Source organism: Castellaniella hirudinis (assembly GCF_042651965.1).
GTDB lineage: Bacteria > Pseudomonadota > Gammaproteobacteria > Burkholderiales > Burkholderiaceae_B > Castellaniella > Castellaniella hirudinis.
Genome location: NZ_JBHSDY010000010.1, coordinates 391,388 through 502,932, shown reverse-complemented (window position 1 = coordinate 502,932; position 111,545 = coordinate 391,388). Strand labels below are relative to the sequence as shown.

Sequence of the window (111,545 nt, the reverse complement as noted above, 5' to 3'; positions counted from 1 at the left end):
TATTGGCATTGAGCGGCACCGTCTCGGGCAGGTAGACCGCATAGGGCCGCAGCGCCTCCACCCCAGGCAAACCCAGTCCCTCGATCCCCTGCAAGTCGTCGAGACTGCGCAGGCCCATCGCGACGGGCGCCCTCCCCGGCCCGGGCTGGCTGTCGGCAATCCGCTGTGCGAGCGCACCGGCCAGGGCCGGATCCCGTCCCAGCCATTGCAGCAGTCTTTCCAGGGAAGCCACGGCGGCGGGGCTGGCCCGGCCGTCCGCCGCCAGGTCGCGCAGATTGAACTTACCCTGCGCATCTTCGATCCGACCGGAAAACAGTGCGGCCCGGGGGTTGTCGGCCGGCCCCACGGGCAGGTCCGCCAAGGTCTGCGTCCACAGACCGTCGAGCCGAGTCGTGGCGTTCTCACGCGCATCCAGATGCAGGATGACCCGGGACCAGTCCAGCCCGCCGCGCAGCAGCCAGTGCGCCTGGGCCAGATGCCGTTCGGTGGACAGGATCCGCACCAGCCGGCCCTGCCCTTCGATCAGCGCCATGGCCAGCACGGAAGCGGCGATCACGACCAGCATGGCGGCGATGACCGCCATGCCGCGTTGACGGAACTCGGCGGTCCTCATGGCAGCAGCACCACTTTGCGGTAGGCCCGCCGGGCGCCGGCCTCCTGGCGGTGCAGCACGAGCTCCAGGCCCACAATCCCGTCCGCCGGCACGGTTTCCATCCCCGCACGTCTTCCGCCACGGGCGGGCGGTCGCGGCGCGGCGGCCCCATCGGCCGACGCGGCCTGCGGGTCCGCCCACCCCTGACCGGAGCGCCACTCACGCAGCGACCAGGCACGCATGTCGTCGAGGACCGCGACCGCCATTCCCGGTTCGGGCAGCGGCAGACGATACGACGGCGCCCCGGCCGCCCGGTAGAGGACGCCCTGGTCCACGTACCAGTGCAGCCGCTGCCACCGCCCATCGCCCGTCGAACGCACCAGGAACAGCCCCGACTCGCGAGTCCAGGCGATGCCTGGCGCCGGGAACGCCAGGCCGGGCGGCACCGCCTCGCCCGCAGCCGCCTGCCAGGCAGGCAGGACGTCCGACCCGGCATGCCGCCGCAAGTCGCGCTCCATCTGGCTCAGGGCACGCACCAGGGACAGCGTCTCTTGCGCGCGCGCATCGAGCCGCTCGGAAACACGGTGCACGGCATCCAGGCCGCGCCAGGAAATCAGGCTCAGAAGCGCCAGCAGAAACAGGGCGACCAGCACCTCGATCAGGGTGAATCCACGCTGGGAAGGAGGCGGGCTCTTCATGGCAGACGCGAGGCCAGGCCGTCGAGTTCGGAAAGCACCTGGCCATCCGCCCCCAACTGAACACGCACCGTCACACGGCGGAAGCGCGCATTGGGCGTGGCCTGCACCCACTGCTCGCATTGCAGGGCCAGATCCGCCTGCGGACAGGGCCGGCGATGCCGGCCGAGGACCGGAAAGTCTCCCTGCAGGCGCATTTCCGCCAGGACGTTTTCCGCCGACTGCAGGGCCAGGCTGCGCAGCCTGAACGCCTGCGTGCCGCCGATGCCCACGCCCAGCGCGCGGATGCCGGCCGCCAGCGCGACGCCGACGATGGCCAGCGCCACCAGCACTTCGACCAGTGCGAAGCCGCGCTGGCGATCCCCGTGCCCGCAACGGCCCGGCGCGCTCATGGCCGGACCTCGTAATGGCCGTTGCCCGACCGCGAGAGACGCACGACCCGACCGCCGGCGCTCAACGTGACGTCGAGCGGCCCATGGATCCAGTCGCCATCGAAGACCAAAGCGCCGCCGGGCCGGATGTCGACCGACACCGGTCCGTCCGAAAGCCACGCGCGCGGGCGCAGGGGGGCATCCGCCGCAAAGCGCTGGTCCTGCATCCGGGACGAGCGGGCCGCCACCCGCGCCGGCAGCACCAGCGGGCGCGGCAGCCGCTCGAACGCGAACCCCCGCTCGCCGGGTCGCCAGGCGATGCGCACGCCGACGGCCCGGGCCTCGGTCTGGGCCGTCATGAACAGCCCCGCCAGCCTCTGGGCATCCTGGCGCAGCGTGCGCATCTGCGCATCGCCGAACGCGGACACGCCGGCCGCCCCCATCGCGACACCCACGATGAGGAGCACGACCATCGTCTCCAGCAGTGTGAACCCGCGCTGCGGGTCACCGCGCATCGATTCCGATCTCGGCATCCACGCCCTCGCCCCCGGGCTTGCCGTCGGCGCCCAGGGAAAACACATCGACCTCGCCCCGCACGCCGGGATTCAAATACTGATAGGGAGTGCCCCACGGATCGCGGGGCACGCGGTCCATGTAGCGGGATTTGCCGTCCGGCCCGCCGGCCAGGATGTCCAGTCCCTGCTCGACGGTCGGGTAGCGGCCGTGGTCCAGGCGATAGAGCTTGAGCGCCTGCTGGATGGAAGCGACGTCCTGCCGGGCCGCGATGACTCGGGCCTGGTCGGGACGGTCCATGACGTTGGGCACGACGAGCGCGGCCAGGATGCCCATGATGACCACCACCACCATGATCTCGATCAGCGAAAAGCCGCGTTCCCGCGGCGCGCGGGGAAGGAAAGAACCTGATTTCATGATGCTCCACGATGAGCGGACCTCCGGTCCGCCTAGGAGCCGGCCCACGCGACGCGCGACCAGCACTATACTGAACAGCTTCGACGTTCCGGACCACGCGCCCCGCGATCCATGCCCGTCCTCTCTCTTCCCGCCGCCGACTTCCTGCACCGTCACGCCCCCGGCCTGCTGCACGGCGCAGCCCTGTTGGCGATCGCCGGCGGCATCGGCCTGTGGGGCGCCTTGCTGCTGGCGCCGCAACCCGATCCGGCGCCTCCCATGCTGACGGTGGAACCCGCTCCGGCGCCTTCCCTGGACACGCTGGCCGGCTGGTTCGGCAGCGGCCGGGGCCGCCTGCAGGTGCGCATGACCGGCCTGATGGCCGCCGGCCCCAGGGGCACGGCGATCCTGTCGATCGACGGCGCGCCGGCGCGTGCCTTCCGCGTCGGCGACACGCTGGCTCCCGGCGTCACGCTGGCCGAGGTCCACGCCCACGGTATCGTCGTCAGCCAGGACGGCATGGACGAGGCCATCACCGCGCCCGCAGCAGCGGCGCCCGCCCCGGGTTTCATCCCTGCGGGGCCGCCGCACACCGGCCGCTAAACGCATCCACCGCCCCGCCACGCGCTACGCCCCCAACAAGGCGGCGATGCCCGCCGCCGCCAGAAAAGGCCCGAAACCGAAGGCTTCGCCCGGCGCCAGCCGACCCACCATCCGACGCACGAGCGCCACCGCCAAACCCAGGACGGCGGCCGCGAACACGACGCGAGGCAAGGCCGCCCACCCCAGCCAGGCCCCGAGTGCGGCCAGCAGCTTGAAATCGCCCCGGCCCAGGGCTTCCCGCCCCGTCATCACCCGGAACACCTCGTTGACGCACCAGAAAGCCAGGTAACCGCCCGCTGCGCCCATGACCGCATAGGCCAACGGCGCGAAGGTCTCGTCCATATTGACCAGCAGGCCCAGCCACAGCAGCGGCAGCGTCAGGCGATCCGGCAAAAAACCGGTCTCGGCGTCGATCCAGGCCAGGACCAGCAGGACCGACACGAAAACGATGGCGGCCAGGGCCGCGCCCGTCGGCCCGAAGCGCCAGGCGCATGCCAGGGCCAGCAGCGCCGCCGCCGACAGGAAAATCCGCCGGCCCATCCAATGGGCGGGCATCGGCTCGGCCGGCAGGGCGTCATCCAGGGTCCGGGGCAGCCACCAGGCGGCCCGGGCCAGCGGCACGGCCAACAGCAACGCAAAAACAAGGGCGGCGCACCCGGTCGCCGCCGGTGCCAGATTCCATGTGATCCACAGCATGCTCATGCCCCTCCTACCCGCTTCGGACCTCGCCTCAATGCGGCCACAGACGGGCCAGCAGAGACGGCGACGCCGGCGGCGGCGCATCGGAGACCAGCCGGAAACCCACGTGCGACATGGGGCTGGCGGGGTCCGCCGCCTGACGCGCGCTGGGCCGGTAGGACAGGCAATAGTTTTCATTGCACAGGAACGATCCCCCCCGGATCACCCGCTTGGGCGCGCGGACCGGCACCCCTGGATCGGACGGATCGTAGGACCGGGACGGTCCGTGCGGATCGTCGATGGGGCTGCCCTGCGCGGCCTTCGCCTGGCGGGCGAAATAGCGCGCATCGTACCAATCGGCCGCCCATTGCCAGGCATTGCCCGTCATGTCGTACAGTCCGTAGCCGTTGGCCGGAAACGACGTCACCGGCAGCGTGCCGGCCGCGCCGCCCGCCTCGGGTTTGACCACCGGAAAAGTGCCCTGGCCGCGATCCCAATAATTGGCCATGGGCCGCCCATCGGGCATCAATTCGTCGCCCCAGGCGTAGGTAGCCTGTTCCAGTCCGCCGCGCGCGGCGTATTCCCATTCGGCCTCGGTCGGCATGCGCTTGCCCACCCACTGGGCATAGGCCTGGACGTCGGCATAGCTGACCTGGACCACGGGGTGGTCGCCCTTGCCTTCGATCGAACTGCCCGGTCCTTGCGGATGCCGCCAGTCGGCGCCCGGCACGTAGCGCCACCACTGGCTGTAATCCGACAGGTCCACCGGCGTCGTCGTGCCGACGAACACCATGGCCCCCGGCACCAGCACCGCATCGGACGGCCTGGGCGTGCCGGGCGGCAACTGGACCCGGATCGTGTCCCAATCGGGCTTGCGTTCGGCCGTGGTCACGTAGCCGGTCCGCCGCACGAATTCGGCGAACTGGTCGTTGGTGACGTGAGTGACATCCATCCAGAACCCCCGCACCCGCACGGGATGAGCCGGCTTTTCGTTGCGCTGCGCCAGGCGGCTGTCGCTGCCCATCAAAAAGACGCCGGGCGGGACCCAGGCCATGCCTGCGGGCGTGTCCTGCCCGTCGCCCAGAATGACGGTCGGCTCGACCGCCCCCGCCTGCGCGGACGCCTGAAACCAGGCGTAGCCCCCCGCCGCCGCGACCATCAGGATCGCGGCGGACAGGGCGACGAATCGCGGGCGGATACGCGGGCGATCAATAGACACTGGGCGGATAGACGCAGGTCTTGCCGAGTTGCAGGCTGATGATGTCCCGGTCGAAACCATCCGTCAGGCTGTCGGGCGGGCTGCCGGCCGTATGGCCGGCGAAATCATAGACGCTGGATTTCTCCCAGCCGCTGTAAATACGGCCCCAATTGTCAAGGTCAGCCTGGTTCACAATGCCGTCGGTATTGCCGTCACCCTCGCAGACGACCCCCGAAGCCAGCAGGCGATCCATTCTGACCTTCAGATCCTTATAGGCCTGGTCTTCTTCGATGGTCCAGCCCGGCTTGGGCGTGCCGTCGAGATTGATCTTGCTCGCGCCGTCCCGATCGAGCATAACCGCGTTGCCCTTGGCCTGATCGACCTCGTAGAACTCGACCTCCACCTCCTTGATGATGCCCTCGACCGTGTCGAAGCGTGTGAAGGTGTTGCGCACCAGCTTGTAGCGCTCGTTACGGACGGCTGCGGACTGATCCGGCAAGATCTCGTACATCAAGGCAGCATTGTTCGTGGCGTAACGAACCTGATTGACCTTGGCGCAGGTTTCGTAGGTTTCCGTATCGTCACCGTCATACGGAGCCAGGGGGTCATGCCCCACGCCCCACCAGAAACCGCCGTTATCCTCGCACACCGACTTCGAGGTGGGGATTTGCGTGCAGGTGCCCGGGCTCGTCCCCACGACGCAAGGCCCGTTGCGTCCGCCGTTGGCCTGCTGGTTCAGGCCGCCGATGGTGAAGTTGGCCTGGCGCAAGGAGGGCTGCGCCGGATTCTTCAGATACGCCTGGATCCCCACGGAGTCGACCGGACGGGACACCGGCAATTCCTGGCGCACGTCGATGCCCGCCAGTTCACCGAACAGTTCGAACAGGTCCACCCCGTTGACCATATGCTCGACGTCACGGTCGGGCTCCGCGACCCCGCGCCCCGCCACGATCAGCGGCACCCAGACGCCGGTCTGGTAGGCCGTGCCCTTGGCACGGGCACCGTCAAAGGGCAATTTGACAGCCGTGCCCAGCGACCCGTTGTCGCCCACGATGACGATCACAGTGTTGCTGGCCTCGGGATCGTAGTTCAGGCTGCCGTCGGGATTCCAGGTCGCAATCCCGGTTTCCACCAGCAGGCGGCCGAATTCAGTGTCCAGGGCCTGGGTCATGCGATTCTGCAGGGTCCGCAGGGTCGTGGCCGCCCCAGTGCTGGTGCAGTCGAGATTGTCGAATGCGGTGACACCGGCCAGATCGGGCATCAGGGCTGCGGGCGGCTGCTGCCAGGGCGTATGGGCCGAGGTATAGCTGACCGTGGCCATCCAGGGCTTGCCGGCGGCGCGCGCATTGATCCAGTCGATGGCCGCATCTGTTTCGATGGTCGTGCGATAACCACGGGCGCGCGGATCCTGGGGCGGCACTTTTTCCTCCCGGCCATTGTCCAGGATCATCAGGGGCGAGACGTAATAGGCGTTGTAACGGGAGAAGTCGATGCCGGCCGGCTTCACGCCGCAGGCAGTGACCCCCGGATCGAGAATGCCTCCGGCCGCCAGGCATTGCAGGCCCGCCACATCCGGCCCAGTCGTCGCGTCGACCAGCTTGCAGCTATTGTCCGGAAAATAACAGGCGCCGCGCGCGGCGCCGACTGGTGCGACCGCCGCCCCAGGCACGAAGCCGCACGTGGCGCCGCCCGAAGTGGCGCCACCGCCGGCCTGCACGTCGATCGAGTCGGGCAGGCCGCCGATCCAGCCATAAAAATAATCCCAGCCAAACTGGGCCGGGCCGGTATTGACCGCCTGATTGTTTTCCGGCCCGCCCAGGTGATACTTGCCGAACATGCCGTTTTCGTATCCCGCCTTTCTCAGCAGCTGGGGAATCGTGACCTCGTAGGGCGAAAGCTGTGAATTGGCCAGGTCGCTGGGTCCAATGGCCTGGTAGATACGGGTGCGCGTGGGGTAGCGTCCGACGAAGAAACTCGCCCGCGCGGGCGAACATTCCGGCTGCGACCAGGTATTGCGAAAGCGGATGCCCGCCTGGGCCACCGCATCCATATTAGGCATTTTCGGGGGATTGGCGCCGCCATAGCCGAACGACGTCATCTGATCGATGCCGACGTCGTCCATCATGACGAAGATAATGTTGGGCTTGCCGGATTCGGCCGGCGCCGCATCCGCCACCCGGCGGCTGGAGCCGCCGTCATCGCAAGCAGCCAGCAACACGACTGAACCGACCGCCGCGCATCCAGCAAGAAACGAGCCTCTTTTGTCTCTTTTCATCCCCACCCCTTTTTACCTTTGTAAACGCATTGAAAGGAAAAAGTTAATCTATGTCAAGAGATGAAAAAGATTTAACCTTCAGCAACCGCCTATGAAATGCCGTCCGTCGTCGGAGACGATTGACCGACCGTACCGGCAATGATCTGCGCCAGCCAAGCATCGCGGGAACCCGTTTCGGGAATTTGCAGCAGGCCATCCAGCAGGAGCAGCGCCAGACCATGCACCAGCGCCCAGCAGCCGTGCGCGCGAGCCCTCTGCTGCTCCGGTCCGGCGTCGGCGTTCAAGTGCCGCATCAAAGCATCGAACGATGCCGCGCGGGCCTGATTCAGCTCGGGAGCGTCGTCTTTGAACCGCCGGGCGCTGAACATCAGGCGGAACAAGGCCGGTTCGGCCAGCGCAAATCGTACATATGCAAGGCCGCTTTGCAGCAGGAGGCCGCCTGTGCCGGCCCGGGCATCCGTGACCGACGCCAACTGTCTGGCCAGGCGCCGAAAACCTTCGGCTGCGATGGCCGCCAGCAGGCTGTCCTTGTCCGGGTAATGCCGGTACGGCGCCATGGCCGACACCCCGGCACGGCGCGCCAGCTCTCGCAGCGAGAGAGTGTCCGGCCCCTGCTCACGGACCAGCTTGATCCCCTCGGCCAGCAGCACCTGGCGCAGGTCGCCATGGTGATATTTTTTTGTCGATTTTTCTGCGGATGCTAATGTTGACATCGTACACATTGATCAATAGAATCAGCATGGATTTGATGTTTACATTGTAAACAAATCCTCAACCATTGCCGTGGCCCCTACCCGGCTCCAGGCGGCACAGATAAGGCAGTTCATCATGACACTCTTGATCGCAGGTCTGATCCTGTTCCTTGGCGCCCACTCGATCCGCATCTGCGCGGACGGATGGCGCAGCCGGCAAATCGCCCGCTTCGGCGCAACCGCCTGGAAGATCGGCTATTCGGCGGTTTCACTGATCGGCCTGGGCCTGATCATCCTGGGTTTCGGCCAGGCCAGGCAAGCCCCAGTCCTTCTATGGACACCCCCTGCCGGCATGCCGCATCTGACCGCTCTGCTGGTGCTGCTCGCCTTCATCCTGATTGCCGCCGCCTATGTGCCGCGCAACCACATCAAAGCGCGCCTGCATCATCCGATGCTGCTGGGCGTGCAGGCCTGGGCGCTAGGCCATCTGCTGGCCAACGGCGAACTCGCCGACATCATCCTGTTTGCCAGCTTCCTGGTCTGGGCCCTGCTGGATCTCAAGGCGGCTCGCCGGCGGGACCGGGATCAGGAGACACGCTATGCGGCGGGCGCGCTGCCGGGCACGATGTTCAGTCTCGTGGCCGGCGTGCTGATCTGGCTGGGTTTTCTTGTAAAGCTGCATGGGGTGCTGATCGGGGTGCCGGTGCTGGGGTAGGCTGACAGGCCGCGGGAACAATAGAAGGGAAATACCATTCATGGCGCTGAGACTTCGATTTATTGCCGGGCGTTACACGATTGCCCGCCTCCCCCCCGACAGTTCGATTCCCGGCTGGGCTTGCGGACCAGGTTTTTCCGCCATCGTCCGCGCCGATGACGAACTGACCATCGTTTGCATGGAAGACCGGGTGCCGGACACGGTCGAAAGCGAACCGGGCTGGGCCTGTCTCCGGACAATCGGCCCGTTTGATTTCCAGGCGGCCGGGATCGTCCATTCGCTGATCACCCCTCTATCCACCCATGGCATCGGCGTGTTTGTCGTATGCACATTCGACGGCGAGCATGTGCTTGTTGCCGAGAGCGACCGCATCAAAGCGCGTGATCTGCTTCTTGCTGCGGGCCATGAGTTCTTGCACGAGCCCTGAGTCCCGGATGTGGCGAGCCCTTGCATGGGGTGCAAGGGCTCGCCAAAAAACAAGGGTCCACAGACCGAAATCTGTGGACCCTTGGCAATGCTGGTCGGGACGGCGGGATTCGAACTCGCGACCCCTTGCACCCCATGCAAGTGCGCTACCAGGCTGCGCTACGCCCCGAAAGAACGTGATTCTAGCATAGAAATTTTCACACTGCTTGCGATCCAGCATGTGCTGCAAACGACGGGTTCGGCCGGCGCTGCTCGACGTACAGACAAGGCCCGTGCTGCTTCTTTGCCTGGGCCTTGGCCTCGCTGGCGGCCTGGGCGATCTGGTGGCGCGACTGGTAGGCGCCAGGCTCCACGGATACAGCGCCCAGCGACAAAGTCGGCAGGTCGTAGCGCCTGCGCCGGCCCTGGCGGTCTTCGGCCTCGTAGCCGCCCGCCGCCGCCCTCCCCGTCTCATCCAGCAGACGGGTCATGCCCAGGGAAAAATCGTCCAGCATGGCTTCGCAACGCGCCCGCCAATCCGGGCTGCGGAACAGCAGGATGAAATCGTCGCCGCCGATGTGCCCCAGGAAGTCCTGGCCGGCGTCGGTATGCACCGACAGGACCCGCCCCAGCAACTGGATCACGTCGTCGCCGCAGCGGTAGCCGAACACGTCATTGAAGGGCTTGAAATGGTCCAGATCGGCATAGCACACCACAAACGTCTGGCCGTCGGCCAGAAAGCGCTGGATCCGCCGGTCGATGGGCACGTTGCCCGGCAGTTGCGTCAGCGGATTGGCATGCTGGGCCGCACGCAGCTGCAGGCGGTTGAGCGCCTGCAGCAGATCCTGGCTGGCGCCGATCCCCAGGTAGCGGCCCCGGCCGGTGATGATGAAATCGTTGACCAGGCCATGGCCCTCGGCCTCGGCCAGCCAACGGCTGAGCGTCATCAGCGGCGTGTGCATGTCCACGATCAGCGGTGCGGCGTCCATGAACAGGCGGCAGGGCTTGGGGCCGTACAGTTCGCGCTGATACGGCAATGAGAACCGCTCGATCAGACTGGCCCGGGTCAGCATGCCGACCGGCTCGTCCTCGTCCACTACCGGCAAGGTGTGCCATTCGGGATGGCGCCGGAACAGGTCGAATACCGCCTCGTTGGGCAGCGTCGGCGATACGCACGGCATGCGGCGCAGCAACTGCAGCGCACGGCCTTCCGCCCCCTCGTGGGACGGGTCCGTATCCAGACTGCCGCGCGAATCGGCGATCCGGCGCTGCGCCAGGCTGGCCGTCAATTCGGACCAGCGCGTCCGGGCGGGTTCGGCCGCAGGGCGTTCGATGTAATAGCCTTGAGCGCAGGCCACGCCCAGGCCGGCGACACAGGCCAGCTCATCCAGGGTTTCGACACCTTCGGCGACGACCACGGCTCCGGCCACGGTGGCGATGTCGCAGACTGAACGCAGCACCTGCTGGCGCAGCAAATCGTTCTGGATGCCGGCCGTAAAGATTTTGTCGGTCTTGATGAATTCGGGCCGCAGTTCCAGCCAGCGCCCCAGGTTGGAAGAACCGGCCCCCAGGTCGTCGATGGCGAACTGGACGCCCCGGGCGCGCAGCCGGGTCGCCGCCGGGCCCAGACTCGGGCAGCATCCGCCCGGGTTCTGTTCGGTGATTTCGATCACCAGGCGCGTCGGGTCCAATCCCGACTCGGCCAGCAAGGCGGCCAGGCTCAGCGCTCCATCGGCCATATGCAGCAGCGCCATGGGACTGATGTTCAGGAACAAACGGCCGGGCAGGTTCAGCGCCACAAAGCGCTGGATCACGACGCGGCAGGCGCGGTATTCGACCTGAACGCCCAGATCGCGGGCGCGCGCCGCTTCGAACAGATGATCCGGGGCGTGCAACGGGCTGCCTTGCGGTCCCCGGATGAGCCCTTCGTACCCCAGGAGCGTGCCTTCTTGCATCCACAGAATGGGCTGGAAGGCGGCGCTCAGTTCTCCCTGGAGCAGCAGCACGGTCACGCCGTCCTGCTCGTCATGACGAGCGCTGTCGGGCAGTAGCGGTTCACACAGCTCGGGGTACGAGAGACAGGTCATGAAATACGCTGTAAGGCAAAGTAACGCTTACATTAAATGAATTTCATGACACTCTGATGAATCCGCCCGCGGCCCGGCTGCGAAAGATCAAATACCCTGGCTATAGCAAGCCCAACTGCAAGCGCGCCGGTTCGCTGATCATTTCGCGGCTCCAGGGCGGATCCCAGACCAGGTCGACCGTGGCCTCGTCCACGCCTTCGATGTTGAGCAGCTTGTTGCGGGCCTCGTCGGCGATCATGGTGCCCATGCCGCAGCCGGCCGCCGTCAGGGTCATCTTCATTTCGATGCGGAAACGATCGGGGGCGCCGGCGGGCAGGACATTGCATTCATACACCAGCCCCAGATTGACGATGTCCACGGGGATCTCGGGGTCGTAGCAGGTGGACAGCATGGCCCAGGCGGCGTCCTCGACGGATTCCGCCGTGGCGGGGCCTTCATGGACGTGGCGGACGTCCTCGATCGGCTCGAAGCCCAGGGCGTCGCCGTCCTTGCCCTCGATGCGGTAGAGATTGCCCTCGACCATGACGGTGTAGGTGCCGCCCAGTTGCTGGGTGATGACGGCCTCGCAGCCCGCCTCGATGGTGACGGGCGAGCCGTAGGGCACGGTGACGGCCGGGCAGTCCCGGTTGACGATCACTTCCTGACGATTGAAGCTCATGAGCTTACCTTTGACCTTCTCTTTGGTTCATCGCATTACTCAGTGACGGCCGTATCGCCCGCCTGGACGATGGCGTTGTGCAGGGTATGCCAGGCCAGCGTGGCGCACTTCACCCGCGACGGAAATTCGCGCACGCCCGACAGGACTTCGAGCTTGCCCAGATCGCAATCCGGGTGGGCTTCGGTCAGCATGGCGTGGATGTCGCGAAACAGCGCCTCGACCTGCTCGACCGGCTGGCCGCGCACGGCCTCGGTCATCAACGAGGCCGACGCCGTGGAAATGGCGCAGCCGTGGCCGATGAAGCTGACGTCCTGGACGATGCCGTCGCTGACCTTGGCGTAGACCGTCAACTGGTCGCCGCACAGCGGGTTGTGCCCGTCGGCGCGGTGCGACGCGTCGTCCATCGCATGGAAATTACGCGGCTTGCGGTTGTGATCGAAGATGACTTCCTGGTACAGGTCGCGCAGGCCGTCGTCGTTATCCCTCATGGCCTACCCCACCCCAAACAGTTTCTGTGCCTTGCGCACGCCTGCCACCAGGGCGTCGATGTCGCGCCCGTCGTTGTACAAGGCGAAGGACGCGCGCGCCGTGCCGGGGATGCCGAAAGACGACATCAAGGGCATGGCGCAATGGTGGCCGGCGCGGATGGCCACGCCTTCGGTGTCCAGGATCGTGCCCAGATCATGCGGGTGGATGCCGTCCACCAGGAACGACAGGATGCCCGCCTTGTGGGCGGCCGTGCCGACCAGGCGCACGCCCGGCAGCGCCTGCATGCGCTCGGTGGCGTCGGCCAGCAGCGCGGCCTCGTGCGCGGCGATGCGATCCAGCCCGATGGACAGGACATAGTCGATGGCGGCGCCCATCACGATCGAGCCGCCGATGTTCGGCGTGCCCGCCTCGAAGCGCTGCGGACCGGCGGCCCAGGTGCTGCCCTCGAAGCTGACGGTGCGGATCATGTCGCCGCCGCCCTGCCAGGGCGGCAGATCGGCCAGGATCGAACCCCGCACATACAGCGCGCCGATGCCGGTGGGGCCGTAGAGCTTGTGGCCGGAGAAGGCGTAGAAATCGCAATCCAGGGCCTGCACGTCCACCGGGGCGTGGGCCACGGCCTGGGCGCCGTCGATCAGCACCAGGGCGCCGGCCTCGTGCGCCAGGCGCGTCAGTTCGGCCGCCGGATTGACCGTGCCCAGGGCATTGGACACATGGGCAAAGCCCACCAGGCGGGTGCGCGCATTCAATTGGGCGCGGAAATCGTCCAGGTCCAGTTCGCCGCTGTCGGTGATGCGCGCGTGGCGCAGCACGGCGCCGGTGCGCGCGCACAGCAGTTGCCAGGGCACGATGTTGGAGTGGTGTTCCATTCCCGTGACCAGGATCTCGTCGCCCGCCCGCAGGGACTGGCCCCAGGTCTGGGCCACCAGATTGATGGACGCGGTGGTGCCGGCCGTAAACACGATGTGCTGGCTGTCGGGCGCATTCAGCAGCGTGCGCACACGGTCCCGCGCCTGTTCGTACAGGTCGGTGGCGTGCTGCGACAGCCAGTGCACGCCGCGATGGATGTTGGCGTTGGACTCGGTGTAGTACGTCTCCAGGGCCTGGATGACGGCGCGCGGCTTTTGCGTCGTGGCGCCGTTGTCCAGGTAGGCCAGGCGGCGCTTGCGCACGGGCCGCGCCAGGATCGGGAAATCATCCGCCCAAGGCGACACCAGGCCCTCGGCCAGGGATGCGCTTTGCGTCGAAGTCAGCGGGGCGTTCATGCGGCCTCCTCCAGGGCGGCGCCGCCCGGCAGCAGCGCGCGCACGGCGCGCTCCACCCGTTGGCGCAGCGGATCGGATTCGATGCGCATGACGCTGGCGGCGGCAAAGGCGTAGATCAGGATGTCGCGCGCCAGGGCCTCGTCCAGGCCGCGCGAGCGCAGGTAGAACAGGCTGTCGGCGTCGATGCGTCCGACGGTCGCGCCGTGGGCGCATTTCACGTCGTCGGCGTAGATTTCCAGTTCGGGCCGGGCGTCGGACTTGGCCAGGCGCGACAGCAGCAGGCTGTCATTGCGCTGCACGGCGTCGGTGCCATCGGCGCCGGGCGCCACCAGGATGCGGCCGGTGAACACGCCGTGCGCGGCATCGGCCATGATGCCGCGATAGGACTCGTGGCTGACGCAGCGCGGCTTTTCATGGCCGATCAGGGTGTGGTGATCGACATGGCGGCGCTGATCGACGTAGTACAGGCCGTTCAGCAGGGTCTCGCAGCGTTCGTCGGCAAAGCGCGTGGCGATGTCGTGACGCGCCAGCCGCGCACCCAGGGACACCGAGTGCGAGGCGAAGTAGGAACCGCGTCCCTGCACGGCGTCGATCTCGCCCAGATGCCAGGCCTGCGCGGATTCCTGCTGCAGCTTCAGGTGCGTGATGCGCGCGTCCTGATCCAGGCGCAGGCGCGTGGCCGCGTGGCGGAAATTGGCCGCACCCGGAGCGCCCACATAGTGTTCGACCACCGTGGCCTGGGCGCCGGCCTCGGCCTGGATCAGGTGGCGCAGAAAGTGCGCCGCGCGCGGCGAGGCCGCCGCGCAGACCAGGTGGACAGGCTGTTCCAGGGCGACGCCGCGCCCCAATCGGACCCAGGCGCCGTCGCTGGCCAGGGCCAGGTTCAGGGCGCTGGTGCTGTGGCCCTCGGCCGCATCGCCGTAGGCGGCGCGGATGGCTTCGGCGTGATCGGCCCAGGCGTGCGACAGGGGCAGGATCGTGGCGCCGGCCGGCAGCGCGCCGACCTCGGACAAGGCGGCGTCAAACGCGCCGTCGACGAACACCAGCCAGTGGCCCGGTTCGGCGGCCTTCAGCGCGGCGACCTGCTCGGCCACGGATTGGGCGTCGCCGTCGTCGAAGGCGGCAGCGGCCAGCGGCGCCAGCGAAGTATGACGCCAGGCCTCGATGCGGGGCGTCGGCCAGCCTTCGCTCATGAAGCGGTCCAGGGCCCGGCGGCGCACGTCGGCCAACCAGGGGACCCCGGCGCCGGGCAATCCCCCGGCGCGCCGGCCGAAGGTATCGGCCCAGGCTTGCAGGTCGTTATTGACGCTCATGCCCTCACCCCGCGGGCGGCGGGCCTGGCGGCAGGCGTCGCGCCTTCGATCCAGCCGTAGCCCTGTTCTTCCAGCTTCAGCGCCAGTTCACGGTCGCCCGAACGCACGATCCGGCCCTGGGCCAGCACGTGCACATAGTCGGGCACGATATAGTCCAGCAGGCGTTGATAGTGCGTGATGACGATCATGGCGCGTTCGGGCGAGCGCAGGCGGTTGACGCCGTCGGCCACCGTTTTCAGGGCGTCGATGTCCAGCCCCGAATCGGTTTCGTCCAGAATGGCCAGCTTGGGTTCCAGCAGCGCCATCTGCAGGACCTCGTTGCGCTTTTTCTCGCCGCCGGAAAAGCCTTCGTTGACCGAGCGATACAGGAATTCATCGCGCATGCCGACCAGTTTCATCTCGGCCTTGGCCTTCTTCACGAAATCCATGGCGTCCAGTTCGGACAGGCCGCGCTCGCGGCGCATGGCGTTGACCGCCGCGCGCATGAAATAGGCATTGGAGACGCCCGGAATCTCGATCGGGTACTGGAAAGCCAGGAAGATGCCGGCGCGGGCGCGTTCCTCGACGTTCAGTTCCAGCAGGTCACGGCCTTCGAATTCAATGGTGCCGGACGTGACCTTATAGGCTTCGCGGCCGGTCAGCACCTGGGACAGCGTGCTTTTGCCGGCCCCGTTGGGACCCATGATGGCGTGAACTTCGCCCGGCTTGACGTGCAGGCTCAGGCCCTTGAGGATTTCCTTGTCCTCGATCGAGGCGTGCAGATTGTCGATTTTCAGCATGAGATGGGTTCCTTAACCTACGCTGCCTTCCAGGCTCACGCCGAGCAGATTCTGTGCTTCGACGGCGAATTCCATGGGCAATTCTTTGAAGACTTCCTTACAGAAGCCGTTGACGATCATCGAGACCGCGTCCTCGGCCGACAGGCCGCGCTGCATGGCATAAAACAACTGGTCCTCGGCGATGCGCGAAGCGGTGGCTTCGTGCTCGACGTTGGCGCTGGGATGCTGGACTTCCATGGTCGGGAAGGTGTGCGCGGCGCACTGGCTACCGATCAGCAGCGAGTCGCACTGCGTGTAGTTGCGCGCGTTCTCGGCCTTGGGCGTCATGCGCACCAGGCTGCGGAAGGTGTTGCTGCCATGGCCGGCGGAAATGCCCTTGGAGATGATGGTGCTGCGCGTATTGCGCCCCATATGGATCATCTTGGTGCCGGTGTCGGCCTGCTGGCGGTGGTTGGACAGCGCCACGGAATAGAATTCGCCGGTGGAGTCATCGCCGCGCAGGATCACGCTGGGATACTTCCAGGTGATGGCCGAGCCGGTTTCCACCTGGGTCCAGGAAATCCGCGAGCGCGGCCCGCGACAGTCCCCGCGCTTGGTGACGAAGTTATAGATGCCGCCCACGCCGTTTTCATCGCCGGGATACCAGTTCTGCACCGTGGAATACTTGATCTTGGCGTCGTCCAGCGCGACCAGTTCCACCACGGCGGCGTGCAACTGGTTTTCATCACGCATGGGCGCCGTACAGCCTTCCAGGTAGCTGACGCTGGCGCCTTCGTCGGCGATGATCAGGGTGCGTTCGAACTGGCCGGTGTCGGCGCTGTTGATGCGGAAATACGTGGACAGCTCCATCGGGCATTTCACGCCCTTGGGGATGTAAACGAACGAGCCGTCCGAAAACACCGCCGAATTCAGCGCCGCGTAGAAATTATCGCTGGGCGGCACGACCGTGCCCATGTATTTCTGCACCAGTTCCGGGTATTCGCGCAGCGCCTCGGAGAACGAACAGAAGATCACGCCGACGTCGGCCAGTTGCTTGCGGAATGTCGTCGCCACGGACACCGAATCGAACACCGCGTCCACCGCGACCCCGGCCAGCTTGGCGCGCTCGTGCAGCGGCACGCCCAGCTTTTCGTAGGTGCGCAGCAGTTCGGGATCGACCTCGTCCAGGCTCTTGGGGCCGTCCACCTTGGACTTGGGCGCCGAGTAATAGCTGATGTCCTGGAAGTCAGGGTCCGCGTAATGCAGCTTGGCCCACTTGGGCAGGCGCATCTTGAGCCATTCGCGGTAGGCCTTCAGGCGCCATTCGAGCATGAACTCGGGCTCCCGCTTGACGGCGGACAGGCGGCGAATCACATCCTCGTCGAGCCCCTTGGGGAAGGTCTCGGATTCGATCTGCGTGACGAAACCGGCCTCGTAGTCGCGGTCGAGAAAGGAATCGAGCTTGTCGTTGACGGTACTCATTTGGACAGACTCCAGTTCGTGATATTCGTGATGGCCCGGCGCGCGCCGGCCTTGGGCGCGGGGACCGGAACGGCGGACGCGGGCGCGGCGAGCGCGCCGGGGCCCTCGCCGTCGAGCATGTCGGCCACCGTGACGGATTCCAGCGTGTGGCGCACGATGCGGTTGATGCGTTGCCAGTGGGAACGGATGTGGCAGGCGCCTTCGACGCTGCACGCGCCCGGCAAGGCCGTGCATTCGGTCAGGCCGAAAGGCTGATCCTCGAGTGCGTCGATGATTTGGGCGACATTGATGTGCTCGGCCTCGCGTCCCAGGCGGTAGCCGCCGTGGGCGCCGCGCGTGCTGGCGACCAGGCCATGCTGGGCCAGCAGTTTCAGGACTTTGCTGACGACGGGCTGGCCCAGGCCCAGGTCACTCGCCAGTTCGGCTGCGCTGCACACATGCGTCGGACGGGCAGCCATGTGCGTGAGCACGAGGATTCCGTAATCGACGATCTTGCTGATCCGCAGCATCGGGGGTTCCAGGGACGGGCGTTGAAAACCAAATAGTACCTCTTTGGTACGATATAGGTCAAACCCTAGTATCCAGTTCGGGGTGGGACTGTTGCAGATTCCACATCCGGGCGTAGCGCCCGTCCAGGGCCAGCAGCGCCGTGTGGGTGCCCTGCTCGACCACGCGGCCGGCTTCCATCACCAGAATGTGGTCGGCATGGACGATCGTCGACAGGCGGTGCGCGATGATGAGCGTGGTGCGCCCCTGGGCGATGCGTTCCAACTGCGACTGGATGGCGCGCTCGGTGCGCGTATCCAGGGCGCTGGTGGCTTCGTCGAAGACCAGAATCGGGGGGGATTTGAGCAGCGCGCGGGCAATCGCGACGCGCTGTTTTTCACCGCCGGATAATTTTAACCCACGTTCGCCCACCGGGGTTTCGTAGCCCTGGGGCAGCGAAGCGATGAAGTCATGGATGTGGGCGGCCCGCGCCGCCTGCTCGATGTCGTCCTGGGTGGCGTCCGGACGGCCGTAGCCGATGTTGTAGCCGATGCTGTCGTTGAACAGCACCGTATCCTGCGGCACGATGCCGATATGGGCGCGCAGGCTGGCCTGGGTGTAGTCGCGGATGTCGCGGCCATTGACCCGCACACAGCCCGCGGTCGGATCATAGAAGCGGAACAGCAGGCGCGACAGCGTCGATTTCCCGGCGCCCGAGGCCCCGACCACGGCCAGCGAACCGCCGGCCGGCACGCTGAAACTCACCTGATGCAGGATCGGACGATCCGATTGATAGGCAAAATCCACCGCCTCGAAAGACAGGCTGGCCTGGCCCGCCTGCAGGGCGGTCGCATCGGGACGGTCGGCCACTTCCTGCCGATTGCCCAGCAGGTCGAACATGCGCTCCATGTCGGCCAGGGCGTGCTTGATCTCGCGGTAGACGAAACCCAGGAAATTCAGCGGCGCGTACAACTGGGTCAGGTACGCCGACACCAGCACCACGTCGCCCACGGTCATGACGCCTTGCACCACGCCGCGCGCCGATTGCCACAGCAGCGCGGTCATGCCCAGGGTGATGATGACGCCCTGCCCCATGTTCAGCAGATTCAGCGACACCTGGTTGCGCACGGCCGAATCCACCCAGCGCGTCATGTCGGCGTCGTAGCGGCGGCTCTCGTAGGCCTCGTTGCCGAAATACTTGACGGTCTCGTAGTTCAGCAGCGCGTCGACCGCCCGGCCGTTGGCCTGGCTGTCCAGCGTGTTCATGGTGCGGCGGTAGGCCATGCGGCGTTCGGTGACCTTCAGCGTGAACAGCACGTAGGCGGCGATGGTCCCCAGGGTCAATGCGGCAAAGATCCAGTCATAGCGCCACAGCAGCACGCCCGCGACCATGGCGATCTCCAGCAGCGTGGGCACGATGTTGAAGACCATGAAATTGAGCAGGAAACCGATGCCTTTGGTGCCGCGTTCGATGTCGCGCGTCAGCCCGCCGGTGCGCCGACCCATGTGAAAGCGCAGCGACAGCGCCAGCAGATGGCGGAAGACCTGGCTGGCCACCTGCTGGATGGCCCCCTGGGTCACGCGGGCGAACAGGGCGTCGCGCAGCTCGCCGAACACCGAGGTCGCCAGACGCGACAGGCCATAGCCCAGCAGGGCCGCCAGCGGCACGGCCATCAGCGTCGGCGCCACGCCCAGCGCATCGACGATGTCCTTGAGCCAGACCGGCGTGGCGACGTTGGCGACCTTGGCCACGACCAGGCAGACGAAAGCCAGCACGACCCGGCCGCGAAAGGCCCAGACGTACGGCCACAGCGTCTTCAAGGTCAGCCAATCGTCACGCCGCGCGGGCGCGGGACCGGTGTGGGAAAAGCGCATGGAAATATCCGAAAAACAGGCGAGTGACGAATCGCACAGTGAATGACAGGATGTACGCCGCCGGTCCGCATACAATAATGGCATTCCTGGGGAACCACTGTTCCCTAGAGGACACGCCGCCTGATCGGCGCATCCCGAGACCCGGTGAACGGGAAAGATTGTATGACTGTTTCAGTTTTCGATTTCGAAGCGGAATTAAGTGCCTGCGCGGCCGGCGACCGCGCCGCCTTCCTGGCGCTGTACCGCCATGAATCCCCCGCCATGCGCGCCCTGGCGCTGGCCATGCTGGACGACCCCGACGCGGCTGACACCGTGCTGCACGAGACCTTCGTCCTGATCTGGCGCAACGCCGCCGGCTACAGCCCGGCGATCGGCACCGCACGCGCCTGGGTCTACAGCATCCTGCGCTACCGCGCGTCGGCCCATGCGCGGCAGATGCGTGCCGATGGCCGCCATCCGGCGGAGAACACGCCCCTGCCCGCCCTCGATCTGCCGGCCAATGCGCCGGCCGGCACCATCGCCGGCGCATTGGCCGCCCTGCCCGGCCCGCAACTCGATGCCTTGCTGCAGGCCTACCTGCACGGCGGCAATCCGGCCCGCATCGCCGCACGCCTGGACCGTTCCGAACCCGATATCGAGGCCTCGCTCAGCGCGGCCCTGGCGCACATCGACGGGGCGGTGCACGCATGAGCACGCATAAACACCGCTCCTACTCCGACGACGAGGTCGCCCGCTACGTGCTGGGCCTGGACATGCCCGACCGCGTGGCCGATATCCAGGCGCGCCTGGCCCACGACGACGCAGCGGCTGCCCGCGCCCTGAAATGGGAAGCTTATTTCCTGGGCATTGTCGACGCCCTGCCCGCCCAGCCCGCGCCCGATGCGGTGCTGGACCGCATCCGCCAGAGCCTGGGCATGGAAATGGAAGATCTGGCCGTCATGGGCGAAACCCGCGGGGGTGACGCCGATCCGCATCCCGCGTCCGGCGACGAACCGCCGCGTCGCCGCGCCCCGCGCGGGACGCGCCTGCGGCGCGGTCGCGTGGCCGTCGCGGCGGGCATCGCCGTGGCGCTGGGATTGGCCGCCCTGGCGCTCTGGGCCAGCCTCAAACCGGCCCCCGTCGGCACCATCATCCAGCAGCCTGTCCATCTGGAAAGCCACTGAAGCAGTCGCAGACTGTGCAGCGTGGAGTTTTTTTCGCACCACAAGAAAAACGCCGGGATGATGTCCCGGCGTTTTCGCATGCCGCCCCGATAACGGGCGGACTCAAAGATCCAGCAGCCCCGCCGCCTGATGGGCCTGACGGTTGCCGTCCAGGGCCTGGGCCAGGCGATCGCGCGCGGACACCAGATCGGCCCGCAGCGCCTGCAGTTCGGCGCCGCTCAGGCGCACGGCGGCGTCCTGGTCGTGCGGTACGTCACCGCTGTCCCCCAGGCGGTTGCGCGCCCCGGCGATGGTAAAGCCCTGTTCGTAGAGCAGATCGCGGATACGGCGCACCAGCAGGACTTCGTGGTGCTGGTAGTAGCGCCGGTTGCCGCGCCGCTTGACCGGCTTGAGCTGGACGAATTCCTGTTCCCAGTAGCGCAGGATGTGCGGCTTGACCCCGCACAGTTCAGAGACTTCGCCAATGGTGAAGTAGCGCTTGGCGGGGATCGGCGGCAGCACGACCGCAGGGGTCGCGGCGGCCGTCATGCAGCGTCTCCGTCAGCGCCCACGCCGTCCTTCAGTTTCTGGCTGGCGTGGAACGTGACCACCCGGCGCGCGGCGATCGGGATGACCTCGCCGGTCTTGGGGTTGCGACCCGGGCGCGGCGGCTTGTTGCGCACCTGAAAGCTGCCGAAACCCGACAGCTTGACCTCGGTCCCCTGGACCAAAGCATCGCGGACTTCGGAGAAGAACGTGTCCACGATGTCTTTGGCTTCGCGTTTGTTCAGGCCCACGCGCTCGAACAGCAGTTCGGCCAGGTGGGCTTTGGTGAGCGTCCGATCCGTATTCACCCGCGATTTCTCCTATCAACGCAGACGCGCGCCATGAGCCTGGATCAAGGCGTCGAGCAGGCTTTGCACGCAATGTTCGACTTGATGGTCTTCCAGCGTCGTATCACGGCCCTGGAACCACAGGCGCAACGCCAGACTGCGCTGTTGGGCAGTCGCGGCTTCGCGCCAGATATCGAACAGTTTAATGTCTTTGACCACGGAAAGGGCCGCATCGGCCGCGATCCGCTGCTGCAGTGTATCAAGCAGCGACTGCCACGGCACGCCCGCGTCCACCCAGATCGCCAGATCCCGCACCACCACGGGCTGCCTGGACTGTTCGCGCGGTTGGGGGAAGACACGTTCGGATACCGCTTCGGCGTCCAATTCAAAGACGACGGGCGCGTGCGGCAGGTCCAGGGCCTGCGCCCAGCGCGGGTGAACCTCGCCCAGCCAGCCGATCGCCCGGCCGTCCAGCAGCAGGCGGGCGCTGCGGCCCGGATGCAGCGCGGGATGCGCGGCCGCCTCGCAGCGCAGACCGGCCGCACGCGCGCCCAGCAGGGCCTCCAGGTCGCGCTTGACGTCAAAGAAGTCCACCGGACGGACCGGTTCACCCCATTGTTCTGCCTGCGCCGGCCCCCAGGCCGCCGCAGCCAGATGCGTGGGCTGGGCGACGCCCGCCACGGTCAGGCCGCCGTCGGCCACCGAAGCATCGCGGGCGAACACACGGCCCAGCTCGAAGACACGGACGCGCGTCTGACGATGCTTGGCGTTGTGGGCGATATTGGCCAGCAGCCCGCCGATCAGACCGGAACGCATCACCGCCAACTGGCTGGCGATGGGGTTCAACAGGCGGATGGGGTCGGCGTTGCCGCAATAATCCCGTTCCCAGGCTTCCTCGACGAAGGAGAAGTTGATGACTTCCTGGTAGTCGCGCGCAGCCAGGGCGGCGCGCAGCGCATGCGGGCCATACTGGACCTCGGGCGCCACCCGCATGACGGCGGGCGCCACCGGAGGCAGATCGGGGATGCGGTCGAAACCGTAGATGCGGGCGACTTCCTCGATCAGGTCTTCCTCGATCGTCAGGTCGAAGCGCGCCGCCGGCGGCGTGACGATGAAATCGTCGCCCTGGCGTTCGTAGGCAAAGCCCAGACGCGTGAAGACGGCGCCCACGGCCTCGGCGTCCAGCGCGATCCCCAGCACGCGGGCGCAACGCGCCAGGCGCATGCGCACCGGCTCGCGCGCGGGCAGATTGACGACCTGGTCGTCCAACGGACCGGCCTGGCCGCCGCAGACCTCCAGGATCAGGGCCGTCATGACATTCAATTGTTCGGGAATGGTGGCGAAATCCACCCCGCGCTCGAAACGGTGGGCCGCCTCGGAATTGAGCTTGAAGCGGCGCGTGAGGCCCATGACGGCCTCCGGCCACCAGAAGGCGGCTTCCAGGTAGACGTCGGTGGTATCCAGCGTCACGGCCGACGCCTGCCCGCCCATGACGCCGGCCAGGCTTTCCAGCCCCCGGCCGCTCTCGATGACGCCCACGTCGGACGTCAGATCGACGGTCTGGTCGTTCAGCAGTTCCAGTCGTTCGCCCTCGCGCGCCCAGCGCACCGTCAGGCCGCCCTGGACCTTGGCAAGGTCGAAGACGTGCGTGGGACGGCCCAGTTCCAGCATGATGTAGTTGGAGATGTCCACCAGCGCCGACACCGGCCGCTGACCGGCGCGCTCCAGGCGCGACTTGATCCAGTCGGGCGTTGCCGCGCGCGCATTCACGCCGCGCACCACGCGCCCGGCGAAGCGGCCGCACAGGTCCGGGGCCTGCACGGCCACGGGCAGCCGCTCGTCCAGCGTCACCGGCACGCTGGGCGTGTCCGGGGCGCGCAGCGCGCAGCCCGTCAACGCGGCGACTTCGCGCGCCACCCCGAGGATGGACAGGCAATCGGCCCGGTTGGGGGTGAGCTTCAGGGTGTAGATCGTGTCGTCCAGATCCAGCGCCTGGCGCAGGTCCTGGCCCGGCTGCAGGTCAGCGGACAGCTCCAGCAGACCGGCGTGGTCCTGGGACAGGCCCAGTTCGCGGGCCGAGCACAGCATGCCGCGCGATTCGACGCCCCGCATCTTGACGGGACCGATCTGCATGCCGCCGGGCAATTCGGCGCCGACGCGGGCCAGCGGCACCAGCAGGCCGGCGGCGGCATTGGGCGCGCCGCAGACGATCTGCAGCGGCTCGCCCGAGCCGTCATTGACCTGGCAGACGCGCAGCTTGTCGGCGTTCGGGTGCGGCTCGGCCGATTCGATGCGCGCGACCACCACGCCGGAAAACGGCGGCGCATAGGGATCGGCGTCCTCGACTTCGAGGCCGGCCATGGTCAGCCGATGGGCGAGTTCCTGGCTGTCGATCTCGGGATCAGCCCAGGCGCGCAGCCATGATTCGGGAAATTGCATGATTCGGGTTCCGTATCACTGAGGCCGACGGGCCTAGTCGTTGAACTGGCGCAGGAAGCGCAGATCGCCTTCGAAGAACTGGCGCAAGTCGTCCACGCCGTAGCGCAGCATGGTCAGGCGCTCCAGGCCCGAGCCGAAGGCAAAACCGATGTAGCGTTCCGGGTCCAGTCCGAAATTGCGCACGACCTGGGGATGCACCTGGCCCGAGCCGGAGATTTCCAGCCAGCGGCCCTGGTTGGGACCCGAGGTGAACATCATGTCGATTTCGGCCGAAGGTTCGGTAAACGGGAAGAACGACGGCCGGAAGCGCAGCGTCAGGTCGTCGGTCTCGAAGAAGGCCCGCAGGAAATTCGTGTAGACGCCTTTCAGGTCCGCGAAAGAGATGTCCTCGGCGATCCACAGGCCCTCGACCTGGTGGAACATCGGCGAATGGGTGGCGTCGCTGTCGACGCGGTAGGTGCGTCCCGGGGCGATGACCTTGATGGGCGGCTTGTTCATGCGGGCGTAGCGCACCTGCATGGGGCTGGTGTGGGTGCGCAACACCAGCGGCAGCCCGCCTGCGTCCTTCATGTCCACGTAGAACGTGTCCTGCATGGAACGCGCCGGATGGTTTTCCGGATTGTTCAGGGCCGTGAAATTGGTCCAGTCGTTCTCGATCTCGGGGCCGTCGGCCACGTCGAAACCGATGGAACGGAAGATCTGCTCGACACGCTGCCAGGTGCGGATCACCGGATGGATGCCGCCCACGCCGCGCCCTCGGCCCGGCAGGGTGACGTCGATGGTCTCGGCCGCCAGGCGCTGGTCCAGCACGGCCTGGGCCATTTCGGCGCGCCGCGTGTTCAACAGCGCTTCGACCTGCTGCTTGGCCTGGTTGATCTGCGCGCCGCGCGTGCGTTTTTCCTCGCCCTGCAAGGCCGCGAGGCCCTTGAGCAGCGCGGTCAGCGACCCCTGCTTGCCCAGAAAGGCGGCTTTTTCGTTTTCCAGCGTGGCGGCATCCCCGGCCTGGGCGAAGCGGTCACGGGCCTGGGCAATCAGTTCGTCGAGCGATGAGTCCATGGTGCATTCCAAAACACAAACGGAGCCCGATCGAGCTCCGTTTGCGATGATACAGAATCGAAAACGAAACTGTGTCGGTCAGGCGGCCAGCGCAGATTTCGCCTGGGCCACGACGGCGGCAAAACCCGCCTTGTCGTGCACGGCCATGTCGGCGAGGACCTTGCGGTCGAGTTCGATCGAGGCCTTCTTCAGGCCGGCGATGAAGACGCTGTAGGTCACACCCAGTTCGCGGCAGCCCGCGTTGATACGGGTGATCCACAGGGCGCGGAAGGTGCGCTTCTTGTTGCGGCGGTCGCGGTAGGCGTACTGGCCGGCGCGCATGACCGCCTGCTTGGCGACCCGGAATACATTGCCGCGGCGGCCACGGTAACCCTTGGCGGCCTTGAGGACTTTTTTATGGCGTGCACGAGCGGTGACGCCGCGTTTGACGCGAGGCATGTGTAATCTCCGATCAGGCGAAAGGCAGCATCGCCTTCACGGAGGCGACGTTGGTTTCATGGACAGCAGCCGAACCGCGCAGCTGACGTTTGTTTTTCGTGGTTTTCTTGGTCAGGATGTGACGCTTGAAAGCCTGGCCGCGCTTGATGGAACCACTGCCGCGCACCTTAAAGCGCTTGGAAGCGCCTTTTTTGCTCTTCATCTTGGGCATGACGATACTCTGTTGGCTTGGCAAACCCAGGTGACCCGGGATTCGGGCGCTTGTCAGACCTGGCTATTTGCGAACATTCGGATCCGGCATGCGCAACCTGCATGCGCGTATCCCCTTTACTGCTCTGTCTTTTGCTGCTCTGTACTTCCTGCTTTCCCCGCAAAAGACATGGGTCAAAAGACACGGGTCAAAAGACAATTCCCCCGAGACGAAAACCCCGGAGGAATTCGGGAAAGCCCTTGATTATAGGGCAATTTGCCCTGACATGTCTATTCGTTCCCTTGTTCCAGCGCCTGCACACGGGCTTCCAGGGATTCGACGCGCTCCAGCGCGCGGGCCAGCAGGTCGGCCTGGACGTCGAATTCTTCGCGGGTGACCAGATCCATGCGGGCGAACGCCTGCATCATGAAGGCCTTCATATTGCGTTCGATGTCGGCGGCCGGGGTCTTGGCCAGGAACTCGGACATGTTCTTCTGGAAGTCGTCGAACAATTGATTGGGGGCGATCATCGCGGCCTCCTGAATCGAAAAGGGGAAAGCGTCATTTTACCCGGCCTCGTCCGGCCGGTCCGACGGGACGCGGCGTACCCGGATCCGGCTCATGCATCGGCGTCGGGACGGTACTGGATCGCCTGGGCCATGTGGACGGCCTCGACCCGGTCGCCGCCGTCCAGGTCGGCCAGGGTCCGCGCCACGCGCTGGGCCCGGCGCACGGCGCGCGCCGACCAGCCCCAGGCCGCAGCCGCACGCAGCAGCAGCGCCTGGCCCTCGGCATCCGGCGCGCCGTGACGGTCAAGGGCCGCGCCGTCCAGATCGGCATTCAGGCAGCCCTGGCGCGTCAATTGCCGGTCGCGAGCGGCCCGCACCCTTTCCCGGATCGGGGCCGAGGCCTCGCCCGGCGGCGCGTCCAGCCAGGCGGCTTCCGCCCCCAGGCCGACATGCAGATCGATCCGGTCCAGCAAAGGGCCTGAAATCCGCGCCCGATAGCGCGCGACGGCCTCCCGGGAACAGCGGCATTCCCGCCGCGGATGAGGATGGCCGAACCAGCCGCAGGGGCACGGATTCATCGCCGCCACGAGCTGAAAACGGGCGGGAAACGTGCAACTGCCGGCGGCCCGCGCGACCGTCACGCAGCCGGTCTCCAGGGGCTCGCGCAACGCCTCCAGGGCCTGGCGGCCGAATTCCGGCAGTTCATCCAGGAACAACACACCATGATGGGCCAGACTGATTTCTCCGGGCCTGGGACGGGCGCCCCCGCCCACCAGCGCCGGCATGGACGCGCCGTGGTGCGGGGCGCGGAACGGCGGCACCCGGGACAGGGAGAGCCGGGACCGGGCCAACCCGTGCACGGCGGCCACCTCCAGGGCTTGCTCGGCGCTCAGGGGCGGCAGCAAGCCGGGCAGGCGCCGCGCCAGCATGCTCTTGCCCACGCCGGGACAGCCGCTCATCAGCAGGCCATGCCCGCCGGCGGCCGCCAGTTCCAGGGCGCGCCGGGCCGCCGCCTGCCCCCGGACGTCGGACAGGCAGGGCGCGGGGGGTTCATCCACCGGTTCGTCGCGCGCCGGCGTGGCGATGGGCAATCCGGCCTGACCGGCAAAATGGGCCACGACTTCGTCCAGGCCTCCGGCCGCCAGCACCTTCAGTCCCGGCACCCGGGCGGCCGCGCCGGCCGCTGCCGGCGCCATGATCAGCACGGCCTGCGGGTCGTCGCGGACGACCGACAGCGCAATCGCCAGCGCGGCATCCGCCGGCACGATGCTGCCGGTCAGCGACAGTTCGCCCGCCAGCACGTAATGCCGCACGTCAGGCGCCAGACCCCGGGCATCGGCCACCTGCCCCGACGCCAGCAACACGCCCAACGCGATCGGCAGATCGAAGCGACCGGAGTCCTTGGGCAAGTCGGCCGGCGCCAGATTGGCGGTGATCCGTCCCGCCGGAAACTCAAAACCGCTGCTCAGCAGCGCCGAACGCACCCGCTCGCGGCTTTCGCGCACGCCCGCGCCCGGCAGGCCGACAATCGAAAAAGCAGGCAGGCCGCTGCCCACGTGGACCTCGACCTGCACAGGCCAGACCCGCAACCCGAACAGGGCCCGGCTGGATAGCACTGCAAGCGACATCGGCTCTCCCCGCGTGATTCCCGGCCATTTCCCGCACTATAGCGACGGGAACGGAATCACGGGCGGCGGGCGGGACGGATTTGTCCCGCTGCACCGAGTCTCTGCCCCGTGCCTTGAGAGCCCCTGAACAGGCCGGCGCGCCGTCCGATCCCTCGGTACGGCGCGCCGGTACTGCCTTGCTTACTTGGAACCGCCGTTCGAGTTGCCCACGGCGCCCTGGATGGCGGCATCAGCCTTGGCCGCGCCTTCCTTCACCGATTCACGGGCGCTGTTGGCGGCATCACCCGCCTCGTGGGCCAGTTCACCGGCCTTGGCGGACACGGCATGGCCGAGTTCAGCCGCCTTGTCCGAGGCCTCGCCGGCCGATTCTTTGATCTTGTCCCCCATGGACTGATCGGCAGGGGCGCTCTGCTCTTCCTGCGGAGCGGGCGAGCCGGGAGGCATGGGAGCCGGAGTCGGCGCCGTCGAAGGCGCGGGAGCGGCCGGAGGCGGCGCCGAAGCGTCATCGCTCTTGGAGCAAGCGGCCAGCAAGCTCAGCGATGCCGCCATGGCGGCCAGAATCAGCGTTTTACGCGTCGTATTCATGATCTTCCCTATACAAAATTCCGCTGTGTGAAGTGGCGGATCATTTTCGAGGACCGGTCTGTTACAACCGGCTTGGTTACAAGTCTAGCGGCCCTGGATCGCGGGTAAACCCTGACATGTAATGACTGATGTCCGCAGACCCAGGCCGATCCGGCACCGGTCGCCGGCCACGCACCCAGGGAGAAAACCATCTGGACCGGCCTGCGGCGGCCGGCCGCCCGCACAACAACTGGACACAACACCACATGGTCACCGAGGGTGAAATCGCCACGCCGCCGCACCATTCCGGCCCGGGGCCGCACCGAGGCGGTGCGTTTTCCCCACGCCGCGCCTTCGGCTCACTCTAACCAAAAAGCTGGCACGCCTCTTGCTTGAATCTCCATACACGCAGACCGCAAAGGAGCATTCATGAAACTCGTCACTGCACTCATCAAGCCCTTCAAGCTGGAAGAAGCCCACGCCGCACTGGAGGCCGCCGGCATCCAGGGCATGACGGTCACGGAGGCCAAGGGATTCGGCCGCCAGAAGGGACACACCGAACTCTACCGGGGCGCGGAATACCAGGTCGATTTCCTGCCCAAGCTGCAGATCCAGGTCGCCGTCCCGGACGCTCTGGTCGACATGACCGTCGAATGCCTGTGCCAGGCCGCCCGCACCGGCAAGATCGGCGACGGCAAGATCTTCGTCACCCCCCTTGAACACGTCGTGCGCATCCGTACCGGCGAAACCGGCGAAGCCGCCCTCTGACCCCCATTGGCAAAGGAGTACACCTCATGGACAAGAGTGATCTGGTCTGGACCCTGACCTCGACCCTGCTGGTCTGGCTGATGTGCATGCCGGGCCTGGCCCTGTTCTACGGCGGTCTGGCACGCAAGCGCCATGCGCTGTCCGTCATGACGCAGACGCTGAGCGTCTGCGCGCTGGTGACGGTCCTGTGGTTCGCCTATGGCTATTCTCTGGTGTTCACCGAAGGTTTCGGCGGTCTGGGCGGATGGACGCGCCTGGGGCTGGCCGGCCTCTACCGTCCCGGGGACGCCGCCGCCCTGCCCTTGCTCGGCACCATCCCGGAACTGCTCTTCGCCCTGTTCCAGGCGACCTTCGCAGCCATCACCTGCGGGCTGATCACCGGCAGCATGGCCGAACGCACCCGCTTTGGCGCGGCACTGGCCTTCGCCGGCCTGTGGTTCACGCTGGGCTATATGCCGATCGCCCACATGGTCTGGGCCGGCGACGGCTGGCTGCATCTGCGCGGCGCGCTGGACTTCGCCGGCGGCACCGTCGTCCATATCAGCGCCGGCGCGGCCGGCCTGGTCGGCGCCTACTGGGTCGGCCCCCGGCTGGGCTACGGTCGGGAAGCCATGCTGCCCCACAGCCTGCCGCTGAACCTGACCGGCGCCGCGCTGCTGTGGATCGGCTGGTTCGGCTTCAACGGCGGATCGGCGCTGGCCGCCAACGAGCAGGCCGTCCTGGCCGTGGCCAACACCTTGCTGGCGGCTGTCTGCGGCGTGCTGGCCTGGATGTCGGCGGAGCGGCTCCTGAAGGGCCGGGCTTCGCTGCTGGGCGCCGCTTCCGGGGCCATTGCCGGGCTGGTGGGCATCACGCCGGCCGCCGGCCTGGTCGCGCCGGGCGCGGCGCTCGTCATCGGTGCGCTCGCCTCCTGGGCCGCCCTCTACGGGGTCGGCGGCCTGAAGCGCAGACTGGGCATCGACGACGCCTTCGACGTGTTCGGCATCCATGCCGTGGGCGGCATCGTCGGCGCCCTGCTGACAGGCGTCTTCTATTCCGCCTCGCTGGGCGGCCCCGGCCCGGCGGGCCTGGGCGCGCTGCTGCATCAAACCTGGCTGCAGGCCGAAGCCGTGCTGGTCAGCCTGGCGTGGGCCGCCGCCAGCGCGGCGATCTGCGCCCTGCTGGTCGATCGCCTGATGGGGCTGCGGGCCGCGCCCGACGAGGAACGCCAGGGCCTGGACGCCGCGACGCACGGCGAAACCGCCTACCCCGACTGAGCCGGGGCCGAAGCCGGATCAGGTCCCCTGGCGAACTCCCCCTGGCGGACCTGAACGGATTCGCGCATCTCGGCGGCATAGACGCGGAAGTGATTGCGGCCCTGTTCCTTGGCGGCGTACATGGCCAGATCCGCGGCCCGCAACAGCTCGCTGTCGCTGCCGCCGTCACGGGGATGGAAGGCCGCGCCCATGCTGGCGGAAATCTGCACGGTCTGCTGTCCCAGCGCAAAGGGCTGGGACAGAGAATCCAGGATTTTGTCCGCCACGGGAAAGATGTCGTCCGGATCTTCAATGTCCCGGACGAGGAGGGTGAATTCATCACCGCCCAGCCGCGCCACCAGGTCGGAACTGCGCACGCACTCGGTCAGCCGCCGGCCCACCAGGCGCAACAACTGGTCGCCCGCCTCGTGGCCCAGGGTGTCGTTGACGTCCTTGAACAGGTCCAGATCCAGGAAGATCACCGCGAACGACGTCCCGCCCAGCCGGGCCTGTTCGATACTGAGCCGCAGGTTTTCCTCGAACATCTGGCGGTTGGGCAACTGGGTCAGGTGGTCGTGATGCGCCTGATGCCAGATCGAGGCCTCGCGGCGGCGCTTTTCGGTCACGTCGGAAAACAGGCCGATCCGGCAATTGACGCTGCCGTCCGCGTTATAGGACGTATTGATCGACAGGCGTTCGACGTATTCCTCTCCCGACTTGCGCCGGTTATGGATATCGCCGCTCCAGCGGCCGGTGTCCTGCAGCCTGGCCCACATCACCCGGTAGAAATCCTCGTCGTGGCGCCCGGAGCTGAGCACATTCATGGTCTGCCCGACCACGTCGTCGGCGCTGTAGCCGGTCACCGCCGTAAAAGCCGGATTGACGTCCTGGATGACGCCGTCGGCATCCGTGACCACCATGCCTTCGCTGGTGTGGGCGTACACCAGGGCGGCCCGCCGCGCCGAGGCCTCGGCGCGCTTGCGCTCGGTGATGTCGAACATGATGCCGATCAAGGCCGGCCGGCCATGCAGGGACATCAGCGAACCGAAGATTTCCAGTTCGATCGGTTCACCGTCACCCCGCCGCGCCACGCATTCGTAGCGCGTTCGGGTCGCGCGCCCCGACAGGCGTTCCATCGCCTGGGCCTGGACGGTCTCGTAGTCCGCCCCGGTGAACACCTGATGGAGCGGAAAACCGTCCGCCAGCACGGCCTGCGGATAGCCCAGCATGTCAGCCATGCGCGTGTTGACGTGGATAAAGCGCAGGGACTCATCCACCATGTAGATCCCGGCCACGGTATTGTCGGACAGGCCGTTGAACATGGATTGCGCATCGGCCAGCGCCGCATGCTCTTGCTCGATGTCCCGCAGCAGGCGTTCGATGCGCCCTGCGGAATCGTTCAACGCCCGACCCAGTTCGCCCAATTCATCGCCGGGCGGCAAGTCTGAGCGCGCGGCATAGTCGCCCACCGCCAGGGCCCGGCACTGCCGGGCCAAAGCCTGGACGGGCTGCAGGATGCGCCGGGAAACCACCCAGCCGACCAGCCCCAGCAGCAGGAGATCCAGCGCGAACAGGGCATAGGCGCCGTACAGCGCGCGGCGCTGGACTTCCCGCGCCTGGACGACCAGGCTGTCCATCATCGTTTCGGTACGGGCCAGCAGGTCAGTATTGGCCCGCAGCAGCGCCTCCACGGCGACCCGGTCCCCGGCCGGTGCGCGGGCCAGCGCATCGACGGCGAGCTGTTGGCGCATCCAGGCCTGGCGCACGTCCAGCAATTGCGGCGAAAGCGCCTTCGGCACGGCGGGAATATCCAGGCCAAAGGCGCGCCCCCCCAGGCGCAGCGCGTCATGCGCCTCGTCGAACAACGTGGGCAGTTGATCCGGCGCCAGGTCCGGCAGACCCGGATACTGGTGCAGCGCCAGCGCGGACAGGCCCATGCGCTGGCTCAGCATCCGCATCTTGCCCGCGACGTTCAGCGTGGCAGCCACGCCGTCGCCTTCCCGCAGCAGGAACTGGACGATGGAGACGTTGCCGACGGCCAGCAACATCACCAGAATGAAGGCCAGCGAGGCTTTCTGCCGCACGGATCGAGGAAAGGGGACGTGTTGCAAATAGGAACCTGGAAATATCGGGACCGAACACCAGAGCACTGCCGCCAGATTCTAGCAACGAACCGGTCTATTAGAAACAGTCATATGTTCAGGGTCTTGATCTGACCCCGGATGCAACTCAGGTATTCAGTGTGGACAGGTCGATGCGCTCGGCCCGATTCAGCGCCGAGGCGACCTTGACCCGCAGCGCATTGGAATGCGCCTTGCGGATTTCCTTCTTCACATCCAGCAATTGCTGCGGATGCATGGAGAACCCGGTCAGGCCCAGCCCCAGCAGCATGCGGGTGACGCGCACGTCGCCGGCCATCTCGCCGCAGATCGACACGGGCTTGCCCACGCGTTCGCCGGCGTTGATGGTGTGCGCGATCAGGCGCAGCACCGCCGGATGCATCGGGTCGTACAGAGAGGCCACGTCGGTATCCCCCCGGTCGATCGCCAGCACGTACTGGATCAGGTCATTGGTGCCGATGGACAGGAAATCCAGCGTCTCGGCGAAGGGTTCGATGGCGATGGCGATGGCGGGAATCTCGACCATGGCCCCCACCTGCACGGCCGCGTCGTGAGGCAGGCCCTCGGCGCTCAATTCCTCGGCGGCCCGCGCCAGCGCGCGGCGGGCGGCATGGATCTCGTGCATGTGCGACACCATGGGGAACAGCACCCGGATCGGCCCGTGCGCGGCTGCCCGCAGCAGCGCCCGCAACTGCGTGTTGAACATCTCGGGATTGGCCAGGCAGTATCGGATCGCGCGCAGGCCCAGGGCCGGATTGGTGGCCACGGTCGCCTCGCCGTCCAGCGTCTTGTCGGCGCCGATGTCCAGCGTGCGGATGGTGACCGGCCGGCCGGCCATGGTCCGCACCACCGAGGCATAGGCCTCGTACTGCTCTTCCTCGCCCGGCAGATCGGGGCGGCCCATGAACAGGAATTCGCTGCGAAACAGGCCGATGCCCTCGGCGCCGGCGGCCAGCGCATCGGCGGCCTCCTCCGGCAACTCGATATTGGCTTCCATGCGGATCTGGATGCCGTCGAGGGTGACGGCCGGCGCAAAGCGCAGCGACTTGAGCTCGTCGCGCTCGCGCAGAAAGGCCGCCTGCCGTTCCTGATATTCCCGCAGCACCGCGTCCGAGGGATTGACCAGGACCAGCCCGTTCAGGCCGTCGACGATCAGGCGGTCGCCGTCACGCACCAGTGTGCGCACCAGCCCCATGCCGACCACGGCCGGCACGTTCATGCTGCGCGCCACGATGGCCGTGTGCGAGGTGGCCCCGCCCAGATCCGTCAAGAAGGCGCCGAAACGGCCGCCGCGCAGACGCATCATGTCGGCCGGGGAAATGTCGCGCGCCACCACGATCAGGCTGCCGTCGACGTTCACGGCATCCAGATTCGGCAGCCAGTGCCCGGACCCCGACAGCACCCGCAGCACGCGCTCGATCACCTGGCGCACGTCCCCGCCGCGCTCGCGCAGGTAGGCGTCCTCCATCAGGGAGAACTGCTCGACCAGGATCTGGCCCTGGGTCGTCAGCGCCCATTCGGCATTGTATTGGCGCTCTGCGATCAACTGACAGACGGACTGCGTCAGCATGGGATCCTGCAGCAGCATGGCGTGCACCGACAGCAGCACGCCCAGCTCGCGCGGCGCATCGGCCGGCAGGTCCTCGGCCATCTGGCCCAGGTCGCGCACGGTCTCGTCCACCGCCCGGGTAAAGCGCCGCTGCTCGGATTCGATGTCCTCGTCGGCAATGCGGTAGTGGGCGACTTCGAGCGAAGCCGCGCTCATCACCACGGCCCGGCCGATGGCATAGCCGCGCACCACCCCCTGGCCGTACAGGCACAGGGTGGAGGCGAGCGCGGACGAAACAGGTTCCGGCGAATTCATGCGCAATGCAGCCTGGCTTATTCGGCTTCTCCGAACCGGCCTTCGAACAAGGTCTGGATGTCGGCCAGCGCCTGAGCTTCGTCCTCGCCCTGGGCGTCGATCTTGACGGTGACGCCCAGGCCTGCGGCCAGCATCATCACGCCCATGATGCTCTTGGCGTTGACGCGCTGCGCCCCCCGCGAGATGAAGATGTCACTGCGGTAGCGCCCGGCCAACTGGGTCAGCTTGGCCGCCGCGCGCGCATGCAAGCCCAGTTTGTTCGAAATCACCAGATCGATGGAAGGCATGAAGATGGGTTCCTAGCAATCACACGGGGGTTCCGCATTGACGATACCGCGCAACGCCCCCTGACGCACGCGTTCACTGAGAGATTCAGGGTTTTCCTGCTGGTCTGTCAAGGCTTTCAGCACCATGCAGGCGTTGGTGCCGGTCAGCAGATGCACCACGTAGCCGTCCTCCAGCGCCTGGCGCTGGGCCTGGGCGGCGATATTGAACGGCGTCGCCCCGTACAGATCGCACAGGATCAGGACGGGTTCGCCCGGCCCCTGCGTGCGCATCCAGTCCAGGATGCGGCCGGTCTGGGTGGGCGGATCGGCGTCGGGCACGATGTCGAACACCGTCAGGTCAGGCACGCGGCCCAGCACGTGCCGGGCGCAGACCTCGAAGGCCTCTCCCAAGGGATCATGCATGACCAGGGCGATGCGGGTGTTCATTCAGGACGCGCTCACGGCGTGGACCAGGGCTTCGACGAAGCGGCCGGCCACGTCAAAACCGGTCTGCTCGGTGATTTCCACGAAGCAGGTGGGGCTGGTGACGTTGATCTCGGTGATGTAGTCGCCGATCACGTCCAGGCCGATCAGCAGCAAGCCGCGTCCCGCCAGCCGCTCGCCCACGGCCTGGGCCAGTTCCAGATCGCGCGCCGACAGGGGCTGCGCCCGGCCGCGCCCGCCGGCGGCCAGATTGCCGCGCGTCTCGCCCTGCAGCGGCACACGCGCCAGGGCGTAGGGCACCGGCTCGCCGCCGATGATCAGGATGCGCTTGTCGCCGTCGCGGATTTCCGGGATGTAGCGTTGCGCCATGATGGTGCGCTGTCCCATCTCCGTCAGGGCTTCCAGGATGGAGCCCAGATTGGGCTCGTCAGGCCGCAGGCGGAAAATGCCGCTGCCGCCCATGCCGTCCAAAGGCTTGACGATGACGTCGCCGTACTGCGCCTGGAATGCGCGCAACCGCGCCATGTCGCGGCTGACCAGCGTCGGCGCCGTGTACTGCGGGAATTCAGTGATGGCGAGCTTTTCGGGGTGGTTGCGGATGGCCGACCCGGCGTTGAACACGCGCGCGCCCTGCGCCGCCGCATAATCGAACAGGTGCGTCGCGTAGACGTACTCCATGTCGAAGGGCGGATCCTTGCGCATCAGCACGCCGTCGAAATCGGCCAGCGCGCATTCGCGCGGCGCGACGTCCTGTGTCCACCAGTCGTGGCCGTGCCAGTCGGCGTCGGCGCGCAGGCGCATCGCCGTGGCCGCAACCCGCACGCGGCCTTCCTGGATGTACAGGTCGCCCATCGTGGCAAAGCTGAATTCATGCCCCTGCGCGGCCAGACTGCGCATGACGGCGACCGAGGAATCCTTCCAGGCCTTCAAGGCAGGCAGCGGATCGATGACGAACAGAAAATGCATGAATGCCTCTATGCCTCTTGCAGCGATGGGCATGAAATGGCCCACAGGGACCATTTCACGTCCGATCCCATCAGGCTTTTTTGCGCGGTGCCAGCACCATCACCATCTGGCGGCCTTCGAGCTTGGGCATGGCCTCGACCAGCACCAGCTCGCCCAGGTCATCGCGCACCCGTTCGAGCACACGCATGCCCAGTTCCTGGTGGGCCATTTCGCGGCCGCGGAAACGCAGCGTGACCTTGGCCTTGTCGCCGTCCTCGAGGAAGCGGCGCAGATTGCGCAGCTTGACCTGATAGTCGCCTTCGTCGGTGCCCGGGCGGAATTTGACTTCCTTGACCTGGATGACCTTCTGGCGGGAACGGGCCTCGGCCTGGCGCTTCTGTTCCTGGTACTTGAACTTGCCGTAGTCCATCAGGCGGCAGACCGGGGGGCTGGCCGTGGGGGCGATTTCGACCAGATCGACGTCGTTCTGTTCGGCCATGGCCAAGGCATCCGCCGTACGGACGATGCCCAGTTGTTCGCCTTCCACGCCGATCAAACGGACTTCGTGGATGCGGATATCACCGTTGACGCGGTGTTTCTTTTCGGTTGCGATGTCTAAAACTCCTGTGAGTTGATAAAAAAGGGGCGAATCAGGCCTGGGCCGGTTCGGTTCCCTGCTGACGAGTCGAGATTTCGTGCTTCAGCCGGGCGGTGAAATCCGCCACCGGCATCGAGCCCAGATCCTGATTGCCGCGTCCGCGCACGGACACGGCGCCGGATTCGCGTTCCTTGTCGCCAACGACCAGAATATACGGGATTTTCTGCAGGCTATGTTCGCGGATTTTACGGGTGATCTTTTCGCCCCGCACGTCGGCGGACACGCGCAGGCCCTGTTGTTTCAGGTCGCGGGCCAGTTGTTCGGCATAGGCGGCGGAACTGTCGGAGATGCAGCAGACCACGGCATGCTGCGGCGCCAGCCAGGCGGGCAGCGCCCCGGCGTGGTTTTCGATCAGCATGCCGATGAAGCGCTCCAGAGAGCCCAGGATGGCCCGATGCAGCATCACCGGCGTGCGGCGCTGGTCCTGGGCATCGACGTATTCAGCCCCCAGACGCTGCGGCATGGAAAAGTCCACCTGGATGGTGCCGCACTGCCAATGGCGGCCGATGGCGTCCTTCAGGGTGTATTCGATCTTCGGCCCGTAGAAGGCGCCCTCGCCTTCGGACACTTCGTACTCGCAATGCGACAGGTCCAGGCTGTCCATCAAGGCCTTTTCGGCCTTGTCCCAGACCTCGTCGGCGCCGATGCGCTTTTCGGGACGGGTGGCGACCTTGTACAGGATCTCGGTGAAACCGAAGTCGGCGTAGACCTTTTGCAGCAGCCGCGTGAAAGCGGCGCATTCGGCCTGAAGCTGGTCTTCGGTGCAGAAAATGTGGCCGTCGTCCTGGGTGAAACCGCGCACGCGCATCATGCCGTGCAGCGAACCGGAGGGCTCGTTGCGGTGGCACTGGCCGAATTCACCGTAGCGCAGCGGCAGTTCACGGTAGGAGTGCAGGCCGGCGTTGAAGATCTGCACGTGGCCCGGACAGTTCATGGGCTTCAAGCCATACACGCGGTTCTCGGATTCCGTCGTGAACATGTTTTCCTGGTAGTTGTCCCAGTGGCCGGTTTTCTTCCACAGGGACAGGTCCAGAATCTGCGGCGCCTTGACTTCCTGGTAGCCGTTGTCCTGGTACACCTGGCGCATGTATTGCTCGACCTGCTGCCAGACCGTCCAGCCCTTGGGGTGCCAGAAGATCAGGCCCGGGGCCTCGTCCTGGAAGTGGAACAGGTCCAGTTCGCGGCCGATGCGGCGGTGATCGCGCAATTCGGCCTGTTCGAGCATGTGCAGATAGGCGTCCTGGTCTTCCTTGCGGGCCCAGGCGGTGCCGTAAATGCGCTGCAGCATTTCGTTGTTGCTGTCGCCGCGCCAGTAGGCTCCGGCGACCTTCATCAGTTTGAACACCCGCAGGCGGCCGGTGGACGGCACGTGCGGGCCGCGGCACAGGTCGATGAAATCGCCCTCGCGGTACAGGCTGATCTTTTCGTTGGTGGGGATCGAGGCGATGATCTCGGCCTTGTAAGCCTCGCCGATGCCACGGAAAAACTTCACGGCCTCGTCGCGGTCCCATTCCTCGCGCGTGACGACTTCGTCGCGGCGCGCCAGTTCGGCCATCTTCTTTTCGATGGCGGTCAGGTCTTCGGGCGTGAAGGCGCGCTTGTACGAGAAGTCGTAATAAAAGCCGTTGTCGATCACCGGGCCGATGGTGACCTGGGCGTCGGGAAACAGGGACTTGACCGCGTAGGCCAGCAAGTGCGCCGTCGAGTGGCGGATCAGATCCAGGCCCTCGGGGTCCTTGTCGGTGACGATGCTCAGGCCCGCATCCTGGTCGATCACGTGGCTGGCGTCCACCAGCCGCGCCGGCTGCCCGTCCACGGTCAGTTTGCCCGCCAGCGTAGCCTTGCCCAACCCGGTCCCGATGGAACGCGCGACCTCGTGCACGGAAACGGGATGGTCGAATTCGCGCTGCGAACCGTCAGGAAGGGTGATGCAAACCATGTAAGCGTGTCCTGAAAATGCGAAACGCGGCCTGCGCCGCGTCGATAAAAAGCCTGAATTTGTCGTGCAGGAGGGAACCTGTCAAGTGTAGCAATCGGACGGGCAACAATCAATTTGATACGAGGCGATCCGACAACAAACGGCACAAACTGCTACTCTTTCGCCGCTTTTCAGCCTCAACGACAAACAGCCCGATGAATACACAAGCCAATCGGGACAAAAAGGAAAATTTCATGGAACGCAAGGACAATGTGCACCCGCTGCGCAAGGCGGGCGGCAGCGCCTCGCTGGTGGCGCTGGGCATCATCATTCTGGCTCTCATCGGCGCCTCATTCGAGTCCTGGTACACCGTCGACCAAAGAGAGCGCGCCGTCACGCTGCGCAACGGGGCCATCACCGGCGTGGCCGAGCCGGGCCTGCATTTCAAGCTGCCTTTCGTCGACAGCTATGCACGCGTCAGCACGCAATCGCACGTCGTCAAATTCGAGCAGGTCGAGGCCTACAGCCGCGACCAGCAGCCCGCAACGCTGGTGGTGTCCGTCACCTACAGCGTGCCGGCCGACCGGGTGGACATGCTCTACGCGCGCTACGGTTCGATCCCGTCCATGAGCGCGCGGCTGCTGGAACGCAAGGTGCCCGACCAGGTCAAGACCATCTTCGGGCAATTCACGGCGATTTCCGCCGTGCAGGACCGCGCCAAGCTGACCATGGGCATCAGCGACGCCCTGCGGCACAGTGTCGAAGACCAGCCGATCCATATCGAGGGTGTGCAGATCGAGGAAATCGGCTATTCCCCCGCCTACGAGGCCAGCGTCGAGGACCGGATGAAGGCCGAGGTCGCCGTCTTCACGCGCCAGCAGAACCTGGAGACCGAGCGCATCAACGCCCAGATCGCGGTCACGCAGGCCAAGGGCCGCGCCGACTCCGTGGTCGCCGAGGCGCAAGCCCGCGCCCAGGCCGTACGCCTGGCCGGCGAAGCCGAGGCCGCCGCCATCGAAGCCAAGGGCAAGGCGCTGCGCGAGAACCCCAGCCTCGTGCAACTGATCGCCGCCGAACAGTGGGACGGCAAGCTGCCCGGGACCATGGTCCCGGGCTCGGCCGTGCCGTTCATCAGCGTGAAATAAGGGGCTGTTGCGGGGCGGCGTCTCAGCCCCTGATTCGGGTTGCCCGGATCGTTTGACAGGCCGCAAAACGCCCCCTATAATTTCGTTCTTTCTTGCAGGCGGTTAGCTCAGTTGGTTAGAGCGCTACGTTGACATCGTAGAGGTCGCTGGTTCGAATCCAGTACTGCCTACCAGAATTCTTGCAAGGGTTGCCCAACCCCGCCCAAAAAAGCCGCTCTCGCCACGAGGTGCGGCTTTTTTGTTGCCGGGCCGCCCCCAAGGCAAAAAGCGCCCCCTCGGGGGGCAGCGCGCCATGCGTCAGCATGGAAGCGTGGGGGCTTGTTGCCAAGCCCGGCCTCAGGCATGGCGGCTTCCCTTCGATCCGGAGGCCAGCAGGCGCATCGCGATCAGCACGGACAGCGCCACGGCGACGGCGCCTGCGAGATAAACGGTTTCGATCCCCCATGCCCCGGCCACCGCGCCCGACACCGGGCCGGTGAGCCCTAGCGAAATATCCAGGAAAGCCACATAGGCCCCCATGGCGACGCCCCGGCTCTGCGGCGGTGCGCGGCGCACGGCCTCCACGCCGAAACCCGGGAAAGCGAGCGAATACCCCAAACCCGTCAACGCGGCGCCGGCATAGGCCATGACAGGCGTCTGGGCGCCCCAGATGAGCAGTTGCCCCGCAGCCTCGATGCATACGCAGACCAGGGCCACACGGGCGCCGCCCAGTTTGTCGGGCAGATGGCCGAAGAAGATGCGGGCGCCGATGAACGCCAGCCCGAAAGCTGTGAATGCCAGCGAGGCATCGCCCCACTCCCGGGCGGCGAACAGCAAGGCGATGAATGCCGTGATGACGCCGAAGCCCACACTGCAAAGCGCCAGGCCGATCCCCGCGCCCCACACGGCGCCCAGCACCTTGTAGAACGGCGTGCGGCGGGCGGCCGTCGGGGCGATCGCCCGCACATTCAGGACGAGTACCAGCGCCAGCACGGGCAGGATGGCGGCGGCAACGCAGATGCCGGCGAATCCATACCCTTCCTGGACGACCATGCCGACGGGAGCGCCCACGGCGTAAGCGCCATACATGGCAATGCCGACCCACGCCATGACCTTGCCGGCATTCTGCGGGCCAACGAGCCCGACGCCCCAACTCAAGGCGCCCGTCACGATCAGGCTCTCGCCGCAGCCCAGCAATACACGGCCCAACAGCAGAATCCAGACGGAGGCCGTCGGCGCGGAGAGGAAGGCCAGAGACACGAGATAAGCGCCCCCGGAGCAGGACGCAAACAGGAAGCCCGTGACCACGGCGCGCTTGGCCCCCCGCGTGTCGGCCAGATTCCCGGCCCAGGCGCGAGACAGCAGGGCGGCGGCGAACTGCGTGCCGATGACCATCCCAACCATCAGGGTGCTCATGCCCAATGCATCGGACACGTGCAGCGGCAGGACGGGCAGCAGCAAGCCGATGGTGAGGAAGGCGATGAACACCGCCAGCGTGATCGGCAAGAGTTTGAGAAAAACGCCGACGACGGGCGGCGGATGGGCCGCACCGGCCGCAGTGACATCAGAACGAGAAGACATCCACAACTCCAAATATGAGCATTTGCTCGATATTTGGCATAATATGAGTCATTGCTCACATTGGAAACTCACGTTCGGACAGCCGTATGCCCGCCCTGCCTCAACCACGCCGCATCCCGCGTCAGAGCCGTTCCCGCGCCTTGGTGGATGCCGTCCTGGAAGCCACGGCTCGCGTTTTGACCGAGCGCGGCTACGCCGGAACCAACACCAACCTGGTGGCCGAGCGCGCCGGCGTCAGCGTCGGCTCCGTCTACCAGTACTTTCCCAACAAGGACTCCCTGCTCACGGCATTGCACGAGCGGCACGCAATGGAAATGCATGCCGCCATGGAAACCGTGCTGGCGGGCTCGCATCCACCGGGCTTGCGTGGAAAGCTGGCCGCCGTCGTGCACGCCTGGCTGGCGGCGCACCAGGTCGCACCCGAATTGCATCGCGTGCTGGAGAAGGAATTCCCGTTCTTCGATGCACCGCCCGATCAAAGCCCGGCCGACCAAGGCATCCGACGCCGCATCCGGCAATTGCTGGAAGACCACCGCGACGAGATCGTGCCCGCCGATCGGGACCTGGCCACATGGATGGTGCTGCAAGCCATGGAGTCGCTGATCCATGCAGCCGTCATCCCGCCGGGCGCCCCCCATCCCGCCCGGCAGGTCGAGCAAGCCATCATCGACATGCTGGACGGCTACTTGTGCGGTCAGCAGCGGCGCACGGATTAAACCGCTTGTTCCCGGCAATAGGCCGCCAGTTCCGCGATGGTCAACAGCGGCAGGCCATGCCGGCGGGCGTAATCGGCCACTTGGGCGCCACGCGCCATCGTGCCGTCCGGGTTCATCAGTTCACACAAAACGCCCATCGGGCGCAGGCCGGCCAGCGAGGCCAGGCACACGGAGCCCTCCGTGTGTCCCCGACGAGCAAGCACCCCGCCGGGATGCGCCCTCAGGGGAAAGACATGCCCGGGCCGCACCACATCCTCGGGCCGGGCATCGTCGGCAATCGCCGCCCGGATGGTGGTGAGCCTGTCACGCGCGCTGACCCCCGTCGTGACGCCGCGGCGCGCCTCGATGGTCACGGTGAACGCGGTGCCGAACGCGCTGCCGTTGTCCGACACCATCTGCGGCAATTGCAGCCGCTCGATGACCTCGTCAGTCAGGCACAGGCAGACAATACCGCTGCCATCGCGGATCAGTTGGGCCATGGTGCGCTCGGTCAGGCGCTCGGCGGCCAGGATCAGATCGGCCTCGTTCTCACGATCGTCGTCATCCATCAAGACCACCGGCACACCGGCGCGCACGGCATCCAGCGCCGCGCGAACGCGCTCATGAACGGTTTCAGGACTGCAAAGGGTTTGAGGCAATGCGGGCGCCGTGCGCTCCGCGACTTGAGGGTAGGACATATAAACGCTCCTCGCTGAAAGTTTGAGAAGACGTTTTCGGGGCACGCAGCCGGACACGCCCCTGCGGCAAGAGGTCATACAGACCCTTTGCATGCAGAACCATGCCGCTGCCGATCTTCTTTCATCCGGACTGTGACCGTCGGCTCTGGCATGGGACCAGATCTGCTGACCTCCCGGCGCAGTGCCAGGAGCGCTCGCGGGCTCGCAAAGACCCTGCGGCATTGCGCCGCAGCTTCGCCTACCGCCGGTGGGGAATTGCGCCCCGCCCTGAAGACGTTGGTTTTGTCGGCCAAGGCCAACGATGGAATTTTATGAGTCCGCCCCCGCGCCCATCAACTCGCGTTTGCCGCCTTCACCCAACGCCCCTCAGGACGATCCCGTCAGCAGCGAACGCGCCCAGCGCCGCGCCGGCAGGCCGGTGCGGGACTCCAGTTGCTCGGCCCGATCCAGCAGTTCCTGGCGCGACAGGTCCAGGGCATCGCCCTTGAAGGCCAGGACCACCGTATTGCCCTCATCGATCTCCGGCAGGCACAGCACGCGCCCGTTGAAGGCCGCGCGGATGCCGCGCAGGTTTTCCTCGAAGCTTTCGTGGTTGCCGAACAGGTTCACGCTCATCACGCCCGGCTCGTCCAGGATCCGGCAGCAGTCCCGGTAGAAGGCGGGATCGCCGCACACCGGACCTTCGGCCCGGCTGTCGTACAGGTCCACCATCAGCGCCCGGTAGCGCCCCGCCCTGCCCGGTTCGGCCACCCAATCACGCGCATCGGCATGATCGATGACGGAGCGCGCGCTGCCAGGCAGGCGAAAGAAGGCCTGGCACAGGGACGTGACGGCGGGATTGCGTTCGACCGTCTCGACCGGGGACCGGGTATGCCGCAAGGTGAAGCGCAGCAGCGAACCGGCGCCCAGCCCCAGGATGCCGACGCGATCGCGCGCGCCGGCCGAGGCGAACAGCAGCCAGGCCATCATCTGCTGGGTATAGGCCAGCACCAGTTCGGACGGCCGGGCGATGCGCATCGCCCCCTGGATCCATTCCGAATCAAAGTGCAGGTAGCGGATGCCGTATTCTTCCGACAGGGTCGGCAGGTCAGCCTCGATGGCCGCCTGCCAGGCGTCCCGGTCGGCGCGCGAACGGGCCACGCCTACAGACGTTCGAAGATGGCGGCGATGCCCTGTCCGCCGCCGATGCACATGGTGACCAGCGCATGGCGGCCCTGGACGCGCTGCAGTTCGTGCAGCGCCTTGACCGTGATCAGTGCGCCCGTGGCGCCGATCGGATGCCCCAGGCCGATGCCGCTGCCATTGGGATTGACCTTGGCCGGGTCGAAGCCCAGTTCACGGGACACAGCGCAGGCCTGGGCGGCAAAGGCTTCGTTGGCCTCGATCACGTCGATCTGGTCCAGGGTGAGGCCGGCGCGCGCCAAAGCGGCGCGCGTGGCCGGCACCGGGCCGATGCCCATGTACTGCGGGTCCACACCCGCATGGCCGTAGGACACCAGGCGCGCCATGGGGGTCAGGCCCCGGGCGCGGGCGGCCTGCCCGGTCATCAGCAGCACGGCGGCCGCGCCGTCATTCAGGCCGGAGGCGTTGCCTGCCGTCACGGTGCCGTTTTCCTTGGCGAAGACAGGTTTCAGCTTGTTGAAGCTGTCCGGGCTGGCGTCGAAGCGCACGTGCTCGTCCTGCTCGAACACGACCTCGCCCTTGCGGGTCTTTTGCGTCACCGGCACGATCTGCGACTTGAAGTAGCCTTGCCCGATGGCGTGCGCCGCGCGGCGGTGCGACTCCAGCGCCAGCGCGTCCTGATCCTCGCGGCTGATGCCGTATTTCTGCGCCACGTTCTCGGCCGTCACGCCCATGTGGTAGTGCTCGAACGGGCAAGACAGGGCGCCGGTCATCATGTCCACCAGGCGCGAGTCGCCCATGCGCGAACCCCAGCGCTGGCCGACCGCCATATAGGGCGCGCGGCTCATGCTCTCGGCCCCGGCGCCGATGGCGACCTCGGCATCGCCCAGCATCAGCGTCTGGGCGGCGGATACGATGGCCTGCAGGCCGGAACCGCACAGGCGGTTGACGTTGAAGGCCGGCACGGCCTGAGGGATGCCCGCGTTCAGGGCCGCCACGCGGGACAGGTACATGTCACGCGCCTCGGTGTTGATGACGTGGCCGAAGACGACATGGCCGACGTCGTCCGCCGCCACGCCCGCGCGCTCCAGCACGGCGCGCACCACGCGTTCCCCCAGTTCGCAGGGGGCCACGTCCTTGAGCCCGCCGCCGAAATCCCCGACGGCAGTCCGGCAGGCCTCAACGATGACGATGTCTTGCATGATCGACTCCAACTCCAATAACGAAATTCAGCGGCCCAGCGCCTTGCGGATGGCGGTGGACAGTTCCTCGGCGGAAAACTTGGGGACGTAGCCATTGGCGCCGACGCTGCGCACATGGTTCTCGTTGGCCGACCCCGACAGCGACGAGTGGATCACCACCGGCATGGCATTGAAGCGGGGGTCCTGCTTGATGTTGCGCGTCAGCGTGAAGCCGTCCATTTCCGGCATTTCCAGATCGGTCAGCATCAGGCAGACCTTGTCGTGAATGGTCTTGCCCTCGGCCTCGGCGGCGGCGGCCAGCGTGTTCAGGCGACTCCAGGCTTCCTGGCCGGATTTGACCATCTCGTAGGGGATGTCCATGGCCTTGAGGGTCTGTTCCATCAGGGCGCGGGCGACGAACGAGTCGTCGGCCACCAGCACCACGGTGCCGGGCTTGAGGGCGAATTTGTCGCCGACTTCGCGGGGATCGACCTGATGGCGGTTCGCCTCGGGCGTGATGGCCTGCAGGATGGCTTCGACGTCCAGCACCTGGGCCAGGCGCGCCTCGTCGCCGCTGCCCTCGGTCAGGCGGGCGATGCTGGTGATCAGGCTGGGGCCCGTGCCGGTATTTTCGGCGGAGATGACCTGATTCCATTCCAGCCGCACGATGTCTTCGACCGATTCGACCGTAAACGCCTGGGTGGTGCGGGCGTATTCCGTCACCAGCATCAGGGTCGGCGCGGCCGCCAGCTTGCAGCCGATGATCGCGGGCAAGTCGTACACGGGGATCACCTGATCGCGCAGGTGTACCACGCCGAGCGAGAACTTCGGCGCGCCCGCGATCGGCGTGATGGCGGGCATGGTCACGATCTCGCGGACCTTCAGCACGTTGATGCCGAAGAGCTCGGACTGCCCCAGCACGGCATCCGTGCCCAGGCGGAACAGCAGGAGTTCGAACCGGTTGGTGCCGGCCAGATTGGTGCGTTCATCGATTTCTTTTTGGAGTGAGCTCATGTCAGGCCTTATATGAATGCGGTGTCCCCGAACCGGAGATTCTAATGGGCGCCGCCGTCTCTTGCAGCCCTGGACGGAAAATATTCCATGCCAGCGCCATAAAACCAATCTAAATCAATGAACTGGGACGGGAAACGGCAACTGAATTCCATGAACGGCGGTCAATCCCTCCGTTACATTATTTTCTCCCAAGCGGACCTATTCCGTCATCCTGGGATTCTCGTGGAGTTCCCGACATGTTTAAAAGCCTGCGCGCCAGGATCACTGCGGTCAGCATTCTGATCGCCACCCTCTCCCTCGTCTCGCTCTCGGCCGCCGTGTTCTACGTGGTCCGGAACGACATGCTGAAGACCATCGACGACGACACCCGCCAACTGGCCAAGGTCTATGCCTCAGACCTGTCCGCCTGGGCCCAGAGCAAGCAGCAGATCACGCACTCGCTCCTGCTGGCCGTCCCCGAGGCGGACCCCATGCCGATGCTGCGGGCTGCCGAAATCGCCGGACTGGACCTGGCCTATTTTGTCCGCGCAGACAAAAGCCATGCCTTCACTTCACCCCGGCCCGAGGGTTACGACGGCACGACGCGGGACTGGTACAAGCAGGCAGTCGCCAAAGGCGGCCCCGACCTGACCCTGGCCTACCCGGACTCGAAAACAGGCAATCTGGTCGTCAGCTTCATCGAGCCGCTCATCGAGAACGGCAAGACCGTCGCCGTCGTCGGGTCCGACATGGAACTGACCTCGGTGGTGAAGAAAGTCGCCGGCATCCGCCCCTACGAGAAGAGCTTCGCCTTTCTGTTCAACAAGGACACCGGCAAGATCATCGCCCACCCGGACGCCAAATACACGCTCAAGCAGGTCGCCGAACTGGCGCCCGGCCTCAGCGTCGACATGCTGACCGGGCTGGCCACCCGGCACAGCCGCGCGCTGTTGCCGATCAACGGCGAGCAGCAACTGCTGTACGCCACCCTCGTCGACGGCACGCCCTGGGTGCTGGGCATCAGCATCGATTACGACCAGGCCACCGAAACCCTGAACAGTCTGTTCTGGACGGCCGTGCTCATCGCAGCCCTGTGCGTGCTGATCGCGGGCGTCCTGATGGCGCTGTTCGTCAACCGGCAGCTCGCCCGCCTGCTGACGATCCGTGACGCGCTGCAGGAAATCGCCTCCGGCGACGGCGACCTGACCCGCCGCGTCAGCGAATCCGGCCAGGATGAACTGACACACATCGCGCGCGCCTTCAATCTGTTCACGGACAAGATCTCGGCCGTACTGCTGCGCATCCGCGGCGCGTCCGAATCCATCCGCACGGCGGCCACCGAAATCGCCACCGGCAGCCAGGATCTGGCGTCACGCACCGAGGAACAGGCCAGCTCCCTGGCCGAAACCGCCGCCACGATGGAGGAAATCACCGCCACCGTGCGTCAGAATTCCGACCACGTGACCCAGGCGAACACCCTGTCCGCCTCGGCCGCCGAGGCCACCGGCGAAGGAAAATCCACGGTCAACGCGCTGGTGTCCACCATGGGCGAGATCAACGCCAAATCGCAGCAGGTCGCCGACATCATCGGGGTCATCGATTCTATCGCCTTCCAGACCAATATCCTGGCCCTGAACGCGGCGGTCGAGGCCGCCCGCGCCGGCGAACAGGGCCGCGGCTTCGCCGTGGTGGCCTCCGAAGTGCGCGCGCTGGCGCAACGATCGGCCGGCGCGGCCAAGGAAATCAAGGGCCTCATCGATGCCTCGGTCTCGGTCACGACCCAGGGCAACGATCAGGCCACGCGCGCGGGCGCCACGATGCAGGACATCGTCGACAGCATCCACCGCGTCACCGACATCATGGGCGAAATCAGCGCGGCCAACCGCGAGCAGGCCACCGGCATCGAGGAAATCAACACCGCCGTCACGCAGATGGACGACGTGACCCACCAGAACGCCAGCCTGGTCGAAGAATCGGCGGCGGCTGCCGCCAGCCTGCTGGAGCAGGCGCATGCCTTGTCCAGCCTGGTGGGCTCCTTCCGCCTTGCGGAGTCCGAACCCGAAGCCACGGCACCGCCGCAAGCGGCTCGGGGGGCCGACCGCCTGCCCTCGGCGCCGGAAAAAGTCATCAGCCCCACGCCGGCGCGCCATGCCCCGGCCGCCGCCGCACGCAAGCCCAAAGCGGTCGCTCTGGGCGCCCCCGCCTCACGCGGGAGCAGCCATGCGGCACAGGATGAGTGGACGGAGTTCTGAAGCGCTTCGTTCCTGCCCCCGCCCTGCGCATCCTTCAACGGCGCCTCCCATTTCCGGAGGCGCCGTTCGTTCAAGGCGGCAGCGCCCCTTCCAGCGTCACCTGTTCGAAATCATCGATCAGGATTTCCACGCCGACACGCCAATGCCCCGTGACGGCCGAGGGCAAAACACCTGTTTCAGCTTGCCAGCGGCCATCGGCCAGACGCTGCGCCTCGCGGCGCAGCGGTTCGATGCCGGCCTGCGGATTGCTCAAGGCCAGCGTCACGCCCTGAGCCGTCAGGGGCCGGCCGGCCGGATCGCTCAGCAGGATGGTCCAGACGCCTCCGGAGCGCGTCACGGCGGCCCGCGCCCGCGCATCGGACAGCAGCAAGGGCGCCGTCCCGGCATGACCGGAATCGTGTGTAACGCCGGATTCGACGGCCGCATCCAGACTGCGCGGCGGCGGCGTGAAACGCCAGAGCGACACCACCCCCAGCAGGATCACGGCGACGGCGGTTTCCACCTGCATGCTGCGCCGCAGCCGTCGGCAGGCCGTCGCCTCGCCCGCCAAAGCGGGACCCGTGCAAACCCAGCGATTGAACGCCGCAAGGGCCAGCAGCCCGCACACCAGCGCCAGTTTCGTACTCAGCACGAGGCCGTAGGGCGTGCGCCATAGATCCCCGGGCTGATCCAGTTGCAACAGCGCCAGCCCGATGCCGCTCACCAGCAGGGCCGCCACGACAGGCGTGATCCAGCGGGAAAACCAGGCCAGGAGCGCCAGGCCAGTGCTCGGCCCCTGAGTGGCGGGCCGTTCCCGGCCGGCCCTCAGCAGACGAATCAAGGGCGCAAGCGCCCCCAGCCACGCTGCTGCCGTCGCGACGTGCAGCACGACCAGAGGACGCGACAGCCACTGGGGCGGCGCCGTACCCGCATGGCCGCTGGCGGCCAGCGCCACGCCCGCCAGCGCCAGTCCCGCACCCGCGCAGGCACGCACTCTCCCGGCCCCGCGAGCGTGCAAGGCCCCTGCCGACGCCGACAGGGCCAAAGCGGACAAGCCCAGCGTCCAGGCATAGCGACTGCCCAGAGCCGCCGACCAGGCCGGCCCATCGAGCAGCGCCGAGACGGGACGATCCAGCAGATCCAGGCCCTGCAGCCCCAGGTTCACGGGCAGCAGGCCCAGGCCGAGCCAGACCAGCGGCCAGGCCCAGCGCGGACGATCCAACGGGTTTCGCGCCCGGAACAGGGCCGCCCCCAGGCAGGCGAACAGGCAGAGATAGCCCAGCCAGCGGCCCAGCCAGATGGCCGCCTGGCGACCGCTCGGGGCGGCGGTCGCCTCATCCACCCGCGCCGGACCGGAGGACGCGCCGACCGCATAGTCCAGCGTACCGCCCACCGGGTGCCCGTCCGCCGAGACGACGCGCCAACTGAGCAGATAGGTGCCCTGGGCCGTGCTGTCGGGCAGCGGCACACGGATACTCAGTCCTCCGGCCTGCGCCGGCGCTACGTCCGCGGCCGGCCCCTGAGGGCCGAGCAGACGCAATGCGGTGACGCTGACGGGTTCATTGAAGTTCAGAACCACCGCGTCCGGCGCCCGGTCCAGCACGGCGCCGGGCGCCGGGTCGGCCGACACCAGTGCGGCATGCCCCCAGGCTGCCTGCCCCCCCGACAGCAGGCAGACAGCCAGGATCAGCGCGGCTCTCAATGGGAATGGCCGTGGCCGCCGCCCTCATGGGCGGGCGCCACGATCCGCACGCCCGGCGCGGGGTTGTCGACATCCGGCTTGCCCGAGGTGTCGATCCAGCGCGACGCGCCCTGCCCGCACTCCTGGACGACCGGGAAATACACGGTCTGCCCGGCCTTGAAGGCATCCGACACATAGACGCGGAACACGAACTCGTCGTAATACGCATCCGGCAGCGTGCCGCTCCAACTGATTTCCCGCACACCGCTTTCGACCGGCGCGCCATGCAGGGTCTGGGGCTTGTCGTACTTGCCCTGGGTCAGGTCCAGGGTCCAGCCGGCCTTGGGCTGCGGCTTGGCCGCCAGCACGCCATCGGGGATGCGCACGCGCAGCCGGGTGGTATCGGCGCCGTTGCAGCCATGGCCGACGCGCAAGACGGCCTTGTAATAGCTGCCGGCGGCAGTTTGAGGGGTTTCCAGGGTGACGTGAGCCTGGGCGGCCGTCGCCAGGCCGAGCAGGGCCATCAAGCCCGCGGCAAGAGAAAATTTCATGAGACTGCCTTTCAAATGAGTCGTAACTGAAGGAATGGACGATCAATTGAAAGACAGCGGCGGCGCCCGGGAACCGAGCGGCGCCCCGCGTACACGCTGCACCGGCGGCGCGACGGCCCCGGCAAACCACGGCACGACGGCCGCCATCGTGACCAACGCCAGCACCGGCGCCGCCACCGGCAGGGGTGAACCACCGGCATGCTGAGCCAGCAGGCACAAGGGGCTGGCATGGGACTGCGGCAGGCCGTCGGTGTGGTGGTGCCCGTCCATCGACGGATCGCCCCCCATCGGCAGGCCCGGCATCTGGACGGGACACAGCACCAGACCCGGCAGGAAGCCATCCCGGCTCTCCAGGTCCAGCATCGTGCCGGCCGGCACCAACGCACGCAAAGCCAGGGCCAGACACAAGGTCCAGATCCAGGGCAGGCTTGAGGCGCGGAAGGGCCGTCGCGGCGCGTAAGACTTCATACGAACGGAGTATAGAGCACCCGGGACAAGCGCTTGAGCCGCAGTCCGGATGGCCCAGGCCGCGCCTTGAGCAGACAACTACCCCGCTTCCCCGGCTCATTTCGACGCATTTCCTGTTTTTAATCCATGCTAAATGTAAGGTTACTTAATGTTTTTTTTGCATGGACCTGTTTTCTGCACCGACGGCCTTGCCCCGCTCGTGCCGTTTTCCGTCTGACGCCAAGGAGGCATCATGAATATGCGCAGCATCAAAATCCGAACGAGGCTTTCGCTCGGATTCAGCTTCCTGATCGTGATCGCCGCGCTGCTGGCCGGCATGGGAGCCTGGAAGATTCAGGACAATATGGATGACAACGAGGTCATCCAGACGCGCAGCGAGATCAACGGCATGATTCTGCAGTGGGCGCGCGCCATCGAGGTCAACGGGACCCGCACGCTCTCGCTGACGCATATCCCCGACGCTGCGGCCCGGGAGGCCATCCAGGCTCAAATGTCGGACACCTCGAAGCGCATCAGCGACCTGCAGGACAAGGTCGGCGCCGCCATCCAGGCACCCGAGGCGCGCACGCTGTTCGCCAAAGTGCTGGAAGCGCGCAAGAACTACACCAGCCAGCGCAAGACCGCCATGGACCAGCAGAAACAGGGCGATACGGCAAAGGCCGAGCAGTTCTTCGTGCGGGACATGCCGAACCTGCTCGCTGCCTACCAGAACTCGGTCGATGCGCTCTACGCCTTCCAGCGCAGCTATGAAGGCCGCCTGTTCGAACAAAGCCTGGAGGACGGACGCCTCATGCTGATGGTGCTGGGGCTGACAACGCTGCTGGGGCTGATCATCGCCGCCCTGCTGGCCTGGCGCATCAACCGATCCATCGCCCTCCCCCTGACGCAAGCCGTGAAACTGGCCGGCTTCGTCGCCCGGCGGGATCTCGACCACGACGTCATGCCCCAGGGCAAGGACGAAATCACCGTGCTGGAACACAATCTGCACGACATGATGCTCAGCCTGCAGCAGACCGTGCAGGACGTGCGCCACGGCGCGGATTCGATCGCCTCGGCCGCCGGGCAGATCACGACCGGCAACCTGGACCTGTCCTCGCGCACCGAGGAGCAAGCCAGCTCCCTGGCCGAGACTGCCGCCACGACGGAGGAAATCACCGCCACCGTGCGCCAGAACGCCGACAACGCCCAGCAGGCCAATACGCTGGCGGCCTCTGCAGCCAAGATCGCCAGCGACGGCGGCGCACTCGTCGCCGAACTGGTCTCTACCATGGGCGAGATCGATACCAAGTCGCAGCAGGTCGCCGACATCATCGGGGTGATCGATTCCATCGCTTTCCAGACCAATATCCTGGCCCTGAATGCCGCCGTCGAAGCCGCCCGCGCGGGTGAGCAGGGTCGCGGCTTCGCCGTGGTCGCCTCTGAAGTTCGCGCGCTGGCGCAACGATCGGCCGGCGCAGCCAAGGAAATCAAGGATCTGATCAACACCTCGGTCGAGGCCGCCCACAAGGGCAACGAACAGGCCGCGCGCGCGGGCGCCACGATGCAGGACATCGTCGACGGCATCCACCGCGTCACCGACATCATGGGTGAAATCAGCGCGGCCAGCCGCGAACAGACCACCGGCATCGAGGAAATCAATGCCGCCGTCACCCAGATGGATGACGTCACCCGCCAGAACGCCAGCCTGGTCGAGGAGTCAGCAGCCGCGGCCAGCAGCCTGCAGGAACAGGCCGACACCCTGGCCCGACTGGTCGCCACGTTCCGGCTGAGGGATCAAGGCGGCCAGGCCGTCGCACGCCCTGCCGCCGCGCTGCCGGGGCCGACTGCGAGGCTGGGGTACAGCGAGGGTTGAGACAAGAGCGGCATGGCTCGCCATGCCGCACGCTTGCACGCATCTTCCGATCGGGAGATGCGTGATCCAGTGCTCAAATACCGAGCGCGGCGATGCCCGCCCGGGCAATCTCGACGTCCTGCTCGGATTTCACGCCCGACACGCCCACCGCACCGATGACTTCACCATCGACCACGATGGGCACGCCGCCTTCCAGCATGGCATGCAGAGGCACCGAGAGGAAAGCGGTACGCCCGCCATTGATCATTTCCTCATAAAGGCGCGACTCCCGCCGGCCCAGCGCCGCCGTGCGGGCTTTATTGGTGGAAATTTCGGCGGAAATGGGTGCTGCGCCATCCAGCCGCAGCAGGCCCAACTGGTGGCCGCCCTCATCGACCACCGCGATCACCACCTTCCAGCCCTGGTTCTGCGCGTGTTCACTGGCAGCGCCCAGGATGGCGCGGACATCGTCGACCAACAGCATCTGTTTCGTTTTCATAAGAGTCTCCTCGAAAAAATAAGTCAGTGGTAAATGGCGTTCAGACCAGCCGGTGCAGCAACGGCCGCCCTTCTCGCAAGCGCCGGATATTGTCGAATTCACGCGACCGGGCGGCCACGTCATTGGACGCAATGCCGCCCGCGATATGCGGACTCAGGATCACATTGGCCTGAGGATGCTCGCGCGCCAGGGTCAGCAGCGGGCTGTCCAGAGGCGCAGGTTCGTAGACGTAGCCGTCGCAGGCCAGGCCGGCCAGGCGGCCGGACAGCACGGCTGCCGCCACGTCGGCTTCCTTCAGCACCGTCGAAGCGCCGGTGGAAATGAGGAACGCCCCTGCTTTCATCCCGGCGATGAAAGCCGCATCGATCGACTCGCCCGCCCCAGGGCCGTGCGGCCGCAACAGGCAGAGGAAATCGCTGCGCGCCCGAATCTCCTCGAGGTCTGCATAAGCGATGGACAATTCCTGCTCCACCGCCTCGGGCAGGCGTCGGCGCTTGTAGTACAGCACCGTGCAGCCGAAGCCTTGCAGGCGCCGCGCAAGGTCAGCGCCAATTTCCCCCAGCCCGATGATGCCGACGGTGGAATCGGCCAGTGTGCGGATACCGGCACGGCCCGTCCAGTTATAGGCGAAATAGTTTTCGTCGCATTTTTTGGGCTCGGCCCAATCGCCGGGCTGCAGCATGACGCAAGCCGCCTCGCGATAGAGCTTGGCGAGTGACAGGATCTGCATGGCCACGTGCTCGGACACCAGGGTGCTCACCAGCAGGGGCGCGCAACACACCGCGATGCCCGCAGCGCGGGCGGCCTCCAGATCGATGTCGTGGGTAAACAGGCCCAGGCGCTGGATCAGGCGCAGCTTTCCACCCGCCGCGATGATCTCGTCATCGATCACGCCGCTGCGCTCGGAAATCAGCACGTCGGCCTCGGCCACGCGCGACAGGATCGCGGCCCGGTCGGGCGACTCCAGCATCTCGACCTGCAAGAAGTCGGGGGCCGCCTGCAGGGCGATCCGCTGATGGCGCGGCGCCCGGTTCGTCAAAAACAAAGCCTTCAAGTCTCTCTCCTTGATCCTGCGGCCTGGAGGGCGGGCCAGACATAGGGTCCGAAGGCCTCTTCATAGGCCTCGGCCATGGCCAGCAGCCTCAGGTCGGAGCCAAAAGGACCCACCAGTTGGCAGCCGATCGGCAGGCCGGAAGCGGCCGGGGCCGCGGGCAGATTGATCCCCGGCAGACCGCCTGCATTGGCAAAAGGCGTGAAAACCGCATGGCCGCGCGGACCCGCCGCGACCCCGTCAATGACGGAGGGATGGCTTTCCGCCTTGGGCCAGGACAGGGCGGCAATCGAAGGCGTCAGAATGAAGTCATAACGCTCGAATACCCGCGCGAGTTCCGCCCGCAGTTCACGCACGTCGGTCAGCAACTGGACATACGCGGTGGCCGCCGCCGACCGGCCGGCGTCGACCATGGGCCGCAGGGACGGCGTCATCTGCTGGACATCGAGCCCCTGGCTGTCGGCCAGCCACGCCAAGCCCACCGGGCCGACGAGATTCCAGATGGCGTTGAGCCGTTCGACGTCGAACGGCACGGCGCCGAGCTCCACGTGGTGGCCAAGCCCTTCCAGCAGGCGGGCGGCGCCCGCCGCACTGCGGCGGATGTCCGGATCGACGGGAAAATCGCCGAAGGCCGGCACGAACAGGATACGGCGGCCCTGCTCCGCGCCGGGGGTCTCGCCACGCTGCGTGTCGGTGAACGCAAAGGACAAACGATCGAGCGGGTCGCGCCGCGCCGCGGCCGTCAGCACCGCGCGCAGATCCGCCGGGGAACGGGCGATCACGCCCAGGGTTTCAAAGTCGCTGAGAATCTGCGGCAGGCCGTCCACCCGACTGACGAAGCCGGGGCTGGGCTTGAGGCCATACAGCCCCGTATGGGCGCAAGGCCGACGGATGGAGCCGCCCCCATCGGTGGCTATCGCAGCGACGCCGATGCCGCTGGCGACTGCGGCGACCGCGCCGCCGCTGGAGCCGCCCGGCGTCAGGTCGGGGTTCCAGGGGTTGCCGGTAGGGCCGAAGATCAGGTTGTCGGTATACCCCTGCAACGTGAACTCGGGGACATTGGTCTTGCCCAGGATCCCGACACCCGCCTCGCGCAAATGGGCAATGGGCGATTCGTCACGCGCCGGCACATAATCGGCATAGTGACGGCTGCCCCAGGTGCAGCGCAAGCCCCGCACGGGGATGTTGTCCTTGACGGTCATGAAAATACCGTCCAGCGCGCCCGCAGGCGCACCCGCCCGCCACCGCAAGGCGCTCTGTCGGGCCAGGTCGCGCGCCTCGGCTTCGTTGTGCGTGACCACGGCATTGAGCACCGGATTCACCTGTGCCAGACGGTCGAGCAGGCCCTGGAGCACGTCTTCCGGAGTGAACCGCGCCTCGCGGTAGCCGCGCAGGGTCTCGGCAACGCCCAGTTTCCACAATTCCATATCAATCCACTTTGGGATTGTCGATGTAGGCGATCACATCGAACTCGACCAGCAGTTCCGGGATGCCGAACGTGCCGGTGACCGTCGCCCGCGACGGCAGCGAATCGCCGAAGAAAAAATTCTTGTACGCCTTGTTCATGCCCTCGAAATAGCGCATGTCGGACAGGTAGATCATGACCCGCGCCACGTCGTCGATGGTGCCGCCGGCGGCCTCCAGCAGATAGGTCAGATTGGTCAGCGCCTGGGTGGTCTGCGCCTCGATGTCACCCACGCCGACGACCTTGCCCTCGAGGTTGAGGGCGACGGTCGCCGTGTAGAAATGATTGCCCGCCAGCGTCGCCTGGGAATGCGGATTGGGCGACTTGAGGACCTTGGGCGAATAGACGGTTTTCTTGCTCATGTGGATTTCCTTTCAGTGAGGGCGGAGCGCGGGGAAGGATCCGCATCCGCGGCGAGGTTGAGGATCAATTGGGCCAGGACGCGCGAACCGCTGCCCGTGGGGCCTTTCGGCATCAAGGGGTTCGCCTGGTGATTCCAGCACGTGTTGTAGATGTCGAGATGCAGCCAGGGATGCGCGCCGATGAACTGCGACAGGAAAGCCGCCGCCACGGGCGTGCTGCCGTTCTGCCCCGTGGTCGCATAATGCCGTAAATCGGCCACCGGACTTTCCAGGAACTGCCGGTATTGCGGCCACAGCGGCATGCGCCAGACCATTTCCCCTGCCCGTTCGTCGGCCCGGGCCAGCGCCTCGAACCAGGCGGTATCGTTGGCGAAAACGGTCGTGCCGATAGGCCCGAACGTGCCCAGCGTCGCACCGGTCAGTGTGGCCAGATCGATGACCACCCGGGGGTTCAGGCCGGCTGCCACATGCAGGGCGTCGGCGAGGATCAGGCGGCCCTCCGCATCGGTGTTGATGATCTCGACCGTGGCGCCGTTGGCCATGCGGATCACGTCGCTGGGGCGCATGGCGCAGGCATCCGGCATGTTTTCGACCACGGCGAACAAGGCCGTCACCGGAAAAGCAGGCCGCAGCTCAGCGATCATGGCCATGGCGCCGAAGACGGCCGCGCCGCCGCCCATGTCGGCCTTCATGAAATCCATGTCCTGGGGATTCTTGAGCGAAATGCCGCCGCTGTCGAAGGTGACGGTCTTGCCCACGAGCACGACCGGCGCGGCCTCGGCCGGCGAATCGGCCGGCCGCCACTCCATGCGCACGAGGTACGGCTCGTAGCGGCTGCCGGAAGCGACCGCCAGCAGGCCGCCCATGCCGGCCTTCTCAAGACCGGCTTTGCCCATGACGTGGGTCTCGAAGCCCGCCTGCGCCGCCGTCTGCATGCAATACTCGACGAAGCGCGGCGGTGTGAGGATGTTGGCCGGCTCCGTGACCAGGTCCCGGGCGGCCAAAGCCGCCAGGCTGGTGAGCCAGCCCGCGCGCACCGCCCCTTCGATCCCGACCGCATCGGCGGGCGCCACGAAATCGATCTCCAGAGGCGCGGGACGGTCGTCGTGCGCCGCGCCGGCCGACTCGTAACGATGGTTGGCCGCCAATATCCCTTCGATCACCCACTGAACGGCGGAGCCCCCCGGGGGCAAGACCACCGTGCACCGGCCCTGGCGACGGGTGCACAGCATCTCGATGCTTTCCGCCGCCCTCAGGCGCACATCCCAAGGCGCGCCATCTCCTTTGAGAGGCGCCACGACCAGCGGCAGGGACTGCCCATCCCGCGCAAACAAGGCGAGCGTCGCAGCTCCATCGGAGCACAGCCCGCTGCGCCACATCTGATCGGCGGCCTCGTCCAGCCAGGCGACTCCCGTGGCGGGGCCGCGACCATCCTGGAAGCACACGATGACGGGTTGATCCGGGCGGATTGTCTCCGGCCGTCCGATCCGGGGCAAGGCGGGCTGCTTCATGACCGGCTCTCCGGGAAGTCGCGCGGCGCGGGAAAGTGTTGCCGCCAATGGGCCGCAATGTCGGCGCGCCGCGCGACCCAGACCCGCTCGTGCTTTTGGATGTAATCAAGGAACCGGGCGAGACCGCGGGCCCGCCCCGGGTGTCCGACCATGCGCGGATGCAGGCCGATGTTGAGCATGCGGGGCGCCGTGTCGCCCTCCTCGTAGAGTTGGTCGAACGCGTCCCTGAGCAAGGCGAAGAACTCGTCGGCCGTTTGAATGCCGCGCGGCACGAGCTTGCAGTCGTTGGTCACGAGCGAATACGGCACGATGAGCTGCATGCGCCCGCTCACCGGCTGCCAATAGGGCAGCTCGTCGTTGTAGGCGTCGGAATCGTAGGAGATCCCCGCCTCCATGAGCAATTCCCGCGTATGCACGCTGGGACCGTAACGGCAGCACCAGCCCTCGGGACCACGGCCCACGGTGCGTTGCAGACTCTCGATGGCCAGGCGGATGTGCTCGCGCTCCTTGTCACGGCCCAGCAACCAGTGCTTTTCCCAGCGGTATCCGTGGCAGCAGATGTCGGCGCCATTGCTGCGGATCCGCTCCGCCAGTTCGGGGTGGCGCTCCAGCGCCAGCGCGCAGGCAAATGCGGTGAACGGCAGGCCCCGCGCCTCGAACAGGCGGATGACGCGCCACACGCCCACGCGGCTGCCGTATTCGTACATGGACTCGGCCGTCAGGTCGCGCCCGTCGATGCCCGTGTCCATCCCTTCACCTTCGGTGAGCGCCATGTCGGTGCGCGCATCACCGTCCAGGGGCGAATACTCCGACCCTTCCTCGATGTTGAGGGCGAAGTTCACCGCGATCCGGGCCCGGCCCGGCCACTGCGGGTGCGGCGGCGCCTCGCCATAGCCGCTGAAGTCGCGCTCCGGCCCTCTGGGCATCTGCAAATCTGGCATGGTCGAGCTCCTGTGGATGGCTTTACTTCGTGGGCGCGCCGGCTGCGATCCAGGCGGCGAGCAGCGCACGCTCCTCCTCGGTCATGCCGGTCAGGTTGCCCGGCGGCATGAGGGGCGCATCGACCGCCATCTGGCGAATCTTCTGCGCATGCGCCGCCGCAGCCTGCAAGGAATCAAGCACCAGGCCATTGGGCGGCGCATTGAAACCCGGCAAGGTGGGTTTGACCGCGTGACAGGCGGCGCAACGCGTCTCGATGATCGAGGCGACCCGGCCGGTCTCGACGGCCGCAACCGGCCCGTTGGCGGGGGCCGCCAGGTTGGGCGGCGCCAGCAGCACGATGGCGCCCAGGCTGATGACCGCGGCGACCACGAGCCAGCGGCTTTGCGTATGGCCATGGTGCATGGTGTTGAAGAAGTGCCGGACCGCGACGCCCGCGGCGCTGATCAGAATGAATCCCAGCCACGCATGGGCGCTGCCATAGGTCATGGGGAAGTGGCTGGCGATCATCGCGAACACGATCGGCAGCGTCAGGTAGTTGCTGTGGTAGTTGCGCCGCTTGGCGCTCGCGCCCACGTCGAACCGGTCGATGGTGCCGTCCTTGATGGCCTGCAGCATCTTCTTCTGGCCGGGCAGGATCACGAACCAGACATTGCCCGCCATGAGGGTCGCCATGGCGATCCCGACGTGCAGGAACGCGGCTTTGCCGCTGAAGATCTGCAGGAAGATCCAGAGCAGCAACGCCATGAAGGCCGCGACGGCCACCGAAAGGACGTGGTCGCTGGGAATCGTCCGGCACATCACGTCGTAGACCACCCAGGCCACGACCATCGAGCCGATCGAGACCAGGATGCCCAGGGCGGGGCTGAGTCCGTCCGGACCGCCCGTCACCAGATTGACGCCCGCGCCCCACCAGTACACCACCGCCAGCAGCAGCGCTCCCGAGACCCAGGTGCCGAAGGACTCCCATTTCGACCATTTCAGGTTGTCGGGCACGTAGCCCGGACCCGTGGGATAGCGGCTGTAGTTGTAGATGGAGCCGCCATGGATGGACCAGAGCTGGCCGCTGACACGATCCACCGGGGGCACCGGCGGGCGGAAGGACCGGTCGATGCGATTGAAGTAAAACGAGGAACCCACCCAGGTGATGGCCGCCACCACGTGCAGCCAGCGCAGGCCCAGATGCAGCCAATCTGCGATATATGCTTCCATTCTGCTTCCTTGATTGTCCGTGAATCCACCCGATCTCAGGCGTGTCCGGCAGGGCGCATGGCATCGAAGCTGCCCGCGACCACCCGCCCCTGGTGAAGGACGGTGCGGGCGAGCGCGCCCCCGGCCACCAGATCCTCTACATGCTCGCAGCGCGTCAGCAGCAGGTTGGCCGCAGCGCCGCACCGGAGTCCGTACTGCCCGTCCAGTCCCATCAAACGCGCCGGCGCGGCCGTGACCATGTCGAAGGCCCGGCCGGCGGCATCCTCGAGCAGATGGGCCGCGAGGATCGTCCAGCGGGCGATCTCCAGGGGGTCCCCCGCCCCGACCGGAACGAAGGCGTCCTGGATATTGTCGGACGCCGTCGCCACCGTCACCCCCGCATCCAGCAACTCGGTCACGCGCGTCAAACCGCGCGGTACGCGATGCCCGGAGCCGCGCCCCTGAAGGAACAGATTGGCCGCCGGCAACGTGCAGACCCCGACCCCGGCCTCGGCGGCCGCCTCGATGGCGCGCCGCGCCTCGTCGTCGGGCCGGGCCGACAGCGCGCACACATGGCTGGCGACCACGCGCCCGCCCAGCGAGCGCCGCCGGGCGCCTTCCACCAGATAATCGAACCAGCGCGCTTCGGGGTCGAGCGTCTCGTCAATGTGGACGTCCACCAGGCGGCCGTGCTTTTCAGCCGTATCGAGCAGCATGTCGAGATAGCGCCGCGGATCGGGCGCGAGGTTGGGAGTGCCCCCGATGCAGTCCGCACCCGCGGCCAGCGCCTCTTCGAGGCTGACGCGCGCCCTGTCCGGATCGCCCCGCGCCGCCGAAGACGTCATGAAGGCGACGATCTGCACGTCCACGCGATGGCGGTTGGCCTCGCGCAGCCGCACCAGGGCATCGACCCCCCGCAGCCCCATCTCATAGTCCACGTTGGTGTGCGCGCGAATGGCGCCGGCCCCCATGGCGACGCATCGATCCAGCGTCACCTGGGCGCGCTCGATGATGTCATCGGCCTGCAGGCGTTCGGCATACGTGCGGAACGCCCCGATGGCGCCCAGCAGGGTGCCATCGGGATTGGGCGCCTGCGCCAGCGTCGAGCTCTTGTCGAGATGCTGATGCATGTCCACCAGGCCAGGCACCGCCAGGCAGCCCGCCAGGTCCACCGTTTCCACGCCCGGCACCCGCAGGCCCGGGCCGATCTCAAGGATCCGCCCCTGCGCCGAGATGAGGATGTCCGCAGGACGGGTGGCGCGTGGACCGGCCGGCACACGCACATGACGCAACAACAATCCCGCTTCGTCCATCGACATGCTGCTTCCTTTACGGTGCAAGCGCCGGATCAGCGCGAGCGCACTGCCGAGTTTTCAGCCAGATAGGCCATCGCCGCAGCCACCCCGCCCGCGTTATGCGGCACCCCGGCCAGCCCCAGCCCCATCTCCACGCCCGACAGCGTTCCGCACAGCGTCAGGTCGTTGATGTCGCCCAGGTGACCGATCCGGAACACCTTGTCCTTGACCTTGGTGAGCCCCTGGCCCAGCGACATATTGAAGCGGTCCAGCACGACTTTGCGGAACGCATCGGCGCCATGCCCCTCGGGCATCAGCACCGCTGTCAACGATGAACTATAGCGTGCCGGATCCGCGCACAGAATCTCCAGCCCCCAGGCGCGCACCGCGCGCCGCGTGGCTTCGGCATGCCGGTCGTGGCGCGCGAACACCGTCTCCAGCCCCTCGTCCAGCAGCATGGTGATCGCTTCATGCAGCCCGTAGAGCAGATTCGTCGCCGGCGTGTAGGGGAAATAACCCGTGGCGTTGCTCGCGATCATCGCGTGCCAATCCCAATATGAGCAGCGCAGCGTGCTCTTTTCGCTCGCGGCCAGCGCTTTTGCGCTCACCGCGTTGAAGGACAGCCCGGGAGGCAGCATCAGCCCCTTTTGCGAACCCGAGACCGTCACGTCCACGCCCCATTCGTCATGACGGTAGTCGATCGAGCCAAGCGACGAGATCGTGTCCACCAGCAGCAGCGCCGGATGGCCCGCCCGATCGATCGCCTCGCGCACGGCGCGGATATCGCTGGTCACCCCCGTCGCGGTCTCGTTGTGGACGATGCAGACCGCCTTGATCTCGTGGCCCGCATCCTTGCGCAGGCGCGCCTCGACCGCCTCGGGATCTGCGGCCCGGCGCCAGTCGCCGGGCATGAACTCCACCCGCAGCCCCAGGCTCTCGGCCATTTTCTTCCAGAGCGTGGCGAAGTGCCCGGTCTCGGCCATCAGCACGAGATCGTTCCCGGACAGCGTGTTGACCAGTGCGGCTTCCCAAGCGCCGGTACCGGACGCGGGGTAGATCACCACATGGCTGTCGGTCTTGAAGATTTTCTTCATCCCGGCCAGAACCGACCGCCCCAGTTCACCGAACTCGGGACCCCGGTGATCGATCGTGGGATAGTCCATGGCCCGCAGCACGCGATCGGGCACGTTGGTCGGCCCCGGAATCTGCAAAAAGTGGCGGCCGGAGGGGTGTGCGCTGAGCTTTAGCATAGTTGAACTTACCTTGAAGAACAGTCTTGTGGATTCATTTGCTGATCAAGCACGAGTCAAATGAATTGAATTTTGAATTCAAAAATCATTACAAAGAAAGAATCCCTCTGCAGATTCCGTATTTTATTTATATAAATCAACTATATACATCAATACCGAGAGAATCTCGTCCACCTACATTTATATTTTGCATTCAAAATTAAAAGAGCACACTCAGGGTTTTCCCGTGCATCCGATCGAAAGAACGGATCAGTCCGGCGCCATCCGCTCGTTCAGCAGGGGGTCTCCCCTCAAGGCGCGGACGATATTGGCGTATTCCGCCCGGCGCGCCGTCCAATCCACCACCCCGCTGCCGGCGGCCACATGAGGGGTGAAGACGACATTCGACTCGGGATCGTCCGCGAGGCGCACGAGCGGATTATCGGGCTCCACGGGTTCGTAGTTCCAGCCATCCGTGGCGACTCCTCCGATCGCACCGGAGCGGTATGCCTCGGCGACCTCAAACTCATTCAGCGCGGTGCTCGCCCCCGTGGCGACCAGCATCGCACCCCGCTTCATTCCGGCGATGAACCGCGAATCCACGGATCCCTCCGTCTGGCCGGAGTGCGGCAGCAGGATCACGACCACGTCGCTCTTTCCCAGCATATCGTCCAGCGCTTCATACCGGACGCCCAAAGCCGTCTCCGCATGCTCGGGCAGCCGGCTTCTTTTGTGATACAGCACCTGGCAGCCGAACGGCTGCAGCCGCAGCGACAGCTCGGCGCCGATCTCGCCGAATCCGACGATGCCGACGACGGCGCCAAGGATCGGCTTCACGTCGGCCCCCGCCCAGTTGTAGGCGAACGTATTCGCATCGCACCGGGCAGGCTCCCGATCCGACGGGGTGCGCACCAGGCGCTCGAGGCGGCGATAGCCGCGCTGAAGCATGAGCATCTGCATCATGGCGTGCTCGGCGACCTTGGCGCACCGCTCGACCGGCAGGTAGCACACCCGGATGCCGCGCCGGGCCGTCTCTCGCATATCGATATCGTGCGTGAGCCTCCCGATCCGCTGTATCAGCCGAAGTCTTCCCGCCGCCTCGAGCAGCTTCGCATCGATCGTCAGCGCCCGCTCGGAAATCAGGAAGTCGGCATCGGGGAGATGCCGCAGCAGTTCGCCGGGGTCGTCGCTGGAGCACATGACGACGCGCACGTCAGCCGGCGCCGCCTGCAGGGCGATATCCCGATGCCGGGCCGGACGGGACGTCGCATACAGCACGTTCGGCTTATCCATGGTCGACCCTGCCCGCGTCTACCTGCTTGAGGTCTTCGATCAGCATGGTGGATCGGAAATCCGGGATCTCGGTCCCCGGGGCCACGATCCCCTTATCGATCACATAGCGGGAATAATTTTCCAGGGCCTTCACCATGTCCCCCCGCAGCGCCACATCGTACGTATGCGCCTTCCAGATGTCGGAGGCGATCTGCGGATCGATGCCGATGAGCCCGGCCATGTAGGCGGCCGACTCTGCGGGCGCCGCCGCCATGATCCCATTGGCTTCGATGAGCGCCTTCAAAATCGGCGCGATCGCGTCATGATGCCGCTCGACGAAGTCGGCTTTCGTCACCAGAAAGGAATTCGACCTGAAGGCCGGAAAGTCCAGCTCGACATACTCATCCCCCAGGATTCTGCGGGCCTCGAAACGGAAGGGATCCCAAATGAAAAAAGCATCCAGGCTCCCGCCGCTCAAGGCGGGCACCATATCGGTCGGCTTGACGTTGATGACTGTGACGTCTTTCTGCGTGAGGCCGACGCTGTTCAAGGCGGAATCCATAAAGTATTCCGCCGATGTGCCCACGGCGACGCCCAGCCGGTGGCCGGCGAGCTCGGCGAGCGAACCGATCCCGGCCGAACGGCGCGTCGATATTTTCCACGTCGTCGAGGACAGTCCGGTGATGAGACGCAAGGGCATCTTTGCGATCAGGGCCAGCGTCACCGGCGTCTCCGCAACGACCGCCATGTGGACTTCATCGGACTGGAGCAGCGCATTCAAGGACGATTGGCCCGTGCCGAACCGCTGCGGCGTCGGCAGGACTTCGATGCCGTTTTTCTTCCAGAGGCCTTGTTGGGATGCGATGTAAGGCTGAGGCCAACTGATGGATGGATTGTCGGCGAATCGAAAACCGCCCGTCTTGGACTGCGCACGCGCCGATGGCGCGCCAAGCGCCCAGGCCCCAACCGCTCCAACCGCACCAAGCAACAGCTCCCGCCGCGTCACGCCTGTATTCATGAAGACCTCCGGTTTTGACTACGATGTGATCCGAGGAGCGTCACCTCATCGGAAATGAGTAGGGCTGGCGCGCCTCGGCGCTGCGCCCGAGAGGATCCCAGTCCTTGACCTGCTCCCATACCGCCTCCGCATCCCGCTGGATGTCCCGCTGCAACGCCGGAAGATCGATGCCCGGGATGACGCGCTCGCGCATGCGGACATGGCCGTCGATGACCACTGTCTCGACATCGTCGCCCATGCCGCATTCGACCAGGGCCCGGATCGGATCGCGCACGGGCGTCAGTCTCAAGTGCCGCGTCCCGGACAGGCCCATGACGATGAAGTCGGCCTTCGCTCCCGGCGCCAGGCGCCCGAGATCCCGCCTGCCCAGGACATCGGCACCCGCAGTGGTGGCCGCCTCGTAGACCTCGCCGGCCGGCGCCACGAACAGGTCCCCCGATGCCATCTTGCCCATGTAGGACGCCGCGCGCATGAGGGCCACCATGTCCCTGGGATAGGTATCGGAGCCCAGGGCAATGGGTATGCCCAGGCCGCGGTACTTTCCCCAGTGATCCAGCATCCGCCCCCGCCGCATCAGATTCACCGGGCAATGGGACACGCACGCACCGCTCTGCGCCAGTATTTCCAGATCACGGCCGCCCGGATAGTGCATGCGCCCTTCCGATGCGCAGTAGTTGCAGTGGCCCAGGATGACGCCGGGCCGCAGCATGCCAATCCGCTCCAGCAGCTCGATCGGCGTGCACCCATGCCTGGCGATGGTCTCGTAGACCTCCCAGGGGTTGTAGGCAGCATGCGTCGCAAGCACGAGCTTGCGTTCGATGGCGAGCTCGTTGGCCCGTTTCAGGAGCGATACGCTGCAGGTATCGACTTCGCGGGGTACCAATATTCCCTTGATGCGCCCCTCGGCCTTGCCATCATGCCGCTCGATGAACTGCAAGGCCTCCTGAAGCTGCGACATCCCCTCGTCGTCATGGGGCTCGAAGGCGCGGCGCCCGTCCTGATCACAGCCCAATTTGCCCGATTCGAAACCCGGTCCCAGGTAGGCCCGCATCCCCAGTTTTTCGACGTGGTCCGCCAGCGCCGCCTGCATGCCGGCCGACGCCCCGAACTCGACGAACGTCGTGATCCCGCTCAGCAGCAGTTCAACAACGGTGTATTGCGCCTGGAGATCGAGTTCCCGGCCCACGGCTCGCCGGGGATCGCCCGTACTGGATTTTCCGAGAGAGGGAATCAGCTCGTAGAACGGCTGCCCCAGAAATTCGGGCCGGCCGCAGTCGGACATGAGGCGATGGACCGCGCGATGCCCCGCGTGGACATGGCTATCGATGAAACCCGGGCCGACGAGTTTTCCCCCGGCATCAATCGAGACGTCCACGCTTCCCTCGAAATGCCTGCCGACGAAAATGATCTCGGAATCCTCGTAGACGAGCTCGCCGTCCCGGATGATTTCATGCGATCTCCCGTCGTGCCCGATAAGCCAGCCCGCCTTGACCCGTGTCCGCATCTTTTGCCCCGCTCCGCCACGCCCGTGATTTCCATTCCGCATCGGCGAACACTACGCGCCGACTTTCGAAACCCCCAGTTTTTCCGCCTCCTGGGCAAATGACCGCTGTATCTCATCACGCAGCATTTCATAAATCCGGCGCCGGGTTTCGACGTATTCCGGCAGGCTGGCGATCTCCGTCGACCGCGGCCCGGGAATGGGATTCGTGATGACCTCCTTGACGCGCCCCGGTGATGCGGTAATGACGCAGATCCGATCCCCCAGCAGCAAGGCTTCGTCGAGATCGTGGGTCACGAATATGATCGTGGTGCCATCCTTCTGCGAGACCTTGAGCGTGAGCTCCTGCATCATGTATCTCGTCTGGCTGTCCAGCGCGCCGAAAGGTTCGTCCATCAGCATGACCTTGGGTCCGTTGACCAGGACGCGCGCGATGCCGACGCGCTGCTGCATGCCTCCCGACAGCTCCTTCGGATATTTCTGTTCGAAGCCGGCCAGCCCGACGAGGTGCAGGTATTCGCGCGCTTTCTGCTGCCTGAGCGCCTTGTCCACGCCCCGGACCTTGAGACCATATTCGACGTTCTGCAAGACATTGAGCCAGGGGAACAGGACATAGCGCTGAAAGACGACGCCCCGGTCCTGCCCCGCTTCCGTCACGAGTTCGCCGTCCAGCCGCACGGATCCGGAACTGGCCGGAATGAAACCCGCCATGACGTTGAGGATCGTGGACTTTCCACATCCCGACGGCCCCAGCAGGCACACGAACTCGCCCGGCGCCACATCGAGGCTGAACGCATCCACAGCCTTGATCAAGCCGCCGTTCGACCGGTACTGGACGTTCAGGTCCTTCACCTCGATGGCGCCGTCACGCTGCCGCCCGCCGCCGATACCCGAAATTTCCGTGGACATTCGAGCCGCCCCCACTCAGTTAACCCAGAACAGCAAAGTCTTGCTGGTGATTTTGTGGAATACCCAATCCGCGACCGCGCCCAGAATCCCCAGCATCAGAAGACCGACGAGCATCTGATCCGGGCGGAAAACCAGATGGGACTGCTCGATGCGGTAGCCGAGTCCGGCCGATGCTCCGGTCATTTCAGCGGCCACAAGGACGATGAACGCCACGCCGATTCCAAACCGCAATCCGGCCACGATGAAGGGCAAGGCGGCCGGCAGCACGATACCGAAAAAGATCTGCCGCGCATTCGCCCCCAGACACCGGGCGGCGCGCAGGTAATCCCTGTCCACCGTGCCGACTCCCACATGGGTATTCAGCCATACCGGAAAAAAAGCGCCATACGCGATCAGAAACACCTTGGGCGTTTCACCGAGGCCGAACCAGAGCGTCGCCAGCGGCACGAACGCGATCGACGGAATCGGCCTGAACAGTTGAATGATGGGTTCGAACAGGCGGCGGCACCAGGCGGTATGGCCCGTCAACAAACCCAACAGGATGGCGACCAGGGATCCCAGGAAGAAACCCGCCAGCGAACGCTGCACACTGGCCACCGTGTCTTCGACCAGCATGCCGTTTTGCAGCATGACCACGAGAGAGGCAAAGACCTGGCTGGGCGGCGGCACGAATCGCGGGTTGATCCACTGAAGGCGTGCCGCCAGTTCCCAAAGCATGAAAAACAAGGCGATCGAGCCCACCGGCTGAACCCGGTGCAGAATCGATTTGCACCGAGCCATGCGCCGCGCCTTCAGGGGCGGTATTTCCAAGTTTCCGGCCATCATCTGTCCTTACGGAGCCGGAAGACTGTCTCATGCACGGGACCCGGGCGCGTGACAGCACCCTGATGACGCCAACAACGGACCCGACGAGCAGCTTCCGTGGTGTGACTGTATCGAGAGAAGATCTCTCGTTTTCTGGAATTTTTACATAATGCCTTTTGTATTCAAAATATCGTAATGCAAATAGCCATACTATCGTAATGGGCAATTACCCTTATAAGGATTGATTCCCCCTCTGTATGATCAGGCAGGATCTCTTGGAGCATCCGCACTTGCCTGACGCACTGCACACCGATTATCGATGCATAATTTAATTATGAATTCAATTTTCAATAGTTTTCACTGATGCATCCGCCTCCACGGACACCCCGGCCATCAACAGTCCCAAGGTCTCGGGATCGTAATGGCCTGAATCCAGGGCGCCCACCAGGCGCCCTCCGCAGATCACCAGGATCCGGTTGGAGAGCTCCACGAGCTCATCGAGATCGCTGGAGATCAGCAAGACGCCGGCCCCCTCTTCGGCCGCCTGAACCAGCCGGCTGCGCACGTAGGCGGTGGCGGCGAAGTCCAGGCCCCGCGCGGGTTCGTGGGCGATGATGAATTTGGGCTGGGTCGACAGCTCGCGGCCGATCACCACTTTCTGCTGATTGCCGCCGGAAAGAAACCGGATCCGCGCACCCGCCGATTGAGCGCGGACGTCGAACTCCGCCATGCTGTGCCGGGCGAATTCGCCGATCCGCTTGCGGTTCAGGACGCCATGGCGGGAAAACTTCGGCGTCCCTTCGCGCCCCAGGATGAAATTGGACGCGAGGTCCATTTCACCCACGATGGCATGCGCATGCCTGTCCTCGGGGATATGCGCAATGCCGCCGGCGCGCCGGTTCAGGACATCCGAGGAGCCGATGTCCTCACCGTCCAGAATGACGGTCCCCGAGGTCAGGGGCCGCAGGCCGAGGATGGCGTCCACCAGTTCCGTCTGCCCATTGCCGACCACCCCTGCAATCCCCACCACTTCTCCCCTGCACACCTTCAGGCTGACCCGATCGAGCACGGACACGCCCGACGTCTCCATGGAGACGCCGCCGAGTTCCAGCACCGGCGCGTCACTTTGGGCGGCGCGGGATTGACGCACCGTCGCGACCTCCTGCTTGACCATCATGGCGGCGACCTCGCTGGTGCTGGCCTGGCCTTTGGAGAGCGTCGCCACGCACTGCCCGCTTCGCAGGACCGTGATCGTGTCGGCGTATTCCGTGGCATGTTCCAGTTTGTGCGTGATCAGGATCACGGCGTAGCCCAATTCGCGCAACTGGACCAGCGTCTTGAGCAGGCGCTCGGTCTGTTGGGGAATCAGCACGGCGGTCGGTTCATCCAGGATCAGGATCTTCGCGCCCTGGTACAACATCTTCAGGATTTCCACCTGCTGGCGCTCCCCCACCGCCAGATCCCCCACGAGGCGGTCCGGGGACAGATCAAATCCCAGGCTTTGCTGCAATTCACTCAGTTTGCTGCGGAATTTTTTCCAGTCGGGCGCCAGATCCAGCCAGCCCAGCGTCGGCATGACGACGTTGTCGAGTACGGAATGCTCCATCACCAGGGAAAAATGCTGATGGACCATGCCGATGTGATGCGAGATCGCCTTGCGAGTATTCCAATGCGGCGTGACATCCTGCCCATCCAGCAGGATACGGCCCGAGGTCGGTTGATACGCCCCGAACAGCACCTTCATCAGGGTGGTCTTGCCGGCGCCGTTTTCCCCGACCAGGGCATGGATTTCCCCCAGCCGCAAGTCCAGGCTGACATCATCGAGCGCCTTGAACTCACCAAAGCGCTTGGTGATGCCTTCCAGGCTGACTGCGGGCGCCTTTGGGTCGATCGCGGGGATACTCACACAGGCACCTTATTTCTTCACTTCGTGACGGACGACCGGCACTTTCAATTCGCCTGACTGATAGCGGCGCACGCTGTCATCGATCTTGGCGATCCGGTCGGCGCTCAACAGTTTCGTGTTCAACGGCATGACCTTGAAACTGTTGACGCCAAAGATGTTGATCTTCGGTTCGACCTTGCCGGACGCGACCTCCTTGGCCAGCGCGTCATACCATTGATCCATGCCCAGCAGCACGCTGGAGAGGACCGTGCCGGGCTCGTCCGCCGACCAGTCGGTGGCATAGCCGATGAACTTGGCCTTGCCCGTCTTGGCCGCATCAAGAATGCCCAGGGTGCCGTCGCCGGCATTGCCGATGATCACGTCGGCGCCCCGGCGGATCTGCAGGTCGGTCACTTCGCGCGCACGCGGCACATCGGTCCAATTGCCCGAGAACGCGTAGGACGGCTCGACGTCCGGCGCAACGGCCTTGGCGCCTTCCACGATGCCGCTCCACATGTCCTCGACCGCCTTCACGGCCAGGCCCGCGACGAAACCAATCTTCTTGCTGTCGGTGGCCTGCCCGGCAACCAGCCCGTTCAATACGCCATAGGAAAAGAAGTCAGGCGCATACGCCACGACATTATTGGATTTCGGCAGGCTGTCGGTCGTGGACAGCATGGCGAACACCGTCTTGGGATACTTCGGCGCCACCGCATTCCAGGCGCGGATCTGCCCGCTGGACGTGAAGATCACCACCTGGTAGCCGGCCTCGCCGTAACGCTCGGCCGTCCGTTCCATCTGCGGAAACGGCACGCCCTCGGCGATGTCCACGTCCCACCCGTACTCCTTGATCAGCTTCTGGGCGCCGTGGAAATGCCCGCGGTCCCAGCCATTCACGGCCCCCGGATTGTTCACCCCGAAGATGACCGCCGCCTTGATCTTGTCCTGCGCCACCGCCGGACCGGCCATCAGCGCGCCGGCCACGGCCAGGCCGGCCGCCGCCATCATGAATGGGTGTCCTGACTTTTTCAGAAGGTTCAGCATGGTTCGTCTCCTTGTGTCGTCAAACGACAAATGTGTACTGCGTCAATCGCGCTTGTGTATCAATCGCGCTCGTACGGCCGGGCCACCTCCCGCGGCCCGCGCCCACCACCCGTCATGCCCAGCACGATGATGGTCAGGACATAGGGGACCATCAGATAAAGATGGGAATTCCCCCCCAGCACCTGTGCGTTCAATCCCAGAACCTCGCCCGCGCCGAACAGCAGGCCGCCGAAGAAGGTCCAACCGGGATACCAGCGACCGAAATACACCACGGCCAGCGCGATGAACCCGCGCCCAGCCGTGATGTTGTCGGAAAAACTATGCACCCACCCCACCGTGAGCGCGGCGCCGCCGAGCCCCGCCAGCCCGCCGGCGATCCCCATCGCCACGGTGCGCACCCACAGCACGTCCAGTCCGGCCGACGTGGCCGCCTCGACACTCTGGCCGACCGAGCGCAGCATCAGGCCGGGCGCGCTCCGGAACAGCAGGTAGGCCGCGATGAGGAACAAGCCCGCGGCCAGCCACGCCAAGGGCGGCACCTGGAACAGAAAAGAGAGAAAGGGATGATCCACGGCCCAATCCGGCGTCGCCCAGGCCAGGCTGGCGCTGGAATTCTTGATCACGCCCGTGGTGGCCCGGAAGATGAAACTCGTCAAACCCAGGGCGGCGATATTGAACGCCAGACCGATCACGACCTGGTCGGCCGGCACCCAGACAAACAACCCGGCGCAGATCAGGCCCGCCGTGATGCCTGCGGCCAGGCCGCAGGCGACGCCGATCCACGGGTCGCCAAAATATGAAGCGCCCAGCATGCCGAACAGGGCGCCGCACAGCATGACCCCCTCCACGCACAGGAAGAGGATGCCGACCAGCTCGGCGACCAGCACGCCCAGCGCCACGATGATCAAGGGAGTGGCGACACGCAGGGCCGATAGGAAGAATTCTGGATCGAGGATCATCTGCCGGCTCCTGGGGTCGTGTATTTCCGGAAACTGCGCGTCGAGCTCAGCACCAATAGAATCAATACCGGGACGGATTGCAGCAGGAACACCAGAGAGGCCGGCAATCCCGTGAGGGCCTGCATGTGCCGCCCGCCGATTTCCAGGCCCGCCAGCAACAGCGCCGCGAAAATGGCGCCGATCGGCGTGCGGCCCATGAGGGCCACGAGAATGCCGAGAAAGCCCCAATCCTTGGCCCAGCCCTCGGCGACCTGGAAAATCACGCCCATGGCCTGGATACCGCCCGCAATACCGCCAATCGCGCCGGCCAGCAGCACCGCTTTCATCAGGGTCGGGCCGGTATGCATGCCGAGCGCCTCGGCGGCTTTCGGATTGCCCCCCAGGGCTTCGAGCCGGAAACCGAACACCGTGCGGCGCAGCACCCAACTGATCAGCACGATCAGCACGATGGCCAGGTGCACGCCCACATGCACCCCGAAGACCGGCAAGCGGTATGCTTCGGGGATGAGATCCGACTCGGCGAAGAACGTGCCGGGCGCCTGCAAGGGCCCGGTGATCATGGCATAGGTGAATTCCAGCGCGACGAAATCCAGCATCACCGTCGTCACGACTTCACTGGCGCCCCGCCGCGTCTTCAGCAGGTAGGCCGGCACGATCAGCACGGCGCCGGCCAGCGCCGAAGCCAGCAGCGCCAGCGGGATGAGCACGATTGCAGGCAGCGTCAACGTGGTGGCAAGAAACACCGCCGTCAACGCGCCCAGTTGCAGATGGCCCTGGGCGCCAATATTGAAAAAACCCGCCTTGAACGGCACGAGGAAGGCCAGGGCGCACAAGGCCAGCGGCGTCGCCTCGATGATGATCTCGACGATCGCCTGCCGGCTGCCCACCATCCCCTGCCCCAGGGCAAGCAGCGCAACCCCGGCATTGCCGCCGACCCACTCCACGAGGCCGGCCACCAGCAGGGTCCCGAGCAGCAAGGACAGGACAATGACACCCAGATTGCACAAAAGCTGGAAGCTGTCGATGCGCATGGCCGTCACCCCCCTCGCAGGCAAGACCGGACGGACGGGGGACCGGACGCGCCTGCGCAGAACGGCTGGATCTCGTGCCGCCGCAGCTTTTTTGTCATCGGTTCGGGTGGGACAACAAACTGTTTGCGTAGATGCATCGCCATCACATCGGATTTAATTTTGCATTCAAAGAAACTTTGAAGCACGCAGACATACATCATCGCCCGCATACTCCAGCCCGCGCCTTCCCTCTATCGACTACCTCTTGAATGTGTGGACCGCTTTCACTTAAAACGAATTTTGCATTCAAAAACAGCACGCCACACTCGGGGTTTTCCCGGTGCAATATCTTGTTGGTTCTATGGCTATCGGATTTTGCATGCAAAACAAGGGCTTGCTACAATGACGCCAGGCATCGGGTGAAATCCAGATCGATCCCCTGGGCTTGCAAAGCCTGCAAACAGAACAGCTATAGATCGCAGGCGCCCTGATCAACGAGCCTTATCGAGGAAAGTTCAGCATGCAAGGCATCCATCCCCAGACAGAAGAGGAGTCAACTGTCTCCCTTTCCAGGGTTGCCAGACTGCGACTCCATGAGGTCGTCGTCGATCGCTTACGCAACTCCATCATCGAGGGCGAGTTGGCGCCGGGCGCGAAGCTCAACGAACGCGAGTTGTGCGAAACGCTGGATATCTCCCGGACCCCCTTGCGCGAGGCCTTGAAAGTGCTCGCGGCCGAGGGCCTGATCGACCTCGTGCCCAATCGCGGCGCCACGGTGGCGGAAATGTCCGCGGCCGAAATCCACGAGATGTTCGAGCTCATGAGCGGGCTGGAAGCCTTCTCCGGGGAACTTGCATGCACGCGCATCCGGGCCGACGAACTGGCCGAGATCAAGGCCCTGCACTTTGCCATGCTGGCCTGCCATGCCCGCCAGGACCTGCCCGGCTACTATGCCAAAAACAGGCAGATCCACGACCGCATCAATCTTGCCGCACGCAACACCCCCCTGCGGCAGACCTATCTTGCGATCAATCGCCGGCTTCAGGCCCTGCGTTTCCGCTCCAACCATCAACCGGAAAAATGGGAAAAAGCGATCCGCGAGCACAGCGAGATGATCGAAGCGCTGGAGGCGCGCGACGGCCGCCGGCTGAGCGAGATCCTGCGCCAGCATCTGCTGGAAAAGCGCGACGCCGTGCTGCAGCTCGATACGACGCCCGCCGACGCCCCGCCGCCGGCATAAGACAGGTCAACGATCGCCCGGCACGCCAACACCCTCAGGCGTCCTCCGGCGGCGCCGCCGAACCGTGCACCATGTGCAGGTACTGGCGGTGGCGCTCGTACTGGTCCAGGATGTCGCTGATCACGGCATCCTCGCTCCAGCCCATGACGTCGTAGTCCTGACCGCCCTCGCCCAGGAAGACCTCGGCCCGGTAATAGCGCCGGCTTTCCTCAGTGTCGGACTCCTCGTTGGTCAGGACCGGCCGCATGTGCTCCAGCGGCAGCACCGCGTATGAGAAGTCGAGCGACACGCCGTAATGCTTGACTTCCAGCGAGACACGGTCCTGGCCCTCCGACTCGACGACCTGCGCGTCATATCCCTGCTGCTGCAACTCATCGGCCACGGCATGCATGGCCGGCTGCACGATGCGGCGCATATAGCGCAGCACATCCTGGCGCTTGGGCATGCGGACGATGTTCATCAAACGATGCTGCCAGGGTTCTCGATGCCCCGGCACCGGCGCGCGGGTCACCGCCATGTAGCGAATGCGCCGCTTGGTGGCGTCCAGTTTCAGGGCCTTGAAAACGCCCCACAGCGACAGCAGCAGAATGACGGAAAAAGGCAGCGCGCTGGCGATGGTGGCGGTCTGCAAGGCTTCCAGGCCATCGGCCAGCAAGAGCGCGATCGCGACCGCGCCCATGGACAGCGACCAGAAAATGCGCTGCCAGACCGGCGAATGCTCGGCGCCATTCGAGGCCAGCAGATCGACCACCAAGGCTCCCGAGTCCGCGGACGTGACAAAAAACACCAGGACCATGACGATGGCGACCATGGACGTGATGCCGGCCAGCGGGAGCTGCTCCAGGAACACGAACAAGGCCAGGGCGCTGTCGTCGGCCACCACCTCCGCAAACCCCCGGAGGCCGTCGACCAGGATGAAATGGATGGCCGTATCGCCAAAGACCGTCATCCAGATCAGGGTGAAGCCGGCCGGCACCAGCAGGACGCCGCGGACAAATTCACGGATGCTGCGCCCCCGCGAAATGCGGGCGATGAACAAGCCGACGAACGGCGACCAGGCGATCCACCAGCCCCAGTAGAACAGCGTCCAGCCGCCGATCCAGTCATTCGGCTCGTAAGCGTAGAGATTGAAAGTCTTGTCGACGATATCCGACAGATAGGAGCCGGTGTTCTGCACGAAGGTCTGCAGAATGAACACCGTCGGCCCCAGGACCAGCACGAACAGCATCAAGGCCAGCGCCAGCGCCAGGTTGGTCTCGGACAGGATCTTGATGCCGCGATCCAGGCCGCTGGCGACCGACAGCGTGGCCAGCAGGCTGGCGGCGACGATCAGGATGATCTGGACGGTCAGGTTCACCGGAATACCGAACAGGTGATTCAGCCCGCTGTTGATCTGCGCCACCCCCAGACCCAGCGAAGTGGCAATCCCGAACACCGTGCCGATGATGGCGAAGATGTCCACGGCATGCCCGATGGGGCCGTAGATGCGTTCGCCGATCAGCGGATACAGCGCCGAACGCAGGGTCAGCGGCAGACCGTGCCGATAGCTGAAGAACGCCAGGATCAGGCCGACGACGGCGTAGACCGCCCAGGCGTGCAGCCCCCAGTGAAAGAAGGTGATCTTCATCGCCTCGCGCGCGGCCAGGACCGTGCCGGGCTCGCCGACCGGGGGCGAGACGTAGTGCATCACCGGCTCGGCCACGCCAAAGAACATCAGGCCGATGCCCATGCCGGCCGAGAACAGCATGGCAAACCAGGTGACGTCCCGGTAATCGGGCTGGCTGTGATCAGGCCCCAGCTTGATGTCGCCATAGCGGCTGACGGCCAGGAACACGACCGACAGTAAAATGACGGCGACCGTCAGGATGTAAAACCAGCTGGCGTTGCCCAGGATCCAGGCTTGCGTGGCGTCGAAGACTCTTTGCGCCACGGAGGGGGCAAGCACGGTGAAAACCACCGTGAAGACGATAAAAGCAGCAGAGGTGTAGAAAACAGGCGGATGGAGAGTTTTTCTCATGCGGTCATTCAAGCCGGCCCGACATGATCTTGCTGTGCCCGGGCCGTTTTCCAGTGGCTGGGGTGTGTTCAGTCTAGCATAGGGGGTATTGCCCAGGACCGGCTGAGCATTGAAGACTGCCCGGCAACCGCTTTGCACATTGCACGATTGATAGAAAGATTGATAGAAAAAATATGGAAAGACTCACGGCAGCCAGCCCCGAAACCCGATCCGCCGACCTGGTGGCGGACAACATCGAGCGGCTCAAGGCCTTGTTCCCGGACTTTCCGGATCTGATCACCGAAGACGCGAACGGCACGGCGGTGAATGTCGATGTGCTCAAGGCCCTGGTGGGCGATGCCTCGGTCACCGACGCCGACGAAAAGTACGGCCTGAACTGGCACGGCAAGCGCCGCGCCCGGCAACTGGCGCTCACACCCGGCACGGGCACGCTGCGCCCCTGCCCTGAAGACAGCGTGGACTGGGATACCACCCGGAACCTGATGATCGAGGGCGACAACCTCGAAGTGCTCAAGCTCCTGCAAAAAAGCTATGCCGGCAAGGTCAAGCTGATCCACATCGACCCGCCCTACAACACGGGCAAGGACTTCGTGTACCCGGACCATTTCCAGGACAACATCCAGCACTACCTGGAACTGACCGGGCAGGCGGAAGGCGGGGAAAAAACCAGCAGCAACACCGAAGCCAGCGGCCGGTTTCATACCGACTGGCTGAACATGATGTACCCGAGGTTGAAACTGGCCCACGGACTGCTGCGCGAAGACGGCCTCATCGTCATCCATATCGACGAGCATGAAGTCCATTCGCTCGTGCTGATGCTGCGGGAGATTTTTGGCGAAGAAAACGAGCTGGGCGTCCTCGTCTGGGACAAGAGAAATCCCAAGGGGGATGCTCGCGGCATTGCCTATCAGCATGAATCGATTGTCATTTTTGCCCGAGACGCCGAAAAGCTGCTGGAAAAATCGCCCTTGAAAAGGCCCAAGCGCAATGCGCAGCGCATGCTGGACGCCGCCAAACAGGCGGTCGCCACGGCGGATGGCATCGCACAGGCGAACGAGACGTACCGGTCCTGGCTGAAGACGCAGACGACGCTGTCCGGCGGAGAGGCCATGTATGACCGCATTTCCGACGAGGGCCGGGTGTACAGGCTGGTGTCCATGGCCTGGCCAAACAAGAAAAAAGCCCCGGACGAGTACTTCTTGCCGCTGATTCACCCCGTGACGGGAAAGCCGTGCCCCATTCCGGAGCGAGGTTGGAGAAATCCCCCGGACACTATGGAAAGCCTGCTGGGCCAAGGGCGTATCCAGTTTGGGCCGGATGAGCGCACGCAACCGCAGCGGATCTATTTCCTTGATGAAAACATGCACGAAAACGTGCCTTCGATCCTGCCTTACGGCGGATCGGATGACGCCTTGCTGAAAACACTGGGCATCCCGTTCGATCAGCCCAAGCCGGTCGAGTTCCTGGCGTCCATCCTGGCGTGGTGTTCCGGCGGCCATGACATCGTTGTCGATTTCTTTGCCGGCTCGGGCACGACGGCGCACGCGGTGATGGCCTTGAATGCGCGTGATGGGGCAACGCGCAGATTTGTGCTGGTGCAACTCCCTGAAAAACTGGATGAAGACCGCAAGGAGCAATCCGAAGCCAGGAAATTCTGCGATGCGCTTGGGAAAGCCCCCAATATCGCAGAGATCACCAAAGAGCGCCTGCGCAGGGCCTCGGCGGCCATTCATGCCCTGCACCCCGACTGCAAGGGGGACCTTGGATTCAAGGCCTTCAAGCTGGATTCAAGCAATTTCCGCGCATGGGATGCGTCGATCGATCAATTGGCAGAAGATCTGATCGACGCCACGGAGCGCATCAAGCGTGATCGGACGCCGTTGGATGTCGTGTACGAAATCATCCTCAAGCTGGGCCTGGATCCAGGCACTTCGCTGACAGTGCGCCAGGTCGCAGGCAATGCGCTCTATATCACCAGGGACGGCGTGCTTTTGGCATACTTGGCAGAACACATCGCAGAGGACGATGTAGAGGGCATTGCCTCGGGTATTCTGGATATTCGCCGCGAACTCAATCCGGCCGGAGACATCACCTGCATCTTTAACGATCAAGGTTTCTCGAACGACGTCGCCAAGCTGAACATGTATTCCATCTTGCAGCAAAACGGCATTTCCCGCGTCAAGAGTGTCTGAATGAGCTATTACACGGGAAATGATGTCTATCGACGGCTCGACGCAGCGGGGGATCCAGGCTTTGTGTGGGTGTCCGGCAATGCATGGATCCTTATTTATGGCGATGCATACGCTCATGCAAAAGTTGTTGCCTTCGTGAGGGCCCGGTCAATCGGGAACGAAAACACAGGCGCCCTTCAAAGAACCAGACATGGCTGGGCGCTGGCCAAGGAGCTGGCGCAGCGGGTTGGTCTGCCCTTTTTCGACATTTGTTATGAAGACCAAGCCGAAGAAATCGACTCCGTCGAGCTCAACGGACATCTGCTTTCTCTTGAAAAACTGAAAAATGACTTTGAGTCGGCAGGCCTTCAGGTCAAAAACGGCACGGTGGGCAAGGCCATCAACTCCCGGGAAAGCAGCGCTTATCATCACTGGCAGCGTCAAAGTTTAGGCTCAATTACTGTTTCAGATATCGATCTGTTCAGGCTGGACGACCATCGATCAACGCCTATTGAAATCATAGAGTTAAAAAGATCCTACTTTCAAATTCAAGACTGGAAACCGTACCCCCAGGACTTTCCAAACTTTAACCTGATTGTTGACGTGGCACGCCGGGCGGACATTCAATTCACCATCGCCTACAACTATCACGTCAAGCGACCGGCTTACATCGATGATGCGTCGAGCATGAGCCTTTTCGAATATCCGTCCCCGGCCGGAAACGCCCGTCACTCAGGGATATTCACCTTCGACCAATTCGTGGCCGGCGACTATCTGCAGGGCAAAGGCCAGCGATGAAGCTGCACTTCGAACCCGACCTTGACTATCAGATGCAGGCCATCGAGGCCGTGTGCGACCTGTTCCGCGGCCAGGAAATCTGCCGCACCGAATTCACCGTGACCGTGAAGGCGCCCGCCGCAGACGCCCCGGCCGGGCAGCAGATGACGCTGGGTGTCGCCGAGTCGGATCTGGGTGTCGGCAACCACCTGGCCTTGTCGGACGAGGCGCTGTTCAAGAACCTGAACAGCGTGCAGTTGCGCAACGGCCTGCCGCCCTCCCCGTCGCTGGCCTCCGGCGATTTCACGGTGGAGATGGAAACCGGCACCGGCAAGACCTATGTGTATCTGCGCACGATCTTCGAGCTGAACAAGCGCTATGGCTTCACCAAATTCGTGATCGTGGTGCCGTCGGTGGCCATCAAGGAAGGCGTCTACAAGACCCTGCAGATCACCGAGGCGCACTTCAAGGACCTGTACGGGGGCGAGCCGTTCGACTACTTTCTGTACGACTCCGGCAAGCCGGGGCCGGTGCGCAGCTTCGCCACCAGTCCGACCATCCAGATCATGGTGGCGACGGTGGGCGCCATCAACAAAAAGGATGTCAACAACCTCTATAAAGAAAGCGAAAAGACCGGCGGCGAAAAACCCATCGACCTGATCAAGGCGACCCGGCCGATCCTCATCGTGGACGAGCCGCAGAGCGTGGACGGCGGCCTCGAAGGCCGCGGCAAGGAAGCGCTGGACGCCATGAATCCGCTCTGCACGCTGCGCTATTCCGCCACCCACGTGGACAAGCACCACATGGTGTTCCGCCTGGATGCGGTGGACGCCTACGAGCGCAAACTGGTCAAGCAGATCGAAGTCGCGTCGGCCACGGTAGAGGATGCGCACAACAAACCCTTTGTGCGGCTGGTGCGGGTCGAGAACAAGCGGGGCCGCATCAGCGCCAGGATCGAGCTGGACAAGCAGACCTCAAGAGGCGTGCAGCGCGACGAGGTGACGGTATGCGATGGGGACGACCTCCAGCAGAGCGCAGAGGGCCGCCCAATTTACGCAGGCTTTCGGGTGGGCGAGATCAATACAGCCAAGGGCGAAGCGTTCATGGAGCTTCGCTACCCCGGCGGAGAAGTATTCCTGCAGCCGGGCCAGACGCATGGCGACGTGGATGCGCTGGCCGTGCAGCGCGAAATGATTCGCCGCACGATCAAGGAACACCTGGACAAGGAAACGCGCCTGCAGCCCATGGGCATCAAGGTGCTCAGCCTGTTTTTCATCGACAGCGTGGATAAATACCGCCGGTACGACGCAGACGGCCGCCCGACCCAGGGCGTGTACGCCCGCCTCTTTGAAGAGGAATACCGCCGCGCCGCCAGGCTGCCGGCCTACCGGGGCCTGTTTGCCGGGATCGATCCGGGGACCGCCGCCGCCGACGCGCACAACGGCTATTTTTCCATCGACAAGAAAGGCGGCTGGACCGATACCGCCGAGAACAACGCGGGCAACCGGGAAAATGCCGAGCGCGCCTACAACCTGATCATGAAGGAAAAGGAGAAGCTGCTGTCCTTCAGCACGCCGCTGAAGTTCATCTTCTCCCATTCGGCGCTCAAAGAAGGCTGGGACAATCCCAACGTCTTCCAGATTTGCACCTTGCGCGACATCCAGACCGAACGCGAGCGCCGCCAGACCATCGGCCGCGGCCTGCGCCTGTGCGTCAACCAGGACGGCGAGCGGGTGCGCGGCTTCGAGACCAATACCCTGACCGTCGTGGCGACGGAAAACTACGAGCAGTTTGCCGATCAGTTGCAAAAGGAAATCGAACGGGATACCGGCATCCGCTTCGGCATCGTCGAACAGCACCAGTTTGCCGCGATTGCCGTGACAGGCCCGGACGGGCAAATGGCCCCTCTGGGCCTGGCGCAATCAAAGGCGCTCTGGGAACACCTGAAGGCCGCAGGCTACATCGACGCCCAGGGCAAGGTGCAGGATGCGCTGAAAGCGGCGCTGGAGCACGGCACCCTGGTACTGCCCGCCGGGCTTGAGGCTCAAAAAGGCCCCATCACCGAGATCCTGCGCAAGCTATCGGGCCGCCTGGACATCAAGAATGCTGACGCGCGTGCACAAATCCCGCTGCGCAAAGACCCGCATGGCAAGGCCCTTTACCTGAGCGACGGGTTCAAGGCGCTGTGGGACCGCATCAAGCATCGGACCACCTATCGCGTGCAGTTCGACAACGCCAGGCTGATCGCGGATTGCACGGCTGTTTTGCAGCAGGCTCCGCCGATTGCGAAAGCCCGCCTGCAATGGCGCAAGGCCGACATCGCCATTGGCAAGGCGGGCGTCGCGGCCACAGAAAAAACAGGCGCAGCCACCGTGACGCTGGACGAGACGGACATCGCGCTGCCGGACCTGCTGACCGACCTGCAGGATCGGACCCAGCTCACCCGCCGCACCCTCGCCAGCATCCTGACCGGCAGCGGCCGCCTGAACGACTTCAGGCGCAACCCGCAGCAGTTCATCGAGCTGGCCGCCGAGACCATCAATCGCTGCAAACGGCTGGCCCTGGTCGATGGCATCCGGTACCAGAAGATCGGCGACGATCAGTTCTACGCGCTGGAATTGTTCGAGCCGCTGACCGGCTACCTGAAGCACATGCTGCCGGACACCCGGAAATCGATCTACGAGCACGTGGTGTACGACTCGGCCGTGGAGCGGGATTTTGCCGACGCGCTGGAGAAGAACGAAGCCGTCAAGCTCTACGTCAAGCTGCCGGGCTGGTTCAAAGTGCCCACCCCCCTGGGCAGCTACAACCCCGACTGGGCCGTGCTGGTCGAAGAAGACGGCGCGCAGCGCCTGCATCTTGTGGTGGAAACCAAGAGCAGCCTGTTCACCGACGATCTGCGCGACACGGAAGCCGCCAGGATCCAATGCGGCAAGGCGCACTTCAACGCGCTGGCGCAGGGCGACAATCCGGCCCGATACCTGGTGGCGCGCTCGGTCGAGGATTTGTGGGTCGAGCGGGACAAGGCATCGTCCTGATACCATAGCCGCATTCACGCAACACGAAGCACCATGAAACTCGCCACCTGGAACGTCAATTCCCTGAATGTCCGCCTGGGCCACGTCCTGGACTGGCTGCAAGCCAACCCGGTTGACGCGCTGTGCCTGCAGGAACTGAAACTGCCGGACGAGAAATTCCCGCACGAGGCCCTGCTGGAGGCCGGCTACCATGCCTGCTGGGCGGGCCAGAAGACCTATAACGGCGTGGCCATCCTGAGCCGCGAACCGGTCCTGGACGTGCAACGCAACATCCCCGGCTACGACGATCCGCAGCAACGCATCATCGCCGCCACCCTGCCCGGCCCGGGCGGCCAGCCGGTGCGGATCATCAGCGCCTACTGCCCCAACGGCCAGGCGGTCGACAGCGACAAGTACGCCTACAAGCTGGACTGGTTCCAGGCGCTGCGCGGCTGGCTGGACGGTGAAATCGGCCGCCACCGGGACCTGGTGATCCTGGGCGACTACAACGTGGCCCCGGCCGACGAGGACGTGCACGATCCCGCAGCCTGGGAAGGCGGCATTCTGGTCTCCGATCCCGAACGCCAGGCTTTCCGCGATCTGCTGGGGCTGGGGCTGCGGGACACGTTCCGCCTGTTCGAGCAGCCGCCGCGCATTTTCAGCTGGTGGGATTACCGCCAGATGGGTTTCCGGCGCAATGCCGGCGTGCGCATCGACCACATCCTGGCGACGCCGGATCTGGCGGCGCGCTGCCTGGCCTGCGAGGTAGACAAGATCCCGCGCGGCTGGGAAAAGCCCTCGGACCACGCGCCAGTCGTGGCGACCTTCGGCGTCGCCTGATTATCATTCTATAATCGTCATCCCGCCCAACTTCATCGACACGCATGCCGCTCGACAGCCGACTGATCTCTCATCTGGACCGGGGGCTGATCCTGGACATCACCCTGGAAGACCTGCCGTTCCGGGTCTACGTGGCCCAACGCGAAGCCGATATCGAACAAGTGGCCGATCTGGTCCCGCCTGAACAGTTCCAGGGGGACGGCGACGTTCACGTCGCGGCGATCCACGACGGCGACGATGCCTCCGAGCAGATCCAGGACGTGCTGTTCAATCTGAACCCGGGCGATGCCATCGTCTTTCTGTGCACCGGTCCTCTGGCCTACGCCGAAGCTCTGGCCGAACTCGGCCAGCCCGACGCGGCATCCGCACGCTGATACGAGTCCGACATGACGCAGTCTTACGGCAATATCTTCATGGTGGTCGCCCCCAGCGGGGCGGGCAAGTCCAGCCTGGTCAATGCCCTGCTGGACCTGGACCCCACCTTGTCCCTGTCCATTTCCTGCACCACCCGCGACCCGCGGCCCGGCGAACGCGACCAGGAACACTACCGCTTCGTGTCCGTGGAAACCTTCCAGGCGCTGCGCGACCGGGGCGACATGCTCGAATGGGCGGAAGTCCACGGCAATTTCTACGGCACGCCCCGCGACCGGGTCGCGCAGGCCCTGGCCGGCGGCACCGACATCATTCTAGAAATCGATTGGCAAGGTGCCCTGCAGGTGCGCCGCCACTATCCCCAGGCGATCGGCATCTTCATCCTGCCGCCCTCGATCGAGGCCCTGGAAGCCCGCTTGAACAAGCGCGGCCAGGACGCGCCCCAGGTCATCGCCCGCCGGCTGCTGGCTGCGGGCGGCGAGATGGCGCATGCCTCTGATTGCGAATATGTTATTATTAATCAAGAATTTAGCCTTGCATTAGAACAGCTTCGGCAAGTCATCGGCGCGGCGCGCCTGCGTTACGCAGCGCAATCCGTCCGACACGCTGAACTGTTCACCCAGCTCGGCATCCGTAAACCGCTGTCAAACGCTTCCTGAACCAGGATATATATGGCCCGTATCACCGTAGAAGACTGCCTCGAACAAGTGCCCAACCGCTTCGACCTGACCCTGGTCGCGACCTACCGCGCCCGCGAACTGGCCCAGGGGCACGAAGCCCGCATCCAAAGCCACAACAAGCCCACGGTCACCGCGCTGCGTGAAATCGCCCAGGGCCAGGTCGGCACCGAGATGCTGCGTAAAGTCCCCACCTGATTCCAGGGGCGGGCGATGGCGTTCTCAGGCTTGCGCGGCGCGTCCTCCGGACTGCTCGCCGTCCTGCGTAAAGGCCCCCGCCTGCGGCGGCGCAAGCCGCACACCGCGCCTGCGCCGCAATCCGAACCCGCGCCCAGCCCGATCGCCTCGCTGGCCGGGCTCAATCAGATCGTCTCGGGCTATCTGGGCCCGCGCGACATCGAACGCATCCGCGAAGCCTACCGCTTCGCCGACAACGCCCACCTGGGGCAGTTCCGCGCCAGCGGCGAACCGTATATCTCCCACCCCATCGCGGTCACCGAGATCTGCGCCGGCTGGAAGCTCGACGCCGATTCCCTGATGGCAGCCCTGCTGCACGACGTGATCGAAGATCAGGACGTCAGCAAACAGGAACTGGCCGAGAAATTCGGGGTCGAGGTCGCCGAAATCGTCGACGGCCTGACGAAACTGGAACGCCTGGAATACGCCACCAAGGCCGAACAACAAGCGGAGTCCTTCCGCAAGATGTTGCTGGCCATGGCGCGCGACGTGCGCGTGATCCTGATCAAGCTCGCCGACCGGCTGCACAATATGCGCACGCTGGATGCGGTCAACCCCGAAAAACGCCGCCGCGTGGCGCGCGAAACCTTGGACATCTACACGCCGATCGCGCACCGGCTGGGCTTGAACGCACTGTTCCGTGAACTGCAGGACCGCTGCTTCAAGGCCATCCACCCGAACCGCTACGCCGTCCTGCACAAGGCCATGATGGCGGCGCGCGGCAACCGCCGCGAAGTCATCTCGAAGATCGCCGAAGCCGTGCGCGCCGCCCTGCCCGCCGCCGGCCTGGACGCCGAGGTCAACGGCCGGGAAAAGTCGCTCTACGGCATCTACAACAAGATGGTCGAGCAGAAGAAGTCGTTTTCCGACGTGCTCGACATCTACGGTTTCCGCATCATCGTCCACACCCTGCCGGAATGCTACCTGGCCATGGGTACGCTGCATCAGCTCTACCGCCCGGTGCCCGGCAAGTTCAAGGACTACATCGCCATCCCGAAGATCAATGGCTACCAGTCCCTGCACACGACGCTGATCGGTCCCTACGGCACGCCGGTGGAATTCCAGTTCCGCACCCGCGACATGGACCACGTGGCCGAGGAAGGCGTGGCTTCACATTGGCTGTACAAGGAACAGGGCACCTCGCTCAACGACCTGCAAAAACGCACCCACCAGTGGCTGCAGTCGCTGCTGGACATCCAGAGCCAGACCGGCGATTCGGGCGAATTCCTGGAACACGTCAAGGTCGACCTGTTTCCCGATGCGGTCTACGTGTTCACGCCCCAGGGCAAGATCCTGTCGCTGCCGCGCGGCGCCACGCCGGTGGACTTCGCCTACGCGATCCACACGGACGTGGGCAACCACGCCGTGGCCTGCAAGATCAACGGCGAATTCTCGCCGCTGCGCACCGAGCTGCACAGCGGCGATGCGGTGGAAATCGTCACGTCGGCCGCTTCGCGCCCCAGCGCCCAGTGGTTGAATTACGTGCGCACGGGCCGCGCGCGTTCGGAAATCCGCCACTACCTGCGCAACGAACGCTACGAGGAATCCGTGGCCTTCGGCCGCCGGCTGCTGAACCAGGCCTTCGATCAGCTCTCCATTCCCTACCCCAAGGACGACGACCCGCAATGGGAACGGCTGGCCCGCGGTTCGGGCGGGGCTTCACGCACGGAAATCCTGGCCGACATCGGCCTGGGCAAGCGCCTGGCCGCCGTGGTGGCGCGCCGCTTCGCCCCGGAAAACGCCATGCTGGAGACCACTGCGATGGCGGTGGACGAATTCACCTCCGTCACCAGCGCGCCCATCGTGATCCACGGCAACGAGGGTCAAGCGGTCCAGCTGGCCCCGTGCTGCGGTCCGCTGCCGGGCGACGCGATCATCGGCGGCATCCGCCTGGGTCACGGGCTGGTGGTGCACATGAGCGACTGCCCGGTGGCGATGCGCCAACAGGCCCGCGAACCGGAACGCTGGATCCCGGTGATCTGGGACACCACCACCGCGCGGCACCTGACCACGCGCCTGGAACTGACGGTGCTGAACGAGCGCGGCGTGCTGGGCCGCCTGGCGGCGGAAATCACCGAAGCCGACTCCAACATCGTCCAGCTCACCATGCCCGACGAGGCCGCCGCCACGGCCCTGCTCAGCATCATGGTCCAGGTCGACAGCCGCAAACACCTGGCCCAGGTCATCCGCGCCATCCGGCACGTGCCCCAGGTGCAGAAAATCGTACGGGCAAAGGGGTAAAACCCCTACACCTTGAACACCGACACCGCCGACACCAGCCGGTTCGCCTGATCCTGCAAGGAAGCCGCCGCTGCGCTGGCTTCTTCGACCAGCGCGGCGTTCTGCTGGGTCACCGAGTCCATCTGCGAGACGGCCACGTTGATCTGCGACAGGCCATCGCTCTGCTGACCCGATGCCGAGGCGATTTCCCGCATCAATTCAGTCACCTCGCGGATGGCCGAGACGACACGCCCGATGACCTGGTTGGCGTGATCGACCTGTCGAGCGCTGTCTTCCGCCTGGGTGACGGAGCTTTCGATCAGGCCCTTGATCTCCTGAGCGGCCGTGGTGCTGCGCTGCGCCAGGGTGCGGACTTCGCCCGCGACGACGGCAAAGCCGCGGCCTTCTTCACCCGCCCGCGCCGCTTCGACGGCGGCGTTGAGGGCCAGGATATTGGTCTGGAAAGCAATGCCTTCGATCGTGGCGATGATGTCCTTCATGCGCTGAGCGCTGTCGGCCATGGCGTGCATGGACACGACGATCTCGCTGACGGCGGCATTGCCCTCGCCGACCATGCGGGCGGCGTTGTCGGCCAGGCCATTGGCGCGATTGGCGTTGTCCGCGTTCTGGCGCACGGTGGCGGCCAGTTCTTCGAGGCTGGCCGCCGTCTCCTGCAATGCGGCAGCCTGCTCTTCGGTGCGCTGCGACAGATCGGTGTTGCCCTGAGCGATCTGAGTGGCCGCCGTGGACACGGATTCGCTGTTTTCCCGAATGCCCGAGATCAAGCCGCCCAACTGGGACTGCATGGTTCGCATGGCATACAGCATGCTGCCCTGGTTCCGCTCATCCACCTGGATGGATGTGCTCAGATCGCCCTGGGCGATGCGCGTGGCCGCACCCGCCGCATCGGCCGGTTCGCCGCCCAGCGGGCGGATCACCAGACGATTGAGGAACCAGGCCAGCACCAGCGAGACAATGAGGATGCTGGCCAGCCCCAAGGCCAGGGACACGTTGCGCATGTCGGCCACCTGCGCCAGCACGCGGTCCAGCGGCACGCTGACATAGAACGACCAGACCTGGTCCAGGCCTGCGATGGCCACCGGCACCACCACGGTATAGGCATCCGTGCCCAGCGTCTCGTTATATTGGATGTACTCCTGCACGCCGCCTTTTTTGATGGCCTGCCCGATCTCGGAGCCGGCCTCGATCAGCGTACCGACCATGTCCTGGGTCGGATGGGCCAGCAGGCGATTGCCCTGGGAAATCAGGCCGGCATAGCCAGTCTCGTAGGGGCGGATGGCCGCCACGCGCTCCTGGAAACGCTGCAAGCCGAGGTCCGCACCCGCCACGCCCAGGGTTTTTCCCTGGAGCTGGATGGGGATGGCGATGCTGGTCATCATTTCTTCGCGCCCTCCGACCGGGTAGGCGAACGGCTCCAGCAGGACGGGACGGCCCGTGTCACGCGCCAGCAGATAATAGTCCCCCTTCCCCGGCTGGTCGTAATCGACGATGGGCGCGTACGTGGGCTTGCCCCCCTCCCAATACCAGTAGGGAATGAAACGGCCCGTGGCATCATGCCCGGGCTTGTTCGCATAGTCGCGATCCTGCGCGTCGAATGCATCGGGTTCCCAGCCTTGCCAAACGCCGAGAAAGGTCGGATTGCCTGCCAGGACTTCACGCAGCATGTTGAGGGAAGCCTCCCGATCCCCCGGCCCGCTGGCGCGCAAGCCCTGCCAGGTCTGGGCCATGGTACGAACGGCGGCCATCGCTCGTTCGATATCCTGTTCGACGACGCCGGCTTCCTGTCGGGCCAAGGCCTCGACATACGCGTAGGCGGCCTCTGTCTGCATGGAGGATGCCTGACGCACCATCACCAGCACTGTGACGATGAACCCTAAAGCAATCATGCTGACCACAGCCATCAGCATGCGCGCACGCAAGCTCAACCGACCCCACCGCATCCAACATCCCCTCGGATTATTTTGTTGACGTGCCGCCATACCGTGCGCACTTGTGCCAGCGAGCCTTACAAATATCTGAATGGCTTATCGCATCGCGTCAATTCTACACATTTCCACATATACGCCCATCCACAAATATGTCGATTTATCTACCGTAATTGCCGTTTTGCCTTAGCGAAAGCGGGCACGCAAAACAAAGGCCCCGGATCACCGGGGCCTTGAAGGTACTGCGTGCTACGAAATCGAATCAGCGATCAATTCGATCCGCCGCTGTCACCCTGCTCGATCAGCTTGCGGCCGGCGTCCGTGACCTTGACGCCCAGTTGCTGGCGCAGTTCGGTCAGTACGGCCTGCTGCTCCACGCTCCCCCAGAGACGGGCCATCTGCTGGCCCAGGCCGGCGAGCGCGGGGGTGTCCGTCGTGCCGGGCTGGACCTTGTCGACCTGGACGATCGCATAGGCGCGCGCCAGCGCCACGCCGCCGAAAGCCGGCAAGGCCTCGTCCGCCTCGACCGAGAACGCAGTGTCCAGCACGTCCTTGGACAGGCCGGCGGTGTCCAGGCGGCTGATGGTGACCGGTTCGTCGAAGCCTTCGTCCGCGGGCTGGGCCCGCAATCCGGCCAGCGCTTTTTCGCCTTCGGCCACGGCGGCGGTCAGAGCGCGTTCATTCGTCAGTTGGGCGTGGATCTGCTTGCGGACCTGATCCAGCGGCGGCACGTGGGCCGGAGTCACTTCCCCGACGCGCACCACGGCCATGGTATCGGGCGAGATCTCGATCACGCCGGAATTCTGCTTGTCGGTCAGAACCTGGGAGCTGAACAGGGCCTGGCGCACACGCACGTCGCCCAGGATGGCGGAATCGTCGGAGGCCGAGGCGGCGTTCGCACCCGCTTCGTCGGCGCTCAGCAGGCGATCGCGCGCGATCCCGCCGGCATGCCGGACTTGCAGACCGAGATCCTTGGCGGCGGGGTCCAGGCTGGACGGATTGTCATAGACCAGGCTGGTCAGCTTGGTCGCCATGTCGGCAAAGCGGTCGGCGGCCAATTGGCGGCGCACTTCGTCCTCGACCTTGGCGCGGGCCTGCTCGAAAGACTCGCCCTGCTCGGGCTGAACCTGATCGGCCATGAAAATGTGGTAGCCGTCCGGCCCCTTCACGGGATCGGAGATTTCGCCCTGCTTGAGCGCGAACACGGCCTGTTCCATGGGCAGCGGCAGCGTGCCGCGCTGGATCCAGCCCAGGCGGCCACCGTCGCGCGCCGTGCCGGCATCCTGGGACTCCTTGCGGGCCAGTTCGGCGAATTCGGTCGGTTCCGCGCGGGCGCGGGTGACGATGCCTTCGGCCTTGCTCAGCGCGGTCTTGGCCACGTCGTCGGAAGCGCCGGACGGCAGCTTGATCAGGATGTGGCTGACGCTGACGCGCGCCGGCACCACATAGCGCGTCTTGTTCTGTTCGTAATAGTCTTTGAGCTGGGCTTCTTCGATCGTCGGCACGCTGGCCAGGGCGGCGGCCTCGTCCAGCACCAGATAGTCGGCGGACACCTGCTCGGGCAGGCGCAGCGCATCCTGATGGCCGTCGTACCAGGCCTGGATGTCCTGATCGGACACCTGGACTTCCTTGGCGTGGTCCTCGGCCTTGAAGACCCGCAGACGGATGGTGCGTTCTTCGGTCAGGGCGCGCTTGAGGCTGTCGAGCACCGGGGCCGGCAGGCCGGCCGTGTCGCGCACCGGACCCAGCACGCGGTCCAGCGCCAATTCGGAGCGCTGGCCGGCTTCGAAGTCGCGCGGCGTCAGGCCGTAAGACGTCAGCACCTCGTTATAGCGATCAGGGGAGAACTGCCCATCGACCTGCAGTTGCGGCATGGCGGCGATGGCACGGCGCAAAGCGCCGTCAGACACGCTGAAATGATCCTTCGTCGCCACGGCAATCTGCAGCCTGCGGTCGACGAGCTGGTCCAGCAGCGCCTGGCGCGCCTGGGGATTGTCCAGCAGCGCGGGATCAAAACGGCCCTGGCTGCTTTCCTGCATCTGCTGCAACTGGTTGCGCTGGGCCTGGACGAATTCCTCGCGGGTCACCGCGGCCCGGCCGATTTCGACCAGGGCCGGATCGGCCGTGACGAAGGAATAGCCGCTGACCCCGAGGAACACGAAGGACGGAACCACGAGGACCAGGAGAAGAAACTGCATCAGGCGTTGATGCGTACGGATGAAATCGAACATGAACGGCTCACCTGCTGGAGTCTGACGGCCCCAGGGCCGCGCGCACGAAATGTTCCGCAGTTTACCACCGTGGAACACCCACCCGCCTAGGGAGCCTCTGAATCAGAGGTTCCCCGGACGCGGAGCGCCCCGGCCGCTCAAAGGCTGGCTAAAATGCGGACTGTCCTCCTTCGGCGCCCCGCTCATGCCCACACCCCATTCCGCCTGGCCCTGGCCGGCCTTCATCGCCCATCGCGGCGGCGGCCGCTTCGCGCCCGAGAACACGCTGGCGGCCATGCGCACGGGCGCCGCCGCCGGATTCGGAATGGTGGAATTCGACGCCAAGCTCAGCAGCGACGGCATGCCCTTTCTGCTGCATGACGATACCGTGGACCGGACCTCGGACGGCCACGGCCTGGCCAGTGCACTGGACTGGCGCGCCCTGGGCGGCCTGGATTTCGGCAGTTGGCACGGGCCGGATTTCGCCGGGGAGCCCGCCCCGTCCCTGCTGTCCGTGGCCCGTTACACCCGCGCCCACGGCATCCACAGCAACGTCGAAATCAAGCCGACCACGGGGCACGAGACCGAAACCGGCGTCGCCGTCGCCCGCGCCGTCGCGTACCTGTGGTCAGGCGCCGGCCTGCCGCCGCTGCTGTCCTCGTTTTCCGAGAGCGCCCTGGAGGCTGCCCGCACGGCCGTGCCCGAATTGCCCCGCGCCCTGCTGATCGAAGGCCCGGTCCCGGCCGACTGGCGCGCCCGCCAGCAAGGCCTGGGCTGCATCGGCCTGAACATCGACACGCTGCACGCCGACGAAGCCACGGTGCGCGACATCCTGGATCAGGGCGCCACCCTGGCCGTCTGGACGGTCAACACGCCCGATCGCGCCCGCGAATTACTGTCCTGGGGCTGCCACGCGGTCTTTACCGATGAACTGCATCAGGTGCGGGCGGATGCGCCCGGCCTGGCCCGATAGAACGATAGACCGCCCATGTTCAGCTACCGCCACGCCTTTCACGCCGGCAACCACGCCGACGTCCTGAAGCACGCCATCCTGGTCCAGATCCTGGACTACTTCAACCACAAGGACGCGCCCTACTGGGTGATCGACACCCATGCCGGCGCGGGAATGTACGCCCTGGACGGTGAATGGGCCGGCCAGAGCGGCGAGGTCATCGACGGACTGGACCGGCTGCTGGGCGCGCCCCAGCCGCCCGAACTGATCACACGCTACCTGCGCGCGATCCAGGACTTCAACCCCGACGGCGTCGCCAACCGCTACCCCGGGTCGCCCGCGCTGACCCTGCACGCCCTGCGCGCACAGGACAAGCTGCGCCTGTTCGAACTGCACCCCACCGAAATCGAGGTGCTGGAGACCACCCTGCGGCACCTGGGCACCTCACGCCGCCAGGTCGCCATCGCCCGCGAGGACGGTTTCACCGGCATGAAGCGGCTGCTGCCGCCGCCGACCCGGCGCGGCCTGGTCCTGATCGACCCGGCCTACGAGGACAAACAGGACTACCGCCACACCTTGCAGGCGGTGCGCGACGGCCTGGAGCGCTTCGCGTCCGGCTGTTTCGCGGTCTGGTACCCCCTGGTGCAACGCGTCCAGGCGCATGAAATGGCCCGTGCGTTCGAACGGCTGCCGGTAGAGTGGGTGCACGCCACCCTGACGGTGCGCAAACCGTCCGCCGACGGACTGGGCCTGCACGGCAGCGGCATGTTCATCGTCAATCCGCCCTGGACGCTGCACGAGGAATTGCGCGCCGCCCTGCCCTGGCTGACCAAAACATTGGCTCAGGACGAGCATGCCCGGCATACGCTGACGAGCAGCGCGCAGTCTGCCGTATCGGCCGGCGCCTCTGCCGCGTCGCCTGTCAAAGCCGCGCCCCAGTCACGACGGCCGGCTGATGGCCGAACCGCGCCGCGCGCCGGGCGCGCCCCGGCTCAGAAGCGTTCGCCGTCCCGCAAGTAGCGCCACTGGCCCATGGGCAGGTCGCCCAGTACGATGCGCCCCATGCGCACGCGCTTCAGGCCCACGACCTTCAGCCCGACCTGTTCGCACATGCGGCGGATCTGGCGCTTGCGGCCTTCGCGCAGGATGAAGTGCAACTGGTCTTCGTTCTGCCACTGCACCTGGGCCGGCCGCAGGGCCTGGCCGTCCAGCGTCAAGCCGTGGTTCAGCAAGGCCAGGCCGCCGGCCGACAGGCGGCCTTCGACGCGCACCAGGTATTCCTTTTCGATCGAGGAATCGTCGCCGATCAGTTGGCGGGCGACGCGTCCGTCCTGGGTCAGTACCAGCAGGCCCTGAGAGTCGATGTCCAGCCGTCCGGCGGGCGCCAGCCCGCGCAGGTGCGCCGGATCGAAGGCGGGACCGCCGCCGTGGGCCGTCCGGTGCTGGGTGCGCGCCTGGATCAGGGACACGGCCAGGCGGTAGCCCTGGTCGGACTGATGCGACACATAGCCGACCGGCTTGTTCAGAATGATGGTGACCTTGTCGGTCTGGCGGCGGGCGGCCTGGCGTTCAAGCGTGATGCGGGCGTTGGGCAGCGCCTTGCTGCCCAGCTCGTTCACGATCTTGCCGTCCACGCGCACCCAGCCGCGTTCGATATAGGCGTCGGCTTCGCGCCGCGAGCACAGGCCGCGCTGGGCCATGAGTTTTGAGATTCGGACCGGTTCCATGATGCTGCGCATTTTATCGCACTGTCCGTGCCGTCCAGGCCAAATGGGGCATGCTATCGTGAGGCCCCTTGAAAAAGCCCCTTCGGCCTGCTGCTTTCAATGACTCCGGACACCGCCCTGCCCCGCCCCTGGCGCAGCCTGACCGCCCCCGCGCTGGACCGCGTACAACAGTCCTGGCTGCACCGGCCCGGCGCGTTGACCGCCGGGCTACGACGTCTGGGAGAGGTCCGGCTGACGGTGCGCCGCGAAGCCGTCGAGGCCCTGACGCCAGGCTGGGCCGCCGAAGCCGGGCTCGACGCCGGCGCCCCCGTCTGGTGGCGTGAAATCCTGATGACGGTCGATGACGTGGCCGCCGTCCAGGCCTGCAGCTTCACCCCCCTGCGCGCCAGCCTGGGCGTCTGGAAGGCCATGCGGGGCCTGGGCCAACGCCCCCTGGCCGACATCCTGTACCGGGACCCGCGCATTGCGCGCAGCGGCTTTCGTTTCGGCCGACTGAAGGCGCGCCGCGCGGACGGCACCTGGGTCGGCGCCGCCCAGGACGAGACGATTCTGGCCCGGCACTCGGTATTCACGCGACTGAGCCAGCCCCTGCTGGTGGCGGAATATTTCCTGCCGCCGTTCTGGACGATCGCAGCGTGGCCTGCAGCGACAAGCCCTTGAGCCGATCAGAACCGGATCTCGAGATGCGCCCGCACCCCATGATCATGCGCACCGGAGGCAAGCTGGCCGGTGTACGCAATGCCTAGCGTGGTGTTGGACTTCAGCCGGTAATCCAGCCCGGCTTCGAGCACCGCGCTGTTGCGGGCGATGGGCGTGCCGCTGACGGTGAAGGCCGTGCCGCCCGCCGCGAAGCCTTGCGTCGATTCCGGCAGCGTATTGCCAAAGGCATGCCGCCAGCCGAGCGTGCCGGTAACAGAGAGCGCCGCGCCGCTGTCGAGTTCAAAGGCCGAGGCCGCGCGCACGCCCAGGGTAGAGAACGTCGTACGGCTGGTCTCGGACTCGGTCGCCAAAGCCGCCGCGCCGCCGTGCTCGGTCAAACCCTGGCTGCGCACGTTGACGTACGCGAGATTGACGTAGGGCTCGAAGCGCGTGCGGCCCGCCTGGATGCCGTAGGCCAGTTCCCCGAAGACCTGCGCCGTGCGGGCCTGGGCTTCGGCCTTCAGATGATCCGTAAAGCCAGGCATGGCCACACTGCGGGTGCTCGACAAGGCGTGCCAGGAATGGGCTGCGCCCGCGCGCAAGGCAAGATCGCCCCACTGGGTGCCGCCGTAGAGGCCCAGGTGGTAGTCGTCGCTGGAGCCGGATGAATTTCGGTCATTGAGCTTGAAATGGCTGCGGCCCAGGCCTGCCATCAGGCCCAGATACCCGTCACCCAAGGGGCGGTCGACGCCGAAGAACAGACCCTGGCTGTCGTGCCTCAGCGTGGCGGCGTTGCCGTCGCCGGGGCTGCGGCCCCAATGGCCGTAGGCCTGCGCCCAGACATGGGCGCGGGTGGATGCGGCGGGGGTCGCCGCCTGCACGCTGCGCAGTCGGTCATTGGCGGCATCGCGCAGCATGCGGCTGTTTTCGATGAGCACACCGCGCGTGGCGGCATGGATCTCGCCCGAAAGCTGGTCGAAGGCGGATCGCGCCGTATCAGCGGACAGGCCCAGCACGGCATCGTGCAGCCCATGACCCATGCCCAGGCTTTCGACGCCGCTACCGGCAGCGATCTGGTTGGGTGTGCCGCCGATATCGGCAAAGGACGCCGCGTTACGCGTCAGGGTCAGGAAAACGGTGTTGGGATCGTAGCTGAGCGAAGGCGTGAGAAAGGCCAGATTGGACGTCACGTCTTTGAAGGTGCCGGTGACGCCGCCGGTTGCGGTGAGGATCGTATACGTGGTGGAGGATTGGTAGTTCCCGGCTTCGACCAGTACCTGCACTGTGGCAAGGCCGCTGCCAAGTGCAGCCAACCCGGTGGAGGCGATCCTGTCGGACTGGCCCGCAGCGTTGGCTTCGACTTCGTAGGTAGAGCCTGAATGGAACAAGATAGCGGGGACGTTGAGGGTGCCGATGGAGTGACCCGGCGCAATGGTGCCTGCGACGGCAGTAACTACACTGCCCGCCGTGCCGATGCCTTGCAGACGGCCCCCCACCTCGACAATCAGTCCGCCACCGAGTCGCCCGTCGACGGAGAGTATGCCCTTGTCGACCCAGGTCACGCCGCTGAAGCCGCTGGAATCACCGGTCAAACGCAAACGACCAGAGCCGTCCTGATGGACATTTCCGAAGCCAGAAATCACGCCGTCGAACGTAGTGGCATCGCTGCGGTTGAAACGCAGTTCACCCTCATTGAGGACATTGCCATCCAAATACCCTGTCGTGCCGCCTGCCCCGATGTGCAGGACGCCCTTATTGTAAATGGAACCAGACGTATTGACATTACTGTAACGATAAAGAAAACCCTCGTTATAAATAATACCGGTGACCTCATTGATGAGAACGTCATAGTTGATAAAAACGCCGTTGTTCAGGAGCTCGCTGCGGTTGATGATTTCATTAAGATTGACGATTTTACCGTCGTTTGCGAGGCGATCTTTATTTTCAAGAGTTTGATTATTGATGAGGTCCCCGCCTTCATAGATGTGGCCACCGTCAAATGCTCCAGAAGCATAGTCCCAAGGAATTTGATGCTGCTGACCTGGAAGCACTTTAATGACTTCCAGCCCCCACGCCACGCCATTACCCCCACACAGCACCCCCGCCAGCAGCGCCACGGAAACCGTCCGCCCTCTCTGCATGACGCCCAAAGCACGGTTGAATACAAAACGGTCAATGCGGTTCATGCGGCTCCTTGCCGGCAGCATCATTCAATCCAGCCGAGACTGTATAAAAACACTCTCGCACCAATATTTGATTGAGACCGTTTCCGGTGCCTCACAGGGCAAATACCCCCAACATCGACCCTGGATGTTAAATTTTGGCGATGTCCTCGCCCCTCATCCGCTATGCCGATCTCGTCTTTCAGCCCGATTTGCGTGCTGCGACGCGGGACGACGGCACGACCCTGAGCCTGACCCGGCAAGAGCGCGCCCTGATCCTGCAGTTGACCCGGCGGCCGCAGCAACTCGTCACGCGGCAACAATTGCTGGACGGTCTGGGCGATCTGGCGGGTGATCTGAACGAGCGCAACATCGATTATCTGGTGAACCGGCTGCGCAAGCGGCTGGGAGACCATGCGCGCGCGCCCCGTTTTATCGCCACGCAATACGGCGAAGGCTATCTCTGGATCGCGGACCCGATGGCGGTCGAGCCGGTCTCGGCCTTTCTGGTGGTCGGCCCGGTGTATGGCCTGGGCGAAAACGCCGACGCTGCCGCCGTCGTGGATCGGCTCAGCGCCCAGATCGGCCAGGCGCTGCGCGGCAGCCGCACGGTGCTGTGCCTGCCGCACTGGCGGTTTGCGCCGGAGGCGGCAAGCCAGGTCGCCCATAGCCTGGAAATCAGCCTGCTGGCCGAAGACGGCCGCTTGCATCTGGCGCTGGTGCTCAAGGACGGACGCACCAACACGCCCATCAGACCGTTTCGCCTGACTCTGCCGCTCGCGCCGGACACTGCGGAACTGGCCGCCTTCGCGCAATCGCTGGTCGATGCCCTCTGGGCGTATGCCGCACTGCCGGACGGCGCGCCGCCCAACCCGACCGACCGGCCCTTGCTGCTGCGCTTGCACGATGCCGCCGTGCTGGTCACGGGCGATATCGAAAGCTGGCGCCATAATGCGCAGCGGCTGCGCGCGGCCCACGCGGACAACCCCGGTGATCCGGCGCTGGCGGTGCTGCTGGCCTTGAACCGCTATACCGAGCTGATCCAGGGGCCGCTGTCGCCCGATGCCACGCCGCTGACCGATGCGCAATGGCGCGACGTCGAAGACGATATCGAGCAATTGGCGCCGGGCGCATTGGCCAAGGCCGATGGCGAACCGATGCTGTTGCTGGGCATCGCCAAGGTGCTGTGTTTCCTCGACCGGGGCTATCTGAAACTGGCCGCCCAACTGACCGACGCGGCCTTCCAGGCCAGCACGGCGTTTGCCGCCGCCTTCAGCATGAAAGGGCTGACCCTGGCCTGCCAGGGGGACATCGACCGCGCAGTCGAACTCTACAGCCGGGCGATCGAGCTGAGCGAACCCGGGTCCCAGTTTCACATCTATCTCTTGATCCTGAAAGGCAGCGCCTTGCTGGCCGCCGACCGGCGCGGCGAGGTGGCGCAGATGGTCGCCGAACTGTCCGCGCTCGACCCCGCGAGCCGGGGCTGGATCGGTCTGATCTTTCTATCGCCCAAGGCCAGGCACACGCCCCCGGCCCTGGCCATGATCCCCAAAGAAGCGGGCCGGCGCATGCTGACCTACCTGCACCGGACCACCGCCCGCCAGTTCGAGCGTCGGCATCATCGCAAGAACGTCCTGCATGGCCTGGCCCTGCATCTGGCCCGCGCGCATGGCGAGGACGTGATTCCACCAGCAGTGAAGGAATATTTTCCGAAGCGGTTCACCGACGCATCATGAGATCGCCGGCGTCTCAAAGCCGGGCGGTGATGCTGCTCGGGACATGCACGCGCCGAGACTGCCGCCTACAAGGCCTCGATGCCGCTTTCGCCGGTGCGGATACGCACCGCCTGCTCGACCGGGGTAACGAAGATCTTGCCGTCGCCGATCTTGCCGGTGCGCGCGGCGCGGATGATGGCCTCGATCACGCCCTCGGCCCGGTCGGCCGCCACCACCACGTCGATGCGGATTTTGGGCAGAAAATCCACCACGTACTCCGCGCCGCGATAGAGTTCGGTGTGACCTTTTTGGCGGCCGAAGCCCTTGACCTCGGTGACGGTCAGGCCGTTGACGCCCAGTTCGGACAGGGCCTCGCGCACCTCATCGAGCTTGAAGGGTTTGACGATCGCCGTGATCTGCTTCATGTCGAACTGCGCCATGGTATCGGGGTTCCGCTGAAAAGCTTTTAATATAGCGCAGACGATGCCCGCCCGGCCTGATGCACCGCTGAACGCGTCCCCTCGATCGTGGCCCGGCGGCGCCTGCAAGTCCGGCGCCCCCCTCCTTTATAATGCGTCCACTATGTCCAATACCCCGTCCGCACACAATCAATTCGACAACAAGTCGCAGGCCTGGTCGGCCCGTTTCTCCGAACCCGTCTCCGACCTGGTCAAACGCTATACCGCCTCGGTCAACTTCGACCAGCGCATGGCGGCCTTCGACATCCAGGGCTCGCTGGCCCACGCCGACATGCTGGCGGCCGTCGGCGTGATCAGCGCCGCCGACCTGGCCGACATCCAGCGCGGCATGACGCAGATCCTGGAAGAAATCCGCGCCGGCGGCTTCACCTGGTCGCTGGACCTGGAAGACGTCCACCTCAACATCGAAAAGCGCCTGGTCGAACTGATCGGCGACGCGGGCAAGCGCCTGCACACGGGCCGGTCGCGCAACGACCAGGTCGCCACCGACATCCGCCTGTGGCTGCGCCACGAAATCGATCTGGCGATCGAACTGCTGCAGCAATTGCGCCAGCGGCTGGCTGCCCTGGCCCTGGAACACGCCGACACCATCCTGCCGGGCTTCACCCATCTGCAGGTCGCCCAGCCGGTCACCTTCGGCCACCATCTGCTGGCCTACGCGGAAATGTTCGGCCGCGACGCCGAGCGCCTGGCCGACTGCCGCCGCCGCACCAACCGCCTGCCCCTGGGCGCCGCCGCGCTGGCGGGCACGTCCTACCCCATCGACCGCGAACGCGTCGCCAAGACCCTGGGTTTCGACGAGGTCTGCCGCAATTCCCTGGATGCGGTGTCCGACCGCGACTTCGCCATCGAGTTCTGCGCGGCGGCTTCGCTGATCATGACGCACATCTCGCGCCTGTCCGAAGAACTGGTGCTGTGGATGAGCCCGCGCGTGGGCTTCATCGACCTGGCCGACCGTTTCTGCACCGGCAGCTCGATCATGCCGCAGAAAAAGAACCCCGACGTGCCCGAACTGGCGCGCGGCAAGACCGGCCGCGTCCACGGCCACCTGGTCGCCCTGCTGACCCTGATGAAGGGCCAGCCCCTGGCCTACAACAAGGACAACCAGGAAGACAAGGAAGGCCTGTTCGACACCGCCGACACCATCCGCGACACGCTGACGATCTTCGCCGACATGATCGGCGGCATCCGGGTCAAGGCCGACGCCATGCGCGCCGCCGCCCTGCAAGGCTACGCCACCGCCACCGACCTGGCCGATTACCTGGTCAAGCGCGGCGTGCCCTTTCGCGACGCCCACGAAACCGTGGCGCTGGCGGTGCGGTCCTGCGAAGAACGCGGCTGCGATCTGGCCGACCTGTCCCTGGACGAACTGCGCGGCTTCCATGCCGACATCCAGGACGACGTGTTCCAGGTGCTGACCCTGGAAGGCTCGGTCGCCGCCCGCAAGCACATCGGCGGCACCGCGCCGGAGCGCGTGCGGATCGAGGCGCAGCGGGTGCTGGACGCGACTTAAGCCAGATCCGCGCCCAGCGTTTCACGCTCGTCGAACACGAAACAGCGGCCTTCAAATCCCGGGCCGCCGGTTTCCTCGAAGTATTTGAGGATGCCGCCTTCGAGCTGATAGACGTGGTCCAGGCCTTCCTCGGCCATGAAAATGGCGGCTTTTTCGCAGCGGATGCCGCCGGTGCAGAAGCTGACCACCGTCTTGCCTGCCAGATCCGCACGATGTTCCCGCACCGCCTCGGGAAACTCTGAAAACTTCGTCAACCGCCAGTCGATGGCACCGGTGAACGTGCCTGCGTCCACCTCGAAGCCATTGCGCGTGTCCAGCATCACGACCTGACGCCCCCGGTCATCCCGGCCCTGCGCCAGCCAGCGCGCCAGGGTCGGCGCATCCACAGCAGGCGCCCGCCCGGCTTCGGGCCGGATCGCCGGATGATTCATGCGGATGATTTCGCGCTTGATCTTGACCCGCACCCGCTTGAACGGCACGGTCTCGGAATAGCTGTATTTGACCTGCAAGGACGCGAAACGGGCATCCGCGCGCAGCCAGTCCAGAAATGCCTCGATGCCGTCTTGTCCGCCTGCCAGGAACAGATTGATGCCTTCAGGCGCAAGCAACACCGTGCCTTTCAGCTCCAGCACCAGAATCTGCGCCAGGATGCGCTCGCGCAGATCCGGCAGGTCGTCCAGGGACACGAACAGGTAGGCGGCAATATTGGTAATGAGGGGCATGACGGCGGGCGAACAATAGACCAGGCCGCATTTTAGAGGAATGCCGCGATGCGGCCCACCATAGAGGAGAGGCCTTCAGCAGCGTTCGAAAACCGCGATCGCGGCCATCCGCCCGATCCAGTGGTTCTCCCGATGGATAAAACGGATCACACGTCGGCTCATCCCGGCTGCCATCCTTTATCCTGACCTTTTGAAGGGCTCATCACCAAAACATGAACTGCTCGGACATTCAGACGAGGACTCGTGAAGTATATACTACGATATATACCACCAACCCTCCCTACACTCAGGAGGTTCGTCATGCAAACCGCCAAACTATTCATCAATGGCCGCAGCCAGGCTGTGCGGCTGCCCGCCGAGTTCCGCTTCGAGGGCAGCGAGGTTTTCATCCGCCGCGATCCCTTGACCGGTGACGTTATTCTCTCCAGCCGTTCCGGCTGGACGTCGTGGGACGAGTTCCTGGCTCAACGCGATCTCGATGCTGTGCCTGCCGACTTTCTGGCCGATCGCCGTCAGCCACCTCAGCAAACACGCTCCTGGGCTGTCGCCGAACCAACCAAGGACGCGACATGAAACCACACTACATGCTGGATACCAATATCGCCAGCTATTTACTGCGCGGCGGTTACTCTCGCCTGGAACAACGGTTACGGCGTGAAAGCGTCTCGAACGTCTGCCTCTCCGCCATTACCCGTGCCGAGTTGCGCTACGGAGTGGCTCGCCTGCTGCCTGAAGCCACAAGACTCGAACGCGAGGTCGAACGGTTCTTGCAAGGCATCACCACGCTTTCTTGGGACATGGCGGCGGCCGACGCCTACGGCGCCGTGCGGGCAAGGCTTGAACGCGCCGGCACGCCCATCGGCGCGCTGGACACGCAAATCGCCGCGCACGCGCTGATCACTAACACAACCCTCATCACCCATAACACCGGCGAATTTCGCCGCGTGCCGGGCCTTCGCACCGAAGACTGGACGACGGATTGACGCCGTGTGGGCTCAAACGCATAGGCCGGCTGCACGCCAGTCCGGGACGATCAGCAGCCCTCTCTACGCTGCCCGCCCCCGCCCCGCCGGCACCCCCAGCCCCAGCAGCGCCAGCACCGCGAAGACGGCGCCGGCCAGGAAAGTCGCGGACGGCCCCCAGGATTGCCACAGCCAGCCGGCCAGGACGCTGGCCAGCAGCATGCACACGCCGCTGGCCAGATTGAAGATGCCGAAGGCCGTGCCCTTCATGTCCTTGGGCGTCGTGTCGGCCACCATCGCAGACAGAATGCCCTGGCTGAAGCCCATGTGCAGCCCCCACAGCGCCGCGCCTGCCAGCAGCAGCCAGACGCCGCCGCTGGTGACCGCCAGCGCCAGGTCCGCCAGCACCAGCAGGACCAGGCCGACCGCCAGGATGACGGTGCGCGGCATGCGGTCCGACAGCCAGCCGGCCGGGTAGGCCGACAGCGTGAAGAACAGCGACATCACGATCAGCACGACGGGCGCCCAGGCGGCGCTCAGGCCCATGTCCTGTCCGCGCAGGATCAGGAAGGCCTCGCTGAAGCGCGCCAACGTGAACACCGTGCCGATCGCCACCACCCGCCAATAGGCGACGCTGAAATCGCGCGCCGCGCGCCAGCGAATGGGAGAACGGAACGATCGGCCCTCGCCCGCGTCCGGGCGGGCTTCACGCACCCCCCAGAACAGCAGCCCCATGGCGATCACGCCCGGGACCACGGCGAACCACAAGACATGGCGGATGTCGGTGAAAACCAGCATCAGGACGACCGCCAGGCCCGGCCCCAGGACCGCGCCCACGGTGTCCATGGACTGGCGCAGCCCGAAGGCCGCGCCGCGGATTTCCGCCGGGGTGACGTCGGCCACCAGGGCGTCGCGCGGCGCGCCCCGGATGCCCTTGCCGATCCGGTCGATGAAGCGGGCGGCGAACACTGTGCCGACCGAGTGCGCCAGGGGGAACAGGGGCTTGCTCAGGGCCGCCAGGCCATAGCCCGCCAGCAGCAGGCCTTTGCGCCGGCCCAGATAGTCGCTGATGGCGCCGGAAAAGACTTTGACGATCAGCGCGGTGGCCTCGGCCACGCCCTCGATGACGCCGACGGCCAGCACGCTGGCCCCCAGGCCCGACACCAGGAAAATCGGCAGCAGGCTGTGGATCAGCTCCGACGACAAGTCCATGAACAGGCTGACCAGGCCCAACATCCAGACCGTGCGCGGAATAGCGCACTTTCCGTCGGCGGCCGCAACGGAAGGATGAGACCGGACACGGAGCAGTCCCTGCGGACTGCTCCGTGCTTGACGAATCCGAACCGCTTGCAAGCGGCGAGGTGGACGACGTGAGGACTTGTTCAGAGATTCCCCTAGGGTTCGAAAACCGCGATCGACTCCACGTGTCCCGTGTGCGGGAACATATTGACCGCACCCGCGGCCTTCAATGTCCATCCCCCCACATGGCACAGCATCCCGGCATCGCGCGCCAGGGTTGCGGGATTACAGGACACGTACACGATGCGGCGCGGACGTTCGTCCGGCGCCAAAGCGGCCAGCGCCTGCGCCACGGCCAGCGCGCCTTCGCGCGGGGGGTCGATCAGCATGCGGTCGAAATGGCCCAGACCGCGCAACCAGTCGGTATCGACCTCGAACAGATTGAGTTCAGTGAATTCGGCCTTGTCCGCCAGGCCCTGCCGGGCGGCGTCTTCGCGGGCGCGGGCCACCAGCGTGGCGCTGCCCTCGATGCCCACGACCGCGCGGCCTTGCGTGGCCAGCGGCAGGCTGAAATTGCCCAGCCCGCAGAACAGGTCGGCGACACGGTCGCCGGGCTGGACGTCCAGCAAGGTCAGCGACCGCGCGATCAAGGCCTGGTTGATGTACGGGTTGACCTGGGTAAAGTCGGCCGGCCGGTAATGCATCCGCAGGCCGTAGGCCGGCAGCGCATAGGCCAGCACGTCGGCCCGGTCCGGGTCCAGGGGATGGGCGGTTTCCGGTCCCTTGGGCTGCAGCCACCAGTCGATGCGATGCTGGACGCCGAAGGCACGCAGGCGTTCCAGGTCGTCCGGCGTCAAGGGTTCCAGGTGCCGCAGGCAGAAGACGGTGGACTCGTCACCCACGGCGACTTCGATCTGCGGCATGCGGTCGGGCCGCGACAGGCCGCCGATCAGTGTGCGCAGCGGCATCAGCAAGGCCGAGACGTGCGGCGGCAGCACCAGACAGGTCTGCATATCGGCCACATAGCTGCTGCCGCGTTCACGAAAGCCCACCAGCATGCCGCCTTTTTTCTGCACCAGGCGCACGGACAGGCGGGCGCGATGGCGGTAGCCGAAGGTCGGCCCCTGCAGCGCCGGCAGGATCTGCTGCGGCTTGACCTTGCCGATGTGTTCCAGCGCGTCTTCCAGGGAACGCTGCTTGACGGCCATCTGCGCCGCCGGCTCCAGGTGCTGCATGGCACAACCGCCGCAGACCCCGAAATGCGGGCACGGCGGCTGGGTGCGCTGCGAAGACGGCCGCAGGACGCGCTCGACCTTGGCCTTGTCGAAGGACGGCTTGCGCCGCTTCACGCGGGCCAGGACCCGTTCGCCGGGCAGCGCGCCCTCGGTAAAGACGACTTTGCCCTCGTGATGGGCAATACCCTGTCCCTCGAGATCCAGCGACTCGATGTCCAGGGTCAACAGAATGGGTTCAACCATGATGCCAGGCAGAGAGGAATTCTTTCCAGTGGGGCGCGTCGATCACCGCCAGGGTGTCGCGCACCAGCGAGAGTTCGGCCGCGTAGGCGGTGGCGTCCAGTTCGCCCTTGATGAGGCGGTAGCGGCAATACACCAGCCAGGTGTTGACCACGTCGGTCTCGCAATAGTTGCGCACGTGGTCCCGGTCCCCGGCATGCCAGGCCTGCCAGACCTGCCCGCCATCCATGTCGAGCTTGCCGGGAAAGCCGCACAGCTTGGCCAGTTGGTCCAGCGGCGCATTGGCGCGGCCGTTGAATTTGGCCAGCACGTCCATCAGATCGACGTGGCGGGTGTGATAGCGGTTCAGGTAGTTGTTGAAGCGGAAATCGCGGTCGTCCTCGCCGGTGTCCCAGTAGCGCGGCGCCGCCACGCCGTGGATCAGGCTGCGATAGTGCAGCACCGGCAGGTCAAAGCCCGAACCGTTCCAACTGACCAGGGTGGGCGTGTAGTGGCCGACGGTCTTGAAGAACCCGGAAATCAGGGTTTCTTCGGGATCGTCGGCCTGGCCCAGGGTCCGCACGCGAAAGCCCTGGTCGTCGCGGAACACGCAGCCGATGACGGCGATCTTCTGCAAATGCAGGGGCAGAAAATCGTTGCCGTGGGTCTCGCGGCGCTGGGCCAGCGCGGCTTCGATCAGGTCGGCATCCGGCAGATCGGCCCACTGCGGATTCAGGCGCCGCAGGCCGTCCGCGTCCGGAATCGTTTCCAGGTCGAAGACCAGCGTCGGGATCATCGCGCCGGCAGGTAGGACAAGGGGTTCACGGGCGTGCCGCGACGGCGGATCTCGAAGTGCAGGCGCGGCGAACTGGTGTCGCTCTGGCCCAGGGTGGCGATTTTCGCCCCCTTCTTCACGGATTCGCCGGTCTTGACCAGCAGGGACTGATTGTGGGCATAGGCTGTGATGAAACCGTTGCTGTGGCCCAGCAGGATCAGATTGCCCAGGCCGCGCACGCCGTTGCCGGCGTACATGACCTTGCCTTCGGCAGCGGCCGTCACGGGCGCGCCCACCGAGCCTTCGATGTCGATGCCCTTGGTGGTGGCGTTGAAGCCCTGGATGATCTTGCCGTTGCTGGGCCAGCTCCAGGCGATCACGCCGGCATCGCTGGCGCGCGCCGCCGAGGTGTCGGCCGGCGCGGCCGCACCGCCCGCCGTGGCGCCGGCAGTCTCGCTGCCGGCCGGGGGCGGCGTCGTCTTGACCGGCGAGGTTGTGGCGCCCGAAGAAGGCATCGAGGTGCCGCTGTCCAGGCGCAGGACCTGGCCGATGGCCAGTTGAGAGGGATTGGTGATGTTGTTCAACTGCGACAGGCGCGAGACTTCCATGCCATGCGCCTGGGCGATCTTGTACAGCGTGTCGCCCGCGCGCACGACGTAGGTGCCTGAAGCAGCCTGAGCGCCCGCCGTCGTGGCCGTGCCGCTGGAATGATCGGAGACGGGCGCGCGCGCGGAACGCGAGGCGCAGCCCGACAGGACGGCGACCGACAGCAGCACCGTCAGCAGCAGAGCGGCCTTGGGACGGCGATATGACAAAAAACGCCCGGTGTGTGGCGATTGGGTGAACGGAGCATCTGTCACCAGCGTCCCATCGAGCATGTGGTTCTCCTACTAACTTAAGTCTGCGTGCCGGGACGCAGCGGTACGAATCGGACATCTTCGAGCTCGAGCCGGTGCCAGGACGACGGACCGGTCCGCTCGATCAGAATCAGCCTTTGATGCGCTGTGCCTTCCGGGGCGATCAAACGCGCCCCCACGGCCAACTGATGCAGCAAAGTTTCTGGGATTTTAACCCCCGCGGCGGCCACGACAATGCCATCGAAGGGCGCGCGGTGTTCCAGCCCCTGCATCCCGTCACCGAAACTGAGGCGAACCCGGCCTCGGGCACGCCCTTGCGCCAGGTTCAGACGGGCCTGATCGTACAGGCCGCGCACCCGTTCGATGGCGTAGACCTCGGGGACGAACTGGGCCAGCACGGCGGCCTGGTAACCGCAGCCCGCACCGATCTCCAGGACCCGCGCAGGCGTGCGGCCATCGCTCATGACGGCCAGCATGTGCGCCACCACCCAGGGCTGGGAAATCGTCTGGCCATAGCCGATCGGCAAGGCCGCGTCCTCGTAAGCCCGGCTGGCCAGCCCCTGATCCACGAACAGGTGGCGCGGCACCGCCTGCATGGCCGACAGCACCCGTTCATCCGTGATGCCCTGCTCGCGCAAGCGGTGCACCATCTGCAGGCGCAGCCGGTCCGAATTCAAGCCCAGATTGGCCGCGGGCGCGGCGGGCGTCCGAATCGGAGCTTGCGGCAAAGTGAAGGGGCGCGGTCCGTGGATGCGCGTATTGCTGTTGGCGGCCGAATAGCCGGGCCCCAGCGCAGAGCCCGTCGGGGCGGTGCGCGTGCTGCGGGCCGGCTTGTCCAGCGGATGACGCGGTTTGTTCATCGGGCTTCCATCCAGCGCGCGACCGCGTCGGTCCGCGCGTGATCGGTGAGGTCGGCGCGCAAAGGCGTCATCGACACGGCATGCGCTTCGAGCGCACCGAAATCCGTCTCGGGGCCGCCGTCCAGCGCGCGCCCCACCGGGCCGATCCAGTATACGGTTTCACCATAGGGCGTGGTACTGCGGATGACGGGCTCGGCCGGATGGCGGCGTCCCAGCCGCGTCGTGCGAAAGCCCGCCAGATCGCGATAAGGCACGGCCGGGATGTTGACGTTGAGCAGCAGCGGCTCGTTCCAGGGCCGGTCGCGAAACCGGACCACCAGTTCGTGCGCCACCTGGGCGGCGCAGTCCAGATTGCGCCATTCGCGGTCCACCAGGGAAAAAGCCATGGACGGCACGCCGAACAGGTAGCCTTCCATCGCGGCGGCCACCGTACCCGAATACAGGGTATCGTCACCCATATTGGCGCCGTTATTGATGCCGGAGACCAACAGGTCGGGCTTGAAGCCCAGCAGCCCCGTCAGCGCCACGTGGACGCAATCCGAAGGCGTACCGTTGATGTAGTGAAAGCCGTTGGCTGCCTGACGCACCGACAGGGGGCGGCGCAGCGTCAGTGAATTGGACGCGGCGCTGCAATTGGTCTCGGGGGCCACCACCGTGACCTCGCCCAGCGGCCGCAGTGCCGCGACCAGGGCCTCGATCCCCGCTGCGTTGTAGCCATCGTCGTTGGACACCAGGATGCGCATTTTCTTCATTCCTGCCTGAAACCGGATGGTGCGAATTGTACCCGCGCCCTGCGGCGCTGAAGGAACCTCTGAATAAGTCGAGCGGAAAGCGGGCGCTGCGGATCGGGATGGGATGCAAGGCGCGAACCGCAGCCATAGCCGTCGCTATGGCGAGGATGAGCAACGCCGCAGACCGCCCGAGTCCGCAGATGAACGCGGCGCGGGGACTTGTTCAGGGGTTCCTTTAAAATGCGCCCATCACTTACCCACTGCCGCCCTTCTACCATGACTCCTTTCGTTTCCATCCTCGGCGTGGCCGTCGCCCTGTTCATCGGCTACCTGATGGGCTCTGTGCCCTTCGCCGTCGTGGTCAGCCGCGCCATGGGCCTGAAGGACCCGCGCAGCTTCGGTTCGGGCAACCCGGGGGCGACCAATGTGCTGCGCGGCGGCAACAAGCCGGCCGCCATTCTGACCCTGCTGGGCGATGCCGCCAAGGGCTGGCTGGCCGTGGCGCTGGCCTTCTGGGCTGTGCAGCGCGGTCTGCTGCCCGAGGCCGCCATCCCCCTGGCCGGCCTGGGGGCCTTTCTGGGCCACCTGTACCCGCTGTTCCTGGGCTTTCGCGGCGGCAAGGGCGTGGCGACGGCCCTGGGCGTGCTGCTGGCGCTGCAGCCCTGGCTGGCCCTGGCGACGGCCGCCACCTGGCTGATCGTGGCGCTGGTGACGCGCTATTCGTCCCTGGCCGCGATCCTGGCGGCCATCTTCGCCCCCTTCTACTACATCCTGGGGGACAAGGTGGCCTGGCGTGCGGACCCCTTGACCATTTCCGTGATCGTGATCATCAGCGTCCTGCTGCTGGCGCGCCACAAAGAAAACATCGCCCGCCTGCTGGCGGGCAAAGAAAGCCGGATCGGGACCAAGAAGAAATAATTCAGGCGACGCAGACGTCCCGCAGATCCCAGCGGGGCCGCACTTCGAAGGCCGCGTCGCCGCGCAGAGACGGCAGGTCGACCAGACCGGCGCGCAGCCGCAGCACGGCCGCCCAGGCGATCATGGCGCCATTGTCGGTGCACAAGTGCAACGGCGGGAAATACACCTGCCCGCCCATCGCGTCCAGGGCCTCGCGCAAGCGCACGCGCAGGTGCCGGTTAGCGCCCACGCCGCCCGCCACCACCAGGGTCTTGAGACCCGTGCGGCGCAACGCCTGCAAGGACTTGGCCGCCAGCACGTCGACGATGGCGGCCTCGGTCGAGGCTGCCAGATCGGCGCGAGCCGCGTGATCAGTGGCGCGGCCCTCGTCCTGCAAGGCCCGCATACGGGTCAGCACCGCCGTCTTCAGGCCGCTGAAACTGAAATCCAGATCGCCGCTATGCAGCATGGGGCGCGGCAGCGCATAGGCCCGCGCATCGCCGGATTCGGCCAGCCGCGACAGCTCCGGTCCGCCCGGATACCCCAGGCCCATCAGCTTGGCGCTCTTGTCGAAGGCCTCGCCGGCCGCGTCGTCCAGGGTCTCACCCAGCAATTCGTAGCGCCCCACCCCATCGACCCGCATCAATTGCGTATGCCCGCCCGACACCAGCAGCGCCACGAAGGGGAATTCGGGCACGGCATCGGCCAGCAGAGGCGAGAGCAGGTGGCCCTCGAGGTGATGGATGGGGATGGCGGGCAGGTCGCGCGCCCAGGCAAAGGCCCGGGCAAAACCCGCCCCCACCAGCAGCGCGCCGGCCAGCCCGGGACCGGCCGTGTAGGCCACCGCATCGAGCTCGTCCGGCCGCACCCCGGCCTCGTCCAGCACCTGGCGCGTCAGCGGCACGATGCGGCGGATATGGTCGCGCGAGGCCAGTTCCGGCACCACGCCGCCGTAGTCCCGGTGCATGGCGATCTGGCTGTGCAGGGCATGCGCCAGCAGGCCGCGCTCGGTGCAGGCCACGGCCACGCCGGTCTCGTCGCAGGAGCTCTCGAATCCGATGATCAACATAGGGCGCCAGTTTACCGCTGATTCTTTCTTACAACTGATGCTGAAAGGGTTTTAGAATGGCGAAGCTGTACCCAACAAGAGAGGAGACACCATGCTGGAACAGTTCTTCAAGCTCAGGGACCACGACACCTCCGTCCGCACGGAAATACTGGCGGGTCTCACCACCTTCCTGACGATGTCCTACATCGTCTTCGTCAACCCGGACATCCTGTCGAGCACCGGCATGGACAAGGGTTCGGTCTTCGTCGCCACCTGCGTGGCCGCCGCCCTGGGCTCGCTCATCATGGCCCTCGTGGCCAACTGGCCCATCGGCATGGCGCCGGGCATGGGCCTGAACGCCTTCTTCGCCTTCACCGTGGTGGCGCAGATGGGCTACACCTGGCAGCAGGCGCTGGGCGCGGTCTTCATCTCCGGCGTGGTGTTCGTGATCCTGACGGTGACCGGCGCCCGGGAATGGCTGGTCGCAGGCATTCCTCCTTCGCTGCGATCCGCCATCGCGGCGGGCATCGGGCTGTTCCTGGGCATCATCGCCCTGGGCTCGGCGGGCATCGTGGTCGCCAACCCGGCCACCAAGGTCGGCCTGGGTGATCTGACCCACGCCCCCACCCTGTTCGCCATCCTGGGCTTTTTCATCATCGCCGCCCTGGGCGCCTTGAAGGTCCGGGGCGCCATCCTGATCGGCATCCTGGCCATCACCATCCTGTCGATCCTGACCGGCCACACCCAGTTCCAGGGCATCTTCTCGGCGCCGCCCAGCCTGGATCCCACCTTCTTCAAGCTGGACATCATGGGGGCGCTGAACACCGGCTTCTTCCACGTGATCCTGGTGTTCGTGCTGGTCGAGGTGTTCGACGCCACCGGCACCATGATCGGCGTGGCCACCCGCGCCGGCCTGATCCGCCCGGGCAACCCCGGCCGCCTGGGCCGCGCCCTGCTGTCCGACAGTTGCGCCATCGTGGCGGGCTCGATGCTGGGCACCAGCAGCACCACCGCCTACGTCGAAAGCGCCTCGGGCGTGCAGGCGGGCGGACGCACCGGCCTGACGGCCCTGACCATCGCCGTGCTGTTCCTGCTGGCGCTGTTCCTGTCGCCGCTGGCCGCCATCGTGCCCGCCTACGCGACGGCGCCGGCCCTGCTGTACGTGGCCTGCCTGATGCTGCGCGAACTGGTGGACGTGGACTGGGACGACATCACGGAATCGGTGCCTGCCGCCATCGCAGCCATCGCCATGCCGCTGACCTACTCGATCGCCAACGGCCTGGCCTTCGGCTTCATCAGCTACGTGGCGATCAAGGCCCTGTCCGGGCGCTTCCGCGACATCCACCCGGCCACCCTGCTGGTCGCGGTGCTGTTCGTGATCAAGTACGCGCTGTTCCCGGCGTAATCCTTGCAATCCCGCTCATCGTCCCCACCTACAGAGCATCCCGGGCGGCATCCTGCCGCCCTGATCCGATTCCGGAGTCCCCATGAGCGTCATTGAACTCACCCAAGACACCTTCCAGGCCGCCACCCAGGCCGATCAGCCCCTGATCATCGATTTCTGGGCCCCCTGGTGCGGCCCCTGCCGCCAGTTCGGCCCGACCTTCGAGGCTGCGGCTGAAAAGCACGCGGACGTCACCTTCGCCAAGATCAACACCGAGGAACAGCAGGAACTGGCGGCCGCGCTGCGCATCCGCTCCATTCCGACCCTGATGGTCTTCCGCGAGAACGTGCTGCTGTTCCAGCAGGCCGGCGCGCTGTCCGCCTCGCAGCTTGAAGAGCTGCTGACCCAGGTGAAGGCCGTGGACATGGCCCAGGTTCACACGGAAATCGCCGCGCAGGAAAAAGCCTCGTCCACGACGCATTGACCTCGTCTTCCGCGTCCACCCCCGCGCAGTCCCATCGGCCGGATCCCGGCCGATGGCGCATTCTGGCCGTCCTGCTGACCACGATCTTCATGTCCCTGATCGGGGTCAGCATCGTCAACGTCGCCCTGCCCTCCATCCACGTCGCGCTCGATGCCACGCAATCCGACATGCAGTGGGTGCTGTCGGGCTATGCGCTGACCTTCGGCGTGGTGCTCGTCGCGGCCGGGCGCGCCGGCGACCTGATGGGGCGCGGCGGCCTGTTCCTGATCGGCGTGGCCCTGTTCACGCTGGCCTCCGTGGCGGCGGGGCTGGCGCCGGACGCCACCTGGCTGAACGGCGCGCGTTTCGTGCAAGGCGTGGGATCGGGCCTGCTCAATCCGCAGGGCCTGGGCATGATCCAGCATTATTTCCGGGGCGCGGAGCGCGGCCGCGCCTTTGGCTATTTCGGCACGGCGGTGGGGTTTTCCGTGGCCATCGGCCCGGCGCTCGGCGGACTGCTGATCGAGCTGGGCGGCCTGGAGCTGGGCTGGCGGCTGACGTTCCTGGTCAACGTCCCGA

Annotated in this window: 105 protein-coding genes, 2 tRNA genes and 1 riboswitch (2 of these 108 running past the window's edge); of the genes, 32 read left to right on the top strand and 75 right to left on the bottom strand. The window is 65.6% G+C overall.

The features are described from left to right. The 5 genes in view from gspK to gspG are tightly spaced (each overlapping or abutting the next) and all read right to left on the bottom strand, a layout consistent with a single transcriptional unit that may run on beyond the window. Positions 1-613: the 5' portion of a type II secretion system minor pseudopilin GspK gene (gene gspK / locus ACFO0J_RS16005; protein ID WP_376814074.1), read on the bottom strand. 287 nt of this gene lie to the left of the window's left edge; the window shows 613 of its 900 coding nt (coding positions 1-613); the start codon lies at positions 611-613; its stop codon lies off the left edge, out of view. Further along, a complete protein-coding gene (locus ACFO0J_RS16000) occupies positions 610-1,290 on the bottom strand; it encodes a PulJ/GspJ family protein (RefSeq protein WP_376814073.1) in 681 nt (226 codons plus the stop codon). Before ACFO0J_RS16000 ends, gspK begins: the two co-directional genes overlap by 4 nt. Continuing rightward, on the bottom strand, positions 1,287-1,679 hold the full coding sequence (gene gspI, locus ACFO0J_RS15995; protein ID WP_376814072.1) for a type II secretion system minor pseudopilin GspI: 393 nt from the start codon (positions 1,677-1,679) through the stop codon (positions 1,287-1,289). Before gspI ends, ACFO0J_RS16000 begins: the two co-directional genes overlap by 4 nt. Beyond that, positions 1,676-2,173 carry a prepilin-type N-terminal cleavage/methylation domain-containing protein gene (locus tag ACFO0J_RS15990; protein WP_376814071.1) on the bottom strand — a complete coding sequence of 166 codons (498 nt, stop codon included), beginning with the start codon at positions 2,171-2,173 and terminating at the stop codon, positions 1,676-1,678. Before ACFO0J_RS15990 ends, gspI begins: the two co-directional genes overlap by 4 nt. Beyond that, complete coding sequence (gspG, locus tag ACFO0J_RS15985) at positions 2,163-2,588, bottom strand: type II secretion system major pseudopilin GspG (RefSeq protein ID WP_376814070.1); 426 nt, start codon at positions 2,586-2,588, stop codon at positions 2,163-2,165. Before gspG ends, ACFO0J_RS15990 begins: the two co-directional genes overlap by 11 nt. 111 nt (positions 2,589-2,699) lie before the next feature. Here gspG and ACFO0J_RS15980 point away from each other — a divergent pair, with 111 nt between their 5' ends. After that, positions 2,700-3,170, top strand: coding sequence for a type II secretion system protein N (locus ACFO0J_RS15980; RefSeq protein ID WP_376814069.1), 471 nt, complete (start codon positions 2,700-2,702; stop codon positions 3,168-3,170). A gap of 24 nt (positions 3,171-3,194) precedes the next feature. Here ACFO0J_RS15980 and ACFO0J_RS15975 read toward each other — a convergent pair whose 3' ends face one another. The 4 genes from ACFO0J_RS15975 to ACFO0J_RS15960 all read right to left on the bottom strand — a co-directional run bounded on the left by ACFO0J_RS15975 (position 3,195) and on the right by ACFO0J_RS15960 (position 7,971). Further along, positions 3,195-3,866, bottom strand: a complete 672-nt coding sequence (locus ACFO0J_RS15975) for a prepilin peptidase (protein WP_376814068.1) — start codon at positions 3,864-3,866, stop codon at positions 3,195-3,197. Positions 3,867-3,900: 34 nt separating this feature from the next. Then, positions 3,901-5,007: a formylglycine-generating enzyme family protein gene (locus ACFO0J_RS15970; protein WP_376814181.1), complete on the bottom strand. Its 1,107-nt coding sequence runs from the start codon at positions 5,005-5,007 to the stop codon at positions 3,901-3,903. Positions 5,008-5,056: 49 nt separating this feature from the next. Continuing rightward, on the bottom strand, positions 5,057-7,264 hold the full coding sequence (locus ACFO0J_RS15965) for a sulfatase-like hydrolase/transferase (RefSeq protein WP_376814067.1): 2,208 nt from the start codon (positions 7,262-7,264) through the stop codon (positions 5,057-5,059). Between the two features lie 146 nt (positions 7,265-7,410). Further along, positions 7,411-7,971 (bottom strand): TetR/AcrR family transcriptional regulator, encoded by a 561-nt coding sequence (locus tag ACFO0J_RS15960; RefSeq protein ID WP_376814066.1) that lies wholly within the window; start codon positions 7,969-7,971, stop codon positions 7,411-7,413. Positions 7,972-8,149: 178 nt separating this feature from the next. On the opposite strand from ACFO0J_RS15960, the gene ACFO0J_RS15955 reads away from it, so the two are divergent. Continuing rightward, on the top strand, positions 8,150-8,728 hold the full coding sequence (locus ACFO0J_RS15955; RefSeq protein WP_376814065.1) for an NnrU family protein: 579 nt from the start codon (positions 8,150-8,152) through the stop codon (positions 8,726-8,728). Between the two features lie 40 nt (positions 8,729-8,768). After that, on the top strand, positions 8,769-9,155 hold the full coding sequence (locus tag ACFO0J_RS15950) for an ACT domain-containing protein (RefSeq protein ID WP_376814064.1): 387 nt from the start codon (positions 8,769-8,771) through the stop codon (positions 9,153-9,155). A gap of 91 nt (positions 9,156-9,246) precedes the next feature. Here the strand turns inward: ACFO0J_RS15950 and ACFO0J_RS15945 are convergent. From ACFO0J_RS15945 to ACFO0J_RS15900, 10 genes are all read right to left on the bottom strand, one after another. Continuing rightward, positions 9,247-9,323 (bottom strand) — tRNA-Pro (locus ACFO0J_RS15945). Between the two features lie 28 nt (positions 9,324-9,351). Beyond that, entirely contained in the window at positions 9,352-11,220 is a 1,869-nt protein-coding gene (locus ACFO0J_RS15940; RefSeq protein ID WP_376814063.1) for a GGDEF domain-containing protein, read from the bottom strand. 100 nt (positions 11,221-11,320) lie between these two features. Next, positions 11,321-11,878 carry a putative Fe-S cluster assembly protein SufT gene (gene sufT / locus ACFO0J_RS15935; RefSeq protein ID WP_376814062.1) on the bottom strand — a complete coding sequence of 186 codons (558 nt, stop codon included), beginning with the start codon at positions 11,876-11,878 and terminating at the stop codon, positions 11,321-11,323. A 35-nt stretch (positions 11,879-11,913) separates the two neighbouring features. Next, positions 11,914-12,366 (bottom strand): Fe-S cluster assembly sulfur transfer protein SufU, encoded by a 453-nt coding sequence (gene sufU / locus ACFO0J_RS15930; RefSeq protein WP_376814061.1) that lies wholly within the window; start codon positions 12,364-12,366, stop codon positions 11,914-11,916. A 3-nt stretch (positions 12,367-12,369) separates the two neighbouring features. Beyond that, complete coding sequence (locus tag ACFO0J_RS15925; RefSeq protein WP_376814060.1) at positions 12,370-13,632, bottom strand: cysteine desulfurase; 1,263 nt, start codon at positions 13,630-13,632, stop codon at positions 12,370-12,372. Beyond that, positions 13,629-14,945, bottom strand: a complete 1,317-nt coding sequence (gene sufD, locus ACFO0J_RS15920; RefSeq protein ID WP_376814059.1) for a Fe-S cluster assembly protein SufD — start codon at positions 14,943-14,945, stop codon at positions 13,629-13,631. Before sufD ends, ACFO0J_RS15925 begins: the two co-directional genes overlap by 4 nt. Further along, positions 14,942-15,724, bottom strand: coding sequence for a Fe-S cluster assembly ATPase SufC (gene sufC / locus ACFO0J_RS15915; RefSeq protein ID WP_376814058.1), 783 nt, complete (start codon positions 15,722-15,724; stop codon positions 14,942-14,944). The genes sufD and sufC overlap by 4 nt, the downstream gene beginning before the upstream one ends. A gap of 12 nt (positions 15,725-15,736) precedes the next feature. Beyond that, complete coding sequence (gene sufB / locus ACFO0J_RS15910) at positions 15,737-17,185, bottom strand: Fe-S cluster assembly protein SufB (protein WP_376814057.1); 1,449 nt, start codon at positions 17,183-17,185, stop codon at positions 15,737-15,739. Next, positions 17,182-17,694, bottom strand: a complete 513-nt coding sequence (locus tag ACFO0J_RS15905) for an SUF system Fe-S cluster assembly regulator (RefSeq protein WP_376814056.1) — start codon at positions 17,692-17,694, stop codon at positions 17,182-17,184. Before ACFO0J_RS15905 ends, sufB begins: the two co-directional genes overlap by 4 nt. A gap of 58 nt (positions 17,695-17,752) precedes the next feature. Then, the gene (locus tag ACFO0J_RS15900) at positions 17,753-19,546 is read right to left on the bottom strand and encodes an ABCB family ABC transporter ATP-binding protein/permease (protein ID WP_376814055.1); all 1,794 of its coding nucleotides are present in this window, start codon (positions 19,544-19,546) and stop codon (positions 17,753-17,755) included. A 162-nt stretch (positions 19,547-19,708) separates the two neighbouring features. Here ACFO0J_RS15900 and ACFO0J_RS15895 point away from each other — a divergent pair, with 162 nt between their 5' ends. Together ACFO0J_RS15895 and ACFO0J_RS15890 are read left to right on the top strand one after the other, a co-directional pair. Beyond that, a complete protein-coding gene (locus tag ACFO0J_RS15895) occupies positions 19,709-20,236 on the top strand; it encodes a sigma factor (protein WP_376814054.1) in 528 nt (175 codons plus the stop codon). Continuing rightward, on the top strand, positions 20,233-20,709 hold the full coding sequence (locus ACFO0J_RS15890) for a hypothetical protein (protein WP_376814053.1): 477 nt from the start codon (positions 20,233-20,235) through the stop codon (positions 20,707-20,709). The genes ACFO0J_RS15895 and ACFO0J_RS15890 overlap by 4 nt, the downstream gene beginning before the upstream one ends. A gap of 102 nt (positions 20,710-20,811) precedes the next feature. Here the strand turns inward: ACFO0J_RS15890 and ACFO0J_RS15885 are convergent, their stop codons facing one another. The 9 genes from ACFO0J_RS15885 to ACFO0J_RS15845 all read right to left on the bottom strand — a co-directional run bounded on the left by ACFO0J_RS15885 (position 20,812) and on the right by ACFO0J_RS15845 (position 28,366). Next, entirely contained in the window at positions 20,812-21,237 is a 426-nt protein-coding gene (locus ACFO0J_RS15885; RefSeq protein WP_376814052.1) for a MerR family transcriptional regulator, read from the bottom strand. Next, positions 21,234-21,542 (bottom strand): integration host factor subunit alpha, encoded by a 309-nt coding sequence (locus tag ACFO0J_RS15880; RefSeq protein ID WP_376814051.1) that lies wholly within the window; start codon positions 21,540-21,542, stop codon positions 21,234-21,236. The genes ACFO0J_RS15885 and ACFO0J_RS15880 overlap by 4 nt, the downstream gene beginning before the upstream one ends. 15 nt (positions 21,543-21,557) lie before the next feature. Beyond that, positions 21,558-23,960: a phenylalanine--tRNA ligase subunit beta gene (gene pheT / locus ACFO0J_RS15875; RefSeq protein ID WP_376814050.1), complete on the bottom strand. Its 2,403-nt coding sequence runs from the start codon at positions 23,958-23,960 to the stop codon at positions 21,558-21,560. Between the two features lie 33 nt (positions 23,961-23,993). Further along, positions 23,994-25,016, bottom strand: a complete 1,023-nt coding sequence (gene pheS, locus ACFO0J_RS15870; protein WP_376814049.1) for a phenylalanine--tRNA ligase subunit alpha — start codon at positions 25,014-25,016, stop codon at positions 23,994-23,996. Between the two features lie 78 nt (positions 25,017-25,094). Next, a complete protein-coding gene (gene rplT, locus ACFO0J_RS15865) occupies positions 25,095-25,454 on the bottom strand; it encodes a 50S ribosomal protein L20 (protein WP_376814048.1) in 360 nt (119 codons plus the stop codon). Between the two features lie 13 nt (positions 25,455-25,467). After that, a complete protein-coding gene (rpmI, locus tag ACFO0J_RS15860; RefSeq protein WP_043682165.1) occupies positions 25,468-25,665 on the bottom strand; it encodes a 50S ribosomal protein L35 in 198 nt (65 codons plus the stop codon). 269 nt (positions 25,666-25,934) lie between these two features. Continuing rightward, a complete protein-coding gene (locus tag ACFO0J_RS15855; protein WP_376814047.1) occupies positions 25,935-26,174 on the bottom strand; it encodes an accessory factor UbiK family protein in 240 nt (79 codons plus the stop codon). An 89-nt stretch (positions 26,175-26,263) separates the two neighbouring features. Next, positions 26,264-27,781, bottom strand: coding sequence for a YifB family Mg chelatase-like AAA ATPase (locus tag ACFO0J_RS15850; RefSeq protein WP_376814046.1), 1,518 nt, complete (start codon positions 27,779-27,781; stop codon positions 26,264-26,266). A gap of 180 nt (positions 27,782-27,961) precedes the next feature. Beyond that, positions 27,962-28,366, bottom strand: coding sequence for a hypothetical protein (locus tag ACFO0J_RS15845; protein ID WP_376814045.1), 405 nt, complete (start codon positions 28,364-28,366; stop codon positions 27,962-27,964). A gap of 408 nt (positions 28,367-28,774) precedes the next feature. Here ACFO0J_RS15845 and ACFO0J_RS15840 point away from each other — a divergent pair, with 408 nt between their 5' ends. Together ACFO0J_RS15840 and ACFO0J_RS15835 are read left to right on the top strand one after the other, a co-directional pair. Next, positions 28,775-29,113 (top strand): P-II family nitrogen regulator, encoded by a 339-nt coding sequence (locus tag ACFO0J_RS15840; RefSeq protein ID WP_376814044.1) that lies wholly within the window; start codon positions 28,775-28,777, stop codon positions 29,111-29,113. A gap of 26 nt (positions 29,114-29,139) precedes the next feature. Then, positions 29,140-30,369, top strand: coding sequence for an ammonium transporter (locus ACFO0J_RS15835; protein WP_376814043.1), 1,230 nt, complete (start codon positions 29,140-29,142; stop codon positions 30,367-30,369). On the opposite strand, the gene ACFO0J_RS15830 is transcribed toward ACFO0J_RS15835, so the two are convergent. The 7 genes from ACFO0J_RS15830 to thrS all read right to left on the bottom strand — a co-directional run bounded on the left by ACFO0J_RS15830 (position 30,357) and on the right by thrS (position 38,584). After that, a complete protein-coding gene (locus tag ACFO0J_RS15830) occupies positions 30,357-32,459 on the bottom strand; it encodes a diguanylate cyclase domain-containing protein (protein WP_376814042.1) in 2,103 nt (700 codons plus the stop codon). The genes ACFO0J_RS15835 and ACFO0J_RS15830 overlap by 13 nt on opposite strands. 118 nt (positions 32,460-32,577) lie before the next feature. After that, the gene (gene ptsP / locus ACFO0J_RS15825; RefSeq protein ID WP_376814041.1) at positions 32,578-34,332 is read right to left on the bottom strand and encodes a phosphoenolpyruvate--protein phosphotransferase; all 1,755 of its coding nucleotides are present in this window, start codon (positions 34,330-34,332) and stop codon (positions 32,578-32,580) included. A gap of 17 nt (positions 34,333-34,349) precedes the next feature. After that, positions 34,350-34,619 carry an HPr family phosphocarrier protein gene (locus tag ACFO0J_RS15820; protein WP_376814040.1) on the bottom strand — a complete coding sequence of 90 codons (270 nt, stop codon included), beginning with the start codon at positions 34,617-34,619 and terminating at the stop codon, positions 34,350-34,352. A gap of 12 nt (positions 34,620-34,631) precedes the next feature. Next, entirely contained in the window at positions 34,632-35,045 is a 414-nt protein-coding gene (locus ACFO0J_RS15815; protein ID WP_376814039.1) for a PTS sugar transporter subunit IIA, read from the bottom strand. Continuing rightward, on the bottom strand, positions 35,046-36,008 hold the full coding sequence (gene gshB, locus ACFO0J_RS15810) for a glutathione synthase (protein ID WP_376814038.1): 963 nt from the start codon (positions 36,006-36,008) through the stop codon (positions 35,046-35,048). It lies immediately after the preceding gene. Positions 36,009-36,078: 70 nt separating this feature from the next. After that, positions 36,079-36,600 (bottom strand): translation initiation factor IF-3, encoded by a 522-nt coding sequence (gene infC / locus ACFO0J_RS15805; protein ID WP_376814180.1) that lies wholly within the window; start codon positions 36,598-36,600, stop codon positions 36,079-36,081. Positions 36,601-36,637: 37 nt separating this feature from the next. Continuing rightward, positions 36,638-38,584, bottom strand: coding sequence for a threonine--tRNA ligase (thrS, locus tag ACFO0J_RS15800; RefSeq protein ID WP_376814037.1), 1,947 nt, complete (start codon positions 38,582-38,584; stop codon positions 36,638-36,640). A 233-nt stretch (positions 38,585-38,817) separates the two neighbouring features. On the opposite strand from thrS, the gene ACFO0J_RS15795 reads away from it, so the two are divergent. Further along, complete coding sequence (locus ACFO0J_RS15795; RefSeq protein ID WP_376814036.1) at positions 38,818-39,708, top strand: prohibitin family protein; 891 nt, start codon at positions 38,818-38,820, stop codon at positions 39,706-39,708. Between the two features lie 96 nt (positions 39,709-39,804). Next, positions 39,805-39,881: transfer RNA gene (locus ACFO0J_RS15790), tRNA-Val, on the top strand. A gap of 163 nt (positions 39,882-40,044) precedes the next feature. On the opposite strand, the gene ACFO0J_RS15785 is transcribed toward ACFO0J_RS15790, so the two are convergent. Next, complete coding sequence (locus ACFO0J_RS15785; protein WP_376814035.1) at positions 40,045-41,268, bottom strand: arabinose transporter; 1,224 nt, start codon at positions 41,266-41,268, stop codon at positions 40,045-40,047. 86 nt (positions 41,269-41,354) lie between these two features. On the opposite strand from ACFO0J_RS15785, the gene ACFO0J_RS15780 reads away from it, so the two are divergent. Next, positions 41,355-41,984 (top strand): TetR/AcrR family transcriptional regulator, encoded by a 630-nt coding sequence (locus ACFO0J_RS15780; RefSeq protein WP_376814034.1) that lies wholly within the window; start codon positions 41,355-41,357, stop codon positions 41,982-41,984. On the opposite strand, the gene ribB is transcribed toward ACFO0J_RS15780, so the two are convergent. From ribB to ACFO0J_RS15760, 4 genes are all read right to left on the bottom strand, one after another. Continuing rightward, a complete protein-coding gene (gene ribB / locus ACFO0J_RS15775; protein ID WP_376814033.1) occupies positions 41,981-42,661 on the bottom strand; it encodes a 3,4-dihydroxy-2-butanone-4-phosphate synthase in 681 nt (226 codons plus the stop codon). The genes ACFO0J_RS15780 and ribB overlap by 4 nt on opposite strands. Positions 42,662-42,770: 109 nt before the next feature. Further along, a riboswitch (FMN riboswitch) is annotated at positions 42,771-42,940 on the bottom strand. 87 nt (positions 42,941-43,027) lie between these two features. Next, positions 43,028-43,801 (bottom strand): class I SAM-dependent methyltransferase, encoded by a 774-nt coding sequence (locus tag ACFO0J_RS15770; protein WP_376814032.1) that lies wholly within the window; start codon positions 43,799-43,801, stop codon positions 43,028-43,030. Between the two features lie 2 nt (positions 43,802-43,803). Beyond that, positions 43,804-44,985 carry an acetyl-CoA C-acyltransferase family protein gene (locus ACFO0J_RS15765; RefSeq protein ID WP_376814031.1) on the bottom strand — a complete coding sequence of 394 codons (1,182 nt, stop codon included), beginning with the start codon at positions 44,983-44,985 and terminating at the stop codon, positions 43,804-43,806. 27 nt (positions 44,986-45,012) lie between these two features. Continuing rightward, positions 45,013-45,978 carry a chemotaxis protein gene (locus ACFO0J_RS15760; RefSeq protein WP_376814030.1) on the bottom strand — a complete coding sequence of 322 codons (966 nt, stop codon included), beginning with the start codon at positions 45,976-45,978 and terminating at the stop codon, positions 45,013-45,015. A gap of 236 nt (positions 45,979-46,214) precedes the next feature. Here ACFO0J_RS15760 and ACFO0J_RS15755 point away from each other — a divergent pair, with 236 nt between their 5' ends. After that, positions 46,215-48,209 carry a methyl-accepting chemotaxis protein gene (locus ACFO0J_RS15755; RefSeq protein WP_376814029.1) on the top strand — a complete coding sequence of 665 codons (1,995 nt, stop codon included), beginning with the start codon at positions 46,215-46,217 and terminating at the stop codon, positions 48,207-48,209. Positions 48,210-48,279: 70 nt separating this feature from the next. Here ACFO0J_RS15755 and ACFO0J_RS15750 read toward each other — a convergent pair whose 3' ends face one another. Genes ACFO0J_RS15750 through ACFO0J_RS15740 form a run of 3 tightly spaced genes read right to left on the bottom strand, consistent with a single transcriptional unit; the run spans position 48,280 to position 50,888 of the window. After that, a complete protein-coding gene (locus ACFO0J_RS15750) occupies positions 48,280-49,890 on the bottom strand; it encodes a copper resistance CopC/CopD family protein (RefSeq protein ID WP_376814028.1) in 1,611 nt (536 codons plus the stop codon). Next, positions 49,887-50,420, bottom strand: a complete 534-nt coding sequence (locus tag ACFO0J_RS15745; protein ID WP_376814027.1) for a YcnI family copper-binding membrane protein — start codon at positions 50,418-50,420, stop codon at positions 49,887-49,889. Before ACFO0J_RS15745 ends, ACFO0J_RS15750 begins: the two co-directional genes overlap by 4 nt. A 42-nt stretch (positions 50,421-50,462) precedes the next feature. Beyond that, a complete protein-coding gene (locus ACFO0J_RS15740; RefSeq protein ID WP_376814026.1) occupies positions 50,463-50,888 on the bottom strand; it encodes a DUF2946 family protein in 426 nt (141 codons plus the stop codon). 232 nt (positions 50,889-51,120) lie between these two features. On the opposite strand from ACFO0J_RS15740, the gene ACFO0J_RS15735 reads away from it, so the two are divergent. Next, positions 51,121-52,740 carry a methyl-accepting chemotaxis protein gene (locus ACFO0J_RS15735; RefSeq protein WP_376814025.1) on the top strand — a complete coding sequence of 540 codons (1,620 nt, stop codon included), beginning with the start codon at positions 51,121-51,123 and terminating at the stop codon, positions 52,738-52,740. Between the two features lie 73 nt (positions 52,741-52,813). On the opposite strand, the gene ACFO0J_RS15730 is transcribed toward ACFO0J_RS15735, so the two are convergent. The 18 genes from ACFO0J_RS15730 to ACFO0J_RS15645 all read right to left on the bottom strand — a co-directional run bounded on the left by ACFO0J_RS15730 (position 52,814) and on the right by ACFO0J_RS15645 (position 72,684). After that, entirely contained in the window at positions 52,814-53,218 is a 405-nt protein-coding gene (locus ACFO0J_RS15730) for a GlcG/HbpS family heme-binding protein (protein WP_376814024.1), read from the bottom strand. A gap of 40 nt (positions 53,219-53,258) precedes the next feature. Further along, a complete protein-coding gene (locus ACFO0J_RS15725; protein WP_376814023.1) occupies positions 53,259-54,272 on the bottom strand; it encodes an NAD(P)-dependent oxidoreductase in 1,014 nt (337 codons plus the stop codon). Beyond that, positions 54,269-55,696 (bottom strand): amidase, encoded by a 1,428-nt coding sequence (locus ACFO0J_RS15720; protein WP_376814022.1) that lies wholly within the window; start codon positions 55,694-55,696, stop codon positions 54,269-54,271. The genes ACFO0J_RS15725 and ACFO0J_RS15720 overlap by 4 nt, the downstream gene beginning before the upstream one ends. 1 nt (position 55,697) lies before the next feature. Beyond that, on the bottom strand, positions 55,698-56,096 hold the full coding sequence (locus ACFO0J_RS15715) for a RidA family protein (protein ID WP_376814021.1): 399 nt from the start codon (positions 56,094-56,096) through the stop codon (positions 55,698-55,700). Further along, entirely contained in the window at positions 56,093-57,607 is a 1,515-nt protein-coding gene (locus ACFO0J_RS15710; RefSeq protein WP_376814020.1) for a leucyl aminopeptidase family protein, read from the bottom strand. Before ACFO0J_RS15710 ends, ACFO0J_RS15715 begins: the two co-directional genes overlap by 4 nt. Continuing rightward, entirely contained in the window at positions 57,604-58,533 is a 930-nt protein-coding gene (locus ACFO0J_RS15705; RefSeq protein ID WP_376814179.1) for a polysaccharide deacetylase family protein, read from the bottom strand. Before ACFO0J_RS15705 ends, ACFO0J_RS15710 begins: the two co-directional genes overlap by 4 nt. A 37-nt stretch (positions 58,534-58,570) precedes the next feature. Next, a complete protein-coding gene (locus ACFO0J_RS15700) occupies positions 58,571-59,758 on the bottom strand; it encodes a urate hydroxylase PuuD (RefSeq protein ID WP_376814019.1) in 1,188 nt (395 codons plus the stop codon). Between the two features lie 35 nt (positions 59,759-59,793). Next, positions 59,794-61,056 carry an amidohydrolase family protein gene (locus ACFO0J_RS15695; protein WP_376814018.1) on the bottom strand — a complete coding sequence of 421 codons (1,263 nt, stop codon included), beginning with the start codon at positions 61,054-61,056 and terminating at the stop codon, positions 59,794-59,796. A 29-nt stretch (positions 61,057-61,085) separates the two neighbouring features. After that, positions 61,086-62,282: a pyridoxal-phosphate-dependent aminotransferase family protein gene (locus ACFO0J_RS15690; RefSeq protein WP_376814017.1), complete on the bottom strand. Its 1,197-nt coding sequence runs from the start codon at positions 62,280-62,282 to the stop codon at positions 61,086-61,088. 249 nt (positions 62,283-62,531) lie between these two features. Beyond that, positions 62,532-63,554: an NAD(P)-dependent oxidoreductase gene (locus tag ACFO0J_RS15685; protein WP_376814016.1), complete on the bottom strand. Its 1,023-nt coding sequence runs from the start codon at positions 63,552-63,554 to the stop codon at positions 62,532-62,534. Continuing rightward, positions 63,547-64,551 (bottom strand): ABC transporter substrate-binding protein, encoded by a 1,005-nt coding sequence (locus tag ACFO0J_RS15680; RefSeq protein ID WP_376814015.1) that lies wholly within the window; start codon positions 64,549-64,551, stop codon positions 63,547-63,549. Before ACFO0J_RS15680 ends, ACFO0J_RS15685 begins: the two co-directional genes overlap by 8 nt. Before the next feature lie 40 nt (positions 64,552-64,591). Continuing rightward, complete coding sequence (locus tag ACFO0J_RS15675) at positions 64,592-66,055, bottom strand: chlorohydrolase family protein (RefSeq protein ID WP_376814014.1); 1,464 nt, start codon at positions 66,053-66,055, stop codon at positions 64,592-64,594. A gap of 51 nt (positions 66,056-66,106) precedes the next feature. Further along, positions 66,107-66,961 carry an ABC transporter ATP-binding protein gene (locus ACFO0J_RS15670; RefSeq protein ID WP_376814013.1) on the bottom strand — a complete coding sequence of 285 codons (855 nt, stop codon included), beginning with the start codon at positions 66,959-66,961 and terminating at the stop codon, positions 66,107-66,109. 15 nt (positions 66,962-66,976) lie between these two features. Then, a complete protein-coding gene (locus tag ACFO0J_RS15665) occupies positions 66,977-67,786 on the bottom strand; it encodes an ABC transporter permease (protein WP_376814012.1) in 810 nt (269 codons plus the stop codon). Between the two features lie 319 nt (positions 67,787-68,105). Next, positions 68,106-69,671, bottom strand: a complete 1,566-nt coding sequence (locus ACFO0J_RS15660) for an ABC transporter ATP-binding protein (protein ID WP_376814011.1) — start codon at positions 69,669-69,671, stop codon at positions 68,106-68,108. A 9-nt stretch (positions 69,672-69,680) separates the two neighbouring features. Continuing rightward, positions 69,681-70,694: a BMP family protein gene (locus ACFO0J_RS15655; protein WP_376814010.1), complete on the bottom strand. Its 1,014-nt coding sequence runs from the start codon at positions 70,692-70,694 to the stop codon at positions 69,681-69,683. Positions 70,695-70,753: 59 nt separating this feature from the next. Further along, entirely contained in the window at positions 70,754-71,653 is a 900-nt protein-coding gene (locus tag ACFO0J_RS15650; protein ID WP_376814009.1) for an ABC transporter permease, read from the bottom strand. After that, complete coding sequence (locus ACFO0J_RS15645; RefSeq protein WP_376814008.1) at positions 71,650-72,684, bottom strand: ABC transporter permease; 1,035 nt, start codon at positions 72,682-72,684, stop codon at positions 71,650-71,652. The genes ACFO0J_RS15650 and ACFO0J_RS15645 overlap by 4 nt, the downstream gene beginning before the upstream one ends. 499 nt (positions 72,685-73,183) lie before the next feature. Between ACFO0J_RS15645 and ACFO0J_RS15640 the strand changes: the two genes are divergently transcribed. Next, complete coding sequence (locus ACFO0J_RS15640) at positions 73,184-73,903, top strand: GntR family transcriptional regulator (protein WP_376814007.1); 720 nt, start codon at positions 73,184-73,186, stop codon at positions 73,901-73,903. A 34-nt stretch (positions 73,904-73,937) separates the two neighbouring features. Here the strand turns inward: ACFO0J_RS15640 and ACFO0J_RS15635 are convergent, their stop codons facing one another. Then, entirely contained in the window at positions 73,938-75,920 is a 1,983-nt protein-coding gene (locus ACFO0J_RS15635; protein WP_376814006.1) for a BCCT family transporter, read from the bottom strand. Positions 75,921-76,093: 173 nt separating this feature from the next. On the opposite strand from ACFO0J_RS15635, the gene ACFO0J_RS15630 reads away from it, so the two are divergent. The 8 genes from ACFO0J_RS15630 to ACFO0J_RS15595 are packed head-to-tail and all read left to right on the top strand — an operon-like array spanning position 76,094 to position 86,252. Next, entirely contained in the window at positions 76,094-78,112 is a 2,019-nt protein-coding gene (locus ACFO0J_RS15630) for a site-specific DNA-methyltransferase (RefSeq protein WP_376814005.1), read from the top strand. Further along, complete coding sequence (locus ACFO0J_RS15625) at positions 78,113-78,889, top strand: hypothetical protein (RefSeq protein WP_376814004.1); 777 nt, start codon at positions 78,113-78,115, stop codon at positions 78,887-78,889. It abuts the gene before it with no gap. Continuing rightward, a complete protein-coding gene (locus ACFO0J_RS15620; protein ID WP_376814003.1) occupies positions 78,886-81,906 on the top strand; it encodes a type III restriction-modification system endonuclease in 3,021 nt (1,006 codons plus the stop codon). Before ACFO0J_RS15625 ends, ACFO0J_RS15620 begins: the two co-directional genes overlap by 4 nt. A gap of 33 nt (positions 81,907-81,939) precedes the next feature. Beyond that, positions 81,940-82,725: an exodeoxyribonuclease III gene (gene xth / locus ACFO0J_RS15615; protein WP_376814002.1), complete on the top strand. Its 786-nt coding sequence runs from the start codon at positions 81,940-81,942 to the stop codon at positions 82,723-82,725. Between the two features lie 44 nt (positions 82,726-82,769). After that, positions 82,770-83,099 (top strand): hypothetical protein, encoded by a 330-nt coding sequence (locus tag ACFO0J_RS15610; protein WP_376814001.1) that lies wholly within the window; start codon positions 82,770-82,772, stop codon positions 83,097-83,099. Positions 83,100-83,111: 12 nt separating this feature from the next. Beyond that, on the top strand, positions 83,112-83,756 hold the full coding sequence (gene gmk, locus ACFO0J_RS15605) for a guanylate kinase (protein WP_376814000.1): 645 nt from the start codon (positions 83,112-83,114) through the stop codon (positions 83,754-83,756). A 12-nt stretch (positions 83,757-83,768) separates the two neighbouring features. Then, positions 83,769-83,972: a DNA-directed RNA polymerase subunit omega gene (gene rpoZ / locus ACFO0J_RS15600; protein WP_376813999.1), complete on the top strand. Its 204-nt coding sequence runs from the start codon at positions 83,769-83,771 to the stop codon at positions 83,970-83,972. A gap of 15 nt (positions 83,973-83,987) precedes the next feature. Then, positions 83,988-86,252, top strand: a complete 2,265-nt coding sequence (locus ACFO0J_RS15595; protein WP_376813998.1) for a RelA/SpoT family protein — start codon at positions 83,988-83,990, stop codon at positions 86,250-86,252. 5 nt (positions 86,253-86,257) lie between these two features. Here ACFO0J_RS15595 and ACFO0J_RS15590 read toward each other — a convergent pair whose 3' ends face one another. Together ACFO0J_RS15590 and ACFO0J_RS15585 are read right to left on the bottom strand one after the other, a co-directional pair. Then, the gene (locus ACFO0J_RS15590; protein ID WP_376813997.1) at positions 86,258-88,138 is read right to left on the bottom strand and encodes a methyl-accepting chemotaxis protein; all 1,881 of its coding nucleotides are present in this window, start codon (positions 88,136-88,138) and stop codon (positions 86,258-86,260) included. Positions 88,139-88,446: 308 nt separating this feature from the next. Beyond that, the gene (locus ACFO0J_RS15585; protein ID WP_376813996.1) at positions 88,447-90,408 is read right to left on the bottom strand and encodes a SurA N-terminal domain-containing protein; all 1,962 of its coding nucleotides are present in this window, start codon (positions 90,406-90,408) and stop codon (positions 88,447-88,449) included. 184 nt (positions 90,409-90,592) lie between these two features. On the opposite strand from ACFO0J_RS15585, the gene ugpQ reads away from it, so the two are divergent. Together ugpQ and ACFO0J_RS15575 are read left to right on the top strand one after the other, a co-directional pair. After that, positions 90,593-91,360, top strand: a complete 768-nt coding sequence (ugpQ, locus tag ACFO0J_RS15580; RefSeq protein WP_376813995.1) for a glycerophosphodiester phosphodiesterase — start codon at positions 90,593-90,595, stop codon at positions 91,358-91,360. Positions 91,361-91,375: 15 nt separating this feature from the next. After that, entirely contained in the window at positions 91,376-92,359 is a 984-nt protein-coding gene (locus ACFO0J_RS15575) for a 23S rRNA (adenine(2030)-N(6))-methyltransferase RlmJ (protein ID WP_376813994.1), read from the top strand. Here ACFO0J_RS15575 and ACFO0J_RS15570 read toward each other — a convergent pair. After that, positions 92,332-93,066: a pseudouridine synthase gene (locus tag ACFO0J_RS15570; protein ID WP_376813993.1), complete on the bottom strand. Its 735-nt coding sequence runs from the start codon at positions 93,064-93,066 to the stop codon at positions 92,332-92,334. The two genes, ACFO0J_RS15575 and ACFO0J_RS15570, sit on opposite strands and share 28 nt — an antisense overlap. 99 nt (positions 93,067-93,165) lie before the next feature. Between ACFO0J_RS15570 and ACFO0J_RS15565 the strand changes: the two genes are divergently transcribed. Next, entirely contained in the window at positions 93,166-93,726 is a 561-nt protein-coding gene (locus ACFO0J_RS15565) for a chorismate--pyruvate lyase family protein (RefSeq protein WP_376813992.1), read from the top strand. A gap of 5 nt (positions 93,727-93,731) precedes the next feature. Here the strand turns inward: ACFO0J_RS15565 and ACFO0J_RS15560 are convergent, their stop codons facing one another. Further along, entirely contained in the window at positions 93,732-95,891 is a 2,160-nt protein-coding gene (locus ACFO0J_RS15560) for an autotransporter outer membrane beta-barrel domain-containing protein (RefSeq protein WP_376813991.1), read from the bottom strand. Between the two features lie 140 nt (positions 95,892-96,031). Here ACFO0J_RS15560 and ACFO0J_RS15555 point away from each other — a divergent pair, with 140 nt between their 5' ends. Then, entirely contained in the window at positions 96,032-97,603 is a 1,572-nt protein-coding gene (locus ACFO0J_RS15555) for a winged helix-turn-helix domain-containing protein (protein WP_376813990.1), read from the top strand. Positions 97,604-97,668: 65 nt separating this feature from the next. Here the strand turns inward: ACFO0J_RS15555 and ACFO0J_RS15550 are convergent, their stop codons facing one another. After that, the gene (locus ACFO0J_RS15550; RefSeq protein ID WP_376814178.1) at positions 97,669-98,007 is read right to left on the bottom strand and encodes a P-II family nitrogen regulator; all 339 of its coding nucleotides are present in this window, start codon (positions 98,005-98,007) and stop codon (positions 97,669-97,671) included. Between the two features lie 157 nt (positions 98,008-98,164). Between ACFO0J_RS15550 and argH the strand changes: the two genes are divergently transcribed. Beyond that, on the top strand, positions 98,165-99,574 hold the full coding sequence (argH, locus tag ACFO0J_RS15545; protein ID WP_376813989.1) for an argininosuccinate lyase: 1,410 nt from the start codon (positions 98,165-98,167) through the stop codon (positions 99,572-99,574). On the opposite strand, the gene ACFO0J_RS15540 is transcribed toward argH, so the two are convergent. Beyond that, on the bottom strand, positions 99,571-100,296 hold the full coding sequence (locus ACFO0J_RS15540) for a sulfurtransferase (protein ID WP_376813988.1): 726 nt from the start codon (positions 100,294-100,296) through the stop codon (positions 99,571-99,573). The genes argH and ACFO0J_RS15540 overlap by 4 nt on opposite strands. 300 nt (positions 100,297-100,596) lie before the next feature. Here ACFO0J_RS15540 and ACFO0J_RS15535 point away from each other — a divergent pair, with 300 nt between their 5' ends. Beyond that, on the top strand, positions 100,597-100,869 hold the full coding sequence (locus ACFO0J_RS15535; protein ID WP_376813987.1) for an antitoxin: 273 nt from the start codon (positions 100,597-100,599) through the stop codon (positions 100,867-100,869). Further along, positions 100,866-101,279 (top strand): type II toxin-antitoxin system VapC family toxin, encoded by a 414-nt coding sequence (locus tag ACFO0J_RS15530; protein WP_376813986.1) that lies wholly within the window; start codon positions 100,866-100,868, stop codon positions 101,277-101,279. Before ACFO0J_RS15535 ends, ACFO0J_RS15530 begins: the two co-directional genes overlap by 4 nt. Before the next feature lie 63 nt (positions 101,280-101,342). Here ACFO0J_RS15530 and ACFO0J_RS15525 read toward each other — a convergent pair whose 3' ends face one another. The 6 genes from ACFO0J_RS15525 to surE form a co-directional block, all read right to left on the bottom strand. Beyond that, a complete protein-coding gene (locus ACFO0J_RS15525; RefSeq protein ID WP_376813985.1) occupies positions 101,343-102,494 on the bottom strand; it encodes an MFS transporter in 1,152 nt (383 codons plus the stop codon). A 158-nt stretch (positions 102,495-102,652) separates the two neighbouring features. Continuing rightward, on the bottom strand, positions 102,653-103,975 hold the full coding sequence (gene rlmD / locus ACFO0J_RS15520; protein WP_376813984.1) for a 23S rRNA (uracil(1939)-C(5))-methyltransferase RlmD: 1,323 nt from the start codon (positions 103,973-103,975) through the stop codon (positions 102,653-102,655). Then, entirely contained in the window at positions 103,968-104,747 is a 780-nt protein-coding gene (locus ACFO0J_RS15515; RefSeq protein WP_376813983.1) for a 3'-5' exonuclease, read from the bottom strand. Before ACFO0J_RS15515 ends, rlmD begins: the two co-directional genes overlap by 8 nt. Further along, positions 104,744-105,541 (bottom strand): peptidoglycan DD-metalloendopeptidase family protein, encoded by a 798-nt coding sequence (locus tag ACFO0J_RS15510; protein WP_376813982.1) that lies wholly within the window; start codon positions 105,539-105,541, stop codon positions 104,744-104,746. The genes ACFO0J_RS15515 and ACFO0J_RS15510 overlap by 4 nt, the downstream gene beginning before the upstream one ends. A gap of 80 nt (positions 105,542-105,621) precedes the next feature. After that, positions 105,622-106,443: a protein-L-isoaspartate(D-aspartate) O-methyltransferase gene (locus ACFO0J_RS15505; protein ID WP_376813981.1), complete on the bottom strand. Its 822-nt coding sequence runs from the start codon at positions 106,441-106,443 to the stop codon at positions 105,622-105,624. Then, positions 106,440-107,186, bottom strand: coding sequence for a 5'/3'-nucleotidase SurE (gene surE, locus ACFO0J_RS15500; RefSeq protein ID WP_376813980.1), 747 nt, complete (start codon positions 107,184-107,186; stop codon positions 106,440-106,442). Before surE ends, ACFO0J_RS15505 begins: the two co-directional genes overlap by 4 nt. Before the next feature lie 264 nt (positions 107,187-107,450). Between surE and plsY the strand changes: the two genes are divergently transcribed. Further along, positions 107,451-108,092 carry a glycerol-3-phosphate 1-O-acyltransferase PlsY gene (gene plsY / locus ACFO0J_RS15495; RefSeq protein ID WP_376813979.1) on the top strand — a complete coding sequence of 214 codons (642 nt, stop codon included), beginning with the start codon at positions 107,451-107,453 and terminating at the stop codon, positions 108,090-108,092. Between the two features lies 1 nt (position 108,093). Here plsY and tsaD read toward each other — a convergent pair whose 3' ends face one another. Then, positions 108,094-109,140 (bottom strand): tRNA (adenosine(37)-N6)-threonylcarbamoyltransferase complex transferase subunit TsaD, encoded by a 1,047-nt coding sequence (gene tsaD, locus ACFO0J_RS15490; protein ID WP_376813978.1) that lies wholly within the window; start codon positions 109,138-109,140, stop codon positions 108,094-108,096. A 91-nt stretch (positions 109,141-109,231) separates the two neighbouring features. Between tsaD and ACFO0J_RS15485 the strand changes: the two genes are divergently transcribed. From ACFO0J_RS15485 to ACFO0J_RS15475, 3 genes are all read left to right on the top strand, one after another. Then, the gene (locus ACFO0J_RS15485) at positions 109,232-110,524 is read left to right on the top strand and encodes an NCS2 family permease (protein WP_376813977.1); all 1,293 of its coding nucleotides are present in this window, start codon (positions 109,232-109,234) and stop codon (positions 110,522-110,524) included. An 82-nt stretch (positions 110,525-110,606) separates the two neighbouring features. Next, positions 110,607-110,987 carry a thioredoxin gene (gene trxA, locus ACFO0J_RS15480; RefSeq protein WP_376813976.1) on the top strand — a complete coding sequence of 127 codons (381 nt, stop codon included), beginning with the start codon at positions 110,607-110,609 and terminating at the stop codon, positions 110,985-110,987. Beyond that, positions 110,984-111,545, top strand: partial view of an MFS transporter gene (locus ACFO0J_RS15475; protein ID WP_376813975.1) — the start only. Its footprint extends 938 nt past the window's final position; only the first 562 of its 1,500 coding nucleotides appear in the window; it begins with the start codon at positions 110,984-110,986; its stop codon lies beyond the right edge, outside the window. Before trxA ends, ACFO0J_RS15475 begins: the two co-directional genes overlap by 4 nt.

Excerpts from the sequence above, each read along its gene's own strand:
- ACFO0J_RS15990 (WP_376814071.1), bottom strand. The coding sequence starts at position 2,173 with ATGCGCGGTGACCCGCAGCGCGGGTTCACACTGCTGGAGACGATGGTC.
- ACFO0J_RS15670 (WP_376814013.1), bottom strand. The coding sequence starts at position 66,961 with ATGTCCACGGAAATTTCGGGTATCGGCGGCGGGCGGCAGCGTGACGGC.
- ACFO0J_RS15585 (WP_376813996.1), bottom strand. The coding sequence starts at position 90,408 with ATGTTCGATTTCATCCGTACGCATCAACGCCTGATGCAGTTTCTTCTC.
- ribB (WP_376814033.1), bottom strand. The coding sequence starts at position 42,661 with ATGTCCTACCCTCAAGTCGCGGAGCGCACGGCGCCCGCATTGCCTCAA.
- ACFO0J_RS15950 (WP_376814064.1), top strand. The coding sequence starts at position 8,769 with ATGGCGCTGAGACTTCGATTTATTGCCGGGCGTTACACGATTGCCCGC.
- ACFO0J_RS15970 (WP_376814181.1), bottom strand. The coding sequence starts at position 5,007 with ATGGTCGCGGCGGCGGGGGGCTACGCCTGGTTTCAGGCGTCCGCGCAG.
- rpoZ (WP_376813999.1), top strand. The coding sequence starts at position 83,769 with ATGGCCCGTATCACCGTAGAAGACTGCCTCGAACAAGTGCCCAACCGC.
- ACFO0J_RS15635 (WP_376814006.1), bottom strand. The coding sequence starts at position 75,920 with ATGAGAAAAACTCTCCATCCGCCTGTTTTCTACACCTCTGCTGCTTTT.
- ACFO0J_RS15755 (WP_376814029.1), top strand. The coding sequence starts at position 46,215 with ATGTTTAAAAGCCTGCGCGCCAGGATCACTGCGGTCAGCATTCTGATC.
- ACFO0J_RS15525 (WP_376813985.1), bottom strand. The coding sequence starts at position 102,494 with ATGTTGGGCCTGGTCAGCCTGTTCATGGACTTGTCGTCGGAGCTGATC.
- ACFO0J_RS15590 (WP_376813997.1), bottom strand. The coding sequence starts at position 88,138 with ATGATTGCTTTAGGGTTCATCGTCACAGTGCTGGTGATGGTGCGTCAG.
- sufU (WP_376814061.1), bottom strand. The coding sequence starts at position 12,366 with ATGAGGGATAACGACGACGGCCTGCGCGACCTGTACCAGGAAGTCATC.
- ACFO0J_RS15620 (WP_376814003.1), top strand. The coding sequence starts at position 78,886 with ATGAAGCTGCACTTCGAACCCGACCTTGACTATCAGATGCAGGCCATC.
- ACFO0J_RS15940 (WP_376814063.1), bottom strand. The coding sequence starts at position 11,220 with ATGACCTGTCTCTCGTACCCCGAGCTGTGTGAACCGCTACTGCCCGAC.
- ACFO0J_RS15715 (WP_376814021.1), bottom strand. The coding sequence starts at position 56,096 with ATGAGCAAGAAAACCGTCTATTCGCCCAAGGTCCTCAAGTCGCCCAAT.
- ACFO0J_RS15515 (WP_376813983.1), bottom strand. The coding sequence starts at position 104,747 with ATGATCCCGACGCTGGTCTTCGACCTGGAAACGATTCCGGACGCGGAC.
- gmk (WP_376814000.1), top strand. The coding sequence starts at position 83,112 with ATGACGCAGTCTTACGGCAATATCTTCATGGTGGTCGCCCCCAGCGGG.
- ACFO0J_RS15575 (WP_376813994.1), top strand. The coding sequence starts at position 91,376 with ATGTTCAGCTACCGCCACGCCTTTCACGCCGGCAACCACGCCGACGTC.
- ACFO0J_RS15710 (WP_376814020.1), bottom strand. The coding sequence starts at position 57,607 with ATGAAGCAGCCCGCCTTGCCCCGGATCGGACGGCCGGAGACAATCCGC.
- thrS (WP_376814037.1), bottom strand. The coding sequence starts at position 38,584 with ATGGTTTGCATCACCCTTCCTGACGGTTCGCAGCGCGAATTCGACCAT.
- gshB (WP_376814038.1), bottom strand. The coding sequence starts at position 36,008 with ATGCATTTTCTGTTCGTCATCGATCCGCTGCCTGCCTTGAAGGCCTGG.
- ACFO0J_RS15855 (WP_376814047.1), bottom strand. The coding sequence starts at position 26,174 with ATGATCGCCCCCAATCAATTGTTCGACGACTTCCAGAAGAACATGTCC.
- ACFO0J_RS15760 (WP_376814030.1), bottom strand. The coding sequence starts at position 45,978 with ATGAGCTCACTCCAAAAAGAAATCGATGAACGCACCAATCTGGCCGGC.
- ACFO0J_RS15730 (WP_376814024.1), bottom strand. The coding sequence starts at position 53,218 with ATGAAAACGAAACAGATGCTGTTGGTCGACGATGTCCGCGCCATCCTG.
- ACFO0J_RS15555 (WP_376813990.1), top strand. The coding sequence starts at position 96,032 with ATGTCCTCGCCCCTCATCCGCTATGCCGATCTCGTCTTTCAGCCCGAT.
- rlmD (WP_376813984.1), bottom strand. The coding sequence starts at position 103,975 with ATGGTTGAACCCATTCTGTTGACCCTGGACATCGAGTCGCTGGATCTC.
- ACFO0J_RS15895 (WP_376814054.1), top strand. The coding sequence starts at position 19,709 with ATGACTGTTTCAGTTTTCGATTTCGAAGCGGAATTAAGTGCCTGCGCG.
- ACFO0J_RS15690 (WP_376814017.1), bottom strand. The coding sequence starts at position 62,282 with ATGCTAAAGCTCAGCGCACACCCCTCCGGCCGCCACTTTTTGCAGATT.
- ACFO0J_RS15655 (WP_376814010.1), bottom strand. The coding sequence starts at position 70,694 with ATGCTGAACCTTCTGAAAAAGTCAGGACACCCATTCATGATGGCGGCG.
- ACFO0J_RS15550 (WP_376814178.1), bottom strand. The coding sequence starts at position 98,007 with ATGAAGCAGATCACGGCGATCGTCAAACCCTTCAAGCTCGATGAGGTG.
- ACFO0J_RS15625 (WP_376814004.1), top strand. The coding sequence starts at position 78,113 with ATGAGCTATTACACGGGAAATGATGTCTATCGACGGCTCGACGCAGCG.
- ACFO0J_RS15485 (WP_376813977.1), top strand. The coding sequence starts at position 109,232 with ATGCTGGAACAGTTCTTCAAGCTCAGGGACCACGACACCTCCGTCCGC.
- ACFO0J_RS15645 (WP_376814008.1), bottom strand. The coding sequence starts at position 72,684 with ATGCGCATCGACAGCTTCCAGCTTTTGTGCAATCTGGGTGTCATTGTC.
- ACFO0J_RS15765 (WP_376814031.1), bottom strand. The coding sequence starts at position 44,985 with ATGCAAGACATCGTCATCGTTGAGGCCTGCCGGACTGCCGTCGGGGAT.
- sufD (WP_376814059.1), bottom strand. The coding sequence starts at position 14,945 with ATGAGCGTCAATAACGACCTGCAAGCCTGGGCCGATACCTTCGGCCGG.
- ACFO0J_RS15530 (WP_376813986.1), top strand. The coding sequence starts at position 100,866 with ATGAAACCACACTACATGCTGGATACCAATATCGCCAGCTATTTACTG.
- ACFO0J_RS15850 (WP_376814046.1), bottom strand. The coding sequence starts at position 27,781 with ATGTCGCTTGCAGTGCTATCCAGCCGGGCCCTGTTCGGGTTGCGGGTC.
- rpmI (WP_043682165.1), bottom strand. The coding sequence starts at position 25,665 with ATGCCCAAGATGAAGAGCAAAAAAGGCGCTTCCAAGCGCTTTAAGGTG.
- ACFO0J_RS15610 (WP_376814001.1), top strand. The coding sequence starts at position 82,770 with ATGCCGCTCGACAGCCGACTGATCTCTCATCTGGACCGGGGGCTGATC.
- trxA (WP_376813976.1), top strand. The coding sequence starts at position 110,607 with ATGAGCGTCATTGAACTCACCCAAGACACCTTCCAGGCCGCCACCCAG.
- sufT (WP_376814062.1), bottom strand. The coding sequence starts at position 11,878 with ATGAGCTTCAATCGTCAGGAAGTGATCGTCAACCGGGACTGCCCGGCC.
- ACFO0J_RS15705 (WP_376814179.1), bottom strand. The coding sequence starts at position 58,533 with ATGCCCAGAGGGCCGGAGCGCGACTTCAGCGGCTATGGCGAGGCGCCG.
- ACFO0J_RS15980 (WP_376814069.1), top strand. The coding sequence starts at position 2,700 with ATGCCCGTCCTCTCTCTTCCCGCCGCCGACTTCCTGCACCGTCACGCC.
- ACFO0J_RS15700 (WP_376814019.1), bottom strand. The coding sequence starts at position 59,758 with ATGGAAGCATATATCGCAGATTGGCTGCATCTGGGCCTGCGCTGGCTG.
- ACFO0J_RS15815 (WP_376814039.1), bottom strand. The coding sequence starts at position 35,045 with ATGAACACCCGCATCGCCCTGGTCATGCATGATCCCTTGGGAGAGGCC.
- ACFO0J_RS15820 (WP_376814040.1), bottom strand. The coding sequence starts at position 34,619 with ATGCCTTCCATCGATCTGGTGATTTCGAACAAACTGGGCTTGCATGCG.
- plsY (WP_376813979.1), top strand. The coding sequence starts at position 107,451 with ATGACTCCTTTCGTTTCCATCCTCGGCGTGGCCGTCGCCCTGTTCATC.
- ACFO0J_RS15955 (WP_376814065.1), top strand. The coding sequence starts at position 8,150 with ATGACACTCTTGATCGCAGGTCTGATCCTGTTCCTTGGCGCCCACTCG.
- ACFO0J_RS15630 (WP_376814005.1), top strand. The coding sequence starts at position 76,094 with ATGGAAAGACTCACGGCAGCCAGCCCCGAAACCCGATCCGCCGACCTG.
- ACFO0J_RS15835 (WP_376814043.1), top strand. The coding sequence starts at position 29,140 with ATGGACAAGAGTGATCTGGTCTGGACCCTGACCTCGACCCTGCTGGTC.
- ACFO0J_RS15595 (WP_376813998.1), top strand. The coding sequence starts at position 83,988 with ATGGCGTTCTCAGGCTTGCGCGGCGCGTCCTCCGGACTGCTCGCCGTC.
- ACFO0J_RS15650 (WP_376814009.1), bottom strand. The coding sequence starts at position 71,653 with ATGATCCTCGATCCAGAATTCTTCCTATCGGCCCTGCGTGTCGCCACT.
- ACFO0J_RS16000 (WP_376814073.1), bottom strand. The coding sequence starts at position 1,290 with ATGAAGAGCCCGCCTCCTTCCCAGCGTGGATTCACCCTGATCGAGGTG.
- ACFO0J_RS15735 (WP_376814025.1), top strand. The coding sequence starts at position 51,121 with ATGAATATGCGCAGCATCAAAATCCGAACGAGGCTTTCGCTCGGATTC.
- ACFO0J_RS15685 (WP_376814016.1), bottom strand. The coding sequence starts at position 63,554 with ATGGATAAGCCGAACGTGCTGTATGCGACGTCCCGTCCGGCCCGGCAT.
- ACFO0J_RS15885 (WP_376814052.1), bottom strand. The coding sequence starts at position 21,237 with ATGACGGCCGCCGCGACCCCTGCGGTCGTGCTGCCGCCGATCCCCGCC.
- ACFO0J_RS15925 (WP_376814060.1), bottom strand. The coding sequence starts at position 13,632 with ATGAACGCCCCGCTGACTTCGACGCAAAGCGCATCCCTGGCCGAGGGC.
- xth (WP_376814002.1), top strand. The coding sequence starts at position 81,940 with ATGAAACTCGCCACCTGGAACGTCAATTCCCTGAATGTCCGCCTGGGC.
- ACFO0J_RS15540 (WP_376813988.1), bottom strand. The coding sequence starts at position 100,296 with ATGCCCCTCATTACCAATATTGCCGCCTACCTGTTCGTGTCCCTGGAC.
- ACFO0J_RS15840 (WP_376814044.1), top strand. The coding sequence starts at position 28,775 with ATGAAACTCGTCACTGCACTCATCAAGCCCTTCAAGCTGGAAGAAGCC.
- ACFO0J_RS15740 (WP_376814026.1), bottom strand. The coding sequence starts at position 50,888 with ATGAAGTCTTACGCGCCGCGACGGCCCTTCCGCGCCTCAAGCCTGCCC.
- ACFO0J_RS15640 (WP_376814007.1), top strand. The coding sequence starts at position 73,184 with ATGCAAGGCATCCATCCCCAGACAGAAGAGGAGTCAACTGTCTCCCTT.
- ACFO0J_RS15665 (WP_376814012.1), bottom strand. The coding sequence starts at position 67,786 with ATGATGGCCGGAAACTTGGAAATACCGCCCCTGAAGGCGCGGCGCATG.
- pheT (WP_376814050.1), bottom strand. The coding sequence starts at position 23,960 with ATGCAATTTCCCGAATCATGGCTGCGCGCCTGGGCTGATCCCGAGATC.
- ACFO0J_RS15535 (WP_376813987.1), top strand. The coding sequence starts at position 100,597 with ATGCAAACCGCCAAACTATTCATCAATGGCCGCAGCCAGGCTGTGCGG.
- ACFO0J_RS15720 (WP_376814022.1), bottom strand. The coding sequence starts at position 55,696 with ATGGAATTGTGGAAACTGGGCGTTGCCGAGACCCTGCGCGGCTACCGC.
- ACFO0J_RS15795 (WP_376814036.1), top strand. The coding sequence starts at position 38,818 with ATGGAACGCAAGGACAATGTGCACCCGCTGCGCAAGGCGGGCGGCAGC.
- ACFO0J_RS15570 (WP_376813993.1), bottom strand. The coding sequence starts at position 93,066 with ATGGAACCGGTCCGAATCTCAAAACTCATGGCCCAGCGCGGCCTGTGC.
- ACFO0J_RS15680 (WP_376814015.1), bottom strand. The coding sequence starts at position 64,551 with ATGAATACAGGCGTGACGCGGCGGGAGCTGTTGCTTGGTGCGGTTGGA.
- pheS (WP_376814049.1), bottom strand. The coding sequence starts at position 25,016 with ATGGACTCATCGCTCGACGAACTGATTGCCCAGGCCCGTGACCGCTTC.
- ACFO0J_RS15785 (WP_376814035.1), bottom strand. The coding sequence starts at position 41,268 with ATGTCTTCTCGTTCTGATGTCACTGCGGCCGGTGCGGCCCATCCGCCG.
- ACFO0J_RS15905 (WP_376814056.1), bottom strand. The coding sequence starts at position 17,694 with ATGCTGCGGATCAGCAAGATCGTCGATTACGGAATCCTCGTGCTCACG.
- ACFO0J_RS15745 (WP_376814027.1), bottom strand. The coding sequence starts at position 50,420 with ATGAAATTTTCTCTTGCCGCGGGCTTGATGGCCCTGCTCGGCCTGGCG.
- ACFO0J_RS15975 (WP_376814068.1), bottom strand. The coding sequence starts at position 3,866 with ATGCTGTGGATCACATGGAATCTGGCACCGGCGGCGACCGGGTGCGCC.
- gspI (WP_376814072.1), bottom strand. The coding sequence starts at position 1,679 with ATGAGCGCGCCGGGCCGTTGCGGGCACGGGGATCGCCAGCGCGGCTTC.
- sufB (WP_376814057.1), bottom strand. The coding sequence starts at position 17,185 with ATGAGTACCGTCAACGACAAGCTCGATTCCTTTCTCGACCGCGACTAC.
- tsaD (WP_376813978.1), bottom strand. The coding sequence starts at position 109,140 with ATGTTGATCATCGGATTCGAGAGCTCCTGCGACGAGACCGGCGTGGCC.
- sufC (WP_376814058.1), bottom strand. The coding sequence starts at position 15,724 with ATGCTGAAAATCGACAATCTGCACGCCTCGATCGAGGACAAGGAAATC.
- ACFO0J_RS15890 (WP_376814053.1), top strand. The coding sequence starts at position 20,233 with ATGAGCACGCATAAACACCGCTCCTACTCCGACGACGAGGTCGCCCGC.
- ACFO0J_RS15900 (WP_376814055.1), bottom strand. The coding sequence starts at position 19,546 with ATGCGCTTTTCCCACACCGGTCCCGCGCCCGCGCGGCGTGACGATTGG.
- ugpQ (WP_376813995.1), top strand. The coding sequence starts at position 90,593 with ATGCCCACACCCCATTCCGCCTGGCCCTGGCCGGCCTTCATCGCCCAT.
- ACFO0J_RS15560 (WP_376813991.1), bottom strand. The coding sequence starts at position 95,891 with ATGAACCGCATTGACCGTTTTGTATTCAACCGTGCTTTGGGCGTCATG.
- gspG (WP_376814070.1), bottom strand. The coding sequence starts at position 2,588 with ATGAAATCAGGTTCTTTCCTTCCCCGCGCGCCGCGGGAACGCGGCTTT.
- ACFO0J_RS15845 (WP_376814045.1), bottom strand. The coding sequence starts at position 28,366 with ATGAATACGACGCGTAAAACGCTGATTCTGGCCGCCATGGCGGCATCG.
- ACFO0J_RS15780 (WP_376814034.1), top strand. The coding sequence starts at position 41,355 with ATGCCCGCCCTGCCTCAACCACGCCGCATCCCGCGTCAGAGCCGTTCC.
- rplT (WP_376814048.1), bottom strand. The coding sequence starts at position 25,454 with ATGCCTCGCGTCAAACGCGGCGTCACCGCTCGTGCACGCCATAAAAAA.
- ACFO0J_RS15675 (WP_376814014.1), bottom strand. The coding sequence starts at position 66,055 with ATGCGGACACGGGTCAAGGCGGGCTGGCTTATCGGGCACGACGGGAGA.
- ACFO0J_RS15565 (WP_376813992.1), top strand. The coding sequence starts at position 93,166 with ATGACTCCGGACACCGCCCTGCCCCGCCCCTGGCGCAGCCTGACCGCC.
- ACFO0J_RS15695 (WP_376814018.1), bottom strand. The coding sequence starts at position 61,056 with ATGTCGATGGACGAAGCGGGATTGTTGTTGCGTCATGTGCGTGTGCCG.
- surE (WP_376813980.1), bottom strand. The coding sequence starts at position 107,186 with ATGCGCATCCTGGTGTCCAACGACGATGGCTACAACGCAGCGGGGATC.
- ACFO0J_RS15505 (WP_376813981.1), bottom strand. The coding sequence starts at position 106,443 with ATGAACAAACCGCGTCATCCGCTGGACAAGCCGGCCCGCAGCACGCGC.
- argH (WP_376813989.1), top strand. The coding sequence starts at position 98,165 with ATGTCCAATACCCCGTCCGCACACAATCAATTCGACAACAAGTCGCAG.
- ptsP (WP_376814041.1), bottom strand. The coding sequence starts at position 34,332 with ATGAATTCGCCGGAACCTGTTTCGTCCGCGCTCGCCTCCACCCTGTGC.